We start from the raw sequence: 115,343 nt of genomic DNA on the forward strand, positions 1-115,343 counted from the left end.
ACGTCTACAAAAAGCAAGCGATGGTCGCAATCAGGAAGCTGCAGGTGGCAATATTCAATATGCTGGCGTTGCAAGTATCACAGATGAAGAAATCGCAAAAACCTCAACTGATCTTTATCGCGAGGGATATGAATACTATTATCGCAGCCATGCGCACCCGAATTCAACCTTTTTATACACTATGAGTAGTATGCTTGATCTGATGACCTGGGATGCCACCAGCAACATGGAATTGATCAATCAACCGTTGCTCATGATTGCAGGCAGCAATGCGGATACAAAGTATATGACAGATACAGCTTTTAACAAAGCGGTCAACGCCAAAAACAAGGAATTCTTTGTTATTAATGGAGCAACTCACATTCAAACCTACTGGAAACCCGAATATGTAACTCAGGCAGTAAGCAAACTCACTAATTTCTATAAAATCAACCTTTAATGTCAAACCAATGAGATATAAGATCAAATACTTTCTACCACTTGTAGCCGCCACCATCATGGCTTGTACCCAAGATCAAAAATTGGCAGATACAGCAGCACCTATTTTCCCTAAAGGTGATAAAAATACGAATGATAATTTTGTAGGTGAGGTCTGGGTGAAATCGCTTGTGGATGCAGACAGCTTGAATGAAACGGCAGTAGGAAATGTCACATTCGCTCCCGGTGCAAGAAGCAAATGGCATACGCACCCAGCTGGTCAGATTATATTGGCTACCGCTGGGGTTGGCTATTACCAGGAAAAAGGAAAGTCAAAAATGATCTTACGCAAGGGCGATGTGGTTAAATGCCCGCCTAACTTGGCCCATTGGCACGGTGCAAGTGCAGATAGCGCATTTGTTCAGCTTGCCGTTACAGGTCGAGAAAAAGGTCCTACAGTTTGGCTGGAAGCCGTACCTGACAGTGTATATCTTGCTAACTTCTAAACCCATATTTAAATCAATATTCGTATGAAAACATCAATTCTAGTCCTCTTTCTATTCTTCATGAATCTACAAGGTTCTATCGGGCAAACGTCTACAACCAATACGGAACAAGAGATAAAGGAACTATCAAAAAGCAAGTGGCAATGGATGGCCGACAAAAATGTCGAGAAACTTGCTGCATTGTTTCACGATAAATCCAAGTTTGTACATATGAGTGGAACCTGGAAAAAAGACGAGGAACTCAATATTATTAAATCAGGGAGCATCTGGTACAAGAAGGCTGATGTTCATGATGTTGCTGTGGAGGTAATAGACAGTAACACTGCGATTGTCTGGAACAGGATTACCTTAACGGCTCATGTTCGTGGCAACGACGCTTTAAATGAATTCACCGTTACTGAGGTCTACAAAAAGGAAAATAGTGATTGGAAGCTTTTAGCATTGACCTTTAGCAGTGTACGAGACACCCATGTAATCAAGCATTAATATTGTAAGATAGTCTTGTGCTTCTGCATGAGGCTATCTTACAATATATTTCAGTTTAAAATTCCATCAGATATGCCTTTAGAAATTCATTAAGATCCCCATCCAATACACCTTGTGCATTTGAAGTCTCGTAATTGGTACGAAGGTCCTTCACCAGTTTATAAGGGTGCAGCACATAGTTGCGGATCTGCGATCCCCATTCAATTTTCTTCTTGGATCCCTCGATCAACGCAGTCGCTTCCATACGTTTCCGCATTTCCGCTTCATAAAGCTGGGATTTCAGTAAGCGCATAGCATTTTCCTTATTCTGCAGCTGTGAACGAGATTCCTGGTTTTTGATCACGATACCCGAAGGTTTGTGGTACAAACGAACCGCCGTTTCAACCTTGTTCACGTTCTGTCCACCAGCACCACCGGAGCGAAAAGTTTCAAACTCTACATCCGAATCTTTTACATCAATCTCAATGGAATCATCCACGAGCGGATACACGTACACCGAGGCAAAAGAAGTATGCCTACGGGCATTGGAATCAAATGGCGAGATCCGCACTAAGCGATGCACACCGTTTTCACCCTTGAGATAACCATAAGAGAATTCGCCGGCAAACTGAAGGGTTACTGACTTAATGCCTGCCACCTCCCCTTCCTGGGAATCCTGCTCGGTAACCTTGTAGCCATTCTTCTCCCCCCACATGATGTACATACGCATCAGCATGGCGGCCCAGTCGCAACTTTCGGTACCTCCTGCGCCTGCCGTAATCTGCATTACCGCATGCAGCTGATCTTCCTTACTGCTGAGCATATTTTTCAGCTCCAGGTCCTCGATCGCTGCAAGGCATTTCTCGTACTGTTCCTGCATTTCTTCTGCACTGGCATCACCAGCAAGCATAAACTCGAAAAGCACTTCGGTATCCTCAAGCATGGCATTCACCTGCTGCCAGGCGTCCGTCCACACTTTCATACTATTCAATGAAGCAAGATGCTTCTCAGCCTTCTTAGGATCATCCCAAAAATCTGGCGCCAGCGTGAGCTGCTGCGCGATATAAATATCTTCTAGTCGGTTTTCGACGTCAAAGATGCCTCCTCAGCGACGCTACTCTGTCCCTTAAATCCTGTATTTGTTCTTTTGTCATAATCTCAAAGTTAAAATAATTCTAAGAATACCTGCATTCGGGCTTGTATCATGGTTTATTACTGCTTTATTAGTTTTTCAGCTCAGCCCGGTAATAGCGCTTTCTAAAATAAAATGCCAGGTTCACCAGCGCAATCAAGGCGGGCACTTCAACAAGTGGCCCAATCACGCCGGCAAAGGCCTGCCCCGAGTTGATCCCGAATACCCCGATGGCCACTGCAATTGCCAGCTCAAAGTTATTTCCAGTAGCTGTAAACGCGATAGATGTGCTCCTGGAGTAATCTGCACCGAAATAGCGCCCTGCGAAAAAGCTTAAAACAAACATGAGCGAGAAATAAATAACCAGTGGAATGGCAATTCGCAGCACATCCAGTGGGATCTGAACAATCAGCTCACCCTTTAGGCTAAACATGATCAGAATGGTAAATAACAAGGCAATCAGGGTAATGGGCGATATCAAAGGCACGAACTTGTTCTGAAACCATGCCTCCCCCTTCCACGCGATCAAGCCGTAACGACTGATGATTCCCAAGGCAAAAGGTATTCCAAGGTAAATTCCCACGCTTTTTGCGATTTCAGCAATGGTAACATTCACTTCGAGACCTTCGACTCCAAAATACGGCGGCAAAACGGTAATAAACAGGTAAGCAAAAACACTGTACAAGAGCACCTGGAAGATGCTGTTCAAGGCGATCAAACCTGCAGCGTATTCCCGGTTACCTTCTGCAAGTTCATTCCACACCACCACCATCGCGATACAACGCGCTAATCCAATCAAAATCAAGCCGACCATATATTCAGGGTATTCCTTTAAAAAAAAGATCGCCAGGAAGAACATGAGGATTGGACCAACAACCCAGTTCAGCAGCAGCGAAATGCTAAGTACTTTGGTATCTTTGAATACCTCGCCCATTTTCTCGTACTTCACTTTTGCCAACGGTGGATACATCATCAAAATTAAACCGATCGCAAGCGGAATATTCGTGGTGCCACTGGAGAAAGCATTGATGAAGCTGGAGGAGGATGGCAGGAAGTAGCCAATACTTATACCGCTTGCCATGGCAAGGAAGATCCATAAGGTAAGGTAACGATCTAAAAAGCCTAACCTTTTTCTTTCCGCAGCTGGTGCACAATTATTTGCAGACATAATTTAGATATGCTTTTCGATAAACGCTTTTGAATATTGTTTGATCATATCGCGGACGGTCTGGAATTGTTCCATGATCTCCTCGGCAGTGCCAGTCGCTTTTGCAGGATCGGGAAAGTTATAATGAAACTTTTCTGCACCAGAAGGAAAGAAGGGACATACCTCCCGGGCATGGTCACAGACCGTGATCACGTAGTCAAAGTTCATATCCTGGTATTCGTTAATATGATTTGAAGTATGTTTTGAGATATCTATGCCATCAGCTTTCATTGTTTCCACGGCTTTGGGATTAACACCATGTGTTTCAACGCCAGCACTGTAAACTTCAGCTTTTCCAGCTGCAAAATGCCGGAGATATCCTTCGGCTAACTGACTTCTGCAGCTGTTGCCAGTACATAACACTAATATTTTCTTCATTATTTTTAATCTTTTATGTTGTGCCTACAAGCTTACCTCCGTTACACCTGCATAAACACACCTCCCGGAAACCGGAGAAAGTGCTGCCCAACCCGCAGCCTGCCCGTTTTCGAGCAAAACATACCTCAGATTAGACAGATGTCCTCGATCCCATTCTTCCCTGGTCGGCGCCTGGGTTTGGAATGTTGCAGACCTTGTGGCAATGCACTGGAAATAAGCAACTTTTAGCAACAGCTGCCACCTGGGGTACATACGGAACCAGAAGCTGCAAGATTCTGCATCTGCAGTTTAGGTTTCACTTCCGGAACGCCACACTGCTCTTTTGCGAGACAAGCGGTTTTCTTCGCAACAAGCAGGAAGTCTTTTCCGTCAAAACCGAGGTCGTATTTTCCAATGGTTTGCGATTGGTACTCCACCTCAATCTCCAGATCTTCCATACCAAGTACCTTTTCCGATAATGCTATGATACCAAGAAGTTTGCCCGCTTTTAGCCGGTGTTCATAGTCATCTGCATCCCAAGGCTGGAAGTTGGCCACTTTCTCGTGTCTCACAACACCGCCGCAATCGATGAAATCTTTGGTTATAATACCCACTTCCGTAACGTGGAAATGCTCTGGTACCATAGTACCGTCTTCCAGTCTGAAATTCACACTTTCTGCGTCTGCCAAATGCTGTTTGATTTCTGATAGTTTCATAGTAAATCTATTTTAAGGTTATACTTAATAAATGTCAATAAGATCATTCTGGATGCTTCAATCAAGAATGCTGTTCATTGTAATTTTACGATAAATGCTGACAAAAAATTTTAACAGCAGCTTACCGGTCCTTTATACGACTTTAAAAAGCCTCCAATTTGTGTTTCCATCAATTTCCAGGTTTCCGGATTGATGCAATAACACACACTTACCCCCTCAATTGTGCCCTGGATGATTCCTGCGTTCTTCAATTCTTTTAAATGCTGTGAAATCGTAGCCTGCGCCAATCCGAGTTCATCCACCAGATCACCGCAAATACAGGTATTTGATGCCATAATTCGCTGCAAAATTGCAATCCGCGCGGGGTGTGCCATTGCTTTTAACAGCTGTGCCAGCTGATTCTGTTCGGCAGTGAATATCTCCGTTTTTGTAAGTCCCATGCGTATTTCTGTATTACATTGTAATATTACGATTAAAGCTCATCAATCGCAAATGCAAATATGAATTCCTGCAACGGAAATACCTGATCTTCTAGCTGCAGCTTGGGAGGTATGTTTTTATACTTTCTTACTGGAGATGATGATACCGGTTGCCCAAGCCAGCTTAACCATGTTTAAGTCAGCTCTGGACTCCAGTACTTCGACAAGCTCGAGTGCCTTTTCATGGTGTCCGTCCGGCCAATTTGCCTGTGGCAGCATATCGTCTATAATATACAGTCCGCCAGGCTTAAGCATGTCAAGTACTTCTGCCAGCATCAAATATTTCCCGTGCCAGGTATCAGCAAATATAAAATCGAACTTCAATTTTCTGTTCTCCGCTATCCACTCACCCGCATCTTGCTGAATCAAGCTTAATCTTGAATCAACCAGATATTGCCTGGCAATATTCAGGAAGGTAGGATCATTATCAATTGATGTTAGTGTGGATTTATCATCCATACCATCTAGAATCCAGGCGGCGGAAAGTCCGGTGCCGGTACCAAGCTCCAGCATTGTTCCTGACGGCTTAGTGCCTGCGAGCATGCTCAAGAGCGCCCCCGTCTTAGCCTCAGAAGGCATGGTAAAACCTGCATCATTCGTTGCCTGGTCAATAGCCGCAAATTGGCCTGGGAAATTCTTAATTATTTCGTCAGTCATGATCGTATTTTCTTGACGATCAAGATAAAACAAAACATCCTAACTTCTCAAATTTCGTTGCCATGCTAAGCCTACTACTTTATACAGCCCGAAAACGACATTTTTAAAAATAGATCTTCCTTGAAATTCGCTTAACTTTAAATCGAACATTAACAGAAAAAGCCAGGTTTATGAAAATCGCAGTCGCTTCTCCCCCAATCATAAAAGGTTTACAGGATGGATTATACTGGCTGCAACAGCTGGTCGAAGATGCTGCAGCGCAGCAGGCTGAGATCATCTGTTTTCCAGAATCGTATCTTCCAGGTTACCCTGGCATGCCATACACGCAGGAAGACCGAACTGCAGAAAGTCTCCAATCGGCATTAGGGGAAGTATGCAGGATTGCGGCAGCCCATCATATTGCGATTGTCGTTCCCATGGACTGGCATCTTCCAGCTGGCTTATATAACCTTGCCCATGTGGTTTCCGCAACTGGGGAGGTCCTCGGCTATCAAACTAAAAACCAGCTGGACCCCTCAGAAGACAACATCTGGATTCCCGGAACCGAACGAAACATCTTCGAAGTAAACGGACTAAAGTTCGGCATAACGATCTGCCATGAAGGCTTCCGGTACCCGGAGTCGGTACGCTGGGCGGCGCAGCAAGGTGCCCAGCTGGTCTTTCATCCACATTTCGCGGGAAGCGATACGCAAGGACCAAGCTTGACAGAATGGGGGCATAAAGATAATCCCTACTACGAGAAGGCAATGATGATGCGGGCCTTGGAGAATACCATTTACTTCGCCAGCTCGAACTATGCTTCTAAATACCCCGAATCCGGCAGCGCTATCGTAGCGCCTGAGGGAACCTGCATTGCACATGAAGTTTATGGTCGTACAGGTGTGATCGTAGCAGACATTGATCTCCAGGCAGCGACGGGATTGCTGGCAAAACGGTTTAAAAACAATTTATATGCTTGATTAAGCAAAAAGCGATCGTCAAAAACAGAGATTCGTCTTACCAAGACGCTAACCTGTGATTCGATTTCTTAGCTATCCAGGTCTTTCGAATGGCCGAAAAGCCCTTTGTTGCCAAATATTATTTTTACAAACTAACACATCAGGGCTTTTAAAAAATAATATTTGGAATAGTGAATTTTAAAGCTATATTTGCCTAGTAATTTAGTAGACTTTATTATGTATTCAACACATGCCACAGAAAAGGATATGATCCTTGCGAAAAAAGTCCAATTGTTAGCCATTTCTTTCGAACCACAAGTTTGTGCTACCAATGCCTTTTTCCGAATGTGTATGTGCATGTGTTAATCTTCCGATAAGCGGCCAAGCCTGGCCTCCAACAACAACATTTCTTCCTGCCGATTAACTGCGCTGCAAAGCACAGCAGGAATTCTATTGCCTTAAAAATCAACCTAAACAACCATGAAATCTTTGTTTCCAAAAGGTTTCTGCGTAACCCTACTTGCCCTTTGGGTACAGTTGGGTACTGCGCAGGTAAACCCAGCCACCATCAAATCCAGGCTCCAGGGGACCGTCCTTGATGCCAAAACCAAACAACCTCTTGCAGGTGCCGTGCTCAAGATCAAGGGTACTACCCATGCCGTATCTGCCGATCAGGATGGCAAGTTCACTTTTTCCACCGGCCAGGCTTTCCCTTACACCTTGCAAGTCAGCTATATCGGCTACCTCCAGAAAGAAACTGTTGTAGACGGTACGCCGGTAACCATCCTCCTGGAAGAAAACCAGGTTCAGCTGAACGATATCGTCGTTACTGGTTACAGCACGCAGCAGCGAAAGTACATCGCTGGTTCCATCTCCAGCGTCAGCGGTAAAGTGGTACAGGATCAACCCGCTGGGGGCTTCAACCAACTGCTCCAGGGAAAAACAACTGGCGTTCAGGTAAGCTCCAATTCGGGCGTACCCGGTGGCGGCATCACCTTCCGCGTTCGTGGGAACAACTCCATCAATGCTTCCGTAGACCCTTTGTACATCATCGATGGCGTGTTTGTCAGCAATGCAGATCCGATTTCCGCCGGATTAGGTAATCAGCAGGCATCAAACCCCATTGCAGATCTCAATCCCTCGGACATCGAGGACATCCAGATCCTGAAGGATGCGAATGCTACGGCGATTTACGGCTCCCTGGGTGCCAATGGCGTAATCATCGTAACTACAAAAAGAGGTAAACGCAATACCAACGCCCGGATCAACTTCAACACCATACAGGGCTGGTCTACCGCAGTAGACAAATTTGAAGTTGCAAATGGCCCCGATGTTGCACGCTTAACCAACGAGTCGAGGATTAACACGGCCACCGACAATGGCATCGATCCCGGCACCATCACACTACCTTTCCCCGACCCTGCATCACTACCAACCTATGACCGCATCGAAGGTCTGTTTCGTACGGCGAAAACCAGGAATTACGAACTTTCCACCCAAGGGGGAACAGACAAAAGCACGTACTACATCAGCCTGGGCTACCTGAACCAGGAGTCCATTGTAAAGCCTTCGGATTACACTCGGTATGCCGGTAGACTGAACTATGATAATTTTCTGAGCGATAAACTTAAAGTAGGAACCAGCTTAAACTTCACCCGCTCGGAAAGGAACCTAAGCGGCAGTGATAACAATCCGACCGGGGTGATCAACTCGGCACTGTTTCCACGTTCCTATCTGCCGATTTACAATGAAGATGGCACCTTTGCCCGCTACGGTAGTTTCGACAACCACATTGCACTGATCGAAAATCTCGACAACAAAGCCGTAGGCTGGAGAACCATCGGCAACATTTATGGCGAGTACAGCTTTTTGCCAGAACTTAAACTCCGCAGCAGCTGGAGCATTGATAATACGAGTGAATACGATAACAGCTATGCTAATACATTGATCAGTGCGGGTATTGCGACCAAAGGTTCCGCTTCTTCCGCCGAAAACAAGAACCTGGTATTGACCAATGAGCAGGTGCTAACCTACATCAAAACCTTCGGCGAAAACAAGCAGCACAACCTGAATGCACTTATTGGAAACACCATCAACACCGTGCTCAATGAGGGCACCAGTGCCACGGGAACAGGTTTTGCCGCCAACAGCTTACGCTCCGTTGCCGTAGCCGCTACCAGATCCGGTTCTTCCTTCCGTACCTCCTCAAAGCTGCTTTCCTTTTTCAGTAAAGTGAGTTATACCTTCAAGAACAAATACATATTGGATGGAAGTATCCGCGCAGACGGATCCTCCAAGTTCGGCGCAAACAAACGCTGGGGTTATTTCCCTTCGGGAGGGGTGGCATGGCTGATCGGTCAGGAAGACTTTATCAAAAACCTGAACTTCTTCGACGACTTTAAGATTCGTGCAAGTCTAGGCTTGTCCGGTAATCAGAATGGTATTGGTGCTTACGCCGCCCAAGGCTTATGGTCCTCCGGCGCCAACTACCTCGAACAACCCGGCATTGCCCCAACACAACTTGCCAACCCCGATCTCACCTGGGAAACCACCCGCCAGTTTAATCTGGGCGCTGAATTTAGCGTATTCAAAAACCGGCTCGGCATTGTAGCCGACTACTACAATAAATACACCTATGATCTGCTTTTAAATGTACCTGTACCCTACCGTTCTGGGTTCGCCTCTTACCTGCAAAACTATGGCGCGGTACGGAATAAGGGCTATGAGCTTGGCCTCAATTCAACAAACATCCAGACAGAAAACTTTAGCTGGACCACCAATTTCAATGTCTCCTTTAATAAGAATAAAATTGAAAAGCTGGCATCAGACATCAGCCTGGGTGCTTCAGGCAGGAACATTTCCATCCTGAAACAAGGTTATGCCGTAAACTCGTTCCAGCTCTACAAACAACTGTACGTAGATCCAAAAACGGGCAATGCCGTATATGAGGACGTAAATAACGATGGCATCATTACCTCGGCCGACCGCCAGATTGTAGGCAATGCTTTACCCGATTATACCGGCGGCTTAACGAACAACATCACCTTCAAAGGCCTTGATTTCAGCTTCTTCTTTTACTTCCAGAAAGGCAACAAGATCATGAACATGAATGATTTCTTCATGGTACATGGTGGCACGCAGGCCAACATTGGCTTTCTGCCAAGACAACTCGATCGCTGGCAGCAGCCTGGTGACGTGACCGATATTCCACGCCTAACCACCTATTCAGGAAATCCAACCGAAAACGGTGGTGCAGCAAACAACTATGGCGGTAATGTGGCGAGCCTGAGCTCCCGCTACCTGGAAGATGGTTCCTTTTTGAGGCTGAAGACCCTGACACTGGGTTATACTTTCCCTTCAGCAGTTTCCAGAAAGATCGGAATGAATAAGTTGCGGATTTATGCGCAGGGCACCAACCTGTTGACTTTCACCAATTATGGAGGACTGGATCCGGAAGTGAGCTCACAAAGTAACAATCAGAATACGGCCGGTTACGACTGGGCAACGGTTCCACAACCAAGAACATTCCAGCTTGGTGCCAGCGTAACCTTCTAAACCATCAAAAGCAAAGCCATGAAACTACAACATATCAAAACCACCTTACTGCTTAGCATACTGTTGCTCAGCATATCTTCCTGCAAGAAGTTCCTGGAAGAAACACCGAATAATGCGCTTCCGACAGAAAGTTCCATTACAGATGCCAACACGGCAAGAGCAGCCATTATTGGGGCTTATGATCGGCTGCAGGAGTATTATGCCGCGAACTATCCTACACTGGGTACCATTACCACCGACAATGTGGTGTTTAATGGAACATTGAGCCAATACCTGCAGCTGGATCAGAACGCCATTCCTACCGACAATGTGATTACGGTCGCCACCTACCAGGGCATTTACCGGGCGATCAATTCGGCAAACAGCGTGATCGCCTATGTGCCGGCCGTAAGCGACCCTACCCTAAGCAGTGCCGAGAAAGACCGCATCCTGGGCGAAGCCTACTTCATCCGTGCGCTGGCTTACTTTGACCTTGGCCGCGGCTGGGGCGGCGTGCAGCTGCAGTTGGAACCAACGAAGGACCTTGGTTCCTTGAAAGGAGTAAAGCGAAGTACACTGGATCAGACCTATGACCAGGTGCTGGCGGACCTGATCAAGGCAGAAGCATTGCTGACTGAAGATGCGACAACCCGAAACAGGGCGCAGAAGAGTACCGTTTTTGCACTCCGGGCCCGTTTGCATCTGTACCGGAAACAGTGGTCCGAGGCGGAAGATTATGCCACCCAGGTGATCAACAATCCGAAGTTCGCCTTGGTGAAGCCTTACAATACCTTCTTTACGGCGCCTTTTCAAAGTACAGAATCTGTGCTGGAGATTGCCTTTTCAGCAAACGACCGCAATACCTTTTGGAACTTATGGTATCCAAGTTCTGCTGGCGGACAGTACACGCTAAAACCATCCGAAGCTTTGATCACCAAATTAAACGACCCGGCCGTAGGGGGCAGCAGAAAAAGTCTGATTGCCGGTACTGGCAATGCCGTTTATGGTGTGCTGTATAACACCGCAGGCACCAGCACCGACCCGGCTTACCTCATCCGTATTGCAGAACTATACCTCATACGTGCTGAAGCCAGAGCGCATTTAAACAAGCTCAGCGAAGCAGCTGCAGACCTGAACATCATTCGCGCAAGGGCAGATGTGCCAGTAACAGCAGCCAATACACAGGCCAGCTTATTGCAAGCCATTGAAGAGGAGAATGCAATCGAATTTGCCTTTGAAGCACACCGCTGGTTTGATCTGGCCAGAACGGAACGAGCCGCAGCTGTGCTTGGCCTGACAGACCGTAACTTCTGGCTCTTTCCACTGCCACTATCCGACGTACAATCCGACCCTGATCTAACTCAAAACCCCGGCTACTAATCTAAACCAAACGCATAACCATGAAACGAATTCTAAAAACCATCCAACTGGCGCTGCTGCTTATCATACTTGTATCCTTCAACAGTTGGGCGCAGAACAGTTACTTCTTTCCTAAAGCCACCAGCTTGAACCCCAAAATTCCTACGCCGGAGCAGTTTTTAGGCTATCCCATCGGAAGCTATTACACCAGGTACGACCAGGTTATTGCCTACTTTAAGGAGCTGGCAAAAGTATCTGACCGGGTGCATGTGGAAGGTATTGGCAAAACCTATGAGCAGCGCGAGCAGATCATTGTTACCATCACCTCTCCTGCGAACTACAGCAATCTGGAAAACATCAGAAAGGAACACCTCAATCAAATAGACCCCAGCAAAGCGGTACTTGGGACCAGTGCTCCTGTTATCATTCACCTGGGTTATGGTGTACACGGCAACGAAACTTCCAGCACAGAAGCCAGCTTACTAGCTGGTTACTACCTTGCTGCAAGTGACGATGCAGAGACGCAGAACTGGCTCTCCGCTTCGGTCATCTTCATCGACCCGGCGTTAAATCCTGATGGCAGGGACCGTGCGGCAAACTGGCATAATGCATACCATTCCTTCCCTGCCGTAGGTGACCCATTGGACAAAGAGCACCAGGAAGGGTGGCCAAACGGACGTACCAATCACTACTTTACCGACCTGAACCGCGACTGGCTGAATCTGGTGCAGGTTGAAAGCCGTAATCGCATTGCATTCTTTCACAAGTGGTACCCGAATGTGCAGATCGACTTCCATGAGCAGGGCACCAATGCCACCTACTATTTTGAACCGACACCCAAAAGCCACGAAAGCCCGATCATTCCGCAGTTCCTGTACGAGTTCCAGGTTACCCTGGCCAAGTATCATGCACAGGCGCTTGATGAGATTGGCTCCTTGTACTTTACGAAAGAAAATTATGATAACCTTTCGCCGATTTATGGCTCCACCTACCCGAAATTCTTTGGCTCCGTTGCAGCAACCTTTGAACAAGCCAGTTCACGCGGCATCTTGCAGGAATCTGCAAATGGCCCATTGTCGTTTGCCTTTACCATCCGGAATCACCTGAGCACCAGCTTCTCGACCATAAAGGGTGCGGTTGCTGAAAAAGCAGGTCTTTTTAAGGTGCAGAAAGACTTCTTTAAATACGCACTTGCCCAGGGACAAAAGAATCCCGCCAAAGCCTTCGTGTTCGGCGATTCCAGAGATAAAACACTAACGAACAAATTCCTGACCTTGCTGTTGCAGCATAAGATTGAAGTTTTCGAACTGCCTGCAAACCTGACGCAGGAGGGTAAAACATTTGAAAAGGGCAGCGCCTATGTGGTACCTTCCGCACAGCCAAACTTCCTGCTGGTACATTCCATTTTTGAGGAAAACACACTAAAAGACAGCATCTTTTATGACAACACCGGATGGAGCATCATCCATGCCTATGGCTTAAAGTATGCGAAGTTGAAAGGTTCCTTTTCGAAAGGAGAGCCCGTAAACGCAGTGCCTGCTACAGGGGGCAAAACTGTCGGAACCAAATCAGGCTACGCCTACCTGATCAATTCCACAGACTACAACTACACCAAGGCATTGTATGAGTTGCAACGCAGGGACGTGTTGGTAAAAACTGCTTTTAAAGGCTTCAGTGCAAATACAGCGAAAGGAAAAGCGGATTTTCTGCCCGGGTCACTGGTGATCCCGGTGGTCGGGCAGCGACTTTCAGCCGACTCCCTCTTCGCAGCTGTTAATGAGGTTGCCGGTATTGCCAACATTGACGTTACCGCGGTAAGCTCCGGTTTCAGCGCCGCGGGCATTGACCTGGGCAGCAGCAACATCAGGGCAACCCGCAAGCCCGAAGTGGCAGTTGCTTTCGGGCAAGGTGTAACCGCTTCTGAAGCCGGTCAGGTCTGGTTCCTGCTAAACCAACAACTTGACCTTCCTGTTTCCAAGCTTGACCTGAGCAACTTCGCCCCTGCGCCATTAGGGCGCTACAATGTACTGGTACTTCCTGCCGGAAACTACAGTGTCTGGGACAAAGCTACGATAGACAAGATTAAAGCCTGGGTAGAAGCTGGCGGAACTTTAATCACTTTCCAAACAGCAACCGCATGGGCAGTGGCAAATGACCTAGTGAAGGAAAAGCTTGCACAAACGGATGTGTTTCGACGTCCTGGAGAAGTAACTACCGCTGTACCGGCAAGCAAGGCAGATGATACGAAAGGCGAAGCCGCTAAACAGGCAAAAGCAAACAATTCTAAATCAGCCCTTGCACCAACAAACGAGCGCCTGGATTACGCAAGGCAAGAGGATGTAGAAGGCTCAAAAAGGATCAACGGAGCCATTTTTCAAGCTGACCTGGATATCACACATCCAGTTGCCTTTGGGATCACCGATAGAAAGCTGTTCATCAACAAGAATGGACCAACCCTCCTGCTTCCAAGCAGTAATAAGTACGCTACTGTAGCGCAGTACACCGCAGCACCTTTTATCAATGGCTATTCTTCAAAAGCAAACATTGCCAAGGTCGCCAACTCGGCAGCAATCATCGCAACCGCGAGCGGCATTGGTAAGGTCGTTTTGTTCGCTGATGACCCAACATACCGGGGTTATTGGCTTGGCACGAACCGTTTGTTCTTAAATGCCATTTTCTTTGGAAACCTGTTGAATAGTAGTTACAGATAACAAAAAAAAAATTGCCTAAGAAGCTCGGCATCATTGGGGTGCTGAGCTTCTTTATTAAACAAACAAATTTCTTATTCATAAGTGAATAACTTCAATTGAGTACTGCTTTTGCAGTCATCTATTCACTACTACAGCTTGAAAAACAGTATCTTCAAAATTCAAAACCAAGGACAATGAAAAAGGCCTTCATTTTTGTCGCATCAGCGGCACTTCTGTTCAATTTGGTATCATTAATCCTGTGGCTAAATGCCTTCTGGAGTACCAAAACCCATGAGCAAGCAGTCGCAAGGTTTGAAAATTACCTTCCATGGGTATATTCAACAGGCAGCTTTTACACCTTAAGCATCCTGGCAACGATTTTTTCAATAATCATCTATACCAGATACAAAGCTGCTCAGAATCATACGATCTTTACCTCGCTTACCATCATTCAAGCCTCTTTTCTGCTTTTGTTTACCTGGCAGCTGTTATAGGCCGGAACACAAACTTCACGCTATCAAACCTAAGCTCGCCCGGCTTGAAATATGGAATATTAAAATATTCCCCCTGCTCTCCCTCAGCCATATACAACGCTTGATCCTTCCTTAATAACGCAAAAGCAACCCGCTTCCATTCCAGACCATAATGCAGATAATGAAAGTCGCCTAGCAGGGTATCTCCACGAATAAGGCCTCTGACCTCCCCAGAGTCGGTAAACTTGTCAGCGAAGCTAATTGCACATTTACCTTTGAAAGTTGTCCCTTTGATGTTGAGATCTAACCACGCAGTGTCAACACCAGCAACTGCGATGTAAGATGCAGCGGTGCTTTCAATTCTTTTCAGTTCATTTGGCCTAGTACAACTGTAAAGTAGGCCAAACAGCAGCAGGAATTTAAACTTTAGGCTTGAATCTTCTAACATGTCTCGCCGAATATAGGCAGAATGAAGCATTTTGCGCTCTACAAGCATCATTTTCAGAAATTCTAAACATCTCTACGCTCAAAAGCCTTAATCAACACTAAACACTACAGGTTTGAAGGAGCAAGACAAGAAAAGATTAACTGAGCGCACACTACTGGACATCATTGCTTTATCAGCGGATGCAATGGCCATATATACTGGCGAGGAAATCATTATTGAATTTGCAAATGACGCCATGCTGGCACTCTGGGGAAAGGGCAGAGAAGTCATCGGTCTGCCCCTGTATGAAGCCGTACCAGCATTACAAGGCCGGCCTTTTAAAAAAATGATGCAGCAGGTATTGAAGACTGGCATCAGCGATGCGGGCATAGCAGTCATAGATACCCCGAAAAACGGAATTGTTCAAACGCGCTATTCCGAATATGAATACCGTGCAATTAAAGATGCCGCCGGAAATGCCTATGCAATTCTGCACCGTGCTGCCAACGTTACCGAGCGGGAGCTGCGCAACATCAGGTTACTTGCAAGCGAGGCGGAAATCCAGGCGCTGAACGAAGAACTTACCACGAGCAATGAGGAGCTCAGCACAAGCAACGACGAGCTTGCACAAATCAATAAAGAGCTGCAGACCTCTAACGTTGATATCAGACGGTTAAATAGAGAACTTAAGGAATATACGGCAAACCTGCGCCAGATGTACGACAGCCTGGTTGAAAGCGAAGGCCGATTCCGGGACTTGGTTCAGCAGGCCCCTGTAGCCTCATTCATCGTCACCGGTGAACAGATGATGATCGAAACAGCAAACCATCTGATGCTCACCATGTTAGGGAAAGATAAATCCATCTTAGGCAAACCAATAGTAGAAGCACTGCCGGAACTCAAGGGCCAACCATTTGAAGGACTTTTGAATCAGGTATATAGAACTGGTGAAACCTTCTATGGAAACGAACTTTCGGCGCATCTGGAGCATGATGGACAGCTTGTAAGTGGTTATTATAAATTCATTTATAAGCCATTGAAGAACCCAGACGGTTCAAGCCACAGTATCATCTGTATCGCACTGGACATTACCGAGCAGGTTAGCGCACGCAAAGCTGCTGAGCAGGCTGAAGAACGCCTGCAACTGGCGGTAGACGCTACTGAACTCGGTATATGGACGGTCGACTGGAAAACCGGCAAGCTTACCCTATCCGAAAGATCAAGGTTGATTCACGGTCTTCGTTCCGGCGATGCAATCACACTGAGCGAAAGTTTTGAGATGATCGATCCAAAATACCGCGATTATGTACGCGATCACATCAACCTTGCAGTAACAGAGAAAAGGAGCTTTCGGGTTGAACATCTGCTGCATCCCAGGGAGGGAAGTTCCTCAAGATGGCTGCGTTCTACCGGGAAGGCGACCTATGATGATGCAGGCGAACCCATCCTGATGACTGGCACCATCCTGGACATCACCGAGGAAAAACACAATGATCAGCGTAAGAATGATTTCATTTCCATGGTGAGCCATGAGCTTAAAACCCCGCTTACTTCCATGCACGGCTACCTGCAGGTGTTACAACGTAATGCCACAAGGAATGCGGACGACTCCAGTAAAAGTTTGGCTGGAAAGGCCATCCGGCAGGTAGACCGCATGATGAAATTGATTAACAGCTTTTTGAATGTCTCCCGGCTGGAAAACAACCAGATTCACATTGAGCGTAAATGTTTTGACATGGCCGAACTTATCCGGGAATCTGAGGAAGAGAGTATGGTGCAGGTGAGCAATCATCAGTTTGTTTTCGCAGCCGCTGAACGGATGATGGTTAAGGCGGATCGCGATAAGATAGGCCAGGTCATCAACAACCTGATCAGCAATGCGGTTAAATATTCGCCACAAGGCAGCACGATTCATATTGCCTGCAGAATCCAGGATGGTCACGCCATGGTGAGTGTAAGGGATGAAGGTAAGGGTCTGGCGGAGGCGGACCTTTCCAAGATTTTTGAACGCTATTACCGGGTAAATAATGCCGAAAGTCAGACGATTGCTGGCTTCGGCATCGGCCTGTACTTGTGTTTTGAGATTATTAAACGCCATGACGGCAGGATCTGGGCAGAAAGCAGCCCAGGTTCAGGCTCAACATTTTACTTCACCCTACCGATTGATCCGGAGGCGACATCATAAGGCCCACAAAATCACAAGGTAGATTCGTAAATTAGAAGGAGGTAATCTGTTCTTATGAAAAAGCTTTTCTTCCTGCTGCTCTGCATGTCAAGCATCTCGCTTCACGCCCAAGCACAATCGATAAAACGTATTGACGGCAGCCAAATCACTGCAGACAGCCTGACAGTTCGCATTCAGACCCTGATGAACACAGCAGGTGTAAGCGGTTTAGGCATCGTTGTTTATAATGATAACAAACCTTTATTCATGAAAGCCTTCGGTCTGGCAAATGTACCCGAACAAAAGCCCTTGAAAACCTCGCAGGTGATGTATGCCGCTTCATTCAGCAAGACCGTATTCGCCTATATTGTTGCACAACTGGTGCAGGAAAAGGTAATCGAGTTGGACAAACCACTTGTACAATATCTTTCAAAACCATTAACGGAGTACAACATACCCGGTTGGAAACGCGGTTATCAGGACCTCAAAGCGGACAGTCGTTATGAGCAAATTACCGCAGGCATGTGTTTGACACATACCACAGGCTTCCCGAACTGGCGCTGGTTTGAGCCTGACGGAAAAATTAAAATAAAATTCAATCCAGGCAGCAGGTATAGTTATTCTGGTGAAGGCTTGTATTTATTGCAGTTCGTAATTGAACAGATCACCGGGAAAGATTACGAAAGCATTGCACGTGAACGGGTGTTTATCCCACTCAAAATGGAACAAACCAGCTATGTCTGGCATCCTGAATATGCGAAAAATCTGGTACTGGGACATGATACCACTGGTAAACCCTACGAGTTTATGGAATGGAAAGAGGCGGGCTGCGCAGGTACCATGTGCACCACGCTTGAAGATTATAGCCGCTTCTTTACCGCTTTGATGCAGCATAAGGGGCTTTCTAAAACGACCTTCAAAAACATGATTGCCCCGCAGGTAAGAATCAGATCCCTCAAACAGTTCGGTCCACTTGCGCTTAAGGACAGTACCTTAAACGATAATATTCAACTGAGCTACGGACTTGGTGTGGGCGTATTTAAAACGCCACATGGGCCTGCATTTTTTAAGGAAGGGCATGATGAAGGCTGGGGACACTACAGCATTGCTTATCCTGATAAAGGGATCGGCGTGGTTATCATGACCAACAATGATGCTGGGGAAAGCATTTTCAAACAACTGCTGGAAGAAAGTATTGGGGATATCTATACCCCCTGGGAATGGGAGCATTACATTCCGTATGATCAGGTTCAACAATGACCGGTTGTGACATTTTTTTTTCTTTGCAGTCTAACAAATACGAGGGAAACCGTGGAAATCCCGAACTTCAGATGGTACGGGAAGTTGCTGTAAAATTATTCATATTTCTTCCAGCCAAATGAAGGATCGGTTGCAAATGTTTCTTTGAAAAAGGCAATTCCATCAAACGCTTCGGAGGGAACCGCAACAACCAGGCTGGCTGCATCATCACTTTTGCTGTTTGAAAACAAGGCGCCTACCGCCCGCATCGGCTGCGCTTTATTAAAAAATTCACCCGGGACATTAATGTTCTCCGCAAAAGAAAAATCTAAGTAGAAATTGGGCATAGTGCTGTTATGCAATGCAAATTCAAGGGACCGCCTGTTCGAATCGACACTAAACACCTTAGACTTTCCACTTACCCGGTCTTGCGCTCTGAATGCGCCTTCGGAAAAAATTAGTCCCAAGGAATAATACTTAGAGCCATAGGCTTTATGTAGAAGTGATCCGACATTCTCCCAGCCGCTTAGAATTGACTTCTTCGAGATGTGAAGATTATGCGCCAAAAAAATCACTTTTCCTTGCCTTCCAATATTGTATATCCAATTGATGTTATCAAACATCGCTTTATCCCGGATTGCAGACTGATTTTTGCCCGGTCCCATCAAACGGAATGAAACAACCTGCAAAATTGTCTTTAAGGATTGCTTGAACAAACTGGTGTCTTTGTACAGCGGCAATTGGCTGTTTAAGGCTGCACTTAGCTCCGTCAAACTTGTTTTCTCTTCTTTTGAGATAGACCTGCCAGACCACACACCGAGTATTTTCAACCCTGACATGGATTGCTCAGTTAAAGGCTGCTTCAATGTGTGCTGTCCACGCAGAATTTGTTCTATCACCCCAGGCACTGTCATATCACATCCAAAAATCTGAACTTTATTCTCGCCTGCGGCAGACGAATTGTATGCTCTAAGCCACTCGATCGTTCTTAAAAAATCGGGGTTATTCCACATCCAATATCCCATGCCCTGCAGACATTTCCTTACATCCCCCTGTCCATTAAGAATGTAGTCGTTCATGGCAATTGTGCTCGAAAAATCGCTTTCAGTGATAATGGCTCGATAGCCAAGCTCGAGTACAAGCTTTTTTATCATTGATAACCTGAAATCAACAAAATTTCTGGTGCCATGGGTTGCCTCCCCCAACGCAAATATTCTAGTGCCTGAAATAGCTTTTCCCAGGGCTTCCGTGTCCATGGTATAGCCATGCTGCTGATTGGAGTCTATACGAACAAAGCTCCCATTGATCGCCGATCCGAGCTTCTCTTGACCAAACAAACAAGTAGTGGATAAAAAAGCAACAATAGTTGCAGTGGCAAAAATCAATCTGATCTGCTGCATGGATGAAAATGTAAGCTTTAAAGATAAACTCCTTTTCAGAGCCTCATAGCCATTTAACAAAGTTTAACGTTAATCAGCGTTCATAAGGGCCTAGATACGCCCTTCTGCCGCCCGTTGGGCGAGTCAAGGGCGAGTTGACGCCGTCTCGAGGGCGGTTTGAGGCCGGTTCAACCCTAAAGCAGGTTCCCGTTTAACAGAAAGTTTTTGTAATTGCTTCGTTACCGAGCTAAATATCCGTTATTTTAGCATTAAAAACTATTGCATATGCTTCCAACAATTAACTTCACAGAAACACAAGCTTATAGGTATCTCGCAGATCACTTCATCGACATCAACTCGAAGAACATGAAGCAGCTATTTGCTGAGGATCCGGAACGTTTCCAAAAGTTTACCATCTTGTTTGATGATATCCTATTGGATTATTCTAAAAACCGTATCAATGATACCACAATAGCTTTGTTGGTGCAGCTGGCCAAAGAATGCAAATTGGATGAGGCCATCAAAGCCATGTACAAGGGCGAAGCCATCAACCAGACAGAAAACAGACCTGTGCTGCATATCGCACTGCGGAACCAAAGCAATACGCCAATCCTGGTTGAAGGAAAAGATGTAATGCCAGAGGTGAACCGTGTATTAGACAAGATGAAATCCTTCTCGGAGAAAGTTATCTCCGGCGAATGGAAAGGATATACCGGCAAAGCGATCACCGATGTCGTGAATATTGGGATCGGTGGTTCAGACTTAGGACCGGTAATGGTTACTGAAGCACTAAAAGCCTATAAGAACCACCTGAACATGCACTTTGTGTCGAACATTGACGGTACGCACATGGTGGAAACCTTGAAAGGTGTAGATCCGGAAACGACCTTGTTCCTGGTTGCATCCAAGACCTTCACCACGCAGGAAACGATGACCAATGCGCGTACTGCAAGAGCATGGTTCCTGGAAAAAGGTGCTGCGGAAGAAGATATCGCGAAACACTTCGCCGCTTTATCGACCAACAGCAAGGACGTTGCTGCATTTGGTATCAATACCGATAACATGTTCGAATTCTGGGACTGGGTAGGTGGCCGTTATTCGCTTTGGAGCGCAATCGGCTTGCCAATTGCCTTGAGCCTGGGCTTTGATAAGTTTGAAGAATTGTTAAAAGGTGCACATGCCACCGATCAGCACTTTGAAAGCAGCCCATTTGAGAAGAACATTCCGGTGATCCTGGGTCTGCTTGGCGTGTGGTACATCAACTTCTTCAACGCTGAAACTCAGGCCATTCTGCCTTACGACCAGTACATGCATCGCTTTGCAGCATACTTCCAGCAAGGTGACATGGAAAGTAACGGAAAACACGTGGACCGCAACGGCAAAGAGGTGGATTATGAAACGGGTCCGGTGATCTGGGGTGAACCTGGAACCAATGGTCAGCATGCATTCTATCAGCTGATCCACCAGGGTACAAGATTGATCCCTTGCGATTTCATCGCTCCTGCGCAAAGTTTGAACCCGATTGGCGAACACCACCCGATACTGCTTTCGAACTTTTTCGCACAAACCGAAGCCCTGATGAACGGCAAAACCGGGGAGCAGATCCATGCGGAGCTTAGCGCCGAGGGTAAATCTGCTGAGGAAATCGCTAAACTGGCGCCGTTCAAAGTATTTGAAGGTAACAGGCCAACCAATTCCTTCTTGTTGAAAAAGGTTACGCCTTACAGCCTGGGTGCATTGATCGCCATGTACGAGCACAAGATCTTTGTACAGGGCATTATCTGGAACATCTTCAGCTTTGACCAATGGGGTGTTGAATTGGGTAAACAACTTGCAAAAAGCATCCTTCCGGAGCTGAAGGGTAATGAGCAGGTAAATACGCACGATGCCTCCACAAATGGATTAATTAACCAATACAAAGCCTGGAGATCTTAAATCGTTCCCAGCAATATCCAATATTGAAAACTCAGGATCTTAAGGCACAACAGGTGTTTTAAGATCCTGATTGATCTGAATAAAACGCAAATCCAAATAAATGAAAAAACATTTCCTCGCAACCCTGGTCTTATCGGGCCTTTGCTTGGGCGCTACTGCTCAAAAAGTAAAATTTACCGAGTATGACCTCAATAATGGCCTGCATGTTATCCTGCACCAGGATAAAACAGCACCCGTTGTAGCTGTATCCGTCATGTACCATGTAGGATCTAAAGATGAAGATCCGCAACGTACCGGCTTCGCCCACTTCTTTGAGCACCTGCTTTTTGAAGGAAGTCCCAACCTAAAACGCGGTGAGTTCATGAAAACCGTGAGCAGCAATGGTGGACAAAACAACGCAAACACCAGTCATGACCGCACGTTCTATTACGAAATGTTCCCTTCCAATCAGCTGGAACTGGGCTTATGGCTGGAAAGTGAGCGCATGCTGCACCCTAAAATTGATGAGAATGGTGTTAGAACGCAGAACGAGGTTGTGAAAGAGGAAAAAAGGCTGCGTATCGACAACTCGCCTTATGGTAAGTTTGCAGAGAACATCTTCCGCCATCTATTTAAAGGTACGCCATACGAATGGCAGCCGATCGGTTCCATGGAACATTTGGATGCTGCTAAACTGGATGAATTTTTAGCGTTCTTTAAGAAATATTATGCACCGGGTAATGCCGTGTTAACGATTGCAGGTGATATTGATGTAGAGAAAACCAAAACACTGGTAAAAAAATACTTTGATGAGGTACCTAAAGGTGCGCCAGTGGTAAAAACACCTTACAAGCTGCCAGAGATTAACAAACAGATCATTGATACGGCCTATGATGCGAACATTCAGATCCCGGCAATTTTCACGGCCTACCGTGTTCCGGGTATGCGCTCCCGCGATTCCAAAGTGATGGAGATGATCAGTTCGGTACTATCTGGCGGCGGCAGTTCAAGATTAAACCGTAAAATGGTGGATGAGAAGAAAACCGCCTTGCAGGTGAGTGCCTTCAATTACGGCCTGGAAAATCATGGCGCCTATATCGCTTTAGCATTGCCGAACAACAACACGCCTTTGACCGACCTGTTGAATGACATTGACGCAGAGGTATTAAATCTGCAAACGGACCTGATCACGGAGAAGGAGTTTAAAAAGCTGCAAAATCAATTTGAGAACAGCTATGTAAGTGCAAACAGCAGGATGCTTGGGGTGGCGGAAAACCTGGCTTCAGGATATACTTTCCATAACAAAAACACCAATGACATTAACGAGGAACTGGATATCATCAAGTCCATTACCCGCGAAGAGATCAGAACGGTGGCGAAAAAGTATCTGAACAAGGATCAACGTGTAGTTCTATATTATTTACCGAAGAAATAGCGCATCCGCTAACATTAATTTTCCAGGAACATGAAGCCCTCAGGGCTTCGGCACCACAACAATATTTCAAAACACATGAAAAAAATATTCATACTTGCGCTTACCGGGCTTTTTGCACATTCGGTGATGGCGCAAAAGCTAGATAGAAGCCAGAAACCTAAACCTGGTCCGGCGCCTACCATAACCTTCGCAGATCCTGCGATTTATAAATTACCGAACGGCATTACCGTGCTCGTGGTTGAAAACCACAAACTCCCGAAAGTTACGGCAACCTACAGCATTGATGCAGGACCGATTACTGAAGGTGCTAAAGCAGGCGTAATGAGCCTGATGGGCGGCATGTTAAGTGAGGGTACGACCAAGAAAACAAAGGCACAGTTTGATGAGGCTATTGACCTGATGGGGGCTGACGTAAATGTGAGCTCTTCTGGTGGTTCTGCTTCTTCTTTGACCCGCTATTTTAACGACACCTTTATGCTGATGGCAGAAGCTTTGCGCAACCCATCATTCCCACAGGAGTCCTTCGACAAGCTAAAATCACAAACCTTAACCGGTATTAAATCGAATGAGCGCAGTGCAAAGGCCATATCAGGCCGGGTAGTGAATGCACTTAGCTATGGCGTAAATCACCCGATAGGCGAGTTTGTATCCGAGCAGTCGGTAAACTCGATTACCTTGGATGATGTAAAAGCAGCGTACAGCAAATATGTTACGCCTTCAAGAGGCTATCTGACCTTTGTGGGTGATATTACCCCTGCTGCAGCCAGGGCTTTAGCAACAAAAGCCTTTGGCGACTGGAAGGGTGCAAGTTTAACGCTACCTAAGCTGGCTCCGGTTAGCAACCCTAACCAGACAGAGATTAATTTGATCGATGTGCCTACTGCGGTGCAGGCGGAAATTACGGTAACCAACCTGGTTGATTTGCCTTTGAGCTCTCCGGATTACCACGCGGTACTTCTAGCAGATCAGATCCTGGGTGGTGGCGCAGATGCGAAGTTATTCACCAACCTGCGTGAGAAACATGGTTTCACCTATGGTGCTTACTCCTCGACAGGCTCAGGCCGTTTTCAGGCTAAATTCAGCGCCAGTGCTGCGGTAAGAAACGAGAAAGTAGATAGTGCCGTGGTGGAGTTTTTAAGGGAAATTAACATCATGCGTACGGAGAAGGTTAGCGCTGAGGATCTTCAGAATGCGAAGAACCTGTATAATGGCACCTTTGCCCTTGGCTTGGAGAACCCTGCCCGTATGGCTTCTTTCGCGTTGAACATCATGATCAACGATCTGCCTAAGGATTTTTACCGTACTTATCTGAAAAAAATTAACGCTGTGACGCAGGAAGACGTGCTGCGTGTAAGCCAGAAATACTTTGGTCACGATAATGCCCGTATAGTTGTGGTGGGCAAACAGGAAGACATTTTACCTGGATTGAAGAAACTCGGTTACGCCCTGAAGTTGTATGATAAATACGCGAACCCGGTTAACGAGGCTGTCGTTGCCGCAGTGCCGAAGAAAACACCTGCAGAGGTGATTTCGAGCTACATCAATGCCATTGGTGGTGAAGCAGAACTGAAGAAAGTAAATACCATTGTTTCTACCGGTGATTTCGAGGTACAAGGGCAACGGTTAAATGCTTCCTCAAAACAGATGGCTCCAAACCTGGAGAGCACGGTGATTGCAATGGGCGGCACCACGGTGATGAAAGATGTTTTTGATGGTACAACCGGTACTAAGGTGCAAGGTCCTTCAACCATTAGCTATACGCCGGAAGAACTAAAAGAGAAAAAGACAAAAAAAGGTATGTTTGAGCAATTGTACTATACTGCTGCACAACTGGAAGATGGCGGTATCAGCAAAGTTGGTGATGTACCAGCCTACAAGATCAACGTTACCCCAGCCGCTGGTTCAAAGAAAACCGAGTATTATGACGCAAAAACCGGCTTACTAATTAAGGAAGAGCGTGTTGTAAAAGGTGCCGGTAAGGATCTAGCGATTACCATGATTTACAGCGAATATAAAAAGGCAGGCAATGTACTGATGCCTTACAGAGTTGTTCAAATCGTGCCCATGGGCGACGCTACTCAGGAAATGACCATCGTGATTAAAGACGTAAAAATCAATACGCCTCTAACGGCTGCAGATTTTAAATAATCACAGCAACTAGCATTGCAATGCCGGGTCAATTTTATTTGATCCGGCATTTTTTATGGATTAAACCTTTTGATTGCATCCTTGTTTAATAGTTATTAACTACATAATTATGAAACCATTAACGAAATTATTCACCATCATATTTGCGGTTGGCGCACTACATGCCAGCGCACAAACCGACAAGGAGACTACTGCGAAACTTTTGAAGGAGCAGAACTTCGTGTTTAATGCCGTTACCGCCATTCCAATGGCAGACAATGCATTGAACCAGGTGTTAAATCAGTATCCAAATTCGAGGAACAACCTGCTGAACTTATCGGGCTCACAGTACGATGTACGGGTGACAAAAGACAGCGTAGTGGCTTACCTGCCATTCTACGGCCGTTCTTTTACACCTTCTTATGACCCGAAAGATGCTGGTACGAAGTTTAAGTCTAAGGACTTTAAGTACTCTGCAGAGAAAAAGAAGAAAAACTGGGTGGTAACCATTGAACCGAATGATATTAAAGACCGTCAGAAGTTAACTTTTAACATCACGGAGAAAGGTTATGCGAGTTTGTCGGTGCAGAACATCAACAGGCAGCCGATTTCCTTTAACGGAAACATTGAGGAGCCGAAAGAAAAGGCCGCTGAGTCTAAGGATAAGAAGAAAGATTAGCCTTTTCTCAGGTGGGTGCTACAGGGAGGATGGCCCGGGCACCAGATATAATGCCTCTGCAGGGCAGAAAAAGAAACAGCGGCTTGATATGGCCGCTGTTTCTTTTTTATTGACTTTTCGCTTCGGTTAGCTTGATTTCAAAAAGCTTGTCCCATCTTTTTCCTGTGATGAAAAGCCGCTTTCCTTTTGCATCCCATGCAATTCCATTTAAGACATCTGTGTTCAAGAAAGTGTCGCTCTTAGGCAGAATGCCAGTTGCATCGACGTAAGCTTCTACAGCGCCTGTTTTGGGGTCTATAATGGCAATCCTGTTAGACTGGTAGATGTTAGCGTATAACTTTCCATCAATATACTCCAGTTCATTCAGCTGGCTGACCTCGCCCTGGTCGTCGAACACTTCGATTACATGCTCTTCCTGATAGTTTTCTTTGTTCAGGAACCAGATCTTGTTGGTACCATCAGATTTCAACAACTGTTTACCATCAAAGGTAAGCCCCCAACCCTCACGGCTGTTCTGGTAGTTGAAGGAACCCAGTTGTTTAAAGCTTTTTGCGTCGTAAACGAAGCCCATATTGTGCTCCCAGGTTAACAGGATCACTTTACCGTCGATTAAAGTAGAGCCTTCGGCGAAATACTGCTTATCAATATCAATGCGCTGTATAGCTTTACCCGACTTCATATCTACCCAGCGTAAGGTCGATTTTCCATACTCTCCTGTACTTTCGAGGAAGCGCCCGTCGTGGTATTCTAAACCCTGGGTGTAAGAAGTGGTATCATGAGGAAAAGTATTGACTACCTGATAGCCGTGCACAGCTGGCTTAATCGCGGATTTGATCAGGATATTTACCATAAGGGTATCTTTACTGCTGCCATTATCAACGATTGCGGAGATCAGCTTGTAACCTAAAGAAAGTTCCTTTGTAGGAAAACGGAAGGCGCTTGCATCGTTTTTTGTGCCCAATTGCGTACTATCGAGCATATACGTTACAGACTTGATGGTCTGCCCTTCCGGGATGTCCAGTTGCACATCTATATCCTGCCCGGAAACAAAGGCTGCGCCTTGTTCTGGTGCTTTAAAGCCGTAACCTGGCGTGCTGCCGCCACTATCCTGCTTGCAGCTCATACATACAGTTGAAATTAAAAGAGTAACTAGAACAAGTAATGGGGTATTCTTTATGGTAATATTAGCTTGGCCAAAACGCATCTTGTATATGATTAATTTGATAAAGGTCTTTGTTTTCAAATATAATAGCAATTATGTCAAATCGTATCTCCCCCTGGTGATTCAGTCGTTCAATGTACGCTAAGGAGGCAAATTCGAGCTGTTTTTCTTTTTTCCAGTTCACGAAATCTTCGGGTTCTCCATGATCGGCGGAACGGCGGGTTTTCACTTCGACGAAGATGATCTTCTTGTCGATTGCGGCAATCAGATCAAGCTCCGCACGACCATAACGCCAATTCTGCTCTAATATTCTGTATCCATGATGGATCAGGAAGTCTTTGGCAAGTTGTTCGCCATGCCGGCCCAGGTCTAGGTGTACTGCCATTGATCAGAGTTCAGGTTAAATGAGCTGCTTGGTTTCAGCGTTCAGCAATTTAGGAACTTGCCATTGATTTCGAACCTGCCGGCATATATTTCTTGTGATTTCTAAATGTAAAATGCCAGGAGCCCTGGCATTTATTTGTTTATACTCAAAAGAATTGGGAACCTAAATGGTAAATCCGCTAAATACCCCCGGCGATTTCCGGCTATTTCAAAATCACAGAACCCAAGAACTTGGAGATCTCTTTTTCGACGTTCTTGATGTGCGCGTAGCGCTGCATCAGGATATCCTGGTTTGTAGCATCACGTTCTTCCTTAATCTCTTGTAAAAGGTCGAGAAGAATCTGATCTACCTTTCGCTTTTTCAGGTGAAAAATACCGCCTAGAACGGTTGCCTTTAGGTTCATCGTCTCATCGCGTACATAGATCTGGTGCCGGTTGTACCAGTTTTCACTCAAGGCATACGGAGAAGTAGAAAGGGTAATTGCCAGATCGGCGATCTCACGGTCCTCACTTTTGATGAACTGATTGGCAACTGGCAGTTGCCCATTCTCAATTTCATCACGGTAGGCTGCGATGATCCGCTTGCAGATGGGGTGCTTGAAGCTAACATCCGACAAGTTCTGGATGATAAAAGAGCCGATGAACATGTTGTCGATCTTGTCCCAGTTTACCAGTTCATGGCCGTAGGCCAGCAGCAATCGCACGATTTCCTTTTCTTGAACTTCCTCCAGATCCGCTTGAACCGGTGCGGGTTGTGCTGAGTCATCGAAGAGGTTTTCTGGCGGCTGGTCCGGGTGGAACTGCGAAGCCTGGAAGTTGGATTGCTGGTACTGCCCTTGTTGGTATTGTCCCTGCTGACTGCTCGCTTTTTTGAACTTGGCCGCACGCATGCTGTTGAGCTCGTTCAGCAGAATACGTTCTTCGACCTGCAACAGGTGACTACATTCTCTTATAAATACCGAGGCTTTGATGTTGTCCGGGATCTTGGCAATGCTTTCTACGATATCCCGGATGATGCCTGCCCGCTTGATAGGATCATTGCCGGCTTCTTTTAGCAGGGTATCTGCTTTGTAGAGGATAAAGTCTTTGCGGTTGTTCTCGATGTAGTGCTTGAAAGCGCCAGAGCCCACCAGGTGCATGTAGGAGTCAGGGTCATGTCCATCAGGGAAATTCACCACCTTCACATTCAGGCCTTCCTCCAGGATCATATCCAGCCCTCTGAGAGAAGCCTTTATACCCGCGGCGTCACCATCGTACAGCATGGTAACGTTCTGCGTGAAACGCCCAATAAGCCTGATCTGCTCTGTGGTAAGCGAGGTGCCGGAAGAAGCCACCACGTTCTCCACCCCCGCCTGGTGTGCAGAAAGCACGTCGGCATAACCTTCTACGAGGTAACAGTTATCCAGATCCCTGATCGCCTTTTTAGCGTGGTAGAGCCCGTAAAGTACATTCGATTTATGGTAGATGTCACTCTCCGGAGAGTTGACATACTTGGGTACGTTCTTGTCCGTCTTAAGTGTCCTTCCGCCGAAGCCGATAACCCTTCCCGTGAAGTTGTGGATAGGGAACATCACGCGCCCGCGGAAGCGGTCATACACCTTGCCCTGCTCGTTCTTAACCACCAGGCCGGTGCTTTCCAGATAGGCTTCTTTGTGCCCGGCTGCTTTAGAAGCATTGATCAGCGCATCCCAGGAATCTGGCGAATAACCCAGCTCGAACTTCTTGATCACGTCCTCACGGAAGCCACGCTCCTTGAAATAGCTCAGGCCTACCGCACGACCTTCAGAGGCATTCCATAGCTGGTCTGCAAAGAAGCCAGAAGCGAACTGAGATACAATGTACAGTGCTTCACGGGCATTCTGCGCCTCAATGTTCTGCGGGCTTTGTACGGTTTCCTCTACCGGAATGTTGTATTTATTTGCAAGAAACTTAAGCGCCTCCGGGTAGGAATACTTCTCGTGGTCCATGATAAAATGGACGGCATCCCCCCCTTTACCACAGCCGAAGCACTTGTATATCCCTTTGGTAACCGACACGTTGAAGGAAGGCGTCTTTTCATTGTGAAAAGGGCAATTCCCGATCAGGCTGGTACCGCGTTTCTTTAAAGCAACAAAATCACCGACAACCTCCTCAATACGGGCGGCATCCATGATCTTGTTAATGGTTTCACTATTTATCATTCAGTCGTGTAAAATCTAAGTCCTGGAAGTCGAAGCTAAAGTCGGTTAAGGGAGATATGGCCTCCATCTTAAAGCCGATCGGTTTAGCATCATGATCCAGGGTAAAGGTCACAAAAGCATCTGCATCCAGGCTTCGCTCGTTCCATTTAACGATGAACGTATTACCTTTATAAAAATACATATTGCCCTGTAACTTCGGTGCGTTTTTAGAAGTAAAGTAATAGCCTGTTTTACGGGCTTCAATGTTCACTTTCCCGAACCAGGGATCTTTGTAATCACCTTCAATCTGCTGCAGGCTGCCTTTTCCTTTAGATGCTTTCTGCTGCGCTGCGATGGCGGTCCATACTTTTGTCGTAATCTCTTTTGCTTCTTTTTCATTAGCGAGGCGTGAATCATTGTACTGCTTGATCCTGTCCTTGCCTTTAATGCCAAAATAGCTGTCTTTTATGGTGTTGGTGATGGCGGTAAATGCCGCGCCGGATTGTTGATTAGTCAGCACGATAATCCCCAGCTTCAATTCTGGAAGGATGGTCACCTGCGTCACAATCCCTGCCAGTCCACCTGTATGTGCGGCCTGAAAATAGCCGTTCACATCGCTTAAAAACCAGCCTAAGCCATAACTGTTGAAGTGCGTATTATAAGGCGAGCTGCCTTTCACCAATGTTTGTGGCGTCCACATTTCATCATGAACCTTCTTACTGTATAGTTGCTTACTCAGGTCCGCCCCATACTTACCTTCATTGATCTTTGAGATCACCCATTTGCTCATATCCTCCACGTTGGAATACATCCCTCCTGCAGCGTTGGCCAGTTCTGTGAAACTCAAGCCCACCGGTACCAGTTTATCGCCTACTGGCGCATGCCCGTCAATGATGTTGCTTTTATCTTTAAGCCTGTACCAGGAGGCAGCCGTCGCCGTCATGCCCAATGGTTGAATGATCTTTTGCTCTATGAAATCCTCAAAAGGCATCTTGGAAATTCTTGCCACAACCTCACCTGCCACGATATACAGCAGGTTGTCGTAATCGTACTTGGAACGGAAGGAAGATACCGGTTTCAGGTAGCGCAGGTTATGGATCAGCTGATCTTTGGTTACGGTGCTGGAGTCTGGCCAGATCATCAAATCACCTGCGCCAAGGCCCAGTCCACTGCGGTGGGTGAGCAGGTCGCGCACCGTAAATTCCTGCGTTACGTAGCTGTCATACAACTTAAACTCCGGGATTACGTCCGTAACTTTGGTGTCCCAGCTTAGCTTACCCTGATCAACCAGAATACCAACCGCTGCAGCAGTGAAAGCTTTGCTATTGGAAGCCACACCAAACAGCGTTTTCTCGTCAACTTTCTCGTTTGTTTTAAGGGATCTTACCCCGTAACCCTTGGCGTGGATCAGCTTTCCATCTTTCACAATGCCCAGCGCAATGCCTGGTACATTGAAGGTTGTAAGTGTTTTGTTCACCACGCTATCCAGCTGTGCGGCGGATAACTGCGCCTTAACTTGCGCACCTGTAGAAAGCAGCATAAAGGCTGCGATAAATAAGGAGTATCTAGTCTGTTTCATTCCTATTTTATGATACCTGATAAAGCTGATCTTTAAGCAGGTTATTTCTTTTAATTGTTGTCCCTAACCATTTGCTGCGCAAAAGCGAAATCACCTTTATAGCAGAAGCAGCAATAGCGTCAACATCATAATCATCGTATGCTTATTTCTTATCGTGTAAGCTGCAAGGCAGAAGCCTCAGGCGATGTGCTGTGCAAACCCTCGTGTTCTTAGTTCTTATAGTCTTTATGCAGGATCAGGAAGCTTGCGCGTTCTTCTTTCTTCAAAGGGATGTTCCAGTTGCCCTGGTAGGTGATTTTGCTTGGTAGTTTGGTTTCGTTAAAGTAGCTCATTTCAATGTTCATTTGTACATCAAAGTCGAATAAAAGATTGTCATATTTCATGTCGACGTACCGCCCGAGAATCTCGAAATTACGCTTGTCGAAGATGGTGGTCAGCGTTTTGATCATCAGTCCGTCCTTGGTCCAGCTGCTGAGGTCGGGCTTCACCTTCACTTCAAACCGATAAACCGGAATAGAATCCAGGTAAGTGGCACTGTGGAAGCTGTAATCATAGTACTGCCGCATGTTGGCGGAGAAGATCTCCGTTTTACCACCAATCAAAGGCAGTCCTTTGACGGGCCTGCCCGGCGAGAAGATCAGCGTTTTAAGTTTATCCTTGTAGCTGCCATTCTTCCCGTCCGCTGTTTTAGCGTTGAAACTGCCGTCAGAGAATTCCGACTGGTAGGCGTTCATGAAGATGTAGTCGAACATTTCCAAAGTATACAGCTGGTACTTACCGTTCTTCTTGAAAACCTTACCGCTGTCCTGTTTCAGCAGGTATTGCACCTTGTTGCCTTTAGTATTCAGGTGATTGATTTTACGATATATCTTACCGTTAACCTTATTCTTTTTGTCGTAAGTATAGAATCTGTTCTCGGCCAGGAACCGGTATTTCTTCATCTCCCGGAAAGCCTGATAGAAGCTGGTATCATTGATGATGGCCTGCACGAAAGACTCCACATTCAGGCGGCTCGCTTTGATGTTCACCACAGAATCCAGCTGAATGGTCTGGATGGTATCCGGATTGAAGCGTTCAATCTCCTGCGCAGACGCTGCCGTCCATGCCAGGGCAAAAAAGAAAAGAAAGAGTTTTTTAAGCATTACAACTAATTACCCAACTGCTTCAAAGCGATGTAGGCCATTAAACCCGTAGAGGTTTTCAGCGCATCTTCATCAATGTCGAAGTTTGGGGTGTGTACAGAGTTTGTGGTGTTTTTCGCTGGATTGCCGGTACCCAGGCGATAGAAGCAAGCGTTCGTTACCTGCGAGTAGTAGGCAAAATCTTCTGCCGCCATCCAGATGTCGAGGTCTTCAACGTTTTCCTTACCCAGGTAATCTTCTGCATAAGCCCTTGCGTTGGCTGTAAGCTGCTCCTCATTGATCAGGAATGGATAACCGTGCATGATGTTGAAATCACAGCTACCGCCCATGCTCTCCGCAATACCTTCTGCCATCTTCTTCATCCTGGCAAGTGCTTCCTTACGCCAGTCTTCGTTAAGCGTTCTGAAAGTACCTTCAAGTTTTACCTCATTCGGAATGATGTTCGTAGCACCGTTCGCGTTCACCTTCCCAAAGGAAAGTACCGTCGGTAAACGTGGATCTGCATTGCGGCTCACCACTTGTTGCAGTGCAACCAGAATATGTGCAGTAATCAACACCGGATCGATGTTCTGGTGCGGCTGTGCGCCATGACCGCCCTTACCATGAACTGTCACATACAGCTCATCCGTGCTGGCCATGTATATACCCGAACGGAAGCCTACCTTACCACTCTGAATCAATGGCATCACATGCTGACCCACGATATTATGGGGTACAGGATTTTCCAGCACACCCTCTTTGATCATGATACTCGCGCCACCCGGCAACACCTCCTCAGCAGGCTGAAAGATCAGCTTGATGGTACCGCCAAAAGAATCCTTCAGGCTATTTAATATAAATGCAGTGCCCAGCAAAGAGGAGCTGTGCACATCATGACCGCAGGCATGCATCACACCCGGGTTCTTCGAAGCATATGGTTTATCGTTGGTTTCAAAGATCGGCAGTGCGTCCATGTCTGCGCGCAGTGCGATCACCTGATCAGAAGGTAATGCACCTTCAATGATCCCAACCACCCCGGTATCAGCCATGCTAGAAAAAGGAATACCCCAGCTTTGAAGCTTATCCTTGATGAACTTTGAGGTTTCATACTCTTTGAACGACAACTCCGGATTTGCATGCAGATGCTGGCGGAAAGCGACAACATCATCAAAAACCTGGGCTGCTAAAGTTTGGATCTTTTCTTTAATCATTGCTGTATTCTAAGGTTGGTGCGTTTATCTTCTCGCGGAAAATAAACAGCGTCGGATAGGTAGATTTCAGTTCAGCCATCAGCTTTTGAGCTTCCATCCTGGTGCGGAAATCACCAACACGCAGGTAATAGTTTGGCTCCTTGTAGGTCACATAGGTCATCAGGTTAGGATATAGTGTCCTAAACCGGGCCTGCTCCTTGAAGATGGCCCTGCGGTCAGATCCATAATAGATCTGCACCCGGTAGCCCATCTGCGTCACAATAGGGCCAACTGCTCTGACCGTGCCAGTAGCTTCCTTCTTATTCAGTTGGAGCCTCTTGGCGATGATGGTATCTATTTTTGGATCTTTAACAACTGTCACCGTCCCCTTGCTTTGGGCCAGGGTCGTTAAACCAATTACAGTCAACAAACAGGTAAATAATAGCTTCATGAAAAGGTCCTAAAAAAAAGAATGCCGAAATTCTTTTACAAAAATCGGCATTCTCCATGGGTATTACAAATTACATTCCTGCGCCGTGGCAGTTTTTGAACTTCTTGCCACTACCACAAGGGCAAGGCTCATTTCTTCCGGTAACCGCTTCCTTGCGGATGGGCTGCTGCGGAACTGCCTCACGAGTGTCGTCCATAACGATGGCGTCACTGGTGGCCGACTGGAACTCCGCTTTAGAAGTTTTCACATTTGCCGGAACAGCTTTAGCTGGCTCTGGAGCCTCCTGAATCTGCTCTGGTTCCTGATGAACCGGAATTCCACCTTTGTATAAGAAACTTACCACCTCTTTATTCACTGCATTAAGCATGTTTTTAAACAGGTTGAAAGCCTCCATTTTATAAATGATCAATGGATCTTTTTGCTCGTAAACCGCATTCTGTACAGATTGCTTCAACTCATCCATCTCACGCAAGTGCTCTTTCCATGACTCATCGATTAAGCCCAAAACAATGGTTTTCTCGAATGACTTGGTGATCTCTCTACCGTTATTGTCAATCGCAACCTTCAAGTTCACTGGCACCTGAATGCTTCTGATACCATCGGTGAAAGGAATAACGATCTGCTCGATGTAAGTACCGCGCTCGTCATAAACCTGCTTCAATACCGGCAATGCCTGTTGGATAATGGCATCAGACTTTCTGCTGTAGTACGAAGAAGCTTCTGTAAACAAACGATCAGTCAAGTTATTGATGTTCTGGCTGGAGAACTCTGCAGCAGTAATCTCGGTATCCATAGAGAAGTTACGGATCACTTCAAGCTTGAAGCCATCATAGTTTGCAGCCTCTTTGTATTCCGTAACGATATCTTCTGCAACGTCGAACACCATGTTGCTCATGTCAACGTCTAAACGTTCACCAAACAAGGCATTTCTACGTTTCGCATAGATCACGGTACGTTGTGAGTTCATCACATCATCATATTCCAATAAACGCTTACGGATACCAAAGTTATTCTCTTCAACTTTCTTCTGCGCACGCTCAATGGATTTGGTGATCATGGAATGCTGAATCACTTCACCTTCCTCAATACCCATCTTAACCATGATGTTCGAGATACGCTCCGAACCGAATAAACGCATCAGGTTATCCTCAAGCGACACAAAGAACTGTGAAGATCCTGGGTCACCCTGACGACCGGCACGACCACGTAACTGTCTGTCTACACGGCGGGACTCATGTCTTTCGGTACCAACAATTGCTAAACCTCCGGCTTCTTTCACGCCTGGGCCTAACTTAATATCCGTACCACGACCAGCCATGTTGGTTGCAATCGTAACCGTACCTGCCTGACCAGCTTCAGCAACGATATCTGCCTCACGCTGGTGCATTTTCGCATTCAGTACGTTATGTTTAATACCGCGTAGCTTAAGCATACGGCTCAATAATTCTGAAATCTCTACCGATGTTGTACCCACAAGTACCGGACGGCCTTTTTGAGTCAACTGCTGAATCTCTTCGGCTACCGCATTGTATTTCTCCCTTACGGTACGGTAAACGTAATCCTGGTGGTCAATTCTGGAGATCACACGGTTGGTTGGAATCTCTACCACGTCTAATTTATAGATTGACCAGAACTCACCCGCTTCCGTGGTTGCGGTACCAGTCATACCACAAAGCTTGTGGTACATCCTGAAGAAGTTCTGTAAAGTAACTGTTGCGTAGGTTTGAGAAGCATCTTCAACTTTTACGTTTTCTTTTGCCTCAATCGCCTGGTGTAAACCGTCAGAGTAACGACGGCCGTCCATAATACGACCAGTTTGCTCATCTACGATCTTAATCTTGCCTTCATCGATGATGTATTCCACATCAGCCTCAAACAAGGTATAAGCTTTCAGCAATTGGTTCACCGAGTGAATTCTTTCTGCTTTGATCGAATAATCACGCATCAATTCATCTTTCGCCTGAACCTTTTCTTCACTGCTTCTGGTAGATTTCTCAATTTCTGCAATCTCGGTACCCACATCAGGTAACACGAAGAAGCTTGGGTCTTCACCAGATTTGGTGATCAACTCAATACCTTTTTCCGTCAATTCTACCTGATTGTTCTTCTCGTCGATGTAGAAGAAAAGCTCCTCATCTACCTTCGGCATGTTCTTAGACTGATCTGCCAGGTAGTGATTCTCGGTCTTAAGTAAGGTTTGTTTAACACTACCTTCACTTAAAAACTTGATCAAGGCTTTATTCTTAGGTAAACCGCGGTGTGCCCTAAGTAGCGCTAAACCACCTTCATCTGCACCGGTCTTACCTTCATTAATTAATTTCTTCGCTTCGTTTAATGCTCTGGTCACATAATCCTTCTGTGCAGATACCAAACGCTCAATACGTGGTTTCAACTCATAGAACTCATGCTGATCACCGAAAGGTACCGGACCGGAGATGATCAATGGTGTACGAGCATCATCAATCAATACCGAATCGACCTCATCGACCATGGCAAAGTGCAGCTTGCGCTGTACCAGCTGACCTGGGGTCTGAGACATATTGTCGCGCAGGTAATCGAAACCAAACTCATTGTTTGTTCCGTAAGTAATATCCGCCGCATATGCTCTTCTACGTGCTTCCGAGTTCGGCTCGTGTTTATCAATACAGTCTACACGTAAACCATGGAACTCGAATAAAGGACCATTCCACTCCGAGTCACGTCGTGCAAGGTAATCGTTCACCGTCACAATGTGTACACCCTGACCAGCCAATGCATTCAGGTATGCCGGCAGCGTACTCACAAGGGTTTTACCCTCACCCGTAGCCATCTCCGCAATTTTACCGCTGTGCAACACAATACCACCAATCAGCTGCACATCATAGTGCACCATGTTCCACACCACGTCATTACCCGCAGCATCCCAGTGGTTTGCCCAGAGTGCTTTATCGCCCTGAATGGTAACATTCGGCTTTCTCGCCGCATAATCGCGGTCGTACTCCGATGCCGTAACCTCCAGGAACTTGTTCTCTGTGAAACGTCTTGAGGTTTCTTTTACCACCGCAAATGCCTGTGGAAGCAAGTCCATCAGCACGGTTTCAAGTTCTTTATCCCGGTCTTTTGCTAATGCATCAACCTGATCATAGATGGCAGTTTTGCCTGCAAGATCAAGCTCAGGACCTTCGGCACTTGCTTTCAGGTCATTGATTTTGCCATCGATATCGGATAGCGCTTTTGAGATAACATCCTTAAAGTAAACGGTTTTTGAACGAAGTTCGTCGTTGGAAATCGACGAGAGTTTAGCGTATTCTTCGTTTATTTTGATTACAAGGGGTTGGATAGCCTTGATGTCTCTTTCCGACTTGCTTCCAAATACCTTGGTTAAAAATCCTAACATGTCTTATGCCTAATATTTTATAAAATTGAGAAAATTACAACAACCAGGCCACTGCGCCTATACAGGTCATTATGGCAGTTGTCGCCGCTAAAAATACGAAATATCCTGTACTTTGTTGGGGCGCCAATTGTATTATTTGTATTAATTAAACATAAACTGGATAAAGTTCCTCAAACCGGTATCTTTGTCCATATGAATATCTTAATATTAGGTTCTGGCGGCCGAGAAAGTGCTTTCGCCTGGAAGATTAGCCAATCTGAAGCTTGTACATCGCTATTTATTGCACCCGGAAATGCCGGAACTGCTGCATACGGTAAAAACGTGCCACTTAATTCCAATGATTTCGCTGCCGTAAAGGCATTGGTGCTCAAAGAAAACATTGAAATGGTGGTTGTCGGCCCTGAAGAACCTTTGGTTAATGGTATTCACGATTACTTTCTGGAAGACCCTAGCATCGCACATATCCCGGTGATCGGCCCGAAAAAAGAAGGTGCCATCCTGGAAGGCAGCAAGGATTTCTCCAAGCAGTTCATGGTACGTCATGGCATACCTACCGCAGGCTCCAGAACTTTCACCGCAGCTACGCTGGAAGAAGGTTTAACCTACCTGGAACACCATGCAACGCCGATCGTGCTTAAGGCAGACGGACTTGCAGCAGGTAAAGGGGTACTGATCCTGGACAACAATGCAGAAGCACAGGAAGAACTAAAACTCATGCTGAGCGGTAAATTTGGCGATGCCGGATCAACCGTTGTGGTCGAAGAGTTTCTCTCAGGCATCGAGCTCTCCGTGTTCGTATTAACGGATGGCGACAACTATGTGATCCTGCCGGAAGCGAAGGACTACAAACGCATCGGCACCGGCGATTCTGGCTTGAATACCGGCGGAATGGGCTCCGTATCACCAGTTCCTTTTGCAACACCGGAGTTCATGAAAGAAGTGGAAGACACGATCATCAAACCAACCATTGAAGGTTTGAAAAAAGATGATATCGACTATACTGGCTTTATCTTTTTCGGACTGATAAAAGTTAACGAGAAGCCATTTGTTATTGAATACAACTGCCGCATGGGCGATCCGGAAACCGAGAGTGTGATCCCACGCATTGAATCTGACCTGGTAGAATTGTTCCAAGCCACTGCAGCCAAACGCCTGAACGAAGTACAGCTTAAGATCAGCGATAAAAGTGCCGCAACCATCATGATCGTCGCTGGGGGTTATCCTGGCACCTACGAAAAAGGCAAAGCCATCACGGGCATTGAAAACATCCGCAAATCCATCGCTTTCCATGCCGGAACCATCACCGATGGTGCACAGGTTAAAAGTAACGGTGGCCGCGTAATTGCGATCACCAGCCTGCAGGATACCTTCTTTGATGCCTTGCAATCTGCGACCGCCGATGCCGCTAGGATCTACTTCGACGGTAAATACTTCAGAGAAGATATCGGCTTCGATCTTTCTTACGACCCAAAAGCTTAAATAATACATCCAAGTATAAACAAGAAAGGCCCGGAAAACCCGGGCCTTTCTCTATATCAGTAGCTTAACTATACAAGTTTTTCTGCCTCCAAGGCTGCGATAGCTTGATCCAGGCTCAAAAATATCTTATCAGCGATGCTTAACATCGAATGCTGCGTTTCATCATGCTGTATGGCATAACAGGTTACACCGGCACCTTTCGCCGCACGCAAGCCATTCAGCGTATCTTCAAAAGCCAGACATGCGGCTTTTTCTACGCCAAGGGCCTCTACAGCCTTCAGATAACTCTCCGGGTCTGGTTTACTCAGCTCCACGTCGCTGCGTGTAACCATGGTATCGAAGTAATGCCCCAGGCCATTGCGCCCAAAGATGATCTTCACGTTGTCTCTCGGACTCGCCGTTACCAACGCGATCTTCAAGCCTTTTTCTTTGAAGTAGGCTAAAGCTTCTGCTGCATAAGGCATGAGCCTGATGTCCTTTGTTGCAAAACCTTCCCGGCTCAGACGCTCCCGCCAGTCCATTAGCTCCTGCAGATCAATATCAAGCTTAAAGGTTTCTTTAATCACGCGGCAATTGTCAGGCAGCGGGTGCCCCGCATAGGTCTTCGCCCATTCCTCGTAAGATACCGAGATATCAAATGTGCCTAAGATATCCATCCAGCAGCTGTAATGAAAATATTCAGAGTCTATTAAGGTCCCATCCAGGTCAAACAATACCGCTTGTAGTTTTTGCATCAGGTCTATTTTAACTTTCTTTTTTCAACACCTTCTGTGGTGATTTTCACTGGAAGGATCATACCGTTTTCATCGAAATACATGCGATCTACACAGGTTTCACGATGATAACCGACTTTCGTGGTCAGCGGTCTGCGGTGATAAAAGATGTACCAGTCGTCCGTGCCCGGTGTGTTGATCACCGAGTGGTGGCCAGCACCTCTTGCAATCTCCGGATCCTGTTGCAGGATCTTGCCCACACGTTTAAACGGCCCCATTGGGGAGTCGGCCACCGCATAGGCTACACTGTAATCAGGCCCCATCCAGCCACCTTCTGACCACATTAGGTAATACTTACCTTTACGATGGATCATGAATACGCCTTCCACAAAGTTTTCAGGTGTAATCGACTTGAAAACCGTTCCATCATCAAAGGGAATAAAACCGGTGAAGTCATCATTTAGTTTTGCAATATTGCAGTGTTTCCAGCCACCATAAAGCAAATAATATTGTCCGTCTACGTCTTTAAACACGAACTGATCGATCGGCTGCGCACCATTATGGAACTTATCGATCAGCGGCTTGCCAATATGATCCACAAAGGGTCCCTCAGGTTTGTCGGAAACGGCAACGCCAATTCCACCCAGCTGCTCATCATTCTGGATATCGTTCGCCCCAAAAAACAGGTAGTACTTACCGTTCTTTTCTGTAATGGAGGGTGCCCAAATGGAATAAGCAGCCCATTTCACGTCTTTGATGTCCAGCACATTCGGGTGTTTTTTCCAGGTTACCAGATCTTTGGAAGAGAAAGCATCCAAAAACGTTTGTCTCAGGTACTGCGGATTGATGGTGTTTTTCTGCAATGCCAGCTGCTCCGGTGTAAGCTGCCGCGGCTTCTGGTTCTTTTTAGGTTCACCATATTCTTCAGAGAAGGTTGGATACACCCAATAGGTATTGTTAAAGATTCGGGCTTCAGGATCTGCGTACCAGCCTGGAAAAATTGGATTTCCAGACTTCGTGGCCGGTTTTTTCTTCTGCGAAAATGCAGTGGTACTCAGCAGGGCCAGGATCGTTAAAGCAATTAGCGGTTTAAAGGTCTTCATTTACAATTTAAGGTTTAATGTTAGTTTTCTCCAGGAGCGTCTCAGACACAAATGTGTCAATTATTTGCTTTGAATATATGGCTTTAAGTGTATACCGAGGTAACTTCTTTATCGCAAAGCCAGTAATAACCATGTGCTAAGCATCAAACATGGGGCACACAGGGTCTTGCCAAAGTGTTCACAAGGGGTTCAGCCGGCTGTAGCCTTGCCAAGGCCAGGTCAACGCCTTGTCAAGGCCTTGTCAACCCCTTGTTAACCTCAACTTTGGGCTGCAGCTGTTTCGCATAGGTTACGATCGGTTGGAAAGGTCCATATTTATGCTGTTCTGCAGGAAATGGATCTGGATAAGGGCCGTAGGGCGCATCGATTGGTTTCTTCGACAAGTCCGGATAATCCTTGCGCTGTTCCCGGTGTGGCCGCGGCCGGCTGTTCACATAGGCCGCAACATCCCAGGCTTCCTCATCTTTCAGCACGGGACTGTTATGGTCGATCCCATAAGGCATGTTATTTTTCACAAATCCGGCAAAATTGCTCAGTCGGCACATGCCCGCACCATCATTATAGCTGTTTTCACCCCATAATGGCGGATAGATATAGCTCAACTGATCTTCAGATTTCTGCCCGGCCCCATTTTCGCCATGACAGCTTTGACAATGCTTCCGGTACACCAGTAATCCCTTCTTCGGATCTGCAGGGCGATCCAGGTATGGGATCTTTTCGGTGGCCGTACCCTCAGGCTTCTCACCTTTTTTCGGCCCCTGTCCTACCCACTTGAAATAAGCGATCATCGCCTGCACTTCCTTGCTAGACTTGTCGGGCATCTTGCCATTGAGGCTGCGCTGAAAGCAGTCAGAGATGCGGTCTGTTACCTGATCGGTTTTCCCCGATCGCGCGCCTTTCTTAGGATAGTTGGCGAAAAAGGCGGAGTAGTTGTTTGCGAACAGCTTTGTGCCCGCATTCAGGTGACAGTTCTGGCAATTCATGCCATTGGAGATTGCCGCAATTTTACCGTTTGGCCCGAAGTACTTTCCGGTATTGGCAATCAGCTCCCGACCGTAGCGAATGGCCTCACCTGTTGCACCCGCGGGAATTTCTTCCTCCTGGGGAGCCTTCCATAAACCGGAATTGGCAGCTAGTTGTATAGTACCTTGATTACCGGCTGGAGCCGGTTTTGGTGTTGGAGATCGTACTACTTTGGGGTTTGAACCAGCCTCTGGGCCAAGAAGACAGGAACTGATAAAAATGAGTCCGCAGCATACAAACAGCAGCGAGAGCATCACCACTGTCTTTGCGGTATAAATAATGGCAAGTTGTTTTTCCTGCTGAAATTGCTGCATGTATAGGGATAGCTGCTTTAATCGGCCGCAAAGCCTCAAAAGTTATACCTCCCGTTTGATCCCTGGATGAATTGGGTATTAAGTCGTTACATTTTCTCGTTTAATGCCCTAATCAGTTGTTTCAAGATCACGATCTGGCCGAGGTGATAATGGACGTGTTCTACCGCACCTTGTAGACTTTTATAAGCGCTGGGGTAACCCGGGAGGATGGCTTGCTGCAATTGCTCATTACTAAGCCTGCTGATCGCCTCAGCGAGGACTTTTCCCGACTTGAAGCAGTCCTGTTTCAGGCTCTGTCAATGATCTTCATTGGCTAGCGGGGAATTATCAAAACCATTAGATTCGGGGATTTCGACCTTTTCACCGCGGCTTCGTTGTGCCATTACGCGGTTCCAGAAAGCCAGGTGATGCACCAGGCCAGCGATCGTGTTGGCAGATGCGGGGGTGGTTTGGGATGCCTCCTCAAAGGTAATGCCTTCAAGTGTAGACTTCAGGTTCACTTCGGTCCAGTTCGGCCCGGCATATACATCCAGCAAATGCCTGGAGATTAGTTCTGCGATATTCATACTTGAATATACGCAAGTTTAAACTTATTTCAGGCGGTCTACCGCTACATGATAAGTAGGGTCTTCATCAACATTCACATCGATCACTGCAGCGGCGTTTTTAAGCAGCACCTTACAGTCTTCGCTGAGGTACCGCAGATGCAAGGTTTTGCCTGCCTGCGCATAACGCTGGGTTAATTTATGCAGGGCATCTATGGCAGACATGTCCGTGATCTTACTCTCCCGGAAATTGATGATCACCACTTCGGGATCTCCTGCCACATCAAATTTCTCGTTAAAAGCAGCAACAGAACCAAAGAACAGCGGACCAAATATCTCGTAATGTCTTGCCCCCTGCTCGTCGATGTACTTCCGGGCACGGATGCGTTTGGCACTTTCCCAAGCGAAAACCAGGGCCGAGATAATCACGCCGATCAGCACGGCCAGGGCCAGGTTATGCAGCCATATTGTGATCAGCGCTACAAGTACACCGACAAAAATATCCTGCTTAGGCATCTTGTTGATGATCTTGAAGCTCATCCATTCGAAGGTACCAATGGCCACCATGATCATCACACCGGTTAATGCGGCCATGGGCAGGCGACCAATGATGGGCGCACCAAAAAGGATGATCAGCAGGATCGTTAGTGAAGCTACGATTCCCGAGAGTCTGGCGCGGGCGCCAGCGGAAAGGTTCACCAGGGTTTGTGCAATCATCGGGCAGCCACCCATGCCGAAGAAAAAGCCGTTCAGCATGTTTGCACTGCCCTGGGCAATACATTCCCGGTTCCCGTTACCCCGGGTTGAGGTAATCTCATCTACCAGGTTCAGGGTAAGCAAGCCTTCAGTTAACCCCACCGCTGCCATGATCAGCGCATACGGGAAGATGATCTGTAAGGTCTCCAGCGTCAAGGGGATGTTTGGAATATGAAAAGGCGGGAAACCGCCGCTCACAGAGGCGATGTCGCTGACGGTTTTGGTCTGAATACCAAAGCCGAGCACCACCGCAAATACGACGATTATGGCCACCAGGGAAGGTGGAACAGCTTTCGAAATTCTTGGAAAAATAAACACCACCGCGATGGTCAAAGCAACCAGGCCAGCCATGATCATCAGCGGCTGCCCCGTAAGCCAGACGGTTTCTCCGTTGATCAGGGTTTTAAACTGCTCCAGCTGTGCCATGAAAATGATTACCGCTAAACCGTTCACGAAGCCATACATGACTGGTTGCGGCACCAGCCGGATGAACTTACCGAACTTAAACACACCAATTAAGATTTGGATGACCCCTGCAAGCGCGACTGCAGCAAAAACATACTCAATGCCATTGGACTTCATTAACGCGATCAATACCACGACGGTGGCACCTGCACCACCCGAGATCAGACCTGGCCGCCCGCCGAAAATGGAGGTCACAAGGCCCATGATGAAAGCGGCATATAAACCGGCAAGAGGTGGAAATCCCGCCAGAATGGCAAAGGAAAGTGACTCGGGCATCATCGTCATCGCAACAGTGAGGCCGGCTAATATTTCAGTTCTGTAGTTTACTTTTTGGGAGAAATCGAAAAAACGGATGCTTGTCGCCATATCAGGTAGAAAATGCAAAAGTAAGCATTAAAATGATGTACAAGCCCGAATCCTTATCCCTTAGCCAAGACGGTGTTCCGTTGCTTAGCCATCAACAGCATACAAAAGCCAATACCTACTGCAGCAAGCGCTGCACCAACATACTGCGGCGCCGTATAACCGTAACCGGCAGCAATCGGGAGGCCTCCAAGGAAAGCACCTATGGCGTTTCCAAAGTTTGCTGTTGCCTGCAATACCGCTGAAGCGATCATCTCAGAGCCCTTAGCCGCACTGATCATCAGCATTTGCATCGGTGCGATCACGGCGAAGGCAATAGCACCTGTTACAAAAGTCATGACAATGGCCGCTGGCTGATATTGTGAAACCCCTGCAATCACGAACAAGGACAGTACCATCGCTGAAAGCAGTATTGTGGTTGTGATCAACGGTGAGAATTTATCTGCAAGACGGCCGCCGATGAAGTTACCCACAGCCATACCCACACCTGCAATGATCATGATCACCGTGATGTTGTTGTTGCTGAAACCTGCCACTTCAGTCATCAAGGGCGCAATGTAGCTAATCCAGGCAAACATCCCGCCAGTACCAATTGCCGAAATACCAATGATCAACCAGGGATCTACGTTTTTGAAAACTGCCAGACTGTCCTTGAAAGTACCTTCATTTTTGTTCTTTATTGCCGGTAACCACAGTTTGGTTGTGGCTGCAGTAATTAAACCAAAGGCGGCAACGATGAAGAAGGATAAACGCCAGCTAAAATTATGACCAATATAGGTTCCGATTGGAACGCCAATGATGTTGGCTATGGTTAAACCGGCAAACATCATGGATACTGCACGGGCTTCCTTTCCAGGCTCGGCCAGCTGACTGGCAACCACTGCTCCTATACCGAAGAAAGCACCGTGTGGCAAACCTGCCATGACACGGGTGATCATCAGAAATTCATAGGATGGCGACAAGGCGAAAAGTGCATTGACGATACCGAACATCAGCATCAGTCCGATGAGTACCTTCTTCGGCGGCAGTTTAGAAAACAAACCTACCATCAATGGTGCACCAATAACAACGCCGAGTGCATAGGCGGATATCAAATGGCCTGCAGTAGGGATGGAAATATCAAGAGATTTAGAGACATCAGGCAGTACGCCCATCATCATAAACTCGGTCATTCCCAGGCTAAAGCCTCCAATTGTAAGGGGTAATAATCGCTTGTTCATAGGATTTGAGAGATTTACACAAAGGTACGTGTTAGTGTACAAATTACACTAACAAATATGAGTCCAGATCCGCAGCTGAAGGCTTCGCGATTTAATATTGCAAACAGATGAAAAAAGACATCTCCACAATAATGCTTATCTTGGTTAATTCTTAACCAAATAGCCATGAGATTCGCCTATTCTGTGAAACAAAAGGTCAAGATAGCAGTGCTGCTGTTCTTCATCATGACCTGTTCTGTTCTGATCCGCATCTTGGAAGACAAGAGTGTTAAAAACATGAATGAATCTTTCATTACGCTATACAACGACCGGCTGATCCCGGCGATGGACCTTTACCACATTGTAGAGAACTTATATGCACGCCGAAACATCATTGAAAGTGTTCTGTATTCCAATGCGGTAGCGGACGAGCTTGGACTGAAGCATAATTTAAGCAGATACAATCACAACATCGATTCCCTGTTGCAGAAATACGAGAAGACCTATCTGGTACAGCAGGAAAAAGTACAGTTGCAGGATTTAAAGCAGAACCTGAGTTCCATCCTCCGCATGGAACAAGATCTGGTTAGCAACATTTACAACAACCAGGCAGCAGCAGCATTAAGGCTATATGAAGATCGGGGGAAAAGGATGTTCAGCAGTGCAACCATGCACCTGACCAAACTTATTGACACGCAAAAACAAGTTGGCAATGAGATCATCGAACAGACGGAGAAGATCGTATCCGGCACGAAGATTTACTCGAACCTGCAACTTGCACTTGCGATCTTAATCGGAATTCTAATTGTTGGTATCCTGTTCACGTCCAATGTGGTGAATATCCGGAACGACAAGTACAATCTAAACTAAAAATGGCCCCTAAGACAGGTTTAATTGTCTCAGAGGCCATAGCTTTTTCTATATTTTATATTTCGAATTTATTGATCGATTTCACCGCGTAATCTACCGCTCTGGCAGTGAGTGCCATGTAGGTTAAGGAAGGGTTCTGTGTAGAGGTTGAAGTCATGCAGGCACCATCAGTCACAAAAACGTTCTTACAGGCATGCACCTGATTCCATTTATTCAGGATGGAAGTTTTTGGATCATGCCCCATCCTGGCTCCACCCATTTCGTGGATATCCAGTCCTGGTGCTTGTGAGGAGTCATTAACCTTGATGTTCTTGAAGCCTGCCTCGGTAAACATTTCAGACAGCTGCTCGATATAATCCTTCTTCATTAAACGGTCGTTTTCATCGTAGTCTACAGAGATATTCAACAATGGCACGCCCCAGGCATCTTTTTTATCCTTGCTCAGGTTTACGAAATTGGACTCTTTAGGAATGGTTTCACCCATCATGTGCGAACCAACCTGCCATGGGCCAAGTGGTGCTTTGGCCAGGTTATCTTTTAAGCTTGCACCAACACCGCTGGAGTCGCGGTTTACGGAACGTCTGGCACTAAAGCCGGCAGCATAACCGCGCTTGAAGTCCGTTTCTTGCTTCAGCAGGTTACGGAATCTTGGCAGATAACCGCCACCAGCCGGGTTACGGCCGTCGGTAGACCACTCCAGCATGCCATCATATTCGGCGCTGATCCTTGCGCTGTAGTTATGGAAAGCCACAAACTTGCCCAGTTGGCCATTATCATTCCCAAGCCCATTCGGGAAACGGTTGGATTTGGAATTCAACAGGATCAGGTTGGTGTTTAAAGCCGCAGCATTAACGAAGATGATCTTCGCATAGAACTCCATTTCCTGCTTTGTATTGGCATCAATTACACGTACACCCGTTGCTTTTTCTTTTTTGTCGTCATAGATGATGGATTCTACCACAGAATCTGGCCTCAAGGTAAGATTTCCGGTTTTTGCAGCCCAGGGTAGCGTAGAAGCATTGCTGCTGAAATAGCCTCCAAAGGGACAGCCACGCTGACAAAGCGTTCTGTTTTGACATTTTGCCCTACCCTGATCCAAGTGAATCTGATTCGGCTTGGAAAGGTGTGCACATCGTGCACTGATGACATGCCGGTTCGGATATTTTTTACTTACCACGCCTTTGAAGTAGTCTTCCACAGCATTTAGCGGGAATCCTGGCAGGAACTCGCCATCGGGAAGCTCCTGCAGCCCGTCTTTGTTACCAGCGATACCGGCAAAACGTTCTGCATAGCTGTACCATGGTGCTAGGTCGGCATAACGGATCGGCCAATCTACAGCGAAGCCGTCGCGTGCCGGACCTTCAAAATCCAGGTCACTCCAGCGTTGGGTTTGTCGCGCCCAAAGCAGCGATTTACCGCCTACCTGGTAGCCACGGATCCAGTCAAAGGGCTTTTCCTGCTGGTATGGATGTTCGTTGTCTTTAACCACAAAGTGCATAGCATCCTCGCGGAAAACATAACACCTGCTGGCAATAGGGTTCTCTTTTTGAATGGCCAAAGGAATTTGTCCGCGGTGGTCAAATTCGTAGGGGTACATGTTTGTCGTTGGATAGTCTTTGATGTGCTGAACATCGCGTCCTCGTTCCAGAACCAGCGTTTTTAAACCCTTTTCTGTGAACTCTTTAGCAGCCCAGCCGCCACTTATTCCGGAGCCAATAACGATAACATCATAAGTATTCGTTTTTTGGCTATCTATATTAATATTAGACATTGTAGTTTTTAAGTATTAAGCAGATTTAACAGGGTAATATGGGTTCCATCTTCCTGGTACCAGTTCCCAAACAATAAGATTGGTCATCACATATTTTGAGCTCATATAGCCCTCGATGGTTTTAGACTTGGTGATGTCATAAAACTTCTTGATTGCAGCAGGTGCTTGCTCGTCTTTCTCAATGCCTACCAGCAGTTGCTCACGCTCCGGGACGGTCAGCTTTTGGAAGCTTCTGGAGAACTGTGCCTCCGAGCGGTCCTGCAGCGCATCCATCCCTTCAAAGAATAACTTTTGATCTTCCTTTTCGTAGCAGTCATCCAGCATCTTTAGCGTAAACAGATGCAGATTCAGGCTTTTAGCACCTGGTGTTTTCGTTTCAGGTATGATGGTTTCCGAAATATCGGCAAGCAGCTGTTCCTGATCGAGGCTTACGTCTATGTTGGTGAGTGCAATTGAGGATTTACCGGAGTCCCTTAAACAGGATGGGAGTAGTGCCATACCACCCGCCATGAATAATATTTGTTTGATCGCTAAGCGTCTCTCCATTTTTATATTTGATTTTATCTTGATTTGAGCAGCCTTCAATAGCGTGATTGCCAGGCTACAAGCTCGAATAACAAATAAAGTTATACATTTTCAAATATATACCATGGACACCGTGCAATTTCGTACAAAAGCTTGTAGTATTTTAGCTTAAAACGATGCCTCGAGGGGTAGTTTGATGCTCACCTTAGTGCCTGCACTGGCTTCAATATGGATTGTTCCATTGAGCAGCCGCACCTTATTCATGAGGGTAGCCAGACCGAGGCCCTGCTTTCCGGCTTGCTCAGGATTGAATCCAACACCATTATCCTGAACAAGGACCTCCAGCGTAGCGCCATCTTTTTTGATATCGATGATCGCTTCACTAGCCTTGGCATGGTTGATCACATTCATGAGCAGTTCCTGCACCATGCGATAAACGGATACTTCCACATAACCGTCGAGCCTGCTGGTTATACCAGTCACCCTGCAATTGATATCTATAACAGGCTGAAACTGTTTACAGAGCTCTATGATCGTTTCTTCGAGGCCGAAATCTTCCAGGATCGCCGGTGTCATCTGGTGAGACAGGCGGCGTATTTCCTTGATGGCCTCAGCCAGTATGCGGTCGGTATATTGTTTGGAGCGCTGAAAGGCTTCCGGGTCACTAATTGCTTTACCGGACTCTACATGTTTGAGGTTTATTTTTACGGCGTATAAGAGTTGACCGATGCCATTTCGAAGATCTTCGGCAATACGCTTCCGTTCCTCCTCCTGCGTGCGGATGCTGGCTTTGAAGATCTCTGCTTTCTGGTTATCTTCCATCGTGCGCAGCTTTGCTTCCGCTTCGCGGATGGGGCTGATGTCGAGGTTCGTGGCCACCAGGCTACCATCAAGCTTCACAAAGGTGCAGGAGAACCATTTGTTAAAGCCTTCAAAAGGATAATAATACTCGAGCTGCTCAGGTTTACCACTTTCCATAACTTTCAGCATCAGGTCGAACAAGCCGGCGGCTCTTATCCCAGGATATTCTTCCGTGTAGCACTTGCCAACAAGGTCGCGTCGCTGCGTTTCTTTTTCCAGCCCTCTACTAACCAGTATAATTTCAAAATCCAGGATTTCGCCCGCTGCATTACGGATCGGTTTTAGCAAGGACATCCCAATCATGGTTGCATCAAACACCGACTGCAACATGGCATTACTTTTCTGCAAATCCTCATGTGCTTTTTGCAGGGCCTCCCCAGAACGCTTCTGCTCGGTAATATCGTGTGACACACCAAGTACATACAAACTCTCCCCTGCCAGGTCAGTGATCACTTTACCCTTGCTAAGGATATAGCGCATTTCACCATCTGGAAGAAAAATTCGCCTGGTATATTCATATGGGCCTTTTCGGGCTATTGCATCTGCAATGGTGTCAGCTACTTTTTGGTCATCCTCTCCGTAAGATATCGACTTCAGGAATTCCGTCGATGGCACGAAAGCACCTGGTTCATAACCTAGAAGCCGGTACATACCGTCAGAAAAACTGATGCGCCCGGATTTCAGATCCAGTTGGTAACTGCCGGAACTGCCTGCTTCCTCAACCCTGGAGAGTAGGTCTATGGTGTCTGTGAGTCGCTTGATGTCCTGTTCGATGCGTCGTTCAAACTCAATCTCCTTTTTAATAAGCCGGGTGATGTCTAGCAACTTATGGACGATATAGGTTATTTCCTGCCGATCGTCCAATACCGGTATCTGGATGATCTCATAGTAGCGATGGCGGATCTGCTGGGCATCAACAATTCGGCTTTCCCGAGTTTCGATGACCTCGTCCAAGGATCTTAGAATGCGACTTGCGAGATATTCGTTGCTGGTGTTATACAGGTTGAACAAGGTGGAGACCTCAGCGATCTGAACACTTGTTCTGGATAGCCCCATAGCATTAAGCCAGGCATCAGATGCTGTGAGCACCTTCTTACCGGGAGAAAGGATCAAGTACAGTTCCGGTAGTTTTTCGAACATTTGCAACGAGCTTTCCCAATTCATGATCCCTGAATTACTAAAATCATTTCGTTCCATTTTTATCAATGCTATTGTAAAATGATAAACACCGGTCTACATCCACCTATACAAAAGTAAGGATAAGGTACATTACCTTCCCTTAAAAACTACCACGTTTATATACCTGTTTATTCAATATTTTACTCAATTTTGCCGCAAATATGGATTTCTTCGCAGTCATAACTACGCTACTTACAATCAGCTCAATATTCAGCTACATCAATGCTCGTTGGATAAAATTACCTGGCGCGATTGGTGTAATGCTACTCGCCATAGGTTCCGCACTCCTCACCATTTTTGCAGGTAAAACGCTGCCTGACTTTACACGGCTTATTCAGGAGCTTAGTAATTCGATCGATTTTTCGAGCACCTTGCTGGACATCCTTTTGGGCTTCCTCCTTTTTGCAAGTGCACTGCATTTCGACATCAAAAAACTGAAATCAAACCTGCAAGGTGTACTCATCATCAGCACCGTTGGCGTATTATTATCGACCCTAATTTTTGCTGCACTGCTGCATTATGCGCTATCATATGCGGGTCATGAAATACCTATGATTTACTGCCTGGTGTTCGGCGCCCTGGTATCCCCTACAGATGCGGTGGCGGTTGCAGCCCTGTTGAAAAACACCAGAATGCCCAGACGGCTGGAAACCATTATCAATGGAGAATCTTTGTTTAACGACGGGATTGGAATTGTGCTGTTCATTACTTTCTTGGGCCTTGCTGCCACTCCGGGTAGCCAATTCTCATTGACCCATACAGCCTCATTATTTGCGCAGGAGGTTTTTGGCGGATTACTGCTTGGACTGCTGCTTGGTACAATAGCCTACCGGATGATGCGGGTTATCCGCGATTTCCAGACCATCGTAATGATCTCCCTGTCCCTGGTGATGATGATTTCCCTGCTTGGCAGCATGCTGCATGTTTCCATTCCACTTGCTGTAGTTGCGGCAGGTCTGCTAATTGGCAGTAAACCTTTCAGTGACAATGAAGAATCCAGGCTTAATGAGTACCTGCAGCGTATCTGGGGTTTGCTCGACGAACTGCTCAACACCGTGCTCTTTGTATTAATTGGCTTGCAGCTGGTAATGGTATCTTTTAGCACAGACTACTTTGTTGCAGGTGCATTTGCCATTGTGATTTTACTCGTGGCGAGGATGATGAGCATTGTGTTGCCGATTGCATTCCTGAAGCGTTCGTTAAGAATACAGTACACCAGTGTGGGCATATTAACCTGGGCCGGACTGCGGGGCGGGATATCTGTTGCTTTGGCACTTTCGCTACCGCCTTCGCCCTACCGGGAGTTGATCCTGACGGCAAGTTTCTGTGTGGTGGTATTCTCGATCCTGGTGCAGGGATTAACGCTGAATAAGGTTGTGCATAGACTACTTCAAGAGAAAAACGAATAAGGACCGTGCACCATGCGCACCGATAACCAGGCTTTGTTCAATATCCGCGGTTTTAGATGGGCCGGCGATGAAAACGCCAAAAGCCTGGTTCGCACTGCCGATGCGATCATAAGCTTCATGCATGTTAGCAAGCAGTTGATCTTGCCTTATCACGATGGCCAAGTGCTGACAGATAAAAGGTAGCACCCTTATACCCAGTTGATCATCAGTAAGCCAAATTGCAGCATTCTCTGCGACCCCGAACTGCCCCGGCAAGATGGCCAGGCTAACATCTGCCAGGTCGTGTGGGTCGGCACCTGGATCTACACTTTCAAAAGCAGGCCTTAAATGCGCTATGGTGGTTATAACACGTTCATCACTTCGAAAGTGCTGATGTACATAGGCTTCAATCTCCTGCCAGTGCTCCACGCTTAACACCTGACCACCGACCTGGTTAACCATTCCCGAAAACAATTCTTTAAGGTCCTGCGCTTCCCCCTGCAAGGGCATGAATGCTGCAGGAAGTTCCATCAATGCCGGTTTATTCCTTTGAATTGCTGCTAGTATCTCTGCTTTACTCATTGTTTCGGTTTTTTTTATACCATGCTCTGAAAGATTGCGCTGGGGGTTCTGGCATCTCCCGTTGTTTGTACCAGAGGTTCAGGCTATTATTGACAGCAAAAGGTGCATATTTCATGACCATTCTTCCTGCTTTGCCTGCCAGCACGAACCGCTTCGTATTGGAAAGGGTGAAGCTCATCAGCTTCATTGCTGCGACCTTTTTGGGATCCACATGCCCGGCTTTTACAAGCACCTGCCGCCATTTATACAGTTGATTATGGATATCGATCTTCACTGGACATACATTACTGCAGGAACCGCATAATGTTGACGCAAAAGGCAGGTCCGCGTACTTTTCCATGTCCAGATTGGGTGCCAGAATGGACCCGATCGGACCAGCTATCGCCGTATGATAACTGTGGCCTCCGCTTCTCCGATAAACCGGACAGGTGTTCATGCAGGCGCCGCAGCGGATACATTTCAGCGAATTCCGGAAGTCTTCACGCCCCAGTTGTGCGCTTCTACCATTATCTACCAGGATCAGGTGCATTTCTTGTCCTGCTCTTGGTTTCGCATAATGACTGGAATAGGTGGTGATGGGTTGGCCCGTGGCACTTCGGGTTAACAGGCGTAAGAACACGCCAAGATGTTCTCGCCTGGGGATGATCTTTTCGATCCCCATTGCTGCAATATGTACCTCTGAAAGATGCGCTCCCATATCGGCATTACCTTCATTTGTGCAGACCACAAACTCTCCGGTTTCCGCCACCGCGAAGTTGACACCTGTAAGTGCAACCTTTCGCGTTAAGAACACCTCCCGAAGGTGGTTCCGGGCAGTTTCCGTCAGGATCTTAGGGTCTGAAATCCCTGCAGGTGTACCCAGATGTTCTGAAAAGATCTCGCCAATTTCTTCTTTCTTTTTGTGAATGCAAGGCAGTACAATATGGCTTGGCGGTTCCTTGGCCAGCTGTACAATGCGTTCGCCGAGATCAGAGTCAATAACTTCAACACCCTTTTCTGCGAGGAACTCGTTGAGATGACATTCCTCCGTAAGCATGGACTTGCTCTTGACCATTTGCTTCAGGCCCTTCTGTTGGAGAATGTCATAAACGATCTGGTTATGCGCAGCAGCATCTTTGGCCCAGTGCACAATGATCCCGTTCTTTTTAGCTTGTGCTTCAAACTTCAATAGATAAGAATCCAGCCTGGAGAGCACGTTTTCTTTGATTAAGGAAGCTTGGGTTCGCAGCGATTCCCATTCTGGTAGTTGCTGCGCCGCATTGTCGCGCTTGGCACGTATCCACCATAACGTTTCATCATGCCAATCTACCCTGGCGGTGTCTTTCGTAAAAACATCTGAAAGCGCTGCGTGATCTTTTTCGGGCTTACTCATCTTGTCAGGTTATTTTGCGTTCAGAATTTCTGCAATATGCAACACTTTAACAGCACTATTCCTTCTTCTTAGTATCCCTTCCATATGCATCAAACACGACATGTCTGATGAGGTGATGTATTCCGCGTGGTGTTTGAGGTGATCAGCGACCCGGTCCTGGCCCATCTTTGCCGATACAGCTTCTTCTGCAACGCAGAAAGTACCACCGAAACCACAACATTCATCGTTACGGGACAGGTTGATCAACTCGATACCTTCTACCATCTGCAGCAGCTGTAAGGGCTTGGAAAAAGCTGGCGCGACCAGTTCAGACATCTGCGATAAATGCAGGCCGCGTTGACCGTGACAACTTTGATGTAAGCCAACCCGGTAAGGAAAACGTGCCTGGAGTTTTTCCACCTTCAATACATCCGTTAGAAATTCGACCAACTCAAAGGTATGCTGACGAATACGTTTCGCGCGCTCTGGCTTTGCTTCATCCTTCAGATGTTCTTTAATATGAAGTACACAGCTGCCCGAAGGGGAAACGATATAGTCAAAATCCTCAAAGTTCTCTATAAAGAGCTTATTACAACCAGTGGAAAGATGTTCAAAACCTGAATTTGCCATAGGTTGTCCGCAACAGGTTTGTCCATCTGGATAAACCGGCTTAACACCCAGGTCCTGCAGGAGCTTTAGGGTGGCAATTGCAGCCTTGGGGTAAAACTGATCTACATAACAGGGAATAAAAAGGGCGACCTTCATAAGACTTGGTTTTTCACGGAATAGAACTTTAATGCAATAATATCATTTGCTAATGGTTTTTTGTTCCAATGTTTGTGAATTGCAATCGCTGTACCCAAAGCTGTGGCCTGTGCCATTGCTGCGGCATATACCTCGATGTCTGGAAAGGCCAGGGCTAGCAGGTTCATGTAGATGGCATTTTTACTGAACCCGCCATCAACAAATATTTTTTTTATTGGTGTGCCATTTATAATCAAGCTTGTGGATCTAAACTGCAGATCAACCAGGTCTAGCATAAGCTGATGATAGGCTTCCGTTGCATTACGGAATGTTTTCAAATCCCGGCTTTCGAAAGCAGAGGATTTTCCAACCGCTGAAGTAGAGGATCTATTTTGGCTTGTTAACCTGGCGATAATTTCCGGCTCATACGCCATATTTCTAAAAACCAGCACATCAACATCAAATGTGGCCGCAATTCTTTTCACGTGCTGCTCGTGCTCATTGCCTGCGAATAGACGCGAAGCTTTAACTGGCTTGCCATGATAGCCAATGTAGGCCAGACAATCATTTTCAAGCTCTTCGGCTGTTAAGGGTGAAGCGTTAAAAGGGTTCATACTGATGCACCAGGTACCGGTGCTCAGCAGGATAAATGGTTCGGAGAAGCTCGCCTGGTAGGGGATCAATGCCGCGGAACTATCATGAAGTCCGGCACCAATGATGTAGCGCTTGCCCATGAAGGTGGTTTCGATCACCTCATCGGAGCGCATGATGGGCGGCAGTAGCTTGTCCAGTTCTTCCCGGATTACCCAGTCGTGGTATTGCTGTTTTTTGAAATCCCACAAATGGGTATGACAACCGATGCTGGTCATATCGGAGTAGATCTTTCCCGAGATCAGATAACTTACATATTGCGGCAAGTGCAGGGCATACCTGATCTTCTGAAACAATTCAGGCAGTTGATACTTGATCCGGTATATTTGCAGCCCAGCATTAAGGCTGCCAGATGCCGGGGAAGATGTTTCCAATGCCATCTGTGTTTTGCCGCCATATTTTGCATAGAACTGCTGTTCCAGTTCGGCTGGATAATTTTTAAGGTAATTGTAAAGTGGTGTTAAAGGTTGCCCGTGCTCATCCAAATACACCAGGCTCGCACCGTAGGTAGAGAAGTTAATGGCTATCAATTCATATTCCTCATTCCGCAACACTTCATTCAGCGATTCGAAAATGGATATCCGGATGCTGTCGAGGTTTTCACACAGCTCACCATCCTCATCCCTGGTTTCCAGAAAACGTGCAGTTTTCTCGTAAACGATACGATAGTGCTCATCGAACAGGAAGAGCTTCTTGTTCGTTTTACCAACATCAAAAATTGCAATTACCCGTAATCCCGCCATTATAAACCTGTTGCTACCGTAACCGCACCTCTTTTTCGGATCAGTTCATTTCGAACCTGCAGATCCCGGTAAACTTTCAAGGGTTCTAAAGCACCGCCGGCGCGCCGCCTTGCTTCTGCTACCAGCGGACGGACATCCGTTCTGAACACGGCTTGCAGTAGCTCCTGCGCAACAACGGTATCGTTCTCCAACTGTGCTTTTTGTAGTGCCTGCCGATCCACCAGAAGCGCCTGCGCATAGGCGATCATGATGGCTTCCACAGACTGTAGCAGATCTTCCAATGGATCTTTAACGTTATGCGAAGCATCGATCATCCAGCCCAGATCGGTGTTGTGGTTCATATCCCTGGCATCCATTCCTTCCACTAGCTCATTGAAGATCAGGAACAGCTGGTATGGTTTTATGCTGCCTGTAGTCAGGTCATCATCACCATACTTGGAATCGTTGAAGTGGAAGCCGCCAAGTTTACCTTCCATCAGTAACAAGGCCACGATCTGTTCAATATTGGCATTTGGCAGGTGATGGCCGAGGTCAACCAGCGTATAGGCCTGCGGTCCCAGTTTACTTACATAGAGCAAGGACTGCCCCCAATCGCCAACGGTTGTAGAGTAGAAGTTCGGTTCAAAAGCTTTGTACTCCAGGAAAAGCTTCCAGTTAGCGGGTAATGCCGCATAGATCTCCTGAAGGCTCTCCAGCGTGTTTTCAAAAGCCCTTCTGAAGTTCAGCTGTCCCGGAAAGGAGGAACCATCGGAAAGCCAGACGGTCAGGGATTCTGAACCCAGTTCAACGCCATGCCTGATGACTTCAATATTATGCGCTATCGCCTGCTTACGCACTTTCTTGTCCACATGCTGCAAGGAGCCAAACTTATAGCTCAAGGCCTGTTCTTTCTGGTCCTGGAAAGTATTGGAGTTCATCGCATCGAAGCGAAGGCCCTGCTGTGCAGCAAGGGTCTTTATCTCCTGGTAGTTCCTTGGAATATCCCAAGGGATATGCAGGGAAATGGTGCCGCTGGAACGGTTAAGCTGATGTAACAAGCCGATGTCCTCGATCTTTTCTTCTAAACTTCCAGGCTCACCACCGCCGGAAAAGCGGCCAAAACGTGTGCCGCCGGTACCCAGGGCCCAGCTCGGAATGGCAACCTGAAAATCGATAAGCTTTTGAATGATGGTTTCCACATCCTGGAGCTCTGATGCCAGAAATCCAAAACGCTTCTCATGTTTGCTGAGCGCATCCCCATTTATTTGCTCAATCTGATATTTTTCAATGGTCATAACTTTGTGGTTTAAGGTTGATGATCTATCTTAAAAATGCATTGGCGATGCCACCATCCACATTCAAGACGTTGCCTGTAGATTTATTCAATAGTCCACCAACGAAGGCGAAACATGCATTGGCGATATCTACAGGTAGTATGATCTCGTTTAAAAGGGTTCTTTTTGCATAATAGGCGGGCAGCTCGGCGACGGTAATGCCATAGGCTTTAGCACGCCCTTCGGCCCAGCCGCCGGCCCAGATGTTACTGTCGGAGATAACTGCATCCGGGTTTACAACATTCACACGGATATGATCAGAACCAAGTTCAGCGGCATTTAACCTGCTGAGGTGCAACTGTGCTGCCTTTGCTGAGCCATAACCCGCATTATTAGGCCCGGAAACCAGTGCATTTTTACTTACAATATTGATGATATCACCGCCCAGCGCCTGCTTCTTGATAATGTCAACAGCAGCCTGCGTAATCTTGAACTGTCCATGTACCAGCACATCGTAAAGCAATTCCCAGTCGTGGTCGGTATGTTCTTCGATAGACTTCGAAATGGACAGTCCTGCATTATTCACCACCAGGTCTAGCCCGCCAAAGCACAGTGCCGCCATTTGCATCGCTTCCCTGATCTGCTTATTCCGGGTAACATCCAGCAAAATTGCGGTGAATGCATCTTTGCCATATTGGCTTTGAAATTCTGTAGCTGTTTCCGCAAGTCTTTCTGCATTCATGTCGTTTAGCACAACAACAGCACCTTCTTCAATAAACTTTTTCGCAATCGCTTTACCGATACCACCAGCGCTGCCCGTGATTAATGCCACACGACCCGAGAGCGGCTTAGGTTTGGGCATACGTTGCAGTTTGGCTTCTTCCAACAGCCAGTATTCAATATCAAACGCCTCTTGTCTTGGCAGGGAGGTGTAGGAAGAGATCGCCTCCGCGCCTTTCATCACATTGATGGCGTTAATGTAAAACTCCGCCGCGACCCGGGCGGTCTGCTTATCCTTGGAGAAGGAGAATAAGCCGATACCGGGATACAAGATGATCACCGGATTCCGATCCCTTATCGCCGGACTGTTTTCATGCTTGCAGCTTTCATAATATTCCTGGTACATCTGCCGATAGGCTTCAAACGCAGGTTCAAGGGCAGCTTTGATGGTGGCAGCATCCGAAAGGTCCTGCTCGGGTTGTAGTTCAAGCACCAGCGGACTGATCTTCGTACGAAGGAAGTGATCAGGACAGCTGGTGCCCATGGGTGCCAGACGCTCCAGATCATTAGAATTTATAAATTCAAGTACCCGGGCATCATCGGTAAAATGTCCGATCATCATCCGCTCACTGGAACAGAAACCACGTAGGATCGGCGCCAATGTCGCTGCCTGTGCTTTCCGCTGCTCCGCTTCCAGGCTCTCCAGCTTCTGTCCGCCGAATACCGGTCTTTGTTTGCCGTAGTTTTCTTCCAGGTAGGCCGCGCAGATTTCAATCACCTCCAGGGTGTTCACATAACTTTCGTAGGCCGTATCACCCCAGGTAAATAGTCCATGGGAACCCAACATAATGCCCCGGATACCCGGATTCTGATCCAGGCAGGTTTTCAGCTCCAAACCAAGCTCAAAGCCTGGGCGCCGCCAGTCTACCCAGCCTATCTTCCCATTAAACAGCTCCCGGGTAATACGTTCGCCATCTTTAGCCGCCGCAATCGCGATGGCAGCGTCCGGATGTAAGTGGTCGATATGTTTGAAGGGCAGAAATCCGTGTAAGGGCGTATCAATGGAAGGTGCCTTGGAAGAAAGATCGTATATGCAGTGGTTGAACAACTCAACCATTTCATCTTCATGCTCCGGGCCGCGGTAAACGTTCTGCAAACTGCGCAGGCGATCAACATAGAGCGCCGCGAGACCGCTTTTTTTCAGCGTACCAATATCCCCTCCCGAACCTTTGATCCACATGACCTCCGTTTCTGCCCCGGTAAGGGGATCTTTCGAGAGCACTTTACATGAGGTATTTCCACCGCCATAGTTCGTTAGGCGGAGGTCAGCACCAAGCAGGTTTGAGCGATAAATCAGTAGGCCTACTTCATCACCTGCATATCTTTCGGCCGCTGTCTCATCCCATAAATAACTTACGTGTTTAAATTTGTTGGTATCTACAGACATATTATTGTTCATTAAATAACTATTTGAGTGAATTTCCGTAACCGACAATCAGGATGGACAGAATGATAAACAAAATGCCTGTGATGACCGTGACATACGTCTTCCGGGTTACGCCTTTCCATTCTTTTAAAACCAGTCCCCACACGTTTGCGATCAGAATGATGAAAGCCATATGCAGGATCCATGAGCTGGCACCATTGCCGAGCCTGCTCTCGCCCATTCCATAGAAGAAGAACTGCAGAAACCAGGTGGTACCGGCAAGTGCCGAAAAGACATAATTCTTTAGCAGTGGGGTTTCTCCATTAACATAATCACCGAAGGTTTTGTTCCTGATATTGAGCGCCATACACCAGATGAAATTCGTGGTTAGGCCACCTAATAGAATGACTACATAGGAAACATTGTTTTGAAACAAGAACTCTCCTTGTCCCGGGTTTGCCGCTTTCCAGGCTGCATTCGCTGCATCGGCCATGTCTTTTCCGGCATCGATACCAAAGGCCATACAGGCACTCAGCATCCCGGAAACTACCGAAACAAAAAGCCCCAGGCCGATTTTAAACTCTGTACTTTCCAGCAGTTGGCCCTTATTGCTCAGGTCTCTTTCTTTCATCAAACCGGCTTTACCACAGATCACAATGCCCAGCACACAGATCAATATGCCGAAAAGCACCCACTGCCCCCAGCTGTTGCTGATCAAATCAGTGAAGGAATCCTTACCTGCTTTTGGATTGAAATTGTAGTAAATGGAAGGGATCAGCGCGCCAAACACAGAACAGAGGCCCAGTATGATGGAGCTACCCAGCGAAACGCCTAAATAACGCACGCCCAGGCCGTAGGTCAACCCGCCGATACCCCACAATACCCCGAAGAAGTAAGTAAGACCCAAGATGGCACCATCTGTCGCTACGATGATCTCCATAAAACCGGGAATGGTGAGGTAAGCTGCCAGCGGGGGTACGATCAGCCAGGAAAAAAGCCCTCCAATGATCCAGTAACTTTCCCAGGCCCAGCCCTTAACTTTCTTGTAGGGAATGTAAAAACTGCCGGAAGCAAAACCTCCAATGAAATGGAATAAGACACCAAAAAATGCTCCCATGTATGAAATATTTGATTAGAATTCGTTTGTAAGCACAAATTAGTAAAGCAAGGTTAATGAACTGTCATGCACCATCATGCATGATCGTTTTACAAAGAAGGTCTTAACGTAAGACTGAATGGCGCTTCCTGATCCTGCCGCCGCTGGCTCTTGATGATCTCCGCAGCAAGGGTTCCCATCAACTGGAAATCTGTAGATATGGTGGTGATACCGTTCAGCAGGAACTTCTTCAGCGGTGTTTCATTGTAGGATATTACCCCTACGTCCGAACCTAGATGCAGTCCTTGCGAGATGATCTTTTCAATAAGTACCACCAGATCATCTTCCATCAGGTTGATGTAGACTTCTCCTTCACCGATCGGTTCATTTTTGATGTCGTGTACGATATGATGCCCAAAGGCGTACTGCTGGCAGAATAACCGGAAGCCATTCATGATTTCCTTGGGAAAATAACTCCGCTTCGGAAATATTAACTTCAAGGTGTGGTACTTGGCCAGTGCCTCTTTGGCCTGGGTTAAGGCATTGTAAATATCTTTCTCAAAGTTTTCATAGATCGCTGAATAGTTGCCGCAAACCCCTGCAACCTTCTTATCAATGAGAATCAGCTTTTCTTTAGGAAGCGTATTGATGATCTCTGCGGCGGCATCGCCTCCTTCAAGAAAATGAGGGATGATCACGTAATGGCTATAATCTGTTCTACGATTCTGGATTAGCTTTTTGAAAATTGCGAAGTCATTGTTGTAAACATAAAAGTGAATCACAGCTTCCTCGCCCAAGGCGGCTACAAATGAGTCGAATATGATTTTTTTGTGCACGGAAAGCTTGTTGAACAACAGGAAGATCTTAATCTTCTTTTTAAAGTCGGTCTGGCCGATATAGTACCCTTTGCCGGGCACGGACACGATCACCCCCTTCTTCTTCAAGTACTTATATCCTTTCTCTGCCGTATCACGGGAGATCTCCAGGATATAACTTAACTCGTTGATGGAAGGCAGCACATCGTTCTTTTGCAGTTTTCCATCTTCAATGGCTTCAATGATTGAGTCACTTAACTGCAGGTACTTCGGCGTCGCAGAATACTCGTCTATATGGATCAAATTAAAAAAGTCAATTGTTTTCATCTTTAAACCCTTAATGTTATTTGATTACCTTAATCCCTCGCGGAGCTTTTACTTTCGTTTCGATCTTTCCGTTGTCCAAACGTGTATGTTTGATGCGCACCAGCCCTTTCGGTGTTGGGAATGTCCCTTCAACAAAGGTGAGCGAACCAAGATGCGGTTCAATCCGGATCAGCTTACTCCCTGGCTCCAGAACCTTAACGCCAAGCACATGTTCTGTTAACCATGCGGTTGGTCCGGATGCCCAGCCGTGGGATAAACTATGTCGCAGTTTCTTATAGCTGAAAGCACCATAACTTGCGTGGATATCGGTTTTACCTTCCGGCACCAGCTCATCAATTCGGGCTGCATTCCGCATCCAGCTGGTATCAAAGTCCTCCCAAAAGCTGGTGGCGCCCATATCCAGCATACCGCCCCAATAGGTTTTAATGTTCTCCATTGCACCTTCATAGTTCCCTGCCAATGCTTTTGCCTGCAGCATGTAATAGCCGTAGAAAGTTGAAAAGCCCTGGGTGCCGCCTACCGAGATCACTTCGGTGTTGGCCTTTGTTGCCGGCATCAGCCCGGCAAGGGCCATCAGTGATGCCGCCTGCTTGTTGTTTACGGCATCGGGCACTGTTTGTTTCAGACTCGCCACTGCAGCGTCACAGCTGCGGGCAGTTTCTTCATCACCGAGTATGCGGCTCAACTCGGCGCCATCAGTAAGCGTCATCACCATCATGGCCTGCAAACCCGCATGCACCGCCGCCTTGTTCTCGAAGGTTGGCCAATCCATGAAACGCATCCCATCCAGGTCCTCCTTATTGTCCTTGATTTTGCTGATCAAATGGGCTAACAAGCCTTTGAGGTAGCTTTGCTGCTTTTGCAGATAGTCCATATCGCCCTGGTACAAGAACCAGGAACGTTGTATCCGTATCCACCACATGGAATAAGAACTGATGCCATTCATCCATGCAGGCAGTGGGGTCACATCCTTGATCAGATCCAAACTTCGGGGCACCACTTCGTTGTTCCCGAAAACGGAGTTGATGGTCATCACCTCCGGATGCATGTCACCTACCCAAACCAAGCGGTCGCGCTTAATGCCATCCCAAAGGTATTGCTGCATGTTAAGGTGCACGGTATAAGCACCGGTAGCCCAGATTTGGTTTAAACGTTCATCACTGCTCTTAAAGGAGCCTAGATATGGGATGTCCCGGAAGATGAAAATAGCGCGTACCTCTTTTAGCAGCAGTGTGGTATTCGGATCTACCAGATCGATGCGCACAAAGCGGAAGCCGGTATTGCCGATGTCCAGTGTGCCCAGCCAGGGTAGCTCAACAGTAAAATCACGGATTGCATGATCGTTGGTGGCACCTGAGAGCGTATCTATATCGGCCATGGCCTCGGAGGCAGATTCACCGAAACGTATCCTGGCCTTCACCGGTACATTCTTCTCCATCATACCCGTCACCAGTTGCAGCCCGCCATGAAGCTCCTTACCAAAATCCAGCAGGATACCTGGTTTCGTATCTGCATCGCTTTTCAAGGTAATCATATCTTTATTGACCAGTTCAGCCTGACTGTTCCCCTGTTTCAAGAGATTTTCAGCACCCTGAACGTACTTACCTGACAGGTCCGACTGCCATAAGATTTTCACAGGCGAAAGAAATACCCGTGCACGGGTATCCCTTTCCGTTTTAAAGGAGGCATCACTAAAAATAGGTGGAAGTTGTCCGTAAGCATGCATACTGCATAATAAGATAAGGAATATAAATCCGTGCTTCATGTTCTTCGATTAGGTTTAGTACTTTATGTGGAGCAGCGTTACGGGGCCCTTCAAACCTGAAGGTTCCAGCTTACTGTCGGGACGGTAAGGATTTACACTGGTCCAGGTTTTCCGTTCTGCGGCCGGGAGTTTACTGTCCCCGATCAAGCGGTTCACCCAGGTGTTCACGATACTGATTTCAACCGTGTTCCTGCCAGCGAGCAAAGCATCGGTAATGTCTAGCTGCCATGGCGCTGTCCATACCCCGCCAACAGCTTTACCATTTACCTTTACTTTGGCCATTACCTTCACGTCCCCAAGGTCTAGCAAAATTCGCTCAGCTTTGCTGCGTTTATCCAGCTTGAAGTGATTCCGATATATGGCTGTGCCGGAATAATGCTTAATATTCTCTTCAGGCCGGTTGGTCCAGTCTTCCAGTTTATCGAAAATGACGGGCGTTTCAGGTCCCCGCATTTTAGGATCAAACTGAACTTCCCAGGGTGTATTGATGGTGGTCAGTGTTAGCTTTGCTGGAAAGTTCTCTGTACCGGCAACTGCCGGCATGTTTGATGTGGGCTCGTTATCGAACACCACAAACAGGCTTTCAAGTGCTTCCAGTGTTAAAGGCAGGTTGGTCAGTGAATCTTGAAAATTATATTGCGGTAGTGGTCTGATGTTGCCAGTAACAGGATCCCAAAGCTGAGGCTTCCTTCCTGACACCCTGAACCGAGCATCTACATCAACCTTGGCACTACTTTGATTGCTTACAAAATAAATATCGTTGGTACTGGTTCTTCGATGGATATACAAGAGCGAGTCTTGTTTTCCGAGATTCTGCTTTCCGGCATGAAAGTCCGGCTTGATCCGCAGTAGATCCAGTGCTTGCTGCATATTCATTCCGGTAATTACCCGGCCGCTTCCATAAGTACGGACCTGTGGCCCCGAAGCCTTAGAGGCTCCCCACATACGGGCTGCAATTTTTTGCACTTCCGCATCTGCCTCAGGATAGTGCTGTAAACTAGGCGAGCGCAGCGGTGCAGGCCCTAAAATCGTAGCACCCTGCTGCACCAGGGCTTCAAGTTTGCGTAGCAACTCCGGCCGCATGGTTTCCAGCTTTGGAAGTACTAATATGCTGTAGGACATGCCATCTGGCAGCACCAGTTTTCCGTCTTTTACTTGTACACGATCGCGAAGCACTTCTCCGTTGATGTAGTCAAAGGCATAACCTGCAGGCATTTCCGGATCAGTAACACCAGTCATCTTTGGTGCATCTTCACCAATGAAATATGCTATATCTGCAGTGTACAAGCCTTGTTGCAACATCAGGTTTGCACGTTTTAAGTATTTGACAAACAGGTCAGTATGGCTGTACCAGGTGTTGTGTCGATTGAACTCGTTGCCAAAGTCGGCGTTTATACCAGGCAGCAACTGATCATCAGGCTGCTGAATAAATACGTGCAATAAAGTATTATTGATCCCTTCCGTAAAAAAGCGATCGCCACGCTGCTTCATCAACGCCGGATAGCGTGCATAAGCCTTGCCTCCTGCAGTGAAGGACTCCGCCGACACCTTGTTCTTACCGTAGATGTGTGCTGCGGAAGAGGCGGCCCGGTTTTCAATATTACCGAGCTCGCCTTCACTCCAGAACTCACCACCAATTTCATCCGATTGTCCGCCATACTGTAAAAACTCGCCTGGGAAGCCCCAATGTCCATAGTTCTCCAGCCAGGTACGCAGCCCATGTTTGTTGCTCACGGCCTTCAATCCACCGACGTAATCGTAGGCAACACGATCCGCTATGAACCGCCTCAAATCCCATAGAAAACGGTCGGACACCTCGGGACTGCCGACAACCTTGCCTTTCAGCACCGGCAAATAAGGCAGCGGGTTATAGCCGAAAGCTTGTTCAAACTTCTCGAGCATCCCGTCCGTCCAGTTCTGTCCCCCGGTTTCATAACTATCCTCTACCGCAACCTTCCAGGTCTTCCGGTCCGCCGGGGGAATTCTTCTGATGATTTCACCCAGAAAGGTATTGAAATGACTTTCTACATGTGTTTTGCTCATCTTGTCGACTTCGAGGCCGGTACCCTCTGGTGAGGCCGGGCTGTTCTGCACTTTGGTAGGCACCATGCCCATGCGCATAATGGTCCAGTCCCCTGCCGGCGCATCCCAGTTTAACATACCAGTAGCAGAAAGCTTATCCGAAACGTCTATAACACCAGATGGATCGATCATCAGCCTGGAATCATTAACCATTGGCTGTGCAGCCCATTGATACTCCTGCCAATAAGGTAATGGTGATTGGTACATCTTGGCCAGGGTTTTCTCCGTATAACTTTCTACCCGAGGCGATGCTGACAATTCCACTTCAGCAATACCAAACTTCGGACTGCCCTTTGAAAACACCAGTCGGAAGTTTTTTGAGGTTGTTGCCGGAATTGAAATTGCCACTGGTCCGAATGGATCGAAACCGACGTTCAAATTGCTGTTGCTCCGGTCTATCGTAAATTCTTTTAGAGTCTGAAATGTACCACCGGTTTTGACCTGCAGGCGGAGTTCCGCTTTCGCTTCTTGCCTGGCCGGATAGATCACCAGACTCCTTGCTGTGAAGGGTTTATCACTGCTAAGATCTACAGTGAATTCCGCTGAGGCAGGAAGGAATACTTCCGTTGAAAGATCGCCGTCTAGAAGTGCTTGTATATCTTTTATGTCTGCACTCGTACCGATCTTGGGCTTTAATGCAGAAAGATTGCTTCTATAATTCGCTGGCGTTTTAAACGCAAGCACACGAACATCCTGAAAATCTCCTGTTGGGCTTGGTAACTGAACATTTATTCGCTTTCCACCACGAACAGCTGATTCTGTAGACGTCAAGTAGCGCATAGATTGTTCGGGCTTGATCCAGGGTCCTCCGGATTGGCTCCAGCCTGGACTATTGAAAATGCCAATTTCAATGTTAAGTGCTGTTGCTGTCTTTAGCGCGGTGTGCAAAATCTCCCACCACTCGTCTGAGAATAACTTTACTTTACCATAGGGCGTAGACGGATAACCAATGTTGCCAATGAATGCCCGGTTGATGCCAATCTGCTTCATCGCATGCAAATCTTTGATCACACCTTCCTTGGAGATGTTGTCCGACATCCAGTACCAGTAAATGGAGGTTTGTATGGAGTCTGGCGGATTTACAAAGCCCGCCGCCAATGAAGAACCGGGATTGTCCCGTTGAACAAAGCTTTTATGGCTCTTGCAGGCTAAACCAAGCAATACAGCCATAAAAAGAGCGGCAAAAACCCTTTTTTGATTCATTAAGTTTAATTTGGTTAGTATCCTTTTGAGCAGGAATTGCAATGTGGCGTAATGGATATGGCAGCTGCTCACTGCCATATCTCTAAAATAATCACCTTAGTTGGATGGGGCAACCTGTCCCATCCTGTAAATACCTATTTAACTTCAAACTGGTACGTTTCAGCCTCCAGCTTTAACACGGATTCAACTGCAGATTTACCTTGGTAAACTTGTTGCCCCTTTTGCAGTGGAAAATACACCGTTGCGGTTGAGTTTGCCGGAACCGTTACCGTATAGCTTACCTTTTTACCTTGTCTTTTCCAGAACGACCGGATCTTTCCATGAGGACCTTCATGCTCCGCTTCAAAATGATCCAGGCCTTGCACGAAGTTTGGCTTAAGCAGCACATGTTTAAAACCCGGCTGCTGTTCGTCGATCATAATTCCGCCAAGCCCCTTAAAGAACCAGCCACCGATTTCCCCGAACATCATGTGGTTTAAGGAAATATCCCTTTCGGCCTGGATGTTCCAATTTTCATACAGGGTAGTTGCGCCATTTACGATCCACCAGCCCCATGAAGGATAGGTATCCTGCACCGCCAGTTGGTAAGCCGCCTGTGCCTGTCCGTTTTCACTTAATGCATTCAGGATCGCCTTCGCGCCCAAAACGCCAACATCCAAATGGTTCCCATCTGCTTTAACCCTTTTGGCCAGGTTCTCTGCGACCCTTGTCTCCATACCTTCCGGAACAATCTTCCATTGTAAGGCCACACTCAGTTCCGTTTGCAGTCCACTTCCGTATATAGCGGTTTGTGCATTGAAGTATTTCTTGTTGATTGCTGTTTTGATCTTTTCGGCAAGGGCGCTGTAATAACGTTGATCTTCAGGCTTGTTGAATAAGGCTGCAGCTTTGCTTAGGATCACAGCGTCAACATAATAATAAACCGAAGAAGTATATTCTAGTGGTGATTCTGACTTCACTGGAACCCAGTCTCCACGACCAAAGGTAGTCAGACCTTCCGGGCTGATCCTTTCTACATAGTTTACATATTTCTTGATGGGCTCATAGCTATCTTCGAGCAGCTTGGAATCTCCGTAAAACAGATACACATTCCATGGAATAATTGCGATGGTGCTGGTCCAGTCTGTCCCATTCGCGGTCCCATAGCCCCAGCCGCCGGTCGGAATGATGTCCGGCAACACACCATTCGGCTGTTGTTCATCGCGGTGATCGGCGAGCCATTTCTCATAAACGGTAATGCCGTCGAAGTTGTACAAACCACTTTCTATGGCGAAATGACCATCACCGGTCCAGCCGTTCTTCTCCCGCTGGGGACAATCCGTAGGATAGCCATATAAATTGGACAAGTAAGAATTGTTGGTTGCCGCCCATAGTTTGTTAACCAAACTGCTTGAGGAGTTTACTTTACCAGCCACTGGTACATCGCTGTGCATGAAATAACCGGTGATACCAGATTTATCGATCTTAATTGGCTTGCTGCTGGTCACCTCCACATATTGAAAGCCCTTATAGTTGAATTTAGGCTTAAACGTTTCTATACCTTCACCTTTCAACGTAAAAAGATCTGTTTGGAAGGGATCAGAATTGTCCTTCGGACGGTAGTAAACGTCAATATTAGACAGGTCTACCCTACCATCCGGCAACAGTCGTTCCCCATGTTTAATGCGGACCACGGAACCTGCAGGTCCCTGAACAGAAATCTGCGTAACACCTGCAATATTTCTACCCAGATCAAATACATAGGTGGTATCATTAAAAACCTTCAGGCTTTGTGCAGGAATGGTTTCCACATCACGAATGGGATGCATCAGCTGAGAAACCACCTGTGTTGAAGGCGCAGCACGAAGACTTACCCCAGGCCATTTCTGATCATCAAAATCTGCTGTATTCCAGCCTTTCTGCTCCAGGCGGGCGTCATAATGCTCTGCGGTGTAGATGCTGTTAAAAACAACTGGTCCGGAGCTTGTCTTCCAGTCGCCATCTGTTTTCACCACTGAAGTTGTACCATCCTCATAGGTGATACGGAGGTCCATACAAAAGGTCGGTCTGGCCCGCCATGGTGCCGTATCGAAGTTCCAAACTGCTATAGACTGCATGTTGTACCAACCATTGCCCAGCAACACTCCAATTGCATTTTTGCCGTCCTTCACCTGGGCCGTTACATCATAAGTCAGGTACAAGTTCCGGCGGTCAAACCGGGTATACATAGGGTCCAGGCGGTGATTTCCCACCTTTTCACCATTTAAATAAAGCTCATATAATCCTGCTGCAGCAATGTACGCTCTGGCAGATTTAATCTTCTTATTTTCCGGATTGAAGACTTTTCTGAAATAAGGCGCCGGGCGCTTATCGATGTTGTTGCCATCACTGATCCAGGTGCCCTGCCAGTTGGCCATGTTCATCATGCCGGTTTCAAAGCTGCTTACCGTACTGCTTGCAGGTTTTCCATCTTTATCCCAGATCTGGACCAGCCAGTAGTACTTCGTAAAGGGTTGCAATGCTGTTCCCTGATATCGCAACAGGCTTTGACCTGCATTTACCTTTTGGGTATCCCAGGCATCTGCCTTACCTTGAACCACTGCTGCAGAATCCCGGCCTACATATAGCCTATAGGCTGTTTGTTTCGCACCCTTTCTGCTGTCATTCAGCTTCCAGGACAACCTGGGATTTGCCGCATCCACACCGATCGGACGGTCTAAATGCTCACACATCAATGCATATGGAGCAGTAACTTTATCATCAGCAGTAGCGCCAAAGGGCAGGAGCAAAACACACAGGGAGAACAGTTTAAAAACGTTAGACTTCATCATATTCAATTAAGGAGACAATCTACTACGTTTGGTTCTAAGTAGCAACCTGTGCCGTCCTGAAAGGGACTAGGATGGGCTGATCCTGTGTAACAATTTTAATCTCTGTTGCTAAACAACTGCGGCAACCACACTGCAAAAGTGGAGCTTTGCGAGCCGTTTCCAGCAGATGCATAATCTACCAGGTCGATCTCAATTGGATCCGCGGCAACTTCCATGTAAGACTCGGGCAGAAAACTACCCTTGTAGTGCATCCACAAATTGTCGCCACTTGAATTCGCCTCCGGACGCAGTTCAAAGTAACCTGCTTTATCCACTACCGGGCGATTCGCCGTGATCAGGTCCGGACCAGCAAAACGCGTATCGCGCGACAAGACCACCGGCCCGCGGTATATAGTGGCAAACCGGCCATTAGCATCATGCCACTCTACCCGACCACGCATGTCCAATTTCACACGGACTACGTCCTTTGAAGACCAGTTTCTTTTGATCTTCAGCGATGATCCAGCCTTTAAACCACTAACCGGTTCGTCATTAACATACACCTCACTAATTTCACTCCATGCCGGTATACGTAGCTGCAAGGTCATGTCTTCTGCTTTTGCAAGATCCATACTGAGCTTTATCTCCCCCGAAACCGGATAGTCGGTTTGCTGCTTGAGTACCACCTTTTTACCCTTTGGTGTAGTTAACGAATAGGCTCCCGCTACGTAAAAGTTCACAGCCATACCATCACTTGTACCCATTACCGTGGTTAGTGGCAAGGTAAACTGACCTCGTGGTCCACTGGCGTCGCAGCAATTCAGGTTCATGCCACACTGCCCACTGCCGGGCAATCTGCGTCCATTCAAGGGGGTGTACTTCGCCCACTCGGAAGCATCATGGTTCAATGCCCCAAGCAAAGCATTGTAGTAAGATTTCTCAATTTCATCTGCATATTTCGCGTCTCCGGTTAACCGTAGCAGCTGCTGATTGAGCTTGATCCAGGTGGCTGTTACACAGGTTTCCTGAAAGTGTGCAACTGGCAAGGTTTGCCTTTTCTGCCCGCCAAACCACATCTCTTCCGATGCACCGGAACCGGCAACATTAATCTCGGTGTCTTTGATATTTTGCCAGGTTTGTTCCACGGCCGCTTTGTACTCGGGCGCTCCGGTAATCCGATACAACTCCAGCAAACCTTCATAACAGGACATCATTTCATAGGCTTTCTGCCCCTGCTCCAGGCTGTACCAGGATGCCGGTCTTGGAAAGCGGCTGCTCACATCTTTACCCGCCTTGCTGATCAAATTCGGCCCTTCCGGCATTTCCCACTGACGTACAATCTCCTTGGCAAAATCTAAATATTTATCATTGCCGGTAAACCGGTACAACTTCACCATAGGCTCAAGTACCGAAGATGCAGCCATCCCACGATAGTTCCCTTTGTTTACAATAAGACCATCCTGATCGGCAATTTCCTTCATCAGATGATCTGCAACTTTAGCCGCCGCCGCCAGGCTTGCCTGATCGCGCGTCAGCTCATGATAATCCAACAAACCGAGCATAGAATACTTCCTACCCCAAATGTCCCATTGTTCCAGATGGTGCTCAGGACTATAATTGCCGATATAACCGTCGGGCGTTTGCGTGGCGATCAGCCCTGCGACAGCCTGCTTCAGAATGTTTATCATAGCCGGCTCAGGACGGTATTTATAAGCAAGCACCGCTGAGGTCACATATTTACCCCAAAATTCACTTTGCCACATGCGCGATTCATTACGGCTACGGAATGGTGCCACCAGATGTTCAATATCCTGAACCAGGATCCTGTTCTCATAAGACTGATCCAGCTTTTCACCAATATGACCTTTAACCTGACTATGGTTTGCAGCGAATAACTTATCCTGTATGCTTGGTTTAACTTTCTGTGCCTGAACTGCCGTACTAGCGCCGATAAGCAACAACATTGTATAAAAAACCTTCATTTCTATATCGTTTAAAAATTAATATTCATTCAATGACTTAGCAAACCTGAACAACGGGGATGTCCAGTATTGCGCCTAATTTTTTGATCTTATGCGCCAAGTGCCCGATGCCGATAGCGCAGTGGTGCGCCGGTCCATGGCTGTTCCAGGCCTCAACAAAATTTCTGATGCCACCCTCAAACTTGTACCGGCTATTGGTATTGCCAATCTCCAATATTGGTCCTGCAACAGAATGCCCTTCTGCAACTAAGAGCAAGAGCCCCGCATCTTTTTCTACAATCGAGAGTAAAGTCACAGGACCATTCTTTACCATCATTTCTATGGAAAGCCCGGAGCCGACTTTTCCATGGTAGACCCGCAAAGGCCTCACCTTGATCTTCCCTTCTGCAATCCGGATGTGACCAGGACCATCATGCCCCAGCAGGACTACATCATCTTTGTAATCCATGGCATAGAATTCGGAGAAAGATCCTCCTGCACCAAATGCATCCATGATCTTCATGGCTTGCACATTCTTGATTTCATATTCACCTGCAACAGGAATGCCCCGGGCGGTAAGTAAGGAATTCCCTAGAATAATGGAACTGATCGCTTCTTCATTGGCTGCATTACCAGTGCCTTTGTAGTAGTAGGCGATGGACCCGAGCTTGTATTTCGTCGCCATCTGGTCCAATGCAACCGACGTGCGCGCAGCCCTTTTCAGATCTTCAGCCAAACAGTCTTCCTGTATGTCAAACAAGCCATCAAACAGCTTAAGCCGTGCCTCAATCTCTTCCGAGTTTACCGCATCCCGTAACGTCGCAAGCTCCTCTACTTCGAGCAGCTCCATATGCCCGCCAAACGTCGCAAGTTGACGCGTGCAGTCCGTATAAATATCAAGCATACCACTGTAATAATGCCCCATACAGCCCATACGGTTATGCTCAAGCACATTAGCAACCCTGGCCGCCTGAACCCATGCCTCAACTTCATCCCAGCAGGGGTCCTCCGGTTTCAGTAACCCTGTAACCTGATGAAACTTCAGATTGGCCCGTTGAAATACATTTGCCAGTTCAGGAACGCTGCAGGAAGAACAGTAGGCCAGCCATGTTCCGGTTTGCTTCACCCGATCTTGCATGTCGTTGAAAGACTTGTAATCTATAGCCTGCTCGGGTGCCAGGTTGAGCACAATGACCGGTACATTCGCCTTCCGGATTACCGGAAGTACCGTAGCCGACAATGCATAGGTGGATACATAAAGAAAGATGATGTCTACACCAGCAGTCTTAAAGGTCTTCCCAGCATCAAAGGCCTTATCTATCGTATCGATTAAGCCCAGATTCAGCACCTCGGGATGAAAGCTGCGAAGCTGAGTTTCCACTTGGCCAAGGTAGCCCTCTAACCTATCTTTTAAGCCTTCAAATTGCGACCAGTAAGCTTCAAGGCCAATCCCGAACACGCCAACTTTGAAATTTAGCGGCTGAAACTTAAGCGGCTGCAGGCCCTGTTGGACTGCTATCTCATTTCCTTCAAACATATTAGTTAAGCGCTGTGATTTGAAAATCTTGTAAAAGACCATAATCATACAGATCATATTCAGTTCCGGAAGGAAAGCTTTTCACTCCCCGCCACAACCAAGGACTAACGAGACCGGGTTTAGGACGATTATGATGCGGACCCAAAGTATTCTTCAGGCTTCCGATTACCTGTATTTCTACAAGGTTATTACCCGGCTTAAGCCCTTTAAGCGTAGATGCATATGGTGCATAACTTAAATCAGCAACTTTTTCGCCGTTGACAAATAAGATTGCAGCTGTACCCTTCCATTCCTTTAAGCCTACTTGATAGCTTTTTCCAGCAACCGCCTTCAGTGTTTTACTGTAGCTCGTCAGCTTGCCGTACATCGGTCGTCCCATTGACTTCCAACTACCAATTTTTGCTGCTGTGGCAGGGATGATGTCAAATCCTTTTGCTGCTGCCTTAAGGTCGAAATTTCCGAGCACATAAACAGGCTCCACCTCCGAATATACACGCATCCGCTCAGACTTCAACCGCAGGGTATTTTGTCCAGCCTTCACCAGGGTACCAACATCAAATCCTAATATTTCCTTATCCAGATACCAGCTTCCAACGTTTGCCTTTATCGTCGTCCCATTTAGTTCAACAGTCCATAACCATGGTCTTTCGATAGCCAGCTGAATGGATTTAAGATCAACCTGCCCATCAACATTAAAATGGTAATCTACGCTGAAGCCGCCTGAGGTTAGTGTATCCCGTTTAATGATGTTATCCTTGTACTGTACTGAAGTGTTCCATGGATTACCGTCAGTAAACCCAAAGTGTTTAAATATGGTGTCAGAGGCGTGATAGACCTGCATACCTTTTAATGTCGCAGCACCTAAATTTACGTCTACAAAGTCGAGCGTGAGTACATTCGGTTCCATGTATTTAACTGTGGTCGAAGCGGTAACCTCCTTTCCTGAATTCGCTTTGGGCAGCTGATAAATAGGATAGTCATCCATTTTTGCATCCGAAAGAAAAAACAGCATACTTCCAGCAGCAGGAAGTTCAAATTTCACCTGCGTCGAAGCACCGGATGCGGTAGATGGGTAACGGTAGCGTTCACCGGTCATCAGGTCAAGCAACACGACTTGCTTTTGCTTCACCTGAAAACTGCCTTTTACCGGTTCCTCTAAACTCGAGTTTACCAAAAACAGCAGTTCACCATCGCTAAGCACTCGACGGTGGTGATACAACTTTCCCTTAGTCAGGCTAGCTTGATCAAAGGACAACGTTTTGCTTTTCAGGCTTTGCAACAATGCAGCATCATTCGACCCTTCCTGACATCGTTTATTATTGATGTCAGTAAGTGCTTCAGCTGCAGGGCTGCCGTCAATATACTTTACCTGCTCCAATACAATCAATTCGCCACCTTGCTGAACGAATCGTTTAAGTAAGCCAGCAGTACTTTGGTCCAGGTTCTCCATTCCAGGGGGAAGGATGACTTTGGAGTACTGCCGGTTACCTACCACAAACATATTTTTAGCTACTTTTCCATGATCTTTAATGATGTTTTCTGAACCCAGGTCATACTCCAGCTGTTGCTTTTCCAGTCGGGTTACAAAAGATTGGAATTGTTGTCCAATCTCGTTACGCCGCGCATTGGGTTTCTCATAGGCCGAATACATCCAGGTTGCCGTAGTAGGTTCCAGAATAAGGATATCATTAACCTGGTTTCCGCTGGACAGGGCCAGCGATAACCTGGAGAAGTACCTGTTTAAGGGTTCATAATGCGGCCACCAGGGATTATGATAAGAGAACGATTGCGGATAATCGTACTTCCTGGCACCAACCAGCGTCATATAGGCAAGATGCTGGTTAAGCGAATTCACACCAAGCACAAACTCCCAATCGCCCAACCGCTTGAGGTCTTGAAAAGTGAGCTCCCAGCCGCCGCCGCCGTAGGTTTCACTTAGCGTTCTTTTCTTCCCAAGCTGATTGGCGACACTGGCCAACTCTTTCACTGCCCGAACATTGCCGAACTGCGCATTCGCACTTTCCTCATCAAACTGGTTAAAAAGCATATCTATTCCCGGACGCTGGTGCCAGGCATACATTGCCATATTGTCACCGCCATGGTTCGGGTTTGGCCATCCATGTTCCCAGTAATGCCCCGTCCATTCCAGGTTTTTAGCATCGGTATACTGTTGCCAGGGTTTAGACCAACGATCTATGAAAAGCTGTAGCAACACCTGATAGTAGTTATGCCGCACCTTTTTCCAGTCGCCAATTTCTTCAAACAACGATGGCAAATGCGTCTCCAGGTCATAACCCCAACGGGCTTTGAACACTTCAAACAAATCTGGTGTCCAGCGGATGTTACCCGAGCCTTGCACCTCAATATTTGGCTCATCCGTAAAGATACCCGGAACGGTTTTTCCAAACTCATTTCCGAAGAACTGTTCATAGCCCTTCATCGTGACCTCGATAAACTTCTCCGTAACACCTTTTACCATCAGATCTACATAAGAATAACCTCCATACCAAGGCGTTCGTTCATATTGCTGTTTTTCAAAAAGATAGTAGGTTCCTTTGTCTTGTTTTCCCGCTGGATCTACCTTCTGAAAGCCCGAGCCAGTAGATTTTAATGCTAAGAACACCTTATCCGCAGGTCCTACTAGATCTGCTTTTCGCAGATGCAGCATTTGCCCCTGATTGTAGGACTCCGGCATGGCTTCAGGCACATGCCCACCTGCAAAGCCGCTTGGATAGGAGTTCTCATCATAGATCCACACTTCCAGCCCCAAGGCTTTCCCGCGTTGGACGGTGTATCGATACAAATCACTCCAGGTTTTGGAAAGATAAGGTGTGATCAGCCCCGGGCGTGGGTGCACGAACACACCACCAAAAGCATTTGCCTTGAATTCCAGCAGCATGCTGTCGATCTTGCCTTCCGTCACGTTGGCATTCCATACCCACAGCGGTGCAGAACCAAACTGTTTATCAGGCGTTTTAAACTGCTTCGCCAAGGCAGCGAAAGATCCTGGCGGTTTTACCGCTTGTTGTCCAACGGCGCTTAAGCCAACTGCCGTCAGCAATAAAGCGCTCGTCCACCGGAAAAGGCTATTTATTTTCATGACTGCTCATTAAAAGTTAATGAATATGTACCGGAGCTGATATCAAGAGCAAACTTATCGCCTTGCTTACCTGCAGCTTTTACATTTGGATCGCTCCCTATTGATTTGCCATTTTCACGCACAGCCTGCAAGTCCTTGGTCGGCAGGAGTACCCGTGCGGAGGTATTGGCGGGTATGTTCAGCGTTAGCTGGACCTGCTTACCTTCCTTTTTCCAACGCACCTTGATATCGCCATTTATCGATTGATAGCTTGCATTAACCCAGTCTAAACCTTCTACCAGCGCTGGCTCGATCAGGATTTTTTTAAAGCCGAAATCCCCTGGCTGCTGTTTAATACCTGCCAATCCACTATAAAGCCATTCCATCAAATGGCCGAGCATCATATGGTTGTTTGACACGTATTTCAATGCCGGCCAGGATTCGGTAAGTGCAGTGGCACCATGTTTTAATTGATAACCGTAGCCTGGCACATCATCACGATTATTCATTTCGTAGATCAGCTGAGAACCGCCATTTGCCTCAAGCGCACGCAGGAGGTAACGATAGCCAACATCACCCGCCGTAAGTGCCTTATTGGATGCCAAAATGGAATCTCTAAGGTTCTTAGACACTTTGCCTTTCAAATGTTCATCGACCAGCCCCATGTAAAGCGGCATGGCATAACTCGTCTGACTGCCTGTAGCATATATACCTGTTTTTTCATCCAGGAACTTGCCATTGAAAGCAACTTTAATCGCATCGGCCAGTTCCGCATACTTCCGGGCATCTTGTGTTTCGCCTATAGCGGCCGCGATCCCGGATAGTAGTTTTGCGTCATAGAAATAGGTTGCTGTAGCCGTTAAAGCAATCGGCGTAAGCTGTGATACACCAGGATCTTTCGGACCCAGATCAAACCAGTCGCCCAACCCATGATTAAGGATGTGTTGATCCGCCTTTGTTCCCAAATAAGCGAGATACCGCTTCATCATAGGGTAAGACTTCTTCAGTATCGAAGCATCACCATACCATTGATACAGGTACCAGGGTATAATGATCGAAGCACTGCCCCATTCCGGAGAATCGCGGAAGCCACCCTCAAAAGGCACATATTCCGGTACAATATCCGGAACCAGCCCATTCGGCAACTGCCCTTCAATCATATCATCAATCACCTTGTTATATAAGTTCAGGATATCATAGTTGTACTTCAGCGAGGAACCGATCAAGTGGGTCTGTTCCAACCAACCAAGCTTCTCCCGATGCGGACAATCTGTAGCCACGCTGGCCATATTGCTCTTTATGCCCCAGTTTATCAAACCATTGATCTGGTTAAACAAGGGGTTGGAACATTCAAAGGCACCAACCGTTGGCGAGCTGTTCCGGGTATGCAGTAATTGAATGTTCAACGCATCATCGGTCCATGTATTTTCACTTTCAACTTCTACCATAGCATATCGGAAACCATAATAACTGAATCTTGGTGTCCAGCTTTCAAGCCCTTGACCCTTGAGGATATAGTTGAAATAATACGGCCCACCAGATGCATTTTGGTAAGGTAAACCCTTTTCATCAAGCACCTCTGCAGGTGTAATCTTAATCTTATCGCCTTTGGAACCTTTAACTTCCAAACGAACAATTCCGGAGGCATTTTGACCAAAGTCGTACAGGAACTTGTTCTTTCCAAGCTTCTTTACTTCCTTGCCTTTAAAACTTTGCATCACCCTCAAAGGATAATCCGCTTGAATGAACATTTCCCCTTTAGGCCCATCTGTAACCAACACAGGCTTCCATTTGGAAGCCACAAAGCCTTTAGTTTCCCAGGCGGGTGTTTCCAGATTGGCATCATAATCTTCACCCCCATAAATACTACTAAAAGTAATCGCGGAAGCAGTGGTTTTCCAGCTTTCGTCTGTCTTAATTTCTGCGGTACTACCGTCATCATACCGGATCACCAGCATCATACGAAGCATGGGAAAGGCTTCTGCAATAACCAGTTTTCTATACCGTTCCCGATTGATATACCTAAAGCCGGTGCCAACAATTGCACCCACAACATTTTCCCCCTTACCTACTTGAGTGGTTACATCATAGGCATTATAGAGCACCCGCTTATCATAGTTCGTCCAGCCTGGTGCAAGGAAATCTTCGCCGACTTTTTCTCCGTTTAGTACTGCTTCATAGTGGCCTAGACCTGATACAAATAACAATGCAGATTTCACCTTCTTCGTTACCGAAAAGGGCTTTCGAAAGATAGGAATCACAGCACGCTGCAGGCCCTTCTCCCCCAGATGGTCTCCATTCATGTGTATACCTGGGAAAACCTTTAATGCAGGGTCAAGCACTTCATAGGCAATCCACTTCGCGCTACTCCACTTTGCTTTATCCAACACTGCGGAAATAAAACTTGAAGGTTCGCTCCAGTCAGATGCAGAACCATCGGCCGACCAGATACGAACCCGCCAATAATAGGAGCTTGCAGCTTTCAATGCAGTGCCCTTGTACCTGATAAAATGCTGGGCATCGCCTGCTACTTTCCGGGAGTCCCAAACGTCAGCTTTACCTGCTTTTAATAGCTGCAGGTCAGATGCGACCTGCAGCTGCCAGGCTGCTTGCTTATATCCACGGGTATCGGCAGTGATGTTCCAGCCAAATACAGGCTGCTGCGTGTCTATAGCCACAACCCCGGTTTTATTTTCGACGCTCAGCTTCGTAGGTTGTGCGCCTGCTTGCACAAATAGGGGCGCAAGCAGGCAGCACAGTAACAATAAGGTCCACCTCATAGTATCAATTTAATAACCTGGATTTTGAGTTAATGCGCCGTTAAGCTGCAGCTCCAGATAAGGTATAGGGAAAATCAATTTGTCTGGCGTTACATTATAGGCATTGGGTGAAATGAAGTTGTAAGTCGCCTTCATTTGAGTTCCGTGTGCGGTCATCACTTCAATTGCCTTTCCTGTTCTTACCAGGTCATGCCAGCGGTGATTTTCAAATGCAAGCTCCACCCGTCTTTCATGGGCAATGATGTCTGCCAGTGCAGCTTTACCAGTTTCAACAATGTTGGGAAGTGTTGCGCCAGCACGTTTACGTACCTGATTGAGATAAGTTAACGCGTCACCAGGATTACCCATTTCATTCAGGCACTCTGCCAACATTAAGAGTACATTCGAGTAGCGGTAAACCGGCCAGTTATCATCCGTATTACGCTCACGGCTATGTGGATGTAAATACTTTTTCACAAAAGGCTTCGCAATCTTACCTGCCGGAACAACATAGTCCTGAATACTTTTTGAAGCCTGGATCACGAAGCTACCATCACCCGCAATAACGCCCTCAGCAATACCGATAGAAGCATCTTTCCTGCTGTCGCCTGCTTCATAAGTGTTCAGCATATCGTCTGTAGGCACATTCCAGCCGCCATAGTTCAAGGTATTCGAAACCACACCGGTGATTAGTTCCACATTCGAAGCTTTTGGTATAAACCAATAACTAAACATACTTTGCTGTCCCTGGTCACCCATCATGAACTGAATTTCAAATACAGACTCACGACTGTTCTTGTTACCCAGTTGAAATGCATCCGCATAGGTTGGAAGCAGGTTATAGCCCATCGTTGTTACCGACCTTAATAGTGGCTCGGCAGCTGCAAAATCTTTGCGGGTCATGTAAACCTCTGCCAACAGTGTAGCTGCTGATCCTTTTGTTGCGCGACCGTTCTGAGGGAACGTTGGTGCTGCTAGTTTTTCAACTGCGTCTTTGGCATCACTGATGATCTGCGCATAAACCTCATCCGGCGTAGATCGTGCCAGGAAAGCATCTGCTTCTTTTTGTACTTCTGTCAGGAACAAAGGCACACCACCAAAATAACGTACCAGGTTAAAGTAGTAGTAGGCCCGTAAGAACTTCGTTTCTCCAATGATCTGATCCTTTGCCGCCTGATCAAAGTCTGCACTTTCAATACGGCTAAGAATGGTGTTCGCCCTGGCAATACCTACATAGCAGGTGTTGTAGTAGCCATTTGTCCATTGGTTCTGGGAATCATCCAGAAAGTCATCTATATTTTCTCTCCGGATGATGTGAATACCTCTATCCGGTGCGTAATAATCATAGTGGGTATTATCTGAGCGCATTTCGCCCATGATAAACCCACTTTCACCAACTGTCGCTCTTAACGGCTCATATACGCCATTTACCGCCTGCTGAAACTGCTCCGCAGTCTTGTAAAAATCCTCTGCATTCGCTTCCGAATCAGGCGTAAGATTTAAAAAGTCTTTTTTACAACCCGCCAGGATCATCAGGATTAAAGCGGCTGTATATAATATTTTTGTTTTCATGATTTCTGAGTTAGAAGTTAACGTTCAAGCCAAAAGTGAATGTTCTTGGTACCGGATAGGCAGTTTGGTCAATGCCCAAACTCAATGGGTTAACACCACTGGTACTTACTTCCGGGTTTAATCCTGGATATTTGGTTAACATCAGGGCCTCCTGGATACTTGCATATAGTCGTACAGACTTCAGGTACTTGCTTTCCGGCATTTTGAAGTTATAACCTAAGGTGACGTTCCTTAGCGACACATACGAGGAATTATAAACCCAACGGGAGTTCGTAAAGCGGAACAATTCTGTGGTTCCCGCCAATGTTCTTGGCACTTCACCATTGCCCGGGTTTTCCGGAGAACGCCAGCCACCTAAAACAACCTTTCTCACGTTGAACACTGCATCCAGGTTCTCGGTATTCTCGTAGGTAGCATTCATGGTCTTACCACCTACTGATCCGGCGATCATTAAGTTTAAATCCCAGTTTTTGTAGCTGAAGTTGTTCGACAATCCAAATACGAAATCCGGATTTGGATCACCAATGTAAGTTCGGTCGTTAAGATCAATGACCCCATCTCCATTGATATCTTTCATTCTGGTCGTTCCGATTTGAGATGACTTATGTTTCGGCTGCGTATCAAACTCCTGTTGGGTCATGTAAACGCCGTCGAAGATGTAACCATAAAACTGGCCGATTGGCATCCCGACAGCAGTACGGTTGAAGTCGCCCTGCTCCGTATAGCCACCAATAGGTGTATCATTTGTTCCAAGTTGTAATACTTCATTACGATTAAAAGTAATGTTCAAATCCGTGTTCCAGGTGAATTCACCGGTAAGATTCTTGGTGCTGATACCAATCTCATGGCCCCAGAACTTGAAAGCGCCGATATTGGTCCAAATGGAACCGAAACCTGAAGCACGTGGAAGCTCTACAGGATAAAGCATGCCGTCGGTTTTCTTGTTATAGTAGTCATAAACGATGTTCACACGGTTTTGGAATAAACCCAGTTCGAAACCAAAATCCCATTGTTTAGTCGTTTCCCAACTTAACAGCGGATTACCTAGTGAGTTGATGGAAAGTCCCTGAACCAGGGAACTGTTGAAAACATAGTTGGTAGGGCTCAACATCGCAATAGAGGTATAGTTACCGATATTGTTGTTACCCACCAAGCCATAACTTCCGCGTAATTTCAGGAAGGAGATCTTCTCATTGTTTTTTAGGAATTCTTCGTCACTGGCAATCCAGCCGACAGACACGGATGGGAAAGAACCCCATTTATTTTCACTTCCAAACCTCGAAGATCCATCACGCCTTAAAGCGGCAGAAAGCAAATACTTACCTTTGTAGTTATAGTTCAAACGTCCGATCACCGACTGCAAGGACCATGCAGAGGTGCTGCTTCCAGCACCTGTTACCGTTGCAGCGGCATTCAGCCATGGTATTTGGTCACTCGGGAAATCGGTTTTATTGATGCCGCTGTTTTCCTGTCTGAATTTTTGAGAAGTATAACCTGCAAGCACGTCAAAATGGTGATCTCCAAGCGACTTAGTATAGGTTAGCAAGTTCTCATTTAACCAGGAGTAATAGTTTTGTGTGTTATAGGCACCTGTTGCACGTTGCGGCGGCGCAACAAACAGACCGCCTCCAGAAGTAGAAGAGACAAAATTTTGTTGTGTTCTGGACTCCAGGTCAAAGTCTCCACGAGTTTTGAAAACCAAACCATCCAGGATTTTAACCTCTCCATAAACATTACCCAAGGTACGGGTACGCTTAAAGTTATCCATCTTCTCCTTCAGTACCCGATACCAGTTTGGATTCGGGAACATACCGAACGTATTGGTCGTCAGCGGCAAACTTCCATCCGGATTAATCGCCGGAGAGATTGGGCTGGTGATGAATGCACCATCGATCACTTGGCGTTGTCCGTCCGTATTCACCAGCGTGTTATGATCTAACTGCAATGTCGGCGCAATGTTGAAGCCCAACGTAATGCGGTCATTCGGTCTGAACTCATTGTTCGAACGGAAGGAGAAGCGCTGATATCCGGTATTCAGCAATACACCTTGCTGGTTAAAATAACCGGCAGTTACGGCAGAGCTGTATTTTTCGGTATTTGAAGTAACCGAAAGGGAATAATTCTGAATGGGAGCGCCTTGATCAAGCAGCACGTCATACCAGTTTGTACCCTCCCCATATTGAGACGGATTCTGGTATTCGGCCGGGATCTCTGCAAGGCCACTTGCAGGATTTACCCAATTCTCATACTTAATTTTATCTTCATAGTAGTTCTTTTGCCATTGGGCAAATTCTGTAGCATTCATCACATCAGGGCGGCCACGCTCCGGTACAGACTGTACACCACCATACGCGGAAAAGGAAACATTTACACCCTGGGTGCCAGTACCTTTTTTCGTGGTAATCAGCACAACACCGTTAGCAGCTCTGGAACCATAAAGTGCAGTGGCAGAGGCATCCTTGAGCACAGAGAAAGACTCGATTTCATCTGGATTGATGTTGTTGATATCTCCACTGATCGGTTGACCATCAACAACGTATAATGGACCATTCCCAGCATTCATGGACGCTGAACCTCTGATCCTTACCGCCATACCCTGTCCCGGACGCCCGGTAGTCTGGCTGATCTGAACACCTGGTATCCGACCCTGAAGTTTCTGTGTAAACTGCCCCACGGGAACATCTTTCATTTCTTTCGCCGAAAGGTTTGAGATTGCACCGGTAATATCTTTTCTGGTTTGGGTACCGTAGCCAATAACAACAACTTCATTCAGGTCGTTGTTGGAACTCGCAAGACTTACATTCATCGGTGTAGCCGAAGCTACAACAACCTCTTTAGCATCATATCCGATTATGCGGAATACCAGGACCTCCCCTTTCGCCGCAGCGATGGAAAAGGTACCATTTTGATCGGTAGAGGTACCCCTGGAGGTTCCTTTTACCTGAACTGTCACACCCGGGAGTGCTGTGGCATTGTCAGTCACCTTGCCACTTACATTGAATTGCGTCTGCCCAAAGGCGAGCGACACAATCAACATCATTGATAAAGTCAGTACACACCTGATTCTACCAAAAGTTGATAAATTAAATCCGTTCATGATGATATATTTGGTTATTCTGTAAATTAAAACATAAAGAAAAGCAGCGGCAACCCGTACTATCCTGCTGGTAATCAAAAGACTACACAACACATAGTCCTACATGCTACAGATCGATCTCCTGCACACCTCCTGTCAACGGAATGGATTTTCCATTCCAAACCAGATTACCCTTCAGATTCGCAGGAAGATTAACCTTCGCCTTCAAGCCTGTTTTGCCCTTCCTTTTCAAATCCACCTGTATCGTACCCTTTGGATGTGGCATGGACCCATTCGCATAGCTCAGCTCCCCTAAGGCAGGTTTAATCAGAACAGAGGAGAACCCGATGTCTTCTGGCATGATGCCACAGATGGTTGCCAGGAAATCGTAATTCGGACTTGCACTCCAGGCATGACAATCCGACCGTGCTGGTTCAGGCTTTTCTGCGAAGGTGGTGAGCCCCATTTTCAGCATATCGCGCCAAGGCGTAAGCTGCCCATAATACAGATCTGCGAGATCCGCAGCCTTAAGCGCCTGATTCAGGTAAAAACGATAGTAGAAAGTTGCCGGCCCCAGCGTGGTATCCGCAATAACCCTTTTCATCAGTGCTTGCTGCGCTGCTTTCGGAATAGCATCCGTTAACACGGCCATAATGTTGGCGTGCTGACTGTAAGCTTTAAATTCGGGGGTGTTAGCCATCAGCCCTTTAGATTTATCATAACAAAGCTCATAAGTCCGCTTTGCAATTTTGCTTGCCAGAGCCCGGTATTGCTCTGCTTGCTGGCTTTTACCATGATAATCAAAGATCTTCGCAGCCTGTTGCAGCGTATATACATATTGTAAACTGATCACAGAAGAATTCCCATCATCTGCGCCATCCGGAACGCCGTTTGGAAAAACATGCGTATAATCCACGAAGTTCCACCAGGGCATAGGTCCAAGAATGCCCTTCTCCGGATCCAGATGTTTCTTATACCAGGTGAGTACACTAGAGATGCCGGTCAGGAATTCTGCTGTAAATGCTTTGTCGTCCCGGTGCATGAAGTAATCGTAGATCATTGATACCCACCATAAGGAGAAAGGAGGAATGACCTGCAGGCGATTACTTGGATAGCGCCCTTGGGTTAATCCTTCGGGTACCATGGAGTGGTAGAAATCCAGGATGGCTTTTCTGGCTAAACGATCATCACCAGAAACATATAAGGAGATCAAAGCCTGAATACGGGTATCCGCTTCATACTGCAGCTGTTCGTAATAAGGACAATCATAGTAAGTCTCCCCGGCACACAAACGTGCGGTTCTCCAGCCTACATCCCAAAGGTTTTTCAAGGAAGCATCACTGCTGCTGAACTTTGCGGTTTCTTCGAAAGGATAGCCGGTGTACATACCGTAGATATCATCGATCTGCAGTGCTTCATCCTTGGTTTCAATATCCAGCTGCACATAGCGGTACGTGCGCATCCAAAGCGGACGGAACAGGCGCTTGTCACCACCATCAGCAACAAAGATGTCATAGTTGCCATTGATGTGCATACCCTCTACCTGATCCCGGTTCTTCTTATTGCCTTGTTCATCCACCAATGCTTCTGCGAAGGTCATTTTTACGGATGCACCTTTTCCCTTGCTAAGCAGTAGTTCCGGGTAGGCAATGGTATTAAAGGTTTGGTCAAGCAGGATGCTCACCTTCTTATTTGCCGGGATCGAAAACGCTTTTTTTCCAGTTAGAAAACCTTCATCTTTTTCAATGCCTTCCGCACGGCGCACTTTCAAAATGCGTTGCTGTGTTTCCTCCATTTGAGGGATGTTCCTGGGCACCAGTGTCCATAAATTGTCCGTGCCTTTACCGAAAGGTGCCGGCGAAGCAATGGCAGCAGCATTTACCCAGCCGCTATCGTTAAAATCAACAGACTCCCAGCCCCATGGGTACTGGGCGCCTTCAACTTTATCGCCTGGGCCAATAACCATATAGGCGCGTAACCTTGGTCCGTTATCTGTTGAAACTGGCGAATAAGCAGGATCACGTAATACTTTCCAGGTGTTGTTGGTATTAACAATGGATGCTTCTTTATTATCTCCCTGAACCACCAGTGCAGTCTGATTGGAAACCTGTGCCACCGGTGCATGCACCCCCATGTTCCAGACTTTCGCGGCAATAATGTTATCGCCAGCTTTTAAAAACGGTGCAAGATCTATGGTTTCATAATACCAGTTGTATAGATCTCCCCTTGCAGGACCCATGGACACTGCTTTCCCATTTACAAACAGCCGGTAACGGTTATCGGCGGAAACATGTATCACGAAGTTTTTCGGGACGCTTGTGAGCTGAAAGACTTTCCTGAAGTGGAAGACACCATAATCCCGTTGCGGGCCTTCAGGATGACTGATCCATCGGGATGGCCATTGCTGGTTTAGTAGTTCAGGATTGATTTGCTTCTCCTGCGCAGTCGCGGTGAACGCAAGAAGCCAATAGCATAAAATAATTAAACCTCTTTTCATTTTAATATATTTAAAACCAAGTGTTTGAATATATACAATGAAAAGCAGGCAACCGTCCTGAACTGTCATGGCAGCACAGGCAGGTTGCCTGATATGCTATTCCTCAATATAATCCAGGTCCTTCGAAAAGGTATCCTGCATATAGTGCAAAGCCCAGAATGCAAGGCCCAGCGACAATAGCCCCACAACTATTCCCGAGCCCACCAGCGAGCCATTAAAAACACCTATAAGGTATTGAAATAGCAGTGACATTGGTACGACCGAGCCCCGCACAAAGTTCGGTACGGTAGTAGTCACCGTAGCCCGCAGGTTGGTACCAAACTGTTCCGTAGCGATGGTCATGAATATCACCCAATAGCCAACCGAGATCCCAAGTACAAAGCAGATCAGGTAGAAGTTAAACAGGCTTGAACTACCCGATAAAAAGTAGATCGCAATGGATAGCATCGACAGAAAAAGGTAAATATACACAACCTTAACCCTGCTCTTCAGGTACTGACTGAGCAGTCCGCTGAGAATGTCGCCAATGACCAAACCACCGTAACAACAAGCTACTGCAGCACCGGCATTCACATCGCCTTGCACGTTTAACGCTTTTCCAAACTCCGGAGAAAACGTGATGAGTATGCCAACAACAAACCATAAGGGCAAACCAATAACGATACAGCGCATGTATTTGAGAAAGCGGCTTCGTTCAAATAGTGCGAAGAAATTACCCCGGCTTACCGTATCCTCCTTCGTCTTGTCGAACATACCCGATTCTGCAACCCCGATCCGCAGCAGCAGCAAAGAGAGCCCAAGTCCGCCGCCAATGAAAAAGCAGGTGCGCCAATCAAAGTATTGTGCAATGAAATAGCCTGCCACTGCGCCACTTACGCCTACCGAGGCAATGATGGTCGTAGCATAACCACGCTTTTCTTTAGGCATCAGTTCCGCCACCAGCGTAATTCCGGCACCGAGCTCACCCGCCAGGCCGAAACCTGCAATGAAGCGCCAAAAAGCATAACTCTCTATGGAATAGACAAACCCATTGGCAATATTGGCTATAGAATACATGAATATTGATCCAAAAAGCACATACAGCCGTCCCTTCTTATCTGCGAGTACACCCCAGACAATACCGCCCACCAACAATCCGATCATTTGAACATTTAGCAGAAAGATGCCTGAACTGGTCAGCTCCTGACCACTGAAGCCCAGAGATTGTAAACTTGCTACACGTACAATACTAAACAAGAGCAGATCATAGATGTCCACAAAATAGCCGAGAGAGGCCACCAGGATTGCAGCATTGATAAAACGTTTATTGTTGAGCGGTTCAATAGCTGCCGCCTGCAGGGTTTCTGCCTGGAGCGTTTTTTTAAGCGGTTTCATATCCATTAATTTCACGATTTAGTTTTGGATTGCAGCGACAAATAAATTTCTTTTAATAAGGTTCCCCGTGTGCTTTTCTTTCCAACTTTCAAGGCATTGTTGTTGGAAAGTTTAGCCCATAACTCAAGATCTGCAGCAGAGGCTGCAGTATTTAAAGAAGCCTCCCAGCCTGGTAAATACCCTCTCAGCCCCATATACTGCACCATTTTAAAATCCGGATCAGAGGGGTTTACGTCCTTGTAATAGATCAATGTCGCATTTTGCCCAATCAAAACATCCTGTAGCTTACTGTGGTCAACTTCCTGGACTTTCACAGTCGAAGCTTCTAAGGCCAAAGCAGCTGTCACACCTGCCGCTTGTCCCATGGCCATCCAGCAGGGCTCCATTCGCAAAGTAGAAAAGCCAATGTGACTTCCTGAAACGGGCACCGGCAGCAACAGATTATCAACTTCCTTGGGCATGATCACACCCAATGGCACCGTATAAACAGCGGAAGGATAACTCAAAAAGCCATCAAGATGTATTTTTCCCTGCTCACGTTTTCTTACCGCATGGGAGTCCAGGGCATAGTGGCTTGCCGTAATGCTGGATGGATGTATTGGAGGCCTTGCACCTTCCTGCATGGGCAGTGCATCTTTTGCCGTAAAGAAATACACTCCCTGAAACCTGCGACCTTCCCGAACATAAACCTGTCGTGGGAAGTTCGCGTTATCCTGATATTCATCTTTCGCAAGTCCCCATTCCAATGCTGCATTGCGGAAATGTTCCGGCAGCGCAGGGTCATTCTGTGCGAAGTAGATCAAGCCCAGGGTATATTCCTTCAGGCGCTGCGCGAACTTATCCCGCCAATCCCAGCCAGAGGTTGGCCAGGGCCAGTTCTCTTCCGGCAGGTCAGTGGAGATAAAAGCCATATGCTGATTATTGGCATCCGTCTTTTTGTTCGGCAGTGAAACCATATTGGTGATCTTGGCAATACCCCAGACATCCCCAGGAATCTGCGTTTTGCCGCCTTTCAACACATGTGCCCGGTTTTGCTCCAACATGGCATCCGTCACTTCCATCATACTGGCACCGGTATGTCGGCCAGTAAGCACGTCCTCCACCAGCGAGACATACTCCTCTCGATTGTACTTCTCCGGTTTTTCTACACGCAGGCTGTTCGCTTTATCATTGGTCAGGCATAGCCGGTAATTATACGACTGCACCGCATTGTCGCGCTGAAAGCTACTCTCTGCACTCTCCGGTCCGCGCCAGTATTTGTACACCTGGCCGGCACCAGGTTCATTGTATTCATCTTTTCCTTCCCGACCTACCACGAATGGAATTCCTGCGGCGGCACCCAGATCCCCCTCATAGGTAGCATCCAGGAATACCTTGCCGCTAAAGCTTTCCAGCGCTTTTGTTTCCCGGTTAAGTACCTTGATCATCGAAATGCGACGCCCGGAAAGACTGATATTGGTTGGCGCAGCATCAAACTGCATCAGCTTTCGTACTTCGATATGCTGCCGATGTGCAGCAAGCATATCCTCGAAAACCTGCTCCGCTACGGAAGCTTCAAAGTGATAGCCCTCCTGACTAGCTTTCACCTGTTCTGACTTGGCACCATATTTCTTGACATAGTGTGCCTTCACGCGGGCAACGAAATCGGTGAAAAGCCCCGTTGTAGCACCTCTTGTCGCTAGGTCCGTAGCGCCCAGCCCATTGGCAGGCAGCCCACCAATATGGGCGGTTCTTTCCAGGATCAAAGCAGTCTTGCCAAGCTTAGCTGCTGAAATTGCAGCCATGATGCCGCCTGGTGTTCCGCCAACGATGATCAGGTCATACTGCTTAGCCTGATTTTTATCCTGCCCATGTACGACAGGGGAAAAGGTCATTGTACAACAAACTACTATAGTTAAAAGTACCTTCTTACCTCGATTGTATCTCATATATAATTTGATCCTATTTTATGATTTCGATGGAACCAGCAGCACAGCATCTGCACTGGTCTCCCCATCTGCATTCTTGTTGGAGATCTGAACATACCCTTTCTTGCCTTTACTGAAAGTATGTGAACCCAGCGAAACCCATTCTCCCGAGGTTTGTCCTTCGACTTTAATCTCTGCATGGTCCACAACCTTTTCCAGCTTTTTGCCATTTGCCAACACCTCAATGGAAGTGCGTGCACTGGAATTAGCCAGCTTTGGAAAATAGACATACACATCATACTTCCCGGTTTTTACCACTGTCGGAATGTACTTTACCGTCTTTAAATGCTTCGAATCACCATCAGCCTTTAAATAGCTCGGACCGTATCCTCCCTTTTTTTCGGTTTTCCATTCACCGGTGACCTGTACGGAGGCGGTATGATCATTGTCCACAAGGATCTCTGGCGTACTTCCGTCAACCAACGGATTACTTTCCAGCAGCTGTTTGATCTTGTTTACGTTAACTTGCTGGACAGGGATCTTTTCATCTATCGCCAAGGCCGCCGCCACTGCTGAAGACTGGCTTAACACCATAAACACGGGCTCCATCCGGATCGAGCCATAGGCGATATGGGTTGCAGAAAGACATACCGGCACGATCAGATTGCTGGCTTCGCTTTGTTTTGGAACAATGGAGCGGTAAGAGATTGGATATGGCCCGAAGCCACCCACCTCAACGTTACCTTCATTTTTCACCATGCCATTCACCACCAGACGATCACAGTTATGCGAATCCATCGTATATGCCGCCATACCGACACCATCCTTCACCACTTCCTTCCCTTCACAGTGATGCTGCGTCATCACCAACTCACCCACCATCCGGCGTGCCTCCCGGATATACAACTGGGGTGTCCAGTTTCCATTATCTGTATACTCATCCTTTGGATAACCCCAGGATTTCATCTCCGCCCTGATCTTAGCAGGTATTCTCGGATCATTACCCAGAAAATACAGGAAGCCTTTGGTATAGTCCTCATGTCGCTTCCATATCTGTTGCCGGGTGGCATAGTCTGCTTCCGGATAATCCCAGTTTTCGCCGATCATGTCCGTTGAAAACCCATTCCGGTTGTTGATATCGGTCTTTCCATTAGGCATGTGGCTCAAAATAATTACGTCGTTAAGCGAATTCCAGGGCCGCTTTTCCTTAAGCCGGATGAGCAGCTCATATTTTTTGGGATCGTAGTTTTCTGGTTTTTCAATCTCAATACGATTCTCCGGCACCTTGCTGAGTGCAATACGGAAATTGTAGGCTTGCACCTTTTTATCTCCGCTTCCTATCGGTGCCAGTTCCGCATCCCGGATGCCCCACAACAAACCGCTGTTTTTATCGCCCGGTACAACATAGGGATCAATGCCATCTGGAAACTGATGACCATTAAGAAGCTGTACTCCATTGATGGTTTCGTTATATTCCTGATTAGCTTCTCTACCCACCACGTAGGAAACTTTGGACCGTGCCATCAAATCGCCTTCATAGGAACAATCCAGATATACCTTCGCCCGAATGATCTGGTCGGTCTGTGCGGAGGGCTTGGAAGCATCTTCTATCCGGATCTCCTGAATTACATTCCCTTCTTTTTTAACATCCGTAAGGCGGTGTTTGAACAATATTTCTAAGCCAGCAGCTTTTGCGTAATCATTAAAGATCCCTTCGGCAACTTTGGGCTCAAAGATCCACTGCTCAAACTTCCCATAGTGCTGCCCGATACGGCGGTAGAAATCCCTCGCCAGGCCGGTTACGACATACTTGTTACCGATATCGGTATAACCCAGGCCGCCTGAAGACATCCCGCCAAGGTGCCTGCCCGGTTCAATGAGCAGGACCTTTTTACCCATCTTTTTTGCCGTATAGGCGGCGATGACACCGGCAGAGGTGCCGCCATAGATACAGATGTCTGTTTCGATGACTTTATTGTAAACTGGATCTGCCTTTACGGTCCCACCAAAGGCAACGAGGCACAGCAGGATTAAGCGGAAGAATATTTTACTTGTACGCATAGCTTTCATATAATTTTAACAATGGACTTTTGCCGGATACCATTTAGTACCCGGGATTTTGTACGATGTTTGGATCAGTTACGATTTCGATGTTTGGAATTGGCCACAGATAATCTCTGCTTGGGTTGAACTGCCTGGTTTCCACCACGCGGAGTTCAGCCCTGTTCGGAACATTGTCGTAATGCGCGATACCATTGGCATCAATTACCGGAGCCGAAGCCAGCAGTCCTCGTGGAACACGACCATAGAATGGTCCATTCATAACCTGTTCTGCAATTTTCCAGCGACGGATATCAAACAACCGGTTACCTTCCATGGCGAGCTCATACATTCTTTCTTTGCGAACTATTGAACGGAGCTCTGCCTGCGACAATCCGGTTGGTATTGGTGGCATATTCACCCCTGGACGCTGGCGGATGCTGTTGATCGCATCGTAAACAGACTGGTCCAGCTCACCTTTCTCAATCTTGGCTTCCGCATAGATCAGTTGAACTTCGGCGTAACGGATCAGGATGATGTTGAGCTCAGATCGTGCGACGTCAGCCCGGTCAACCAGGTCCACATATTTCCGCCAGCAGTAACCGGTAAAGGTTGCAAAAGCGTTGGTGGCGTCCTGATTATCGATCCTTGAGGGCGGTGTGCTGTTGTAGTTAAAGCATTTCAGACTGTCCTTATGGGTTTCAAACTGAAAATTGAAGAAGTTTGAACCAGGCAGGGCTACCGTATAGCTCAATCTTGGATCCCGGTTTTCATAAGGTCTTGCCGGATTGTATAGCGGAGACTCATTGATCGGTCTACCATCGATACATTCGTAAGCATCAACGAGCGACTGTGAAGGCACTTTGTTAGATGTTCCCTGACCATTCCGCGAAAGCAGGTTGCGGGTAACGGCATGCGTTTTATTCGCTGTTCTAAGGTATTGCAGTGAAAGAATGATCTCTTTGGAATTCCGGCCATTGTACGAAAATAGTTCTGCGAAATTGTTGTGCAAACTGTAGACATTGCTGTTAATGACCTCCTGTGCTGCTGCTGCTGCGACATCCCAATTGCCAGCATATAATGCAGCGCGCGCTTTAATGGCCAATGCTGCACCTTTAGTGGCGCGGCCAAAATCACTCGCACCATAACTCGCTGGCAAGTCGGCTGCAGCAGCATCCAACTCCGACAAGATGAAAGCTAAAACCTCTTCTTTGGAGTTTCTGGGTAGTTGACCGTCGTTTAAACCCAGAGTCTTGGTTACTAAAGGAACGCCACCAAAAAGCTCAATGAGATTGTGGTAAGCGAAAGCACGGGCAAAACGCGCTTCTGCAATAGAGCGGGCATAGATCTCTGGACTGGTCGTACTTCTGGCCTTTTCCGCATTATCTAATATAAAATTACACCGGCCAATAAGCTTATAGAAATTGGTCCAGTAGGCACGGGCATAGTCGTTATTACTGTCCTGATTTCCTTTCCCCAGGGATTGCAGTCCGCTGGTATTCCGGTCCCAGCCGATATCTGTTGCAGCATCTATGGTCATCAGAAAGGGCATATCATCCGTCGGGTGAAATGCAAGAGCACTATAAATCCCATTTACTGCCAATAACAGTTCATCCTGGTTTGCAAAAAAGGTCTGATCCGAAGGACCGGAGAGTGGAACTTTATCCAGATAATCTTTTTTACAAGCCGACAGGCCCATTGCCATAAAAGCAACTATAAAACAGCCTTTTATATATTTTTTCATGATCTTCATATTAAAAGTTTGCACTTAGACCGAAGGTAAAAACCTTCACCTGTGGGTAAACATTTACGGTGCCTACCGGCGATTCCACATCAAATCCTTCCCAGAAGTTGTCAAAGGTGAACAGGTTCGAACCGTTCGCGAATACCCTCAGATTTTTCACCGCGATTTTGTTCATCAGGGTACCCGGGAAGGTATAACCCAGTTGAACATTCTTAACCCTCAGGTAGGAGGCGTCTTTCATCCAGAAACTGGATGCCTGCTCGTTGTTCGATTCTCCGAAAGCCAGCCTTGGAAACTTTGCATTTGGATTATCTGGTGTCCAGCGATCTTTATTGGGTTCGAGGATGGTACCGCCGAGGTTCCCCACACTAAAAGGCATAATACCAGGTCCATACAGATAACCATTGCCTTTCCCAACGCCTTGAATTTGAACACTCAGATCAAAACCTTTGTAAGAACCATTCAAGTTCGCACCAAAAATGTAGCGTGGAATGGTGGTATCCAGCACGATTTTGTCACTTTCATTGATGATGCCATCATTGTTTTGATCCTTATATTTTAAATCTCCGGGTGCAACTGCTCCAAACTGTCTGGCATGAGATTCCACATCTGCAGCATCTTTAAAAAATCCTTCAACCTGATAGCCGAAAATGGAATTTAATGGATGGCCTTCCCGACTTACCGTTAAGCCAGTTTGATTTACGCCTCGTAAGTCGATCACTTCGTTTTTGACATCCGAAAGGTTAAAGTTTATATTGTATTTGAATTCATTGATGCTACCTCGGTAGCCAAGCCCTAATTCCCAACCTTTATTGTTGACAACACCCGCATTTTGAACCGGTGCCCCAAGACCGATGATCAACGGAATATCCAGACCCAGCAGGATGTCTTTCGTTTTTCTAACATAGTAATCAGCCGTTAGTGTCAGGTTATTGAAAAGCACCATATCCACACCGATGTTTGACATCTCTGTAGTCTCCCAGGAAATGTCACTATTGGCTAATGCGTTAAGCGCCGCGATGTTGACTACCTGTCCACCCAGGGCCGAAGAACCTAAGGAAATTAAAGATGAAGCAGGGTATGTCCCGATGTTCTGGTTTCCTAATCGTCCCCAGGAAGCCCTTAGCTTCAGTTCATTGATGATTTTCTTGGCAGGCTGCATAAATGCCTCCTCAGAGATGCGCCATCCGGCCGATGCCGATGGGAAAAAGGCATATTGCCGGCCTTTCTTGAACCTTGACGAGCCATCGTAACGTCCGTTAACTTCCAGCAGGTATTTCGACTTGTAATCGTAATTAAGTCTCCCAAAATAAGACCTCAGCGCCCATTCTTCTGATGTACCGGAAGTACGCTGATTGAGTGCCGATCCTGCATCAATCACCGGATAGTCTGGCAAGATGTAAGTATCGCGGTATGCACTCACAAAGTCGTCATGGTAGTCTTCTTCCGATGCACCCAATAACAATTTGAAATTGTGTACATCGAAGGTCTTGTCCATCGTTACAGAGGCCCGGAGGTTGTTGTACATGGTTCTGTTGCTTGCTTCTGTTAAAGAAGTTAAAGCAGGGATCCGGTAACTTGGTGTTCCATCCGGCAGGTAGGTTTGAATGGATTTATTGAAGTTCTTTCGGATGCTCTCCGCGTATTTTGGCGCAACAGTAACCTCCGCACTAAGCCAGTCTAAAGGCTTGTAAATTAATGTGGCATTGATGCTTCCGAAAGGTCCTGTGGTACGGTTTGTTCCACCTTCACGACTTGCCGCAATTGGATTTAAGCCGTTCCAGCCTACACCCCAGGTGCCATTGGAATTCCGGCCAAGCTGGTTTGCTGGAATTCCATTCATGTAATTGAACGTATTTCCCGTTCCGATCGCGGGCTCTGTCGTAACAGCTTTAACATACTGCAGGTCGAGTCTTGCCCTAAGCTTATCAGAAAAGAAAATATCCGTATTGTTCCTGATGGTAAAGCGTTTGAAGCCAGAACTTTCAATGATACCTTTTTGATCAAAGTACCCAGCAGAGGCCAATACCCTTACTTTTTCAGAACCGCCATTTACCGTTACAAAATGACTCTGCTGGAAACCTGAACCTGTAAGTACCTCTTTTTGCCAGTCGGTATTCGGAAACTCATCAGAGCTTCTGCCCCCTTGTGCCTGGTATTGAGAAATAAGCTCATCGGAGTAAAGCTGGGTGCGCCCAACATTCGTGTAGGCCTCATTCATCAGCAGCATGTGGTCCAGGGCATTTACCACCTTGGGCATATTGGTAGGCTCCTGCCAGCCCAGGTAGTTGTTGTAGCTGATGCCGACCTTGGCACTGCCCCTTTTAGTCGTTACCAGAATAACACCGTTTGCAGCTCTGGAACCATATATGGAGGAAGAGGCCGCATCCTTAAGCACCGATACCGACTCGATCAGGTTGGGATCGATGTTGTTCATAGAACCTTCAATACCGTCGATGAGTACCAGAGGGTTTGCATCATTCAACGTTCCAACACCACGGATCCTGATGGTGGCGGCATCGCCTCCAGGACGTCCTGAACTTTGGGTCACCGTTACACCGGGTGCAATACCCTGCAGGGCCGCGGAAGTCTGCCCCACTGGCCGCATATTGATCTCCTCACTGGAGATCGTAGAGATTGAACCCGTTAGATTTACTTTCTTCTGCGTACCATAACCCACCACCACAACCTCACTCAGATCTGTAGTTTCCGCTCCTAATTGAACATCAACCGTTGTGCGCCCACCAACCTCCACGACTTTCGTTGAAAATCCAATATACCGGAATTCCAGCGTACCATTGCCGTCAGGGATAGTGATTTGATAGTTTCCGTCGGCATCCGTTGTGGTCACCACGGTGGTGCCTTGCAGACTAACACTCACCCCCGGAATGGGCTTACTACCCTGATCAGTGACCTTTCCGCGGATCGTGACCGGCGGTTTGCGCTCGGAAGCTGCCGGGCTGGCTTTTCTCCTGATTACGATGGTCTTGGCCTTGATCGAATACGTTAAGGGCTGATGCTGGAAAACCTTTTTCAGCGCATCATTAAGCGGCTGGTTCTTAAGATTTACATCTACAGCGTTAGCCTCTTTCATCATATCCCTGGTATACAGAAATTCGTACCCCGTCTGTCGATTGATCTCGGCAAGTACATATTCGAAAGAAGCGTTTTGCTTTTGAATGGTGATTTTCTGTGTCTCTGCTGCAAAACTGAGCTGCAGAAAGGTGATCATCAGAAAGATGAGGGCGTAATTCATCCGGAGCAGCATGGCGCAGCCGCGAAATACGCGGGCAGCAACTCCCTGTTGAGTAAACATTTTCATACATTAAATATTTGGTTAGTGTTGGTTATACTTGGTATGGGATGAGGTTGGGCAGGTTTACGGCATAACGATAATCCTCCTTTCTTTACCTTGGCTAGATAAGCTATCCACTTTAAAATGCAGGGCGCCCGTTAATTCAAGCATCCGCAGTATCTCTGATAACTCCTCTTTCTGGGAAATGGTGCCGACAAAATCTTCCTGGGTAGGCTGGCCGACATACTGAACATCTACATTATACCACCTGGACAGTTTCCGCATGATGGATTGTATCTTTTCGCCAGAAAAACTGAAATAGCCATTTTTCCAGGCTACCGCCGCATTCGTGTCAGCAGGACGTACCTGAACACCCCTGCTGATGGCGGCCAGTTGGCCAGGTTTCAATAACACCGCTTTTCTGGAACCCCTTGGCAGCACCCGGACACTGCCTTCGAGCAAGGTAGTGCTCGTCATGTGCTCATCTGCATAGGCGCTGACATTGAAATGTGTACCCAGCACTTCAACCCGCTGCTTCGTGGTTTCAACAATAAAAGGTTTGGTCCTATCCTTAGCGATCTCGAAATATCCTTCCCCGCTAAGCGCAACATTTCTTTCAGCAGCAGTAAAGCTTGAAGGAAATTTAAATGCAGAGGCAGAATTCAGCCAGACTTTACTACCGTCAGGTAAGGTAATCTTGTACTGCCTGCCTTTAGGGGTTATCAGCACATGATCTTGTAAGTCCGCATCCTGCCTGGTAGCCGTAATTAAGGACCTAAAAACAACTTCATCTTTCGCCGTTTTAATGATCTGTAAGTTCGACCTGACCACCATTTTATGGATCGGAAGCTCATCCAGATCAATCTCGTCACCATCGGATAGCCGAATGAGGGTATGGCCGCTTACCGTTGCCTTTTCTTTATGTACATTCAAAGCAACCCTTTCCAGGGCTTCCATGCTGGTCTGATTTGGGCTGGATAGAAAATAGATCGCAATTGAGGCCAGAAGCAGTATTGTGGCTGCAACGCTCCAGATCTGAAGACTGCTGATTTTAAAAGGAGCAGATACACTTTGGCTACCCTGAGCTTCCAGTTGGTCTAAGCTGCGTTCTATGCGATCCTGCAGGGTTGGATGTTTGGTTACTTCAGCGGTTTTCTGCGTTTTAAAAACCTTGTAGTACTGCCGGGAAACCTTGGCCTGATCGGCGGCTGAAAGTGTAGCCAGCCAATCCAGAAAGGCTTCATGCTCCTGCTCCGTACCATGACCGGTAGCATATCGCTCAAAAAAATCCTCAAGTCGTTTCTTGTCCTCCATTAACTAGAAGACGCACAATAACTCCAGGAGAACCCCTCAAAAGAAAAATTAACTGAAAAAACTTTTATAGTGGTCGGCAGAGAGTATGCCTTCAATCAGCGAAAGATTGATCGCAGCTAGAATCGTAGGCGTAAGTTCGCCGAACTTCTCCAGGTAAGCCCTGATAAAACGTAAACCAGCATACAGTTGCTTCTTCACCACGAATTTTGAAATAGACAGTTTCTCGGCAATCTCATCTAAGCTCAGGTCATCCTGTGTCCGGAGTTTTACAATTTCTTTCCGCTTTTCAGGGAGCAGCTGTATTGCCGAGTCAATGATGTGGCTGTATTGATTGCAAATGAGATTACTGTCTGAACGCTCATCACTTTCTTCGCTATGGGGCTGTAAAACGGCAACCATCTTGGCCTTTGCCTTTTCACTTCTAGCCCGGTCGATCAGCCGGTTTTTAGCACATCTAAAAATATAGGCCCGGAAGGATTTTACTTTGATCAACGTGTCACGATGTTCCCAAATATTTACAAAAACTTTTTGTACCAGTTCCTCGCTTTCTTCTTCAGACTTCGTGAATAAGTACACATACCGGAAGAGGTTGTCCAGATGAAGCGTATAGAGCACGGTAAATGCCTTACGGTCACCTGCGGCAACACGCTCCATCAATATCCGGTCATGAGATTCCTCATCCATCGCTGAGACATTTATATTTGGTTTATCTATACAATATAGGGAATTGTCTGCGAGAACGCTATTTCGAGATCACAAAGTTCCCGAAGTAAACTTTCGATTGGTTATCATAATCAAAGGGTGCACTTAGATAGAAGTATTTAGGAAGATCCGTACGCAACATTTTCGTATCCAACACTTTTGACTTGTTTACATACACCCGCATGTTTTCCCCTTCTACCGCCATAGCAACGTGCAGCAAGCCATTGGCATAGTTTGCAAACGGGTAAGTCAAGGTATTATGAACCTTGGTATCACTGCTGGCATTGTTGATGTCGCCGTTATGAAAATGCAGCTCTGTATCGGTTATGGCGTTGTCGTTATAAGCGTCAATAAGATAGTTTTTGATGGAATTATCCCTTGCAAAACCAAAAGACATCCTCCCGATATCTCTCGCCTGATCGCTTCTCGTTACCAGATCGAATTCAATGGTGAAATTGCCCGGCAGTTTAAGCAGGCTATCGATCTTGTAGGTGGTCCTGGGACTTAGCGCCAGCCAGTTGCCCGGCATATCCGGGATAGAAACAATGGCTCCGGCACTGCTGCTCTTCCACTTCTTTGGCATTAAACCTTTCGCATCACGCTTGAAATCAGACTCAAAAATGATGGTTGAACCTGGCGTAAAAGCATAGACTTCTTCTACAGCTGGCGGTACATCCTTTTCAACCTTCGCTTCTGCTGCAGGACTTGCAGCACTTTTTTTGCCATTCAGCACATCATCAACCTTCTGGCTGGCTTTGTTTTCAAGTGATTTCTGGAATTTCTTTAATAATTGAGCCTGGGCGGGGCTCACATGTACCAGCAGCCCTAAAATGGCGATCGCGGAAAGGTTTTTTATCTTCATGGTTGGTTGATTGTACTTCAAAAATAATCTTTTTTATCACATCACAATATTAAATTTCTAACCGTGTAAATAGCTTTAACTACTGCTGAACCGGGTATTGAACCATCATCAAAAGCTTGCATCTTTGCCTAGAGACCATCGCGTACGGCGTCATAAGAGGATTTTTAGGAGTTTTTATCAGGATAATTTCACACTTTTGAACAAAGTCTACTATTTCTATAGTATTTATCTTTTTACCGCTTATATTTGCCGCGTCGGTAAGATAAAAATGTAGCATTTAAACCTAAACCCCATGAAACTAGTATTGAACTCACTTGTGGCCATCAATCTCAGCTTGTTTGCAGTATTGGCTACCCCATCGATGTCTAAAGCACAAGGCCCGGCTGCAGCAGTCAGCAACGCTAAGCCTGCCGCCGCTGATGAGGATCGTGGATACCTGGTGAAAGTTGGAGATCAGGCACCTGATGATTTCGAACTGGTTTTGCAGGATGGGAAGAAAACGTCTTTAAAGGCCTTGCGCGGTAAAACCGTTGTGCTGCAATTTACCGCCAGCTGGTGCAGTGTATGCCGCAAGGAAATGCCTCATTTGGAAGAGCTGTGGCAGACCTATAAGGATAAAAATGTTGTCCTGATCGGTGTAGACCGTGATGAGCCACTGGAAAAGGTTAAGCAATTTCATAAGGATATGAAAATCACCTATCCGATTGCTTTGGATCCTGGCGCAGATATTTTCGGTCGCTTTGCCCACAAAAAAAGTGGTGTTACCCGAAATGTTGTCATAGATCCAACCGGAAAAATCGTATACCTCACCCGCTTATATGATGAAAAAGAATTTGCCGACATGGTGAAGGTCATCGATGGCCTCGCCAAGAAATCGTAGCCGAGACAACTTGCATTAACGCAACAACCTTTCTAAACTTTATATACACAGTCTTTATGAACAGAAAAATGAAGACAGGGCTACTGCTATGCCTTGTCAGCGGGCATTTTACCTTTGCCCAGAACGCGCCGCTTAAGGGTTTTGATTCGCAATCGATCAGTAAACAACAGCAATTGGAACAGCAGTTTGACAAGCATCTGGATGCTGCAAACATCGGCCAGACCATGAAGGCACTTTCAGCAAAACCGCATCATTTAGGTTCAGCAGAAGGCAAACGTGTAGCAGAGCAGGTATTGCAGAAGTTTAAAAGTTATGGCTGGGATGCCAAACTGGAGACCTATCATGTACTCTTCCCCACCCCTAAAACAAGACAGCTGGAATTAATAGCACCTACCAGGTTTACTGCACAGCTGAAAGAACCTGCCTTTCCTGAGGATGCGACCTCGGGGCAGGAAGGGCAACTTCCGACCTATAACGCCTGGGGCGCCGATGGCGATGTAACCGGCGAGCTGGTATTCGTGAATTATGGTCTTCCAGACGATTATGAGCAGTTGGCCAAACTTGGCATTGATGTGAAAGGCAAGATCGTGATCGCCAAATATGGCCGGTCATGGCGGGGGATCAAACCCAAAGTAGCCTATGAACATGGTGCCATTGGTTGTATCATATACTCCGATCCAAAGGATGACGGCTATTACCAGGGCGATGTCTATCCTAAAGGTCCTTTTAAAAACGACCAGACCGTTCAACGTGGTTCTGTAATGGACATGGTGATCTACCCGGGTGATCCACTTACACCGGGTACAGCCTCGACGGCGAAAGCAAAAAGGCTGGAGCGCAGCGACGCGACAACCATCCTGAAAATTCCGGTGCTGCCAATCAGCTACGGCGATGCATTGCCATTACTGTCGGCACTTGAAGGTCCTGTAGCACCTGCTGAGTGGCGCGGTGCATTGCCCATCACTTACCGCATTGGTACAGGCAGCGCCAAAGTACATTTGAAAGTTGAGTCCAACTGGGATATCGTTCCGGCATATAATGTGATCGCAACTATGAAAGGCAGTGAATATCCGGACCAATGGGTGATCAGAGGTAACCACCACGATGCCTGGGTGAATGGTGCGGATGATCCAATCAGCGGACTTGCAGCGCAGCTGGAAGAGGCCAAAGCCATTGGGCAGCTGGCAAAAGCTGGCTTCAGACCTAAGCGTACGCTGGTTTATTGCGCCTGGGATGGTGAAGAACCTTCGTTACTCGGTTCTACCGAATGGGTAGAAGATCATGCCGAAGAGTTGAAGAAAAAAGCGGTGGCTTACATCAACTCTGATGGCAATAGTCGCGGGTTCCTGCAAGCAGGCGGTTCTCACGCACTGGAGCTCTTCATGAGCGAAATCGCTAAAGATGTTAAAGACCCACAAACGGGAACCTCCGTGTTTGAACGTAAACGTGCAAAGGATGCTGTGTCAGCATCATCAGCGAAAGCACAAACCACAATACTGAAGAAAGATACGCTGACCTTGGGTGCCCTGGGTACCGGATCGGACTACTCCGCATTCCTGCAGCATCTGGCAATTCCGACGTTGAACCTTGGCTTTGGCGGTGAAGATGAAGGTGGCGATTATCACTCCATCTATGATTCGTACGATGACTATGTACGGTTCAAGGATGGCACATTCGTTTACGGTGTTGCCCTGGCGCAAACGGCAGGTCGTGCGGTGCTGCGCTTGGCAAATGCCCCGGTACTACCTTTCGACTTCTCCAACTTAAGTCAGACCGTAGGAAAATATGTGGAAGAAGTGAAAGCCTTAACCGGGCAGCTTAAAGAAAAATATGCGGCAGAAAATGCCCTGCTTAACTCGAAAAGCTATCAATTGGCCGCTAACCCTAAAGAAAAATGGATCGCGCCAGCTGCTAAACCTGAAGTGCCGAACATTGACTTCAGCCAGCTGGAGGAAGCCGTAAAAACCCTTCAAAAATCCGCTGAAAGCCTGAACAGCCAATTGAACAGCAAGCCTGCAACGGACAAGAAAACTGCTACACGTATCAATCAGGCCTTGTATCAGGCAGAAAGAAGCTTGCTGATCGCGGAAGGTTTACCAAAAAGAGCCTGGTACAAACACAGCATTTATGCACCAGGATTTTATACCGGTTATGGCGTAAAAACCTTACCTGGTGTGCGTGAGGCGGTCGAGCAAAATAACTGGTCGGAAGCCACAGAACAAGTGCAAACCGCCGCCAGCCGCATCAACGCACTTGCACAGACGCTGGATCAGATTAGCCAAGGAAAATAATTACACCATATATACTCATGAAATCGAAAATTCTCTACTTATTTATACTCTTCAGCAGCTTTTCCCTGCTCGTACAGGCGCAGACACGGAAGGTGAGCGGCCAGGTTACGGAAGCAGGCAGCAGTCAGCCGCTGCCGGGGGTAAGCATCAACATCAAAGGACTGAAAACCAGCACGCAAACCGGTCCTGATGGCAAATTCAACATCAGCATACCCGAAGGTTCCAGTACCCTCGTATTTACTTATGTAGGTTACGAAACGCGTGAACTTACACCAGGTTCCGGCACTTTAAATGTCCAGCTGAAGACCGCAGAAAACAACCTGAACGAGATTGTAGTGGTCGCTTATGGTACCGCCAACAAATCTACGTACACGGGTTCCGCTTCCGTGGTAAATGCAGCTGAACTGGAAAAACGTCCGGTAGCAAACGTAAGCCGTACGCTCCAGGGTATTGTACCCGGTGTACAATCCGTTGCTTCTGCCGGACAACCGGGAAGTGATGCTTCCATCCGCATCCGCGGTATTGGATCCATCAATGCTTCCAGCGATCCGCTTTATGTTGTAGATGGTGTGCCTTTTTCAGGGAACATCAACTCCATCAACAGCACCGATATTGCCTCGATCTCCGTCCTTAAAGACGCTGCTGCAAGTGCCTTATACGGCTCCCGCGGTGCCAATGGGGTGATCATCATCACCACCAAAGCTGGACGTTACAACAGTAAGCCAGAAGTAACGCTGAGCACAAACACCGGTTTTTCTACCCGTGCCGTAAAAGATTACGAATTCCTGAATACCAACCAGTATTTCGAACTACAATGGGAAGCACTGCGCAACAATCAGCTGGATCAGGGTAAAACGGCCGCTGAGGCGGCGCAATATGCGAGTACAGAGCTGGTGAGCAATTTGAAGATCAACCCTTATGGCACAAACTACCCTAGTCCGGTAGGCCTGGACGGGCGACTGGTTCCTGGTGCAGTACCATTGTGGCAGGATGACTGGTCGGAATCCTTAAGCCGCACCGGCATTCGTCAGGAAGTCAATCTTGGCGTAAGTGGTGGTAGTACCGACTCGCGTTACTTTGTGTCGGGTGGTTACCTGTCTGACAAAGGTTTCATCGTAGGTTCCGGTTTCAGACGTTTCAATACCCGTGTGAACTACAATACTAAGGTGAACAAGTGGTTTGAAGCAGGCATCAATGTGGCCGCGACATCAACCAACCAGGACTCGCCACCACAAAGCGACAGTGATCAGGGTAACTTCGCCAATTTCGGCAGGTTAGTATCGAACATTTACCCGGTTTATGAGCGCAATCCCGACGGCAGTTACAAGCTGGATGCCTCAGGAAACCAGATCTATGATTTCGGTAACTACCGCCCGAGTGCTGCGGCAACCGGAAACAACCTGCTGGGCATCGTGGACCTGAACAAATACAACAACAAACAGGACGCACTTCTGCTTCGCGGAAACCTGCAGTTCAACATCATCGATGGTCTGAAGCTAAAGAGCAGTGTAAATACCGACTACAACAACCGAAGCAATCTCTCTTATACCAATCCACTTTTTGGTTCAGGTATTGCTAACGGTGGGTCAGTAACCAAAGGAAGTGTTCGTACCGTAGGTTACACCATCAACAATTTACTGGATTATACCTTCGACTTAGGTGCTGCACACCACTTCAATGTACTTGGAGGACAGGAGATCTATGTTTTAAACATCTCCAACCTGTCGGGTAGCCGCAGTAATTTCGGCTTTGACGGCAAAACAGAGCCTAACGCAGCATCGCTGATCAACAGCTTCAACGGCAGTTCTGATGAATATAAACTTTCCAGTTTCCTGGGTAAGTTAGACTATAACTACAACCAACGCTATTTCTTTTCTGCAAGCTTTAGAAGAGACGGCTCTTCACGCTTCAGTCCGGAATCGCGCTGGGGTAACTTCTGGTCTCTTGGTGCTTCCTGGAATGCAAAAGCAGAATCTTTTCTTGCTAACACCAGCTGGTTGAACAGCTTAACCGTACGAACCAGCTATGGTGCGCAGGGTAATGACAACCTGGGCAGCTATTATGCTTATCAGGATCTATATTCTATTTACAACAGCCTTGGCCAGGCGGGTTTGGTTACTTCCCGCCTGCCGACACCCGGATTGAAGTGGGAAACAAACTTAAACTTCAATGCAGGTATTGACTTTGCCATCCTGAACAACAGGATCAGCGGTTCCTTTGAAGTCTTCCAGCGTCAGTCTAAAGACCTCCTGTTTAGCCGTCCACTGGCGCCATCATTGGGTTTCACGGCAATTGATGACAACATTGGTTCCTTAAGAAACAATGGCTACGAAGGGCAATTCAGCTTTGTACCGGTGACCAATCAGAATGTACACTGGACCGTTGGATTTAACTTTGGGCATTACAATAACCGGATCACCAAGCTGCCACAAAAAGAAATTATCAGCGGAAATGTGGGCCAGCTGGGATCAACCAAGAAACTTACCGTAGGTAGCTCCGTATATGACTTCTATATCCGTGAATGGGCAGGTGTGGATCCGGCAAACGGCAAGCCGCTATGGTATAAAGATGATGCAAATGGCCGCACCACGACGAGCGTTTATGCTGATGCTACACAGTACTACTCGGGCAGTGCCTTACCGGATTTCTATGGTGGTGTAAACTCTTCCATCCGCTATAAGCAATTTGAGTTATATGCTTTGGTAGCCTACAACATTGGCGGTAAAGTGCTTGACTTGGACGAGGTGATGATCATGCATACTGGTGAGAATACCGGAAGAACATGGAGCAGCCAGATCCTGGACCGCTGGACACCAGAAAACACCAACACCAATGTGCCACGCCTGACCACGACTTCAACAAACTGGAACAGCATTTCCACCAGGTTCCTTTATGATGCAAGTTATGTACGTCTGAAAAACCTGAGCTTAAGTTACAGCTTGCCGGAGAAGTGGGCCAATCAGCTTGGCATGGGTAGGTTGAGGTTGTACGCACGTGGCGAGAACCTGCTTACCTACTACAAACACAAAGGTATGGACCCGGAACAAGCCGTTGATGGGGTAACCTTCTACCGCTACCCATCGCAGAAAACCTACACCTTCGGTTTAGACCTCTCATTTTAATCGCAACAACTCATGAAAACAAAATACTTTACATTGAAACTTATCCTACTGGCGGCGATATTCTTATTGCCGGCCTGTAAGGATGAATTTTTTGAGACTTCTCCGGCAGGTGACCTTACCGGAACGGAGACCTATGCATCCACTAAGAACATCGATGCACTGATGAATGGTACGCTGCGCTACTTAATGGAAAGCAGCACTTCACAGGATAACCCTGGATTATCTGCCATTACCCTAACCCAGGAAGTGATGGGCGATGATGCGATTGCCCGTGATGGCGTTTATGGTTTCCGGGATTCTTACCCCTACCGTGATCCTTATGATAACACCACGCGAAGAGCACTTTTCTTTTGGAGCTTCCAGTACAAGGTGATCGATAACTGCAATAACATTCTGGCGAACATTGATGCGGCAAGCGGAACGGATGACGAACGCAGGTTCCTGAAAGGTCAGGCACTGGCCTTAAGAGCCTTCGTGTACCTGAACCTGGTAAGACAATACCAATTCACTTATGCGAAAGATAAAGCAGCCAAGGCTGTCCCGGTCTATACCGAGCCAACCAGTCCGACTACTGTGCCAAAATCACGTGCAAGCGTTGAAGAAGTGTACACGCAGGTACTGGGAGATCTTAGTCAGGCGGAGACCCTGCTTGCAGGATTCAGCAGGAAAGTTAAAAATCGTCTGGACCTGAATGTGGTTCGTGGACTGCTTGCCCGCACTTACCTGACACAGGAGAACTGGGCCCAGGCAGCCATGAAAGCGAATGAAGCACGTACCGGTTACGCGATCATGGAAGCAACACAGTACACACAGGGCTTCAATGATGTGAGTAACCCGGAATGGATCTGGGGACATCCGCAGCAGGCCGATCAGAACCTGGGCGGTGCATCGTACTTTGCATACATCGACGTTACCCCATCAACAGGTTACCGCAGCATTATGCCTGATCCGTATTTTAAAGCCTTGTTCGCGGAGGGAGATATCCGAAAAACCTTGTTCGAAACCGTGACGAACGCTACTGACCCACGCTATCGTTGGATCATGTACAAGAAGTTTGTTAATAAAGCAGATCGTGCAGGGCATATCGTGCTGATGCGATCATCGGAAATGGCTTTGATTGAAGCAGAGAGCAAAGCAAGATTGAACGACCTGCCAGGGGCTGTAGCCGCATTGAATGAAGTTCGAATAAAGCGGAACTTGCCGCAGCTTGCAGCTGGAGACTTCACGCAATCGCAGCTTGTTGAGGAGATCATCACGGAGCGCAGACGTGAGCTTTGGGGCGAAGGCTTTAGATTGCTGGATCTGCTTCGCTTGCAGCAGGCACCGGTAAGAAGAGAGTCCACAGAAACGTTCCGCGTTGGCACGACAGATGTGGGCATTAAAGGGCATTACGTGTTGAGGTTCCCGGATAACAGCAACCTGGTTTCGAATAGCCCATATTACCTGTTCTCGATACCGGTAAATGAGCTTAATACCAATCCAAATTTATAAAAGCCATAAAACAAAAAGGTCCGTTCTGCAAGCAGAATGGACCTTTTTGTTTTATGGCTTTTTTGCTTTGATGTTATAGAGTCGCTTGTCAAATCGAAATGGTGATATTGAAAGTATTTTCAGCGCAGCAGCTTCCTCATGAGCTGGATTAACAAGTACGTTTTTTGAAAAAGGATCACAAACACTAGGCACATAGAGTAGCAGTGAACGCATCGATGAAAGCCATGTATTGCCGATCTTTTCAAGTACCCGTGGAGCAGGATAATTGCTCCAGTTTACTGGTAAATCTTCTACAGCTACGCTTAAAAACGAAGCGGCATCTGGAACAAGTATTTCGACCATCTCTAAATCATGATGGATTTCATCTGGTTCAAGATGGACAAGTTTTTCAAGGATGCAAGTTGATGATTGTACAGAGGTGTAGAGGACAGGCATAAAGTTGTGCCACCGTGCCGGCGATAGCAAACCGCCTCTTCCGCTAAGGTCACCGGCGAATTCCGCTCGCGCAATTCTATATAACTTCATGAATAAAGACCATGTTCAATTCTAGTGAGTAAGTCGTCTACTAAACGCAGCCCCTCTGTTGTATCCAGTAAATCAAGGGGTATCTGATTACCAAGCGCTAGTTGTTCCCGTGATAACCAATGTTCCGCGGTACGCTGATCACCAAGAACATCTACTGTACGGGTATAGATACGTGCTAACTCGTATAGAAAATTTGATTGTTCGGGCGCTAATCGATCCTCAGGACTATACCTGTTCAGCTGCCTTACGCTAAGGTGAAGTACATGGGAGAGCTGTTCCCGACTGATATTTGTTTTCTCAACAAACGCATCAACACCAGCTTTAGGCAAACCACCCCGGATATAACCGATTAGACCATCAATATCATCCCCATGCTGAACGTATTCAGCCCAACTTTCGCCGTATAAAAATTTCCATACTACTGATGAGCCATCGTCTTGTTGAAGAATATTCGAAACATCGAATTTACTTTCCATACTCTGAATTGCCATATGTCCATTAATATAAGGACAAACGTCAGAAGAAACAAATAGTTTTTTATGTTTTAGAAGTTTAATGCTGTTCTGCCTTCGTTAGCTTCTTCTTTTGCTTGCGAAGTTGAGATCGTATCTCTGATTCATATCGGTTATGTTTGCCTCTGAATATCCCACTATTCGACTAAGTATTTTGCCTGATTCATGGGTAAATACAACTAGCGGTATGGCACGAGTATCATACGCGCAATTAAACTTCTCTTTGTCTTACTCTGCGACGGTAAATTGGTCCCGATTTAACATTTGATCCAAGAAAAACGCCTTTATGCAACCATTTTTTAATAGGAAGGGAAAGTGCTGTTAACATGACAACTACATCTTCGTGCCATAAAACTATTCAAAACTATTATGGTCAGAAAATTACTCTTTTCAATGTTACTCTTGTGTTTTTGCGTCAAGAATCCGTTGCTTGCACAAACCACACAAGCCTCTATTCTTGGTGTTGTTACCGGGCCGGATAAGCGAGCGATTCCGGGCGCTTCAGTCCAGGTAACGAACAGCTCAACCGGCTTTACCACCAGAACATCCACTGATGCCAAAGGTGAATACACCTTTCGCGAATTACCCTTAGGCGGGCCTTATGCCGTTAGGGTGATCTATATGGGCTATGGTGAACAAACCAAGACGGGCTATATGTTGAACTTTGGGGATGTGGTACGTGCAAACGTTATGCTGGAGGAAGCTTCACAGAACCTCGAAACCGTCCAGATCTTAGGCTCCGGCTTACAGAACAAGGTTCAAAACTTTGGTGCTTCAACTGAGATCTCTGCGAAAACCATGAACCAGTTACCGGTAAACGGACGTAACTTCTCGAACCTGATGGATCTTTCTCCATTAAGTCGCGGTGGTGGTATCGCTGGGCAATTGGGTTCCTCTACGAACTACACGATTGACGGTATGAGTGCCAAGAATCCGACTTCAGCAGGTAGTACAACCAGCAGAAGTGGTGCACCATACTCCATCTCAATCGAGGCGGTACGTGAGTTCAAAGTCGTAACGAACCAATACGACGTGACCATGGGCAGAGCAGGTGGTGGAACAGTGACGGCAGTAACCAAATCCGGAACCAATACAACCAGCGGAAGCGCTTTTGGTTACGGCCGTGCAGACTGGTTAGCGAGTCCGTATGACATCAGAGGGATCAAACGTGATAATGACTTCTCCACATACCAGTACGGCTTCACTTTAGGCGGACCGATCATTAAAAATAAGTTACACTACTTCGTCGGTTTGGATCACCAGAAAGATGCCCGTCCCTTGATCATTGCAGACGTAAATGGACCTGCAGACGAAGCACGTTTCCGTATCACAAATAATACCCTTAGCGACTTCCTTGCTATCGCCAGAGCAAAATATGGCGTTTCCGATGCGCCACAGTATGGGACCTTTGATAAGAAGCGTGGGAGTGATGCAGCATTTGCCCGTTTAGACTGGCAGATCAATGATCGTAATCTATTAACGATACGTGACAACTATACGAACGACAGAAATCCTCTTGGTCTGGGTGACAATACAGCCATCAACTTCTTCGAGAGTTATGGTAATGATAAAAACGTCGACAACAGTTTACTGGCAACATTACGTTCTACAGTGAGCAGTAAGGTGACGAATGAGTTGAAAGTACAGCACTTATACACTTATCAGGCGAGTACCCAAAACGATCAGCTTGGTTTTGCAATACCAAGGGCTGTTGTTGGCAACGTACAATCGACCTTGTCGGATGGCTCATTGGCAAACACCGCCATTCAGATCGGTGGGCACCGTTTTGGACAGGAAGGTTTCACCAACAATGTCCTGCAGTTGGTTGATAACTTCTACTACAACACCGATAAGATCAACTACACCTTCGGTATTGACCTGATGTACACAAATGCCAAGTCTCTTTATGGTAGCGAGGTAAACGGACGTTTTGAATATACCAACTCCACCACCGCCACTTCACTGGAGAACTTCAACAACCTGGTACCAAACCGGTTTTACCGCGAGGTGCCTTTAGTAGATGATCCAACCGTTAAGGCCAGCATCTGGAATACCGCACTATACGGACAAATGCAGACGAAACTGGCTAAAGGGCTGGATTTTGTCGGCGGTTTACGTATCGATTACAGCAAGTACCCAACATCTCCACTTAATCAGACCTTACTGGATGAGGTTGGCGTAAGAACAGACAACGAATTGAAGCAGTTTTTGATTCAACCAAGAATCCAGTTTAACTGGGACATCAATGAGAACCGGACGGACTTTGTACGTTTTGGTGCCGGTATCTTCGGATCAGATGTGAACAATTATGTCACCATCAATAACCTGACGTTCGACGGTAAACACCTGGCGACTGTAGATGTTTTCGGCTCAGACGTACCTACTCCGAACTTTATTGGATACAGAAATGGAACTGTAGATGCCCCTACACTGGCTGCCCAGCAGGTACCAACCATTAACACGTATGCGGAAGATGCAAAGATTCCAGTTGTATATAAGGCCAACTTATCTTACAGCAAGCTATTAACCGACAGGCTAAAGGTTGGTGTAACCGGTTATGCCTCTTTTGGCCGGAACAACTACATGTATGTAGACCGCAATATGGCTGCGAACCCTTATTTTACCTTACCTAATGAGGCAGATCGTGGGGTGTTTGTACCTGTGATGCCTGATAATGGCGCTCCAGACTGGAAAAGAGGTAGGATCAGCAATACCTTCGGGCGCGTATTGGAACTTAATAGTAAAGGTAAAGTAAACCAGTTTGCAGTAGTTCTTGATGCCACATGGCAGTATTTCAAAGACGGAGAGATAACGGCAAGTTATACCTGGAATGACACTAAAGATAATACCTCTTACAACGGTAACGTAGCCAACTCTGCAACCCTATCCTTGCCGGTAAAGGATGACCCTAGAAATTTGAGCAACATGACCTATTCTGATAACCATTTCAGAAATAAAATCGTGATCTATGGTACTTTGCCGACATTTTATGGCGTAACTGTTGGTGTTCGTTATTCGGGCATCGGTGGTACACGCTACAGCTTGTTATCCGGCACGAACAACAACGGAGATTTCGTTGCAACCAATGATTTAGCTTTTATCTTCGACAGGAACAACCCGAATGTACCTCAAAACGTACGTACTGGACTACAGACCATCTTAGATAATCCTGATGCAAGTCAGAGTTTGAAAGACTATATCAACAAATACTCAGGACAAATTGCGGAACGTAATGGTGGTATCAATGACTTCTTTGGTATTGTGGATGTACGTATCAGCAAGAAATTCAAGTTTCATAAAACCCATACCCTTGAGATCTCGGGTGATATCTTCAACTTTGCCAACCTGCTGAAGAAGAAATGGGGTGTGAATGAATCTTTAGGAAACCAGGCCTTGTATGCTTTGAACGGAAAAGCTGCCGTAGCCGCAACGCCGACATCACCTGCAATCCCGGCGGTTCCTAACTATGATGCCACGACCAGGAGCTTCAACTACCGCGTGAATAATGCCGGTATCGTTAACCCTTCTGGTAACCCATACCAGTTCCAGATCGGTTTGAGATACGGGTTCTAAATCCTGGAAATCTAATAAACAAAGAAGCCGTTTCCTTTCGTGAAACGGCTTCTTTGTTTGCTCAGGAACACTTATTTGAATGCACTGATCAATTTCTTTGCACCAGTGATGACGATAACAGCAATTAATCCGCCAACCAGGCCGTATGCAAGCTCCTTTAACGTCGAGGGTACTTTAGGATATAAATGGTGTACATATTCGATGTTGTGGACAAAAATACCGCCTGCCACCATAATCAATGCGATGGTACCTACTACAGCGAGGATTCTGATTATGATAGGTAATGCTTTAACAAGCAAGTGCCCTAGCGTAGACACAAAGCCTTTGTCACCAGATCCCTTTATAAGTGAGTAACCTGCATCATCCATTCTAACGATAAGCGCTACGATTCCGTAAACACCAACGGTGGCAAGTAATGCCACAACCGAGACGGTCAGGATTTGGATAGGCAGTGTTTCTTCCAGAACAGTACCTAAAGCAATGATCACAATTTCGACGGAGAGGATAAAGTCTGTCATCACGGCAGATTTCACCTTCGCCTTTTCCGCAGCCGGGCCAGTTAACTCAACTTCTTTAACCGCTTCATGGGTCGGCTTTTTTCTATGGAAGAAGAACTCAATAATCTTTTCCACGCCTTCATAAGCCAAATAAAAGCCACCTAGAATGAGTATGAATTTGATTGCAATTGGAAAAAATGCATTGAGCAATAAAGCAATGGGGACAATAATAAGCTTATTGAGAAAGGAACCTTTGGTGATAGCCCAAAGCACTGGTATTTCTCTGGATGCGAGGAAGCCTGTTGCTTTCTCCGCGTTTACCGCTAAGTCATCACCAAGGATACCTGCTGTTTTCCTGGTGGCGAGTTTTGCGGTTACCGCAACATCATCCATCAAGGCTGCTATATCATCTAAAATTGCAAAAAAACCTGAAGCCATATTATTCTATTTATTTGGGCGCAAAATATATATAGGAATTGAGATTATGATGATCATATTCCAAATAGTCTTTCTTGTAACAGCGCAGCATCTTCTGCATCTAAAAAGCACGCATATACCATATTACTGATATGACACCAAGAAAATTAAGCTGGACCCTCGTTGCGTTTCTAGCCGTTGTTGTTGGGATTTACCCCCTGTTTTACCTGTCTGCCGGGTTCCGGGCGGCAGGGTTCCTGAGTGGTAAACCGGCAGAACTGCAGCAGAGCACGCTGTACCTGGCCGTCTTCTATACCCATGTTGTTTTCGGAGGTATCGCCCTGTTAAGTGGCTGGTCACAATTCAGTGAAAAGTTCCGCTCGCGCCATCTGCAGACACATCGTAGCGTCGGAAAACTATATATCACTTCCGTTTTGCTGAGCAGTGTCTCCGGTTTTGGCATTGCAATGTTTGCTACTGGTGGCCTGATTAGCATATTAGGCTTTGCTGGCCTTGCTATAGCCTGGTTTTTCAGCAACATCAAGGCATATACATCTATTTTAAACAGGAATGTCCAGGAACATCAGAACTGGATGATTCGCAACTATGCGCTCAGCTTTGCTGCAGTGACCTTGCGGTTGTGGCTGCCATTCTCCCAAGCTGTGCTGCACATGGATTTCATCTTAGCGTACCAGATCATCGCCTGGATGTGCTGGCTGCCGAATCTGTTGGTAGCAACCTTGATCATTAACCGAAAACGGCTACGATCAGCTGCTGCTGCATAGCTTAGTGCTTTTGATTGCTGTCCAGTCCCCTACCTGTTTTATGTTGAAGCTCATCAATCCTTTTAGAGGCTTCGGATTTACTTAAGGTCTCATCAAATGGTTCCCCAGCTTCGTCAGAAAGTGTTTTCAAATAAGATTGTTGGGCGCCGGTCATAGGTTCGTTGCCGGTGGTCCATTCATCAGGATCTTTCACGGTATTAGATCCTTTAATTTCACTGTTTTCACTTTGATTGTTGTCCTGTTCATCGAACAGTTTATCTGCTTTGTTTTCCATATGGCTTTGTTTAGAATCTGGTAATGAACAGATAACCATGGGCTTTGTTTTGGAGTCCCGTTCGGGAGGTAACATAAAAATTCCTACTTTTGCACACCAAACGTTCATCCCTTGAAAATCAGCTTTCTCATTCTAACCTGGAACAGGTACAAATTTCTGGATAAATGCCTCGAATCTTTAATTCCCGCTATTGACAATACGAATGACTGCGAAATCATCGTCATGAATAATGGATCTACCGATGAAACCAGCGCAGTACTTGACAAGTACAAACATCATCCAATGCTTCGGATCATCCACCGCCGGAAAAACCGTGGACTAAAGGCTTATAAGCGCTTGTTCCTGTACGCAAAAGGAGATCATATGGTGGTGGTTGATGATGACGTACTATCTTTCCCAAAACACCTTGATACCATTTTCATTGACTACATGAAAAGCTTTCCTGATTTTGGATTTGTAGGGCTTAACGTGATACAAGATGAGTTCACCAACGGTGCCAAGCCAGGACCGGAACATTATACTGAGGTGGTTAGGAATGACAAAGTTATTCAGCAAGGCCCTACTGGGGGCTGGTGTACCTGCTTCAGAAAACAGGATTTTAGAAAGATCCGCCTGAAATTCCTGCTTGCAGATTTGAGCATGAAAAATGGGGAAGACGGCTTTCTGTCCATTTGCTTTGAACAGAAACTTGGCTTAAAGTCAGGAATTATCAAAGATGCCGTTTGTTTTCACGCCAGCGGACCACACTATGCAAAAATGTATGGGCACCTAGAGCGCGAAATTGAAAAATATGCCTCCGCCGAACTGGATGATTTCGTTAAAGTATACCGCGAGTACGAGTCAGTGGAATCTGATCCAGGTTTCTTCTGAAACTTTAAACAGAATTGCTTTGCCGCTGTTGCTTATCATCAGAGCAAATCAATCGACATGGATGCGGACCACCTATCACGAAAAGACTTTTTAACGCTAACTGGAAGAACTGTCGCCCTGGGGGTAGCGGGTACATTGGCGGCTAACGGATTGTTACATCAGAATGTGCTGGCACAAACCCGCCCGCGGGCCGTTTCCCCCCCTGCAAAAATCCCGGTTGGTGTAGAAGATCCTATTGTGCTGGAAGCCTGGAAATCGGATGTAGACCAGCAGTCGGGTGCTACCCCTACACCATTGCCCCAGAGCGCCGGATCGGTTATGCCGTCGTTGGCTTGGGACATCTGGCGCTGGAGGAGATCCTGCCTGCCCTGGGAAGTTGTGAAAAATCCAAGTTGGTGGCGCTGGTAAGTGGCAGTCCGGAGAAGATGAAGAAAGTGGCCGCCCAATACGGAATCAAGCCCCAGAATTGCTATAGCTACGAAACTTATGACCAGTTGAAGAACAATCCGGAGGTGGACGTGATATACATTGTGCTGCCCAATGCCCTGCACAAGGATTATGTGGTTCGCG

The 115,343-nt window shown here is 46.9% G+C and carries 81 protein-coding genes (2 of these 81 cut by a window edge); 26 read left to right on the plus strand and 55 right to left on the minus strand.

Going from position 1 to position 115,343, the window contains the following annotated elements; translation table 11 throughout:
- The 3 genes in view from ACTHQF_RS02775 to ACTHQF_RS02785 are tightly spaced (at most 24 nt apart) and all read left to right on the plus strand, a layout consistent with a single transcriptional unit that may run on beyond the window.
- A protein-coding gene (locus ACTHQF_RS02775; protein ID WP_440428322.1) for an alpha/beta hydrolase crosses the window boundary here: on the plus strand, nt 1-439 show its 3' portion. Its footprint begins 620 nt before the window's first position; the window shows 439 of its 1,059 coding nt (coding positions 621-1,059); the start codon falls outside the window, past its left edge; it ends in the stop codon at nt 437-439.
- A gap of 10 nt (nt 440-449) precedes the next feature.
- A complete protein-coding gene (locus tag ACTHQF_RS02780; RefSeq protein WP_440428323.1) occupies nt 450-923 on the plus strand; it encodes a cupin domain-containing protein in 474 nt (157 codons plus the stop codon).
- 24 nt (nt 924-947) lie between these two features.
- Nucleotides 948-1,409, plus strand: a complete 462-nt coding sequence (locus ACTHQF_RS02785; RefSeq protein WP_440428324.1) for a nuclear transport factor 2 family protein — start codon at nt 948-950, stop codon at nt 1,407-1,409.
- Between the two features lie 55 nt (nt 1,410-1,464).
- On the opposite strand, the gene prfB is transcribed toward ACTHQF_RS02785, so the two are convergent.
- The 6 genes from prfB to ACTHQF_RS02815 form a co-directional block, all read right to left on the minus strand.
- A protein-coding gene (prfB, locus tag ACTHQF_RS02790; RefSeq protein WP_440428325.1) for a peptide chain release factor 2 occupies nt 1,465-2,542 on the minus strand; the annotation gives its coding sequence in 2 pieces (ribosomal slippage) (nt 1,465-2,481 and nt 2,483-2,542; 1,077 coding nt in all).
- A 69-nt stretch (nt 2,543-2,611) separates the two neighbouring features.
- A complete protein-coding gene (arsB, locus tag ACTHQF_RS02795; RefSeq protein ID WP_440428326.1) occupies nt 2,612-3,688 on the minus strand; it encodes an ACR3 family arsenite efflux transporter in 1,077 nt (358 codons plus the stop codon).
- A 3-nt stretch (nt 3,689-3,691) separates the two neighbouring features.
- Nucleotides 3,692-4,105 (minus strand): arsenate reductase ArsC, encoded by a 414-nt coding sequence (locus ACTHQF_RS02800; RefSeq protein ID WP_440428327.1) that lies wholly within the window; start codon nt 4,103-4,105, stop codon nt 3,692-3,694.
- A 224-nt stretch (nt 4,106-4,329) separates the two neighbouring features.
- Nucleotides 4,330-4,800: a DUF6428 family protein gene (locus ACTHQF_RS02805; protein ID WP_440428328.1), complete on the minus strand. Its 471-nt coding sequence runs from the start codon at nt 4,798-4,800 to the stop codon at nt 4,330-4,332.
- A gap of 110 nt (nt 4,801-4,910) precedes the next feature.
- Entirely contained in the window at nt 4,911-5,240 is a 330-nt protein-coding gene (locus ACTHQF_RS02810; RefSeq protein ID WP_440428329.1) for an ArsR/SmtB family transcription factor, read from the minus strand.
- Nucleotides 5,241-5,357: 117 nt separating this feature from the next.
- Complete coding sequence (locus ACTHQF_RS02815) at nt 5,358-5,936, minus strand: O-methyltransferase (RefSeq protein ID WP_440428330.1); 579 nt, start codon at nt 5,934-5,936, stop codon at nt 5,358-5,360.
- A 170-nt stretch (nt 5,937-6,106) separates the two neighbouring features.
- Here ACTHQF_RS02815 and ACTHQF_RS02820 point away from each other — a divergent pair, with 170 nt between their 5' ends.
- The 5 genes from ACTHQF_RS02820 (at nt 6,107) to ACTHQF_RS02840 (ending at nt 14,951) form a co-directional block, all read left to right on the plus strand.
- Nucleotides 6,107-6,895: a carbon-nitrogen hydrolase family protein gene (locus ACTHQF_RS02820; RefSeq protein WP_440428331.1), complete on the plus strand. Its 789-nt coding sequence runs from the start codon at nt 6,107-6,109 to the stop codon at nt 6,893-6,895.
- 459 nt (nt 6,896-7,354) lie between these two features.
- Nucleotides 7,355-10,429: a SusC/RagA family TonB-linked outer membrane protein gene (locus ACTHQF_RS02825; protein WP_440428332.1), complete on the plus strand. Its 3,075-nt coding sequence runs from the start codon at nt 7,355-7,357 to the stop codon at nt 10,427-10,429.
- A gap of 18 nt (nt 10,430-10,447) precedes the next feature.
- Nucleotides 10,448-11,788 (plus strand): RagB/SusD family nutrient uptake outer membrane protein, encoded by a 1,341-nt coding sequence (locus ACTHQF_RS02830; protein ID WP_440428333.1) that lies wholly within the window; start codon nt 10,448-10,450, stop codon nt 11,786-11,788.
- 20 nt (nt 11,789-11,808) lie between these two features.
- Nucleotides 11,809-14,478 (plus strand): M14 family metallopeptidase, encoded by a 2,670-nt coding sequence (locus tag ACTHQF_RS02835; RefSeq protein WP_440428334.1) that lies wholly within the window; start codon nt 11,809-11,811, stop codon nt 14,476-14,478.
- A gap of 173 nt (nt 14,479-14,651) precedes the next feature.
- Nucleotides 14,652-14,951 carry a hypothetical protein gene (locus ACTHQF_RS02840; protein ID WP_440428335.1) on the plus strand — a complete coding sequence of 100 codons (300 nt, stop codon included), beginning with the start codon at nt 14,652-14,654 and terminating at the stop codon, nt 14,949-14,951.
- On the opposite strand, the gene ACTHQF_RS02845 is transcribed toward ACTHQF_RS02840, so the two are convergent.
- Nucleotides 14,932-15,378: a hypothetical protein gene (locus ACTHQF_RS02845; RefSeq protein ID WP_440428336.1), complete on the minus strand. Its 447-nt coding sequence runs from the start codon at nt 15,376-15,378 to the stop codon at nt 14,932-14,934. The genes ACTHQF_RS02840 and ACTHQF_RS02845 overlap by 20 nt on opposite strands.
- Before the next feature lie 112 nt (nt 15,379-15,490).
- Here ACTHQF_RS02845 and ACTHQF_RS02850 point away from each other — a divergent pair, with 112 nt between their 5' ends.
- Both ACTHQF_RS02850 and ACTHQF_RS02855 read left to right on the plus strand, forming a co-directional pair.
- Nucleotides 15,491-17,542, plus strand: coding sequence for an ATP-binding protein (locus ACTHQF_RS02850; protein ID WP_440428337.1), 2,052 nt, complete (start codon nt 15,491-15,493; stop codon nt 17,540-17,542).
- Between the two features lie 54 nt (nt 17,543-17,596).
- Complete coding sequence (locus ACTHQF_RS02855) at nt 17,597-18,781, plus strand: serine hydrolase domain-containing protein (protein ID WP_440428338.1); 1,185 nt, start codon at nt 17,597-17,599, stop codon at nt 18,779-18,781.
- Nucleotides 18,782-18,876: 95 nt separating this feature from the next.
- Here ACTHQF_RS02855 and ACTHQF_RS02860 read toward each other — a convergent pair whose 3' ends face one another.
- On the minus strand, nt 18,877-20,160 hold the full coding sequence (locus ACTHQF_RS02860) for an erythromycin esterase family protein (RefSeq protein WP_440428339.1): 1,284 nt from the start codon (nt 20,158-20,160) through the stop codon (nt 18,877-18,879).
- A 264-nt stretch (nt 20,161-20,424) separates the two neighbouring features.
- On the opposite strand from ACTHQF_RS02860, the gene pgi reads away from it, so the two are divergent.
- From pgi to ACTHQF_RS02880, 4 genes are all read left to right on the plus strand, one after another.
- Complete coding sequence (gene pgi / locus ACTHQF_RS02865) at nt 20,425-22,074, plus strand: glucose-6-phosphate isomerase (protein ID WP_440428340.1); 1,650 nt, start codon at nt 20,425-20,427, stop codon at nt 22,072-22,074.
- 100 nt (nt 22,075-22,174) lie between these two features.
- A complete protein-coding gene (locus ACTHQF_RS02870) occupies nt 22,175-23,488 on the plus strand; it encodes a M16 family metallopeptidase (protein ID WP_440428341.1) in 1,314 nt (437 codons plus the stop codon).
- 75 nt (nt 23,489-23,563) lie between these two features.
- On the plus strand, nt 23,564-25,636 hold the full coding sequence (locus ACTHQF_RS02875; protein ID WP_440428342.1) for an insulinase family protein: 2,073 nt from the start codon (nt 23,564-23,566) through the stop codon (nt 25,634-25,636).
- Nucleotides 25,637-25,745: 109 nt separating this feature from the next.
- Complete coding sequence (locus tag ACTHQF_RS02880) at nt 25,746-26,294, plus strand: DUF4251 domain-containing protein (RefSeq protein WP_440428343.1); 549 nt, start codon at nt 25,746-25,748, stop codon at nt 26,292-26,294.
- 106 nt (nt 26,295-26,400) lie between these two features.
- Here ACTHQF_RS02880 and ACTHQF_RS02885 read toward each other — a convergent pair whose 3' ends face one another.
- The 8 genes from ACTHQF_RS02885 to secA all read right to left on the minus strand — a co-directional run bounded on the left by ACTHQF_RS02885 (nt 26,401) and on the right by secA (nt 37,716).
- A complete protein-coding gene (locus ACTHQF_RS02885; protein WP_440428344.1) occupies nt 26,401-27,417 on the minus strand; it encodes a glutaminyl-peptide cyclotransferase in 1,017 nt (338 codons plus the stop codon).
- Between the two features lie 61 nt (nt 27,418-27,478).
- A complete protein-coding gene (locus ACTHQF_RS02890; RefSeq protein WP_440428345.1) occupies nt 27,479-27,841 on the minus strand; it encodes a YraN family protein in 363 nt (120 codons plus the stop codon).
- A gap of 202 nt (nt 27,842-28,043) precedes the next feature.
- A complete protein-coding gene (gene dnaG, locus ACTHQF_RS02895; RefSeq protein ID WP_440428346.1) occupies nt 28,044-30,020 on the minus strand; it encodes a DNA primase in 1,977 nt (658 codons plus the stop codon).
- Nucleotides 30,010-31,578: a serine hydrolase gene (locus tag ACTHQF_RS02900; RefSeq protein WP_440428347.1), complete on the minus strand. Its 1,569-nt coding sequence runs from the start codon at nt 31,576-31,578 to the stop codon at nt 30,010-30,012. The genes dnaG and ACTHQF_RS02900 overlap by 11 nt, the downstream gene beginning before the upstream one ends.
- Nucleotides 31,579-31,787: 209 nt before the next feature.
- Nucleotides 31,788-32,720: a hypothetical protein gene (locus tag ACTHQF_RS02905; RefSeq protein WP_440428348.1), complete on the minus strand. Its 933-nt coding sequence runs from the start codon at nt 32,718-32,720 to the stop codon at nt 31,788-31,790.
- Between the two features lie 5 nt (nt 32,721-32,725).
- Entirely contained in the window at nt 32,726-33,910 is a 1,185-nt protein-coding gene (locus ACTHQF_RS02910) for a M20 metallopeptidase family protein (RefSeq protein ID WP_440428349.1), read from the minus strand.
- Nucleotides 33,903-34,340, minus strand: coding sequence for an SPOR domain-containing protein (locus ACTHQF_RS02915; RefSeq protein ID WP_440428350.1), 438 nt, complete (start codon nt 34,338-34,340; stop codon nt 33,903-33,905). The genes ACTHQF_RS02910 and ACTHQF_RS02915 overlap by 8 nt, the downstream gene beginning before the upstream one ends.
- A 70-nt stretch (nt 34,341-34,410) precedes the next feature.
- Nucleotides 34,411-37,716, minus strand: coding sequence for a preprotein translocase subunit SecA (gene secA / locus ACTHQF_RS02920; protein WP_440428351.1), 3,306 nt, complete (start codon nt 37,714-37,716; stop codon nt 34,411-34,413).
- A 192-nt stretch (nt 37,717-37,908) separates the two neighbouring features.
- Between secA and purD the strand changes: the two genes are divergently transcribed.
- Complete coding sequence (gene purD, locus ACTHQF_RS02925) at nt 37,909-39,195, plus strand: phosphoribosylamine--glycine ligase (protein ID WP_440428352.1); 1,287 nt, start codon at nt 37,909-37,911, stop codon at nt 39,193-39,195.
- Between the two features lie 68 nt (nt 39,196-39,263).
- Here purD and ACTHQF_RS02930 read toward each other — a convergent pair whose 3' ends face one another.
- The 6 genes from ACTHQF_RS02930 to ACTHQF_RS02955 all read right to left on the minus strand — a co-directional run bounded on the left by ACTHQF_RS02930 (nt 39,264) and on the right by ACTHQF_RS02955 (nt 45,697).
- A complete protein-coding gene (locus ACTHQF_RS02930; RefSeq protein ID WP_440428353.1) occupies nt 39,264-39,929 on the minus strand; it encodes an HAD family hydrolase in 666 nt (221 codons plus the stop codon).
- A 5-nt stretch (nt 39,930-39,934) separates the two neighbouring features.
- Nucleotides 39,935-41,011 carry a glycoside hydrolase family 43 protein gene (locus ACTHQF_RS02935; protein ID WP_440428354.1) on the minus strand — a complete coding sequence of 359 codons (1,077 nt, stop codon included), beginning with the start codon at nt 41,009-41,011 and terminating at the stop codon, nt 39,935-39,937.
- 230 nt (nt 41,012-41,241) lie between these two features.
- Nucleotides 41,242-42,348, minus strand: a complete 1,107-nt coding sequence (locus ACTHQF_RS02940) for a c-type cytochrome (RefSeq protein WP_440428355.1) — start codon at nt 42,346-42,348, stop codon at nt 41,242-41,244.
- A 296-nt stretch (nt 42,349-42,644) separates the two neighbouring features.
- Nucleotides 42,645-42,914, minus strand: coding sequence for a hypothetical protein (locus ACTHQF_RS02945; protein WP_440428356.1), 270 nt, complete (start codon nt 42,912-42,914; stop codon nt 42,645-42,647).
- 24 nt (nt 42,915-42,938) lie between these two features.
- Complete coding sequence (locus tag ACTHQF_RS02950; protein WP_440428357.1) at nt 42,939-44,480, minus strand: SulP family inorganic anion transporter; 1,542 nt, start codon at nt 44,478-44,480, stop codon at nt 42,939-42,941.
- Nucleotides 44,481-44,533: 53 nt separating this feature from the next.
- Nucleotides 44,534-45,697 (minus strand): MFS transporter, encoded by a 1,164-nt coding sequence (locus ACTHQF_RS02955; protein ID WP_440428358.1) that lies wholly within the window; start codon nt 45,695-45,697, stop codon nt 44,534-44,536.
- Between the two features lie 165 nt (nt 45,698-45,862).
- On the opposite strand from ACTHQF_RS02955, the gene ACTHQF_RS02960 reads away from it, so the two are divergent.
- The gene (locus ACTHQF_RS02960) at nt 45,863-46,546 is read left to right on the plus strand and encodes an MCP four helix bundle domain-containing protein (RefSeq protein WP_440428359.1); all 684 of its coding nucleotides are present in this window, start codon (nt 45,863-45,865) and stop codon (nt 46,544-46,546) included.
- Between the two features lie 55 nt (nt 46,547-46,601).
- Here ACTHQF_RS02960 and ACTHQF_RS02965 read toward each other — a convergent pair whose 3' ends face one another.
- From ACTHQF_RS02965 to ACTHQF_RS02975, 3 genes are all read right to left on the minus strand, one after another.
- A complete protein-coding gene (locus ACTHQF_RS02965; protein ID WP_440428360.1) occupies nt 46,602-48,317 on the minus strand; it encodes a GMC oxidoreductase in 1,716 nt (571 codons plus the stop codon).
- A 15-nt stretch (nt 48,318-48,332) separates the two neighbouring features.
- The gene (locus tag ACTHQF_RS02970) at nt 48,333-48,863 is read right to left on the minus strand and encodes a gluconate 2-dehydrogenase subunit 3 family protein (protein WP_440428361.1); all 531 of its coding nucleotides are present in this window, start codon (nt 48,861-48,863) and stop codon (nt 48,333-48,335) included.
- Nucleotides 48,864-49,010: 147 nt separating this feature from the next.
- Nucleotides 49,011-50,867: a PAS domain-containing sensor histidine kinase gene (locus ACTHQF_RS02975; protein ID WP_440428362.1), complete on the minus strand. Its 1,857-nt coding sequence runs from the start codon at nt 50,865-50,867 to the stop codon at nt 49,011-49,013.
- A gap of 176 nt (nt 50,868-51,043) precedes the next feature.
- Here ACTHQF_RS02975 and ACTHQF_RS02980 point away from each other — a divergent pair, with 176 nt between their 5' ends.
- Nucleotides 51,044-52,291 carry a cation:proton antiporter gene (locus ACTHQF_RS02980; RefSeq protein WP_440428363.1) on the plus strand — a complete coding sequence of 416 codons (1,248 nt, stop codon included), beginning with the start codon at nt 51,044-51,046 and terminating at the stop codon, nt 52,289-52,291.
- Here the strand turns inward: ACTHQF_RS02980 and ACTHQF_RS02985 are convergent.
- From ACTHQF_RS02985 to ACTHQF_RS03110, 26 genes are all read right to left on the minus strand, one after another.
- Nucleotides 52,268-52,852: a LutC/YkgG family protein gene (locus ACTHQF_RS02985; RefSeq protein ID WP_440428364.1), complete on the minus strand. Its 585-nt coding sequence runs from the start codon at nt 52,850-52,852 to the stop codon at nt 52,268-52,270. The two genes, ACTHQF_RS02980 and ACTHQF_RS02985, sit on opposite strands and share 24 nt — an antisense overlap.
- A complete protein-coding gene (locus ACTHQF_RS02990) occupies nt 52,845-54,224 on the minus strand; it encodes a lactate utilization protein B (protein WP_440428365.1) in 1,380 nt (459 codons plus the stop codon). Before ACTHQF_RS02990 ends, ACTHQF_RS02985 begins: the two co-directional genes overlap by 8 nt.
- A gap of 9 nt (nt 54,225-54,233) precedes the next feature.
- The gene (locus ACTHQF_RS02995; protein WP_440428366.1) at nt 54,234-54,968 is read right to left on the minus strand and encodes a (Fe-S)-binding protein; all 735 of its coding nucleotides are present in this window, start codon (nt 54,966-54,968) and stop codon (nt 54,234-54,236) included.
- The gene (locus tag ACTHQF_RS03000; protein WP_440428367.1) at nt 54,965-56,341 is read right to left on the minus strand and encodes an FGGY-family carbohydrate kinase; all 1,377 of its coding nucleotides are present in this window, start codon (nt 56,339-56,341) and stop codon (nt 54,965-54,967) included. The genes ACTHQF_RS02995 and ACTHQF_RS03000 overlap by 4 nt, the downstream gene beginning before the upstream one ends.
- Nucleotides 56,341-57,615, minus strand: coding sequence for a TIM barrel protein (locus tag ACTHQF_RS03005; protein WP_440428368.1), 1,275 nt, complete (start codon nt 57,613-57,615; stop codon nt 56,341-56,343). Before ACTHQF_RS03005 ends, ACTHQF_RS03000 begins: the two co-directional genes overlap by 1 nt.
- Nucleotides 57,616-57,640: 25 nt before the next feature.
- Nucleotides 57,641-59,761 carry a bifunctional aldolase/short-chain dehydrogenase gene (locus ACTHQF_RS03010; protein WP_440428983.1) on the minus strand — a complete coding sequence of 707 codons (2,121 nt, stop codon included), beginning with the start codon at nt 59,759-59,761 and terminating at the stop codon, nt 57,641-57,643.
- 19 nt (nt 59,762-59,780) lie between these two features.
- Nucleotides 59,781-60,857 carry an L-rhamnose/proton symporter RhaT gene (rhaT, locus tag ACTHQF_RS03015; protein ID WP_440428369.1) on the minus strand — a complete coding sequence of 359 codons (1,077 nt, stop codon included), beginning with the start codon at nt 60,855-60,857 and terminating at the stop codon, nt 59,781-59,783.
- Between the two features lie 89 nt (nt 60,858-60,946).
- The gene (locus ACTHQF_RS03020) at nt 60,947-61,978 is read right to left on the minus strand and encodes a GntR family transcriptional regulator (protein WP_440428370.1); all 1,032 of its coding nucleotides are present in this window, start codon (nt 61,976-61,978) and stop codon (nt 60,947-60,949) included.
- A gap of 16 nt (nt 61,979-61,994) precedes the next feature.
- The gene (locus tag ACTHQF_RS03025) at nt 61,995-63,743 is read right to left on the minus strand and encodes an alpha-L-rhamnosidase-related protein (protein ID WP_440428371.1); all 1,749 of its coding nucleotides are present in this window, start codon (nt 63,741-63,743) and stop codon (nt 61,995-61,997) included.
- Nucleotides 63,744-63,758: 15 nt separating this feature from the next.
- Nucleotides 63,759-67,028 (minus strand): glycosyl hydrolase, encoded by a 3,270-nt coding sequence (locus ACTHQF_RS03030; RefSeq protein ID WP_440428372.1) that lies wholly within the window; start codon nt 67,026-67,028, stop codon nt 63,759-63,761.
- A 134-nt stretch (nt 67,029-67,162) separates the two neighbouring features.
- Complete coding sequence (locus ACTHQF_RS03035; RefSeq protein ID WP_440428373.1) at nt 67,163-69,838, minus strand: glycoside hydrolase family 78 protein; 2,676 nt, start codon at nt 69,836-69,838, stop codon at nt 67,163-67,165.
- Nucleotides 69,839-69,933: 95 nt separating this feature from the next.
- On the minus strand, nt 69,934-71,799 hold the full coding sequence (locus tag ACTHQF_RS03040) for a beta-L-arabinofuranosidase domain-containing protein (RefSeq protein WP_440428374.1): 1,866 nt from the start codon (nt 71,797-71,799) through the stop codon (nt 69,934-69,936).
- A gap of 37 nt (nt 71,800-71,836) precedes the next feature.
- Nucleotides 71,837-73,315, minus strand: coding sequence for an arabinose isomerase (locus tag ACTHQF_RS03045; protein ID WP_440428375.1), 1,479 nt, complete (start codon nt 73,313-73,315; stop codon nt 71,837-71,839).
- Between the two features lies 1 nt (nt 73,316).
- Nucleotides 73,317-76,415 carry a glycosyl hydrolase gene (locus ACTHQF_RS03050; RefSeq protein ID WP_440428376.1) on the minus strand — a complete coding sequence of 1,033 codons (3,099 nt, stop codon included), beginning with the start codon at nt 76,413-76,415 and terminating at the stop codon, nt 73,317-73,319.
- Nucleotides 76,412-79,174 (minus strand): family 78 glycoside hydrolase catalytic domain, encoded by a 2,763-nt coding sequence (locus ACTHQF_RS03055; RefSeq protein WP_440428377.1) that lies wholly within the window; start codon nt 79,172-79,174, stop codon nt 76,412-76,414. Before ACTHQF_RS03055 ends, ACTHQF_RS03050 begins: the two co-directional genes overlap by 4 nt.
- Before the next feature lie 9 nt (nt 79,175-79,183).
- Nucleotides 79,184-80,725, minus strand: coding sequence for a RagB/SusD family nutrient uptake outer membrane protein (locus ACTHQF_RS03060; RefSeq protein ID WP_440428378.1), 1,542 nt, complete (start codon nt 80,723-80,725; stop codon nt 79,184-79,186).
- Between the two features lie 10 nt (nt 80,726-80,735).
- The gene (locus tag ACTHQF_RS03065; protein WP_440428379.1) at nt 80,736-83,822 is read right to left on the minus strand and encodes a SusC/RagA family TonB-linked outer membrane protein; all 3,087 of its coding nucleotides are present in this window, start codon (nt 83,820-83,822) and stop codon (nt 80,736-80,738) included.
- A gap of 106 nt (nt 83,823-83,928) precedes the next feature.
- Nucleotides 83,929-86,298 carry an alpha-L-rhamnosidase-related protein gene (locus ACTHQF_RS03070; protein ID WP_440428380.1) on the minus strand — a complete coding sequence of 790 codons (2,370 nt, stop codon included), beginning with the start codon at nt 86,296-86,298 and terminating at the stop codon, nt 83,929-83,931.
- 96 nt (nt 86,299-86,394) lie between these two features.
- Nucleotides 86,395-87,672 carry an MFS transporter gene (locus tag ACTHQF_RS03075; protein WP_440428381.1) on the minus strand — a complete coding sequence of 426 codons (1,278 nt, stop codon included), beginning with the start codon at nt 87,670-87,672 and terminating at the stop codon, nt 86,395-86,397.
- An 11-nt stretch (nt 87,673-87,683) separates the two neighbouring features.
- The gene (locus ACTHQF_RS03080; protein WP_440428382.1) at nt 87,684-89,546 is read right to left on the minus strand and encodes an FAD-dependent oxidoreductase; all 1,863 of its coding nucleotides are present in this window, start codon (nt 89,544-89,546) and stop codon (nt 87,684-87,686) included.
- 72 nt (nt 89,547-89,618) lie between these two features.
- On the minus strand, nt 89,619-91,640 hold the full coding sequence (locus tag ACTHQF_RS03085) for an FAD-dependent oxidoreductase (RefSeq protein WP_440428383.1): 2,022 nt from the start codon (nt 91,638-91,640) through the stop codon (nt 89,619-89,621).
- 43 nt (nt 91,641-91,683) lie between these two features.
- On the minus strand, nt 91,684-93,363 hold the full coding sequence (locus ACTHQF_RS03090) for a RagB/SusD family nutrient uptake outer membrane protein (protein ID WP_440428384.1): 1,680 nt from the start codon (nt 93,361-93,363) through the stop codon (nt 91,684-91,686).
- A gap of 10 nt (nt 93,364-93,373) precedes the next feature.
- Nucleotides 93,374-96,679, minus strand: a complete 3,306-nt coding sequence (locus ACTHQF_RS03095) for a TonB-dependent receptor (RefSeq protein WP_440428385.1) — start codon at nt 96,677-96,679, stop codon at nt 93,374-93,376.
- A gap of 63 nt (nt 96,680-96,742) precedes the next feature.
- Nucleotides 96,743-97,972: a FecR family protein gene (locus ACTHQF_RS03100; RefSeq protein ID WP_440428386.1), complete on the minus strand. Its 1,230-nt coding sequence runs from the start codon at nt 97,970-97,972 to the stop codon at nt 96,743-96,745.
- 48 nt (nt 97,973-98,020) lie between these two features.
- Nucleotides 98,021-98,656: an RNA polymerase sigma factor gene (locus ACTHQF_RS03105; RefSeq protein ID WP_440428387.1), complete on the minus strand. Its 636-nt coding sequence runs from the start codon at nt 98,654-98,656 to the stop codon at nt 98,021-98,023.
- Between the two features lie 58 nt (nt 98,657-98,714).
- Complete coding sequence (locus tag ACTHQF_RS03110) at nt 98,715-99,536, minus strand: hypothetical protein (protein ID WP_440428388.1); 822 nt, start codon at nt 99,534-99,536, stop codon at nt 98,715-98,717.
- A gap of 292 nt (nt 99,537-99,828) precedes the next feature.
- On the opposite strand from ACTHQF_RS03110, the gene ACTHQF_RS03115 reads away from it, so the two are divergent.
- From ACTHQF_RS03115 to ACTHQF_RS03130, 4 genes are read left to right on the plus strand one after another with little or no spacing between them, the layout of a single operon-like run.
- Nucleotides 99,829-100,416, plus strand: a complete 588-nt coding sequence (locus tag ACTHQF_RS03115) for a TlpA family protein disulfide reductase (RefSeq protein WP_440428389.1) — start codon at nt 99,829-99,831, stop codon at nt 100,414-100,416.
- Between the two features lie 56 nt (nt 100,417-100,472).
- Nucleotides 100,473-102,707: a transferrin receptor-like dimerization domain-containing protein gene (locus ACTHQF_RS03120; protein ID WP_440428390.1), complete on the plus strand. Its 2,235-nt coding sequence runs from the start codon at nt 100,473-100,475 to the stop codon at nt 102,705-102,707.
- Nucleotides 102,708-102,724: 17 nt separating this feature from the next.
- Nucleotides 102,725-105,829 (plus strand): SusC/RagA family TonB-linked outer membrane protein, encoded by a 3,105-nt coding sequence (locus ACTHQF_RS03125; RefSeq protein WP_440428391.1) that lies wholly within the window; start codon nt 102,725-102,727, stop codon nt 105,827-105,829.
- A 12-nt stretch (nt 105,830-105,841) separates the two neighbouring features.
- Nucleotides 105,842-107,320 carry a RagB/SusD family nutrient uptake outer membrane protein gene (locus ACTHQF_RS03130; RefSeq protein WP_440428392.1) on the plus strand — a complete coding sequence of 493 codons (1,479 nt, stop codon included), beginning with the start codon at nt 105,842-105,844 and terminating at the stop codon, nt 107,318-107,320.
- Between the two features lie 51 nt (nt 107,321-107,371).
- Here ACTHQF_RS03130 and ACTHQF_RS03135 read toward each other — a convergent pair whose 3' ends face one another.
- Both ACTHQF_RS03135 and parS read right to left on the minus strand, forming a co-directional pair.
- Nucleotides 107,372-107,845 carry an RES family NAD+ phosphorylase gene (locus ACTHQF_RS03135; protein ID WP_440428393.1) on the minus strand — a complete coding sequence of 158 codons (474 nt, stop codon included), beginning with the start codon at nt 107,843-107,845 and terminating at the stop codon, nt 107,372-107,374.
- A complete protein-coding gene (parS, locus tag ACTHQF_RS03140; protein WP_440428394.1) occupies nt 107,842-108,336 on the minus strand; it encodes a type II RES/Xre toxin-antitoxin system antitoxin in 495 nt (164 codons plus the stop codon). Before parS ends, ACTHQF_RS03135 begins: the two co-directional genes overlap by 4 nt.
- Nucleotides 108,337-108,726: 390 nt before the next feature.
- On the opposite strand from parS, the gene ACTHQF_RS03145 reads away from it, so the two are divergent.
- Nucleotides 108,727-111,930, plus strand: a complete 3,204-nt coding sequence (locus ACTHQF_RS03145) for a carboxypeptidase regulatory-like domain-containing protein (RefSeq protein ID WP_440428395.1) — start codon at nt 108,727-108,729, stop codon at nt 111,928-111,930.
- 71 nt (nt 111,931-112,001) lie between these two features.
- Here the strand turns inward: ACTHQF_RS03145 and ACTHQF_RS03150 are convergent, their stop codons facing one another.
- Nucleotides 112,002-112,865 (minus strand): DUF808 domain-containing protein, encoded by an 864-nt coding sequence (locus ACTHQF_RS03150; RefSeq protein ID WP_440428396.1) that lies wholly within the window; start codon nt 112,863-112,865, stop codon nt 112,002-112,004.
- 131 nt (nt 112,866-112,996) lie between these two features.
- Here ACTHQF_RS03150 and ACTHQF_RS03155 point away from each other — a divergent pair, with 131 nt between their 5' ends.
- Complete coding sequence (locus ACTHQF_RS03155; RefSeq protein ID WP_440428397.1) at nt 112,997-113,629, plus strand: DUF2306 domain-containing protein; 633 nt, start codon at nt 112,997-112,999, stop codon at nt 113,627-113,629.
- A 1-nt stretch (nt 113,630) separates the two neighbouring features.
- Here ACTHQF_RS03155 and ACTHQF_RS03160 read toward each other — a convergent pair whose 3' ends face one another.
- On the minus strand, nt 113,631-113,903 hold the full coding sequence (locus ACTHQF_RS03160; protein WP_440428398.1) for a DUF3072 domain-containing protein: 273 nt from the start codon (nt 113,901-113,903) through the stop codon (nt 113,631-113,633).
- Between the two features lie 111 nt (nt 113,904-114,014).
- On the opposite strand from ACTHQF_RS03160, the gene ACTHQF_RS03165 reads away from it, so the two are divergent.
- The 3 genes in view from ACTHQF_RS03165 to ACTHQF_RS03175 are tightly spaced (at most 57 nt apart) and all read left to right on the plus strand, a layout consistent with a single transcriptional unit that may run on beyond the window.
- Complete coding sequence (locus ACTHQF_RS03165; RefSeq protein ID WP_440428399.1) at nt 114,015-114,773, plus strand: glycosyltransferase family 2 protein; 759 nt, start codon at nt 114,015-114,017, stop codon at nt 114,771-114,773.
- Between the two features lie 57 nt (nt 114,774-114,830).
- Complete coding sequence (locus ACTHQF_RS03170; RefSeq protein ID WP_440428400.1) at nt 114,831-115,181, plus strand: hypothetical protein; 351 nt, start codon at nt 114,831-114,833, stop codon at nt 115,179-115,181.
- Nucleotides 115,106-115,343, plus strand: partial view of a Gfo/Idh/MocA family protein gene (locus tag ACTHQF_RS03175; protein WP_440428401.1) — the 5' portion only. Its footprint extends 803 nt past the window's final position; only the first 238 of its 1,041 coding nucleotides appear in the window; it begins with the start codon at nt 115,106-115,108; its stop codon lies beyond the right edge, outside the window. The genes ACTHQF_RS03170 and ACTHQF_RS03175 overlap by 76 nt, the downstream gene beginning before the upstream one ends.

This window comes from Pedobacter sp. SAFR-022, from assembly GCF_051965375.1.
In the GTDB taxonomy this organism is placed as follows: domain Bacteria; phylum Bacteroidota; class Bacteroidia; order Sphingobacteriales; family Sphingobacteriaceae; genus Pedobacter.

Excerpts from the sequence above, each read along its gene's own strand:
- ACTHQF_RS02870 (WP_440428341.1), top strand. The coding sequence starts at position 22,175 with ATGAAAAAACATTTCCTCGCAACCCTGGTCTTATCGGGCCTTTGCTTG.
- ACTHQF_RS02830 (WP_440428333.1), top strand. The coding sequence starts at position 10,448 with ATGAAACTACAACATATCAAAACCACCTTACTGCTTAGCATACTGTTG.
- ACTHQF_RS03120 (WP_440428390.1), top strand. The coding sequence starts at position 100,473 with ATGAACAGAAAAATGAAGACAGGGCTACTGCTATGCCTTGTCAGCGGG.
- ACTHQF_RS03040 (WP_440428374.1), bottom strand. The coding sequence starts at position 71,799 with ATGAAGGTTTTTTATACAATGTTGTTGCTTATCGGCGCTAGTACGGCA.
- ACTHQF_RS02835 (WP_440428334.1), top strand. The coding sequence starts at position 11,809 with ATGAAACGAATTCTAAAAACCATCCAACTGGCGCTGCTGCTTATCATA.
- ACTHQF_RS03090 (WP_440428384.1), bottom strand. The coding sequence starts at position 93,363 with ATGAAAAAATATATAAAAGGCTGTTTTATAGTTGCTTTTATGGCAATG.
- ACTHQF_RS03150 (WP_440428396.1), bottom strand. The coding sequence starts at position 112,865 with ATGGCTTCAGGTTTTTTTGCAATTTTAGATGATATAGCAGCCTTGATG.
- ACTHQF_RS03130 (WP_440428392.1), top strand. The coding sequence starts at position 105,842 with ATGAAAACAAAATACTTTACATTGAAACTTATCCTACTGGCGGCGATA.
- ACTHQF_RS02930 (WP_440428353.1), bottom strand. The coding sequence starts at position 39,929 with ATGCAAAAACTACAAGCGGTATTGTTTGACCTGGATGGGACCTTAATA.
- ACTHQF_RS03030 (WP_440428372.1), bottom strand. The coding sequence starts at position 67,028 with ATGAATCAAAAAAGGGTTTTTGCCGCTCTTTTTATGGCTGTATTGCTT.
- ACTHQF_RS03145 (WP_440428395.1), top strand. The coding sequence starts at position 108,727 with ATGGTCAGAAAATTACTCTTTTCAATGTTACTCTTGTGTTTTTGCGTC.
- ACTHQF_RS02860 (WP_440428339.1), bottom strand. The coding sequence starts at position 20,160 with ATGCAGCAGATCAGATTGATTTTTGCCACTGCAACTATTGTTGCTTTT.
- ACTHQF_RS02910 (WP_440428349.1), bottom strand. The coding sequence starts at position 33,910 with ATGATTAAAGAAAAGATCCAAACTTTAGCAGCCCAGGTTTTTGATGAT.
- ACTHQF_RS02975 (WP_440428362.1), bottom strand. The coding sequence starts at position 50,867 with ATGAATTGGGAAAGCTCGTTGCAAATGTTCGAAAAACTACCGGAACTG.
- ACTHQF_RS03160 (WP_440428398.1), bottom strand. The coding sequence starts at position 113,903 with ATGGAAAACAAAGCAGATAAACTGTTCGATGAACAGGACAACAATCAA.
- ACTHQF_RS02815 (WP_440428330.1), bottom strand. The coding sequence starts at position 5,936 with ATGACTGACGAAATAATTAAGAATTTCCCAGGCCAATTTGCGGCTATT.
- ACTHQF_RS03105 (WP_440428387.1), bottom strand. The coding sequence starts at position 98,656 with ATGGATGAGGAATCTCATGACCGGATATTGATGGAGCGTGTTGCCGCA.
- ACTHQF_RS02950 (WP_440428357.1), bottom strand. The coding sequence starts at position 44,480 with ATGGCGACAAGCATCCGTTTTTTCGATTTCTCCCAAAAAGTAAACTAC.
- ACTHQF_RS02970 (WP_440428361.1), bottom strand. The coding sequence starts at position 48,863 with ATGGAGAGACGCTTAGCGATCAAACAAATATTATTCATGGCGGGTGGT.
- ACTHQF_RS02810 (WP_440428329.1), bottom strand. The coding sequence starts at position 5,240 with ATGGGACTTACAAAAACGGAGATATTCACTGCCGAACAGAATCAGCTG.
- ACTHQF_RS03065 (WP_440428379.1), bottom strand. The coding sequence starts at position 83,822 with ATGAACGGATTTAATTTATCAACTTTTGGTAGAATCAGGTGTGTACTG.
- ACTHQF_RS03080 (WP_440428382.1), bottom strand. The coding sequence starts at position 89,546 with ATGACCTTTTCCCCTGTCGTACATGGGCAGGATAAAAATCAGGCTAAG.
- ACTHQF_RS02915 (WP_440428350.1), bottom strand. The coding sequence starts at position 34,340 with ATGAAGCTATTATTTACCTGTTTGTTGACTGTAATTGGTTTAACGACC.
- ACTHQF_RS03100 (WP_440428386.1), bottom strand. The coding sequence starts at position 97,972 with ATGGAGGACAAGAAACGACTTGAGGATTTTTTTGAGCGATATGCTACC.
- ACTHQF_RS03020 (WP_440428370.1), bottom strand. The coding sequence starts at position 61,978 with ATGAAAACAATTGACTTTTTTAATTTGATCCATATAGACGAGTATTCT.
- ACTHQF_RS02825 (WP_440428332.1), top strand. The coding sequence starts at position 7,355 with ATGAAATCTTTGTTTCCAAAAGGTTTCTGCGTAACCCTACTTGCCCTT.
- ACTHQF_RS02785 (WP_440428324.1), top strand. The coding sequence starts at position 948 with ATGAAAACATCAATTCTAGTCCTCTTTCTATTCTTCATGAATCTACAA.
- ACTHQF_RS02855 (WP_440428338.1), top strand. The coding sequence starts at position 17,597 with ATGAAAAAGCTTTTCTTCCTGCTGCTCTGCATGTCAAGCATCTCGCTT.
- ACTHQF_RS02845 (WP_440428336.1), bottom strand. The coding sequence starts at position 15,378 with ATGTTAGAAGATTCAAGCCTAAAGTTTAAATTCCTGCTGCTGTTTGGC.
- ACTHQF_RS02875 (WP_440428342.1), top strand. The coding sequence starts at position 23,564 with ATGAAAAAAATATTCATACTTGCGCTTACCGGGCTTTTTGCACATTCG.
- ACTHQF_RS03045 (WP_440428375.1), bottom strand. The coding sequence starts at position 73,315 with ATGTTTGAAGGAAATGAGATAGCAGTCCAACAGGGCCTGCAGCCGCTT.
- ACTHQF_RS02955 (WP_440428358.1), bottom strand. The coding sequence starts at position 45,697 with ATGAACAAGCGATTATTACCCCTTACAATTGGAGGCTTTAGCCTGGGA.
- ACTHQF_RS03070 (WP_440428380.1), bottom strand. The coding sequence starts at position 86,298 with ATGAAAAGAGGTTTAATTATTTTATGCTATTGGCTTCTTGCGTTCACC.
- ACTHQF_RS02805 (WP_440428328.1), bottom strand. The coding sequence starts at position 4,800 with ATGAAACTATCAGAAATCAAACAGCATTTGGCAGACGCAGAAAGTGTG.
- ACTHQF_RS03075 (WP_440428381.1), bottom strand. The coding sequence starts at position 87,672 with ATGAAACCGCTTAAAAAAACGCTCCAGGCAGAAACCCTGCAGGCGGCA.
- ACTHQF_RS03115 (WP_440428389.1), top strand. The coding sequence starts at position 99,829 with ATGAAACTAGTATTGAACTCACTTGTGGCCATCAATCTCAGCTTGTTT.
- ACTHQF_RS02880 (WP_440428343.1), top strand. The coding sequence starts at position 25,746 with ATGAAACCATTAACGAAATTATTCACCATCATATTTGCGGTTGGCGCA.
- ACTHQF_RS02990 (WP_440428365.1), bottom strand. The coding sequence starts at position 54,224 with ATGAGTAAGCCCGAAAAAGATCACGCAGCGCTTTCAGATGTTTTTACG.
- ACTHQF_RS03135 (WP_440428393.1), bottom strand. The coding sequence starts at position 107,845 with ATGAAGTTATATAGAATTGCGCGAGCGGAATTCGCCGGTGACCTTAGC.
- ACTHQF_RS03085 (WP_440428383.1), bottom strand. The coding sequence starts at position 91,640 with ATGCGTACAAGTAAAATATTCTTCCGCTTAATCCTGCTGTGCCTCGTT.
- ACTHQF_RS02900 (WP_440428347.1), bottom strand. The coding sequence starts at position 31,578 with ATGAAACAGACTAGATACTCCTTATTTATCGCAGCCTTTATGCTGCTT.
- ACTHQF_RS03005 (WP_440428368.1), bottom strand. The coding sequence starts at position 57,615 with ATGACCATTGAAAAATATCAGATTGAGCAAATAAATGGGGATGCGCTC.
- ACTHQF_RS02890 (WP_440428345.1), bottom strand. The coding sequence starts at position 27,841 with ATGGCAGTACACCTAGACCTGGGCCGGCATGGCGAACAACTTGCCAAA.
- pgi (WP_440428340.1), top strand. The coding sequence starts at position 20,425 with ATGCTTCCAACAATTAACTTCACAGAAACACAAGCTTATAGGTATCTC.
- ACTHQF_RS03125 (WP_440428391.1), top strand. The coding sequence starts at position 102,725 with ATGAAATCGAAAATTCTCTACTTATTTATACTCTTCAGCAGCTTTTCC.
- ACTHQF_RS03095 (WP_440428385.1), bottom strand. The coding sequence starts at position 96,679 with ATGTTTACTCAACAGGGAGTTGCTGCCCGCGTATTTCGCGGCTGCGCC.
- ACTHQF_RS02985 (WP_440428364.1), bottom strand. The coding sequence starts at position 52,852 with ATGAGTAAAGCAGAGATACTAGCAGCAATTCAAAGGAATAAACCGGCA.
- ACTHQF_RS03155 (WP_440428397.1), top strand. The coding sequence starts at position 112,997 with ATGACACCAAGAAAATTAAGCTGGACCCTCGTTGCGTTTCTAGCCGTT.
- ACTHQF_RS03110 (WP_440428388.1), bottom strand. The coding sequence starts at position 99,536 with ATGAAGATAAAAAACCTTTCCGCGATCGCCATTTTAGGGCTGCTGGTA.
- ACTHQF_RS02960 (WP_440428359.1), top strand. The coding sequence starts at position 45,863 with ATGAGATTCGCCTATTCTGTGAAACAAAAGGTCAAGATAGCAGTGCTG.
- ACTHQF_RS02780 (WP_440428323.1), top strand. The coding sequence starts at position 450 with ATGAGATATAAGATCAAATACTTTCTACCACTTGTAGCCGCCACCATC.
- ACTHQF_RS03010 (WP_440428983.1), bottom strand. The coding sequence starts at position 59,761 with ATGTCTGTAGATACCAACAAATTTAAACACGTAAGTTATTTATGGGAT.
- dnaG (WP_440428346.1), bottom strand. The coding sequence starts at position 30,020 with ATGATAAATAGTGAAACCATTAACAAGATCATGGATGCCGCCCGTATT.
- ACTHQF_RS03060 (WP_440428378.1), bottom strand. The coding sequence starts at position 80,725 with ATGAAAACAAAAATATTATATACAGCCGCTTTAATCCTGATGATCCTG.
- ACTHQF_RS02945 (WP_440428356.1), bottom strand. The coding sequence starts at position 42,914 with ATGAATATCGCAGAACTAATCTCCAGGCATTTGCTGGATGTATATGCC.
- ACTHQF_RS02800 (WP_440428327.1), bottom strand. The coding sequence starts at position 4,105 with ATGAAGAAAATATTAGTGTTATGTACTGGCAACAGCTGCAGAAGTCAG.
- ACTHQF_RS03055 (WP_440428377.1), bottom strand. The coding sequence starts at position 79,174 with ATGAGGTGGACCTTATTGTTACTGTGCTGCCTGCTTGCGCCCCTATTT.
- ACTHQF_RS02905 (WP_440428348.1), bottom strand. The coding sequence starts at position 32,720 with ATGCTTAAAAAACTCTTTCTTTTCTTTTTTGCCCTGGCATGGACGGCA.
- ACTHQF_RS02840 (WP_440428335.1), top strand. The coding sequence starts at position 14,652 with ATGAAAAAGGCCTTCATTTTTGTCGCATCAGCGGCACTTCTGTTCAAT.
- ACTHQF_RS03050 (WP_440428376.1), bottom strand. The coding sequence starts at position 76,415 with ATGAAAATAAATAGCCTTTTCCGGTGGACGAGCGCTTTATTGCTGACG.
- ACTHQF_RS02980 (WP_440428363.1), top strand. The coding sequence starts at position 51,044 with ATGGATTTCTTCGCAGTCATAACTACGCTACTTACAATCAGCTCAATA.
- ACTHQF_RS03035 (WP_440428373.1), bottom strand. The coding sequence starts at position 69,838 with ATGATGAAGTCTAACGTTTTTAAACTGTTCTCCCTGTGTGTTTTGCTC.
- purD (WP_440428352.1), top strand. The coding sequence starts at position 37,909 with ATGAATATCTTAATATTAGGTTCTGGCGGCCGAGAAAGTGCTTTCGCC.
- rhaT (WP_440428369.1), bottom strand. The coding sequence starts at position 60,857 with ATGGGAGCATTTTTTGGTGTCTTATTCCATTTCATTGGAGGTTTTGCT.
- arsB (WP_440428326.1), bottom strand. The coding sequence starts at position 3,688 with ATGTCTGCAAATAATTGTGCACCAGCTGCGGAAAGAAAAAGGTTAGGC.
- parS (WP_440428394.1), bottom strand. The coding sequence starts at position 108,336 with ATGGCAATTCAGAGTATGGAAAGTAAATTCGATGTTTCGAATATTCTT.
- ACTHQF_RS03000 (WP_440428367.1), bottom strand. The coding sequence starts at position 56,341 with ATGGCGGGATTACGGGTAATTGCAATTTTTGATGTTGGTAAAACGAAC.
- ACTHQF_RS03025 (WP_440428371.1), bottom strand. The coding sequence starts at position 63,743 with ATGAAGCACGGATTTATATTCCTTATCTTATTATGCAGTATGCATGCT.
- ACTHQF_RS02995 (WP_440428366.1), bottom strand. The coding sequence starts at position 54,968 with ATGAAGGTCGCCCTTTTTATTCCCTGTTATGTAGATCAGTTTTACCCC.
- ACTHQF_RS02885 (WP_440428344.1), bottom strand. The coding sequence starts at position 27,417 with ATGAGCTGCAAGCAGGATAGTGGCGGCAGCACGCCAGGTTACGGCTTT.
- ACTHQF_RS02940 (WP_440428355.1), bottom strand. The coding sequence starts at position 42,348 with ATGCAGCAATTTCAGCAGGAAAAACAACTTGCCATTATTTATACCGCA.
- secA (WP_440428351.1), bottom strand. The coding sequence starts at position 37,716 with ATGTTAGGATTTTTAACCAAGGTATTTGGAAGCAAGTCGGAAAGAGAC.
- ACTHQF_RS03170 (WP_440428400.1), top strand. The coding sequence starts at position 114,831 with ATGGATGCGGACCACCTATCACGAAAAGACTTTTTAACGCTAACTGGA.
- ACTHQF_RS02820 (WP_440428331.1), top strand. The coding sequence starts at position 6,107 with ATGAAAATCGCAGTCGCTTCTCCCCCAATCATAAAAGGTTTACAGGAT.
- ACTHQF_RS02935 (WP_440428354.1), bottom strand. The coding sequence starts at position 41,011 with ATGAAGACCTTTAAACCGCTAATTGCTTTAACGATCCTGGCCCTGCTG.
- ACTHQF_RS02965 (WP_440428360.1), bottom strand. The coding sequence starts at position 48,317 with ATGTCTAATATTAATATAGATAGCCAAAAAACGAATACTTATGATGTT.